This is a genomic window from Streptomyces apocyni (assembly GCF_009739465.1).
In the GTDB taxonomy this organism is placed as follows: Bacteria; Actinomycetota; Actinomycetes; order Streptomycetales; family Streptomycetaceae; genus Streptomyces; species Streptomyces apocyni.
On the sequence record NZ_WHOM01000051.1, the window covers coordinates 1 to 114,453 of the forward strand.

General features: G+C 69.2%; 100 protein-coding genes and 5 pseudogenes (1 of these 105 only partly in view). 53 read left to right on the plus strand and 52 right to left on the minus strand.

Annotation, left to right across the window (positions count from 1 at the left end; genetic code table 11):
• A partial coding sequence (locus GCN81_RS13075) for a tetratricopeptide repeat protein (RefSeq protein WP_156724747.1) occupies positions 1-489 on the plus strand: 489 nt, incomplete at its 5' end.
• Between the two features lie 145 nt (positions 490-634).
• Here the strand turns inward: GCN81_RS13075 and GCN81_RS13080 are convergent.
• From GCN81_RS13080 to GCN81_RS13090, 3 genes are all read right to left on the minus strand, one after another.
• Entirely contained in the window at positions 635-2,134 is a 1,500-nt protein-coding gene (locus GCN81_RS13080) for a UvrD-helicase domain-containing protein (RefSeq protein WP_156724944.1), read from the minus strand.
• Between the two features lie 476 nt (positions 2,135-2,610).
• Positions 2,611-3,471: a DUF6083 domain-containing protein gene (locus GCN81_RS13085; RefSeq protein WP_156724748.1), complete on the minus strand. Its 861-nt coding sequence runs from the start codon at positions 3,469-3,471 to the stop codon at positions 2,611-2,613.
• A 171-nt stretch (positions 3,472-3,642) separates the two neighbouring features.
• A complete protein-coding gene (locus GCN81_RS13090; protein WP_156724749.1) occupies positions 3,643-3,900 on the minus strand; it encodes a helix-turn-helix transcriptional regulator in 258 nt (85 codons plus the stop codon).
• A 166-nt stretch (positions 3,901-4,066) separates the two neighbouring features.
• On the opposite strand from GCN81_RS13090, the gene GCN81_RS13095 reads away from it, so the two are divergent.
• From GCN81_RS13095 to GCN81_RS13105, 3 genes are all read left to right on the plus strand, one after another.
• Positions 4,067-5,176, plus strand: a complete 1,110-nt coding sequence (locus GCN81_RS13095; RefSeq protein ID WP_197287612.1) for a hypothetical protein — start codon at positions 4,067-4,069, stop codon at positions 5,174-5,176.
• A 374-nt stretch (positions 5,177-5,550) separates the two neighbouring features.
• Positions 5,551-5,799 (plus strand): hypothetical protein, encoded by a 249-nt coding sequence (locus GCN81_RS13100; protein ID WP_156724750.1) that lies wholly within the window; start codon positions 5,551-5,553, stop codon positions 5,797-5,799.
• 1 nt (position 5,800) lies between these two features.
• Positions 5,801-6,601, plus strand: a complete 801-nt coding sequence (locus GCN81_RS13105; protein ID WP_156724751.1) for a sigma-70 RNA polymerase sigma factor region 4 domain-containing protein — start codon at positions 5,801-5,803, stop codon at positions 6,599-6,601.
• Positions 6,602-6,616: 15 nt separating this feature from the next.
• On the opposite strand, the gene GCN81_RS13110 is transcribed toward GCN81_RS13105, so the two are convergent.
• The 5 genes from GCN81_RS13110 to tap form a co-directional block, all read right to left on the minus strand.
• Positions 6,617-7,336: a helix-turn-helix domain containing protein gene (locus GCN81_RS13110; RefSeq protein WP_156724752.1), complete on the minus strand. Its 720-nt coding sequence runs from the start codon at positions 7,334-7,336 to the stop codon at positions 6,617-6,619.
• Positions 7,336-9,468, minus strand: a complete 2,133-nt coding sequence (locus GCN81_RS13115) for a hypothetical protein (protein ID WP_156724753.1) — start codon at positions 9,466-9,468, stop codon at positions 7,336-7,338. Before GCN81_RS13115 ends, GCN81_RS13110 begins: the two co-directional genes overlap by 1 nt.
• A 25-nt stretch (positions 9,469-9,493) precedes the next feature.
• A complete protein-coding gene (locus GCN81_RS13120) occupies positions 9,494-10,090 on the minus strand; it encodes a helix-turn-helix domain-containing protein (RefSeq protein WP_156724754.1) in 597 nt (198 codons plus the stop codon).
• Positions 10,091-10,185: 95 nt separating this feature from the next.
• On the minus strand, positions 10,186-11,178 hold the full coding sequence (locus GCN81_RS13125; RefSeq protein WP_156724755.1) for a hypothetical protein: 993 nt from the start codon (positions 11,176-11,178) through the stop codon (positions 10,186-10,188).
• 252 nt (positions 11,179-11,430) lie between these two features.
• Positions 11,431-13,635 (minus strand): telomere-associated protein Tap, encoded by a 2,205-nt coding sequence (gene tap / locus GCN81_RS13130; protein WP_156724756.1) that lies wholly within the window; start codon positions 13,633-13,635, stop codon positions 11,431-11,433.
• A gap of 866 nt (positions 13,636-14,501) precedes the next feature.
• Here tap and GCN81_RS13135 point away from each other — a divergent pair.
• The 5 genes from GCN81_RS13135 to GCN81_RS13155 all read left to right on the plus strand — a co-directional run bounded on the left by GCN81_RS13135 (position 14,502) and on the right by GCN81_RS13155 (position 21,087).
• Positions 14,502-15,311 carry a TnsA-like heteromeric transposase endonuclease subunit gene (locus GCN81_RS13135; protein WP_197287613.1) on the plus strand — a complete coding sequence of 270 codons (810 nt, stop codon included), beginning with the start codon at positions 14,502-14,504 and terminating at the stop codon, positions 15,309-15,311.
• Positions 15,312-15,340: 29 nt separating this feature from the next.
• Positions 15,341-17,449 carry a transposase gene (locus GCN81_RS13140; RefSeq protein WP_197287614.1) on the plus strand — a complete coding sequence of 703 codons (2,109 nt, stop codon included), beginning with the start codon at positions 15,341-15,343 and terminating at the stop codon, positions 17,447-17,449.
• Positions 17,437-18,474: an ATP-binding protein gene (locus tag GCN81_RS13145; protein WP_156724757.1), complete on the plus strand. Its 1,038-nt coding sequence runs from the start codon at positions 17,437-17,439 to the stop codon at positions 18,472-18,474. Before GCN81_RS13140 ends, GCN81_RS13145 begins: the two co-directional genes overlap by 13 nt.
• Before the next feature lie 152 nt (positions 18,475-18,626).
• Positions 18,627-19,757 carry a TniQ family protein gene (locus tag GCN81_RS13150; RefSeq protein WP_231626690.1) on the plus strand — a complete coding sequence of 377 codons (1,131 nt, stop codon included), beginning with the start codon at positions 18,627-18,629 and terminating at the stop codon, positions 19,755-19,757.
• Positions 19,758-19,890: 133 nt separating this feature from the next.
• Entirely contained in the window at positions 19,891-21,087 is a 1,197-nt protein-coding gene (locus tag GCN81_RS13155) for an endonuclease domain-containing protein (protein WP_156724758.1), read from the plus strand.
• A gap of 265 nt (positions 21,088-21,352) precedes the next feature.
• On the opposite strand, the gene GCN81_RS13160 is transcribed toward GCN81_RS13155, so the two are convergent.
• Positions 21,353-22,312, minus strand: a complete 960-nt coding sequence (locus tag GCN81_RS13160) for a 5'-nucleotidase (protein WP_156724759.1) — start codon at positions 22,310-22,312, stop codon at positions 21,353-21,355.
• A gap of 183 nt (positions 22,313-22,495) precedes the next feature.
• Here GCN81_RS13160 and GCN81_RS13165 point away from each other — a divergent pair, with 183 nt between their 5' ends.
• The 3 genes from GCN81_RS13165 (at position 22,496) to GCN81_RS13175 (ending at position 29,177) form a co-directional block, all read left to right on the plus strand.
• The gene (locus GCN81_RS13165) at positions 22,496-22,723 is read left to right on the plus strand and encodes a 3'-5' exonuclease (RefSeq protein WP_267904582.1); all 228 of its coding nucleotides are present in this window, start codon (positions 22,496-22,498) and stop codon (positions 22,721-22,723) included.
• A gap of 314 nt (positions 22,724-23,037) precedes the next feature.
• The gene (locus GCN81_RS13170) at positions 23,038-26,205 is read left to right on the plus strand and encodes a DEAD/DEAH box helicase (protein ID WP_156724760.1); all 3,168 of its coding nucleotides are present in this window, start codon (positions 23,038-23,040) and stop codon (positions 26,203-26,205) included.
• A gap of 140 nt (positions 26,206-26,345) precedes the next feature.
• Entirely contained in the window at positions 26,346-29,177 is a 2,832-nt protein-coding gene (locus GCN81_RS13175) for a dsDNA nuclease domain-containing protein (protein WP_197287615.1), read from the plus strand.
• A gap of 410 nt (positions 29,178-29,587) precedes the next feature.
• Here GCN81_RS13175 and GCN81_RS13180 read toward each other — a convergent pair whose 3' ends face one another.
• Entirely contained in the window at positions 29,588-30,340 is a 753-nt protein-coding gene (locus GCN81_RS13180) for an HD domain-containing protein (protein WP_231626708.1), read from the minus strand.
• Positions 30,341-30,423: 83 nt separating this feature from the next.
• Positions 30,424-30,768 carry a PadR family transcriptional regulator gene (locus GCN81_RS13185; RefSeq protein ID WP_231626691.1) on the minus strand — a complete coding sequence of 115 codons (345 nt, stop codon included), beginning with the start codon at positions 30,766-30,768 and terminating at the stop codon, positions 30,424-30,426.
• A gap of 766 nt (positions 30,769-31,534) precedes the next feature.
• Here GCN81_RS13185 and GCN81_RS13190 point away from each other — a divergent pair.
• Together GCN81_RS13190 and GCN81_RS13195 are read left to right on the plus strand one after the other, a co-directional pair.
• On the plus strand, positions 31,535-31,723 hold the full coding sequence (locus GCN81_RS13190) for a hypothetical protein (protein WP_156724763.1): 189 nt from the start codon (positions 31,535-31,537) through the stop codon (positions 31,721-31,723).
• Positions 31,720-31,902, plus strand: a complete 183-nt coding sequence (locus GCN81_RS13195; protein ID WP_156724764.1) for a hypothetical protein — start codon at positions 31,720-31,722, stop codon at positions 31,900-31,902. The genes GCN81_RS13190 and GCN81_RS13195 overlap by 4 nt, the downstream gene beginning before the upstream one ends.
• Before the next feature lie 83 nt (positions 31,903-31,985).
• Here the strand turns inward: GCN81_RS13195 and GCN81_RS13200 are convergent, their stop codons facing one another.
• Positions 31,986-32,738, minus strand: coding sequence for an AbiTii domain-containing protein (locus tag GCN81_RS13200; RefSeq protein ID WP_156724765.1), 753 nt, complete (start codon positions 32,736-32,738; stop codon positions 31,986-31,988).
• Entirely contained in the window at positions 32,735-33,652 is a 918-nt protein-coding gene (locus tag GCN81_RS13205; protein WP_156724766.1) for a hypothetical protein, read from the minus strand. The genes GCN81_RS13200 and GCN81_RS13205 overlap by 4 nt, the downstream gene beginning before the upstream one ends.
• Positions 33,653-34,227: 575 nt before the next feature.
• Here GCN81_RS13205 and GCN81_RS13210 point away from each other — a divergent pair.
• The 3 genes from GCN81_RS13210 to GCN81_RS32730 all read left to right on the plus strand — a co-directional run bounded on the left by GCN81_RS13210 (position 34,228) and on the right by GCN81_RS32730 (position 35,755).
• Positions 34,228-35,268, plus strand: coding sequence for a coiled-coil domain-containing protein (locus GCN81_RS13210; RefSeq protein ID WP_197287617.1), 1,041 nt, complete (start codon positions 34,228-34,230; stop codon positions 35,266-35,268).
• Between the two features lie 68 nt (positions 35,269-35,336).
• A complete protein-coding gene (locus GCN81_RS32725) occupies positions 35,337-35,555 on the plus strand; it encodes a restriction endonuclease (RefSeq protein WP_231626832.1) in 219 nt (72 codons plus the stop codon).
• A complete protein-coding gene (locus GCN81_RS32730; RefSeq protein ID WP_231626831.1) occupies positions 35,552-35,755 on the plus strand; it encodes a restriction endonuclease in 204 nt (67 codons plus the stop codon). Before GCN81_RS32725 ends, GCN81_RS32730 begins: the two co-directional genes overlap by 4 nt.
• 275 nt (positions 35,756-36,030) lie before the next feature.
• Here the strand turns inward: GCN81_RS32730 and GCN81_RS13215 are convergent, their stop codons facing one another.
• On the minus strand, positions 36,031-36,300 hold the full coding sequence (locus tag GCN81_RS13215; RefSeq protein WP_156724767.1) for an IS3 family transposase: 270 nt from the start codon (positions 36,298-36,300) through the stop codon (positions 36,031-36,033).
• Positions 36,301-36,660: 360 nt separating this feature from the next.
• Between GCN81_RS13215 and GCN81_RS13220 the strand changes: the two genes are divergently transcribed.
• The 3 genes from GCN81_RS13220 (at position 36,661) to GCN81_RS13230 (ending at position 38,966) form a co-directional block, all read left to right on the plus strand.
• Entirely contained in the window at positions 36,661-37,293 is a 633-nt protein-coding gene (locus GCN81_RS13220; protein WP_156724768.1) for a hypothetical protein, read from the plus strand.
• Positions 37,294-37,512: 219 nt separating this feature from the next.
• A complete protein-coding gene (locus GCN81_RS13225) occupies positions 37,513-38,427 on the plus strand; it encodes a hypothetical protein (protein ID WP_156724769.1) in 915 nt (304 codons plus the stop codon).
• Entirely contained in the window at positions 38,424-38,966 is a 543-nt protein-coding gene (locus GCN81_RS13230) for a restriction endonuclease (protein WP_156724770.1), read from the plus strand. The genes GCN81_RS13225 and GCN81_RS13230 overlap by 4 nt, the downstream gene beginning before the upstream one ends.
• Before the next feature lie 611 nt (positions 38,967-39,577).
• Here the strand turns inward: GCN81_RS13230 and GCN81_RS32970 are convergent.
• Positions 39,578-39,811 (minus strand): annotated as a pseudogene (locus GCN81_RS32970) (effector-associated constant component EACC1); the annotation flags it as partial.
• A 480-nt stretch (positions 39,812-40,291) separates the two neighbouring features.
• Between GCN81_RS32970 and GCN81_RS13235 the strand changes: the two are divergent.
• Both GCN81_RS13235 and GCN81_RS13240 read left to right on the plus strand, forming a co-directional pair.
• Positions 40,292-40,945, plus strand: a pseudogene (locus GCN81_RS13235) (amino acid--tRNA ligase-related protein); the annotation flags it as partial.
• Positions 40,946-41,309: 364 nt separating this feature from the next.
• Positions 41,310-41,786 (plus strand): transposase, encoded by a 477-nt coding sequence (locus GCN81_RS13240; RefSeq protein WP_231626693.1) that lies wholly within the window; start codon positions 41,310-41,312, stop codon positions 41,784-41,786.
• Positions 41,787-41,884: 98 nt separating this feature from the next.
• Here the strand turns inward: GCN81_RS13240 and GCN81_RS13245 are convergent, their stop codons facing one another.
• A complete protein-coding gene (locus GCN81_RS13245; RefSeq protein WP_156724772.1) occupies positions 41,885-42,562 on the minus strand; it encodes a Crp/Fnr family transcriptional regulator in 678 nt (225 codons plus the stop codon).
• Positions 42,563-42,673: 111 nt separating this feature from the next.
• Between GCN81_RS13245 and GCN81_RS13250 the strand changes: the two genes are divergently transcribed.
• The 3 genes from GCN81_RS13250 (at position 42,674) to GCN81_RS13260 (ending at position 44,603) form a co-directional block, all read left to right on the plus strand.
• The gene (locus GCN81_RS13250) at positions 42,674-43,345 is read left to right on the plus strand and encodes a hypothetical protein (RefSeq protein WP_156724773.1); all 672 of its coding nucleotides are present in this window, start codon (positions 42,674-42,676) and stop codon (positions 43,343-43,345) included.
• 73 nt (positions 43,346-43,418) lie between these two features.
• On the plus strand, positions 43,419-44,135 hold the full coding sequence (locus tag GCN81_RS13255; RefSeq protein ID WP_156724774.1) for an adenylate/guanylate cyclase: 717 nt from the start codon (positions 43,419-43,421) through the stop codon (positions 44,133-44,135).
• 105 nt (positions 44,136-44,240) lie between these two features.
• The gene (locus GCN81_RS13260; RefSeq protein ID WP_156724775.1) at positions 44,241-44,603 is read left to right on the plus strand and encodes a molybdenum ABC transporter substrate-binding protein; all 363 of its coding nucleotides are present in this window, start codon (positions 44,241-44,243) and stop codon (positions 44,601-44,603) included.
• Positions 44,604-44,714: 111 nt separating this feature from the next.
• Here the strand turns inward: GCN81_RS13260 and GCN81_RS32330 are convergent, their stop codons facing one another.
• Positions 44,715-44,867 carry a hypothetical protein gene (locus GCN81_RS32330; RefSeq protein WP_231626694.1) on the minus strand — a complete coding sequence of 51 codons (153 nt, stop codon included), beginning with the start codon at positions 44,865-44,867 and terminating at the stop codon, positions 44,715-44,717.
• Here GCN81_RS32330 and GCN81_RS32975 point away from each other — a divergent pair, their 5' ends adjacent.
• A complete protein-coding gene (locus GCN81_RS32975; protein ID WP_407697963.1) occupies positions 44,868-45,110 on the plus strand; it encodes a hypothetical protein in 243 nt (80 codons plus the stop codon).
• 56 nt (positions 45,111-45,166) lie between these two features.
• Positions 45,167-45,388: a beta-lactamase family protein gene (locus GCN81_RS31860; protein ID WP_231626709.1), complete on the plus strand. Its 222-nt coding sequence runs from the start codon at positions 45,167-45,169 to the stop codon at positions 45,386-45,388.
• 125 nt (positions 45,389-45,513) lie between these two features.
• On the opposite strand, the gene GCN81_RS13275 is transcribed toward GCN81_RS31860, so the two are convergent.
• Both GCN81_RS13275 and GCN81_RS13280 read right to left on the minus strand, forming a co-directional pair.
• The gene (locus GCN81_RS13275) at positions 45,514-45,969 is read right to left on the minus strand and encodes a transposase (protein WP_156724777.1); all 456 of its coding nucleotides are present in this window, start codon (positions 45,967-45,969) and stop codon (positions 45,514-45,516) included.
• 443 nt (positions 45,970-46,412) lie between these two features.
• Positions 46,413-46,619 carry a hypothetical protein gene (locus GCN81_RS13280; protein ID WP_156724778.1) on the minus strand — a complete coding sequence of 69 codons (207 nt, stop codon included), beginning with the start codon at positions 46,617-46,619 and terminating at the stop codon, positions 46,413-46,415.
• Positions 46,620-46,737: 118 nt separating this feature from the next.
• Between GCN81_RS13280 and GCN81_RS13285 the strand changes: the two genes are divergently transcribed.
• Complete coding sequence (locus GCN81_RS13285) at positions 46,738-49,392, plus strand: tetratricopeptide repeat protein (RefSeq protein ID WP_156724779.1); 2,655 nt, start codon at positions 46,738-46,740, stop codon at positions 49,390-49,392.
• Positions 49,393-49,459: 67 nt separating this feature from the next.
• Here the strand turns inward: GCN81_RS13285 and GCN81_RS13290 are convergent, their stop codons facing one another.
• Positions 49,460-49,861 carry an HD domain-containing protein gene (locus GCN81_RS13290; protein WP_156724780.1) on the minus strand — a complete coding sequence of 134 codons (402 nt, stop codon included), beginning with the start codon at positions 49,859-49,861 and terminating at the stop codon, positions 49,460-49,462.
• A 420-nt stretch (positions 49,862-50,281) separates the two neighbouring features.
• Positions 50,282-51,047: pseudogene (locus GCN81_RS13295) on the minus strand (transposase).
• Positions 51,048-51,147: 100 nt separating this feature from the next.
• Here GCN81_RS13295 and GCN81_RS13300 point away from each other — a divergent pair.
• Complete coding sequence (locus tag GCN81_RS13300) at positions 51,148-51,561, plus strand: hypothetical protein (protein ID WP_156724781.1); 414 nt, start codon at positions 51,148-51,150, stop codon at positions 51,559-51,561.
• 131 nt (positions 51,562-51,692) lie between these two features.
• Here GCN81_RS13300 and GCN81_RS32735 read toward each other — a convergent pair whose 3' ends face one another.
• From GCN81_RS32735 to GCN81_RS32980, 5 genes and pseudogenes are all read right to left on the minus strand, one after another.
• On the minus strand, positions 51,693-52,025 hold the full coding sequence (locus GCN81_RS32735; protein WP_156724782.1) for an SAM-dependent methyltransferase: 333 nt from the start codon (positions 52,023-52,025) through the stop codon (positions 51,693-51,695).
• A 252-nt stretch (positions 52,026-52,277) separates the two neighbouring features.
• Positions 52,278-53,306, minus strand: coding sequence for a helix-turn-helix domain-containing protein (locus GCN81_RS13310; RefSeq protein ID WP_156724783.1), 1,029 nt, complete (start codon positions 53,304-53,306; stop codon positions 52,278-52,280).
• Positions 53,303-53,593, minus strand: coding sequence for a helix-turn-helix domain-containing protein (locus GCN81_RS13315; RefSeq protein WP_156724784.1), 291 nt, complete (start codon positions 53,591-53,593; stop codon positions 53,303-53,305). Before GCN81_RS13315 ends, GCN81_RS13310 begins: the two co-directional genes overlap by 4 nt.
• 1,320 nt (positions 53,594-54,913) lie before the next feature.
• Positions 54,914-55,384: a Mur ligase family protein gene (locus tag GCN81_RS13325; protein ID WP_231626695.1), complete on the minus strand. Its 471-nt coding sequence runs from the start codon at positions 55,382-55,384 to the stop codon at positions 54,914-54,916.
• A 47-nt stretch (positions 55,385-55,431) separates the two neighbouring features.
• Positions 55,432-55,581: pseudogene (locus GCN81_RS32980) on the minus strand (IS110 family transposase); the annotation flags it as partial.
• 737 nt (positions 55,582-56,318) lie between these two features.
• Between GCN81_RS32980 and GCN81_RS13330 the strand changes: the two are divergent.
• Positions 56,319-56,516: pseudogene (locus GCN81_RS13330) on the plus strand (YnfA family protein); the annotation flags it as partial.
• A gap of 165 nt (positions 56,517-56,681) precedes the next feature.
• Here GCN81_RS13330 and GCN81_RS13335 read toward each other — a convergent pair.
• Both GCN81_RS13335 and GCN81_RS13340 read right to left on the minus strand, forming a co-directional pair.
• Positions 56,682-57,524: a class II fructose-bisphosphate aldolase gene (locus GCN81_RS13335; protein ID WP_156724787.1), complete on the minus strand. Its 843-nt coding sequence runs from the start codon at positions 57,522-57,524 to the stop codon at positions 56,682-56,684.
• Positions 57,525-58,000: 476 nt separating this feature from the next.
• Complete coding sequence (locus GCN81_RS13340) at positions 58,001-58,978, minus strand: SIS domain-containing protein (RefSeq protein ID WP_156724788.1); 978 nt, start codon at positions 58,976-58,978, stop codon at positions 58,001-58,003.
• Positions 58,979-59,301: 323 nt separating this feature from the next.
• Between GCN81_RS13340 and GCN81_RS13345 the strand changes: the two genes are divergently transcribed.
• Positions 59,302-60,138, plus strand: a complete 837-nt coding sequence (locus tag GCN81_RS13345; protein ID WP_156724789.1) for a DeoR/GlpR family DNA-binding transcription regulator — start codon at positions 59,302-59,304, stop codon at positions 60,136-60,138.
• Positions 60,139-60,215: 77 nt separating this feature from the next.
• Here the strand turns inward: GCN81_RS13345 and GCN81_RS13350 are convergent, their stop codons facing one another.
• The 4 genes from GCN81_RS13350 to GCN81_RS13365 form a co-directional block, all read right to left on the minus strand.
• Positions 60,216-61,223, minus strand: a complete 1,008-nt coding sequence (locus GCN81_RS13350) for an NEW3 domain-containing protein (protein ID WP_231626696.1) — start codon at positions 61,221-61,223, stop codon at positions 60,216-60,218.
• A gap of 38 nt (positions 61,224-61,261) precedes the next feature.
• Positions 61,262-62,701 carry a Gfo/Idh/MocA family protein gene (locus GCN81_RS13355; RefSeq protein ID WP_156724790.1) on the minus strand — a complete coding sequence of 480 codons (1,440 nt, stop codon included), beginning with the start codon at positions 62,699-62,701 and terminating at the stop codon, positions 61,262-61,264.
• Between the two features lie 173 nt (positions 62,702-62,874).
• Positions 62,875-63,540, minus strand: coding sequence for a YwqG family protein (locus tag GCN81_RS13360; protein ID WP_156724791.1), 666 nt, complete (start codon positions 63,538-63,540; stop codon positions 62,875-62,877).
• A gap of 86 nt (positions 63,541-63,626) precedes the next feature.
• Positions 63,627-64,253 carry a GyrI-like domain-containing protein gene (locus GCN81_RS13365; protein WP_156724792.1) on the minus strand — a complete coding sequence of 209 codons (627 nt, stop codon included), beginning with the start codon at positions 64,251-64,253 and terminating at the stop codon, positions 63,627-63,629.
• 297 nt (positions 64,254-64,550) lie between these two features.
• Here GCN81_RS13365 and GCN81_RS13370 point away from each other — a divergent pair, with 297 nt between their 5' ends.
• The 3 genes from GCN81_RS13370 (at position 64,551) to GCN81_RS13380 (ending at position 68,251) form a co-directional block, all read left to right on the plus strand.
• Positions 64,551-65,456, plus strand: a complete 906-nt coding sequence (locus GCN81_RS13370) for a bestrophin-like domain (protein ID WP_197287619.1) — start codon at positions 64,551-64,553, stop codon at positions 65,454-65,456.
• Between the two features lie 74 nt (positions 65,457-65,530).
• Positions 65,531-66,853, plus strand: coding sequence for an ABC transporter substrate-binding protein (locus GCN81_RS13375; protein WP_197287620.1), 1,323 nt, complete (start codon positions 65,531-65,533; stop codon positions 66,851-66,853).
• Between the two features lie 456 nt (positions 66,854-67,309).
• Positions 67,310-68,251 carry a TauD/TfdA dioxygenase family protein gene (locus GCN81_RS13380; protein ID WP_156724795.1) on the plus strand — a complete coding sequence of 314 codons (942 nt, stop codon included), beginning with the start codon at positions 67,310-67,312 and terminating at the stop codon, positions 68,249-68,251.
• Between the two features lie 38 nt (positions 68,252-68,289).
• Here GCN81_RS13380 and GCN81_RS13385 read toward each other — a convergent pair whose 3' ends face one another.
• From GCN81_RS13385 to GCN81_RS13395, 3 genes are all read right to left on the minus strand, one after another.
• On the minus strand, positions 68,290-69,558 hold the full coding sequence (locus tag GCN81_RS13385) for a cytochrome P450 family protein (RefSeq protein WP_407697964.1): 1,269 nt from the start codon (positions 69,556-69,558) through the stop codon (positions 68,290-68,292).
• Positions 69,559-69,743: 185 nt separating this feature from the next.
• Positions 69,744-71,018, minus strand: coding sequence for an MFS transporter (locus GCN81_RS13390; protein ID WP_156724797.1), 1,275 nt, complete (start codon positions 71,016-71,018; stop codon positions 69,744-69,746).
• Complete coding sequence (locus GCN81_RS13395; protein WP_156724798.1) at positions 71,015-72,373, minus strand: MBL fold metallo-hydrolase; 1,359 nt, start codon at positions 72,371-72,373, stop codon at positions 71,015-71,017. The genes GCN81_RS13390 and GCN81_RS13395 overlap by 4 nt, the downstream gene beginning before the upstream one ends.
• A 99-nt stretch (positions 72,374-72,472) precedes the next feature.
• Between GCN81_RS13395 and GCN81_RS13400 the strand changes: the two genes are divergently transcribed.
• The 4 genes from GCN81_RS13400 (at position 72,473) to GCN81_RS13415 (ending at position 77,783) form a co-directional block, all read left to right on the plus strand.
• Positions 72,473-73,141, plus strand: coding sequence for an ArsR/SmtB family transcription factor (locus GCN81_RS13400; RefSeq protein WP_156724799.1), 669 nt, complete (start codon positions 72,473-72,475; stop codon positions 73,139-73,141).
• The gene (locus GCN81_RS13405) at positions 73,138-74,328 is read left to right on the plus strand and encodes a cysteine desulfurase family protein (RefSeq protein ID WP_197287621.1); all 1,191 of its coding nucleotides are present in this window, start codon (positions 73,138-73,140) and stop codon (positions 74,326-74,328) included. Before GCN81_RS13400 ends, GCN81_RS13405 begins: the two co-directional genes overlap by 4 nt.
• 133 nt (positions 74,329-74,461) lie before the next feature.
• Positions 74,462-74,776, plus strand: coding sequence for a hypothetical protein (locus GCN81_RS13410; RefSeq protein ID WP_156724800.1), 315 nt, complete (start codon positions 74,462-74,464; stop codon positions 74,774-74,776).
• A gap of 223 nt (positions 74,777-74,999) precedes the next feature.
• Positions 75,000-77,783 (plus strand): glycosyl hydrolase, encoded by a 2,784-nt coding sequence (locus tag GCN81_RS13415; RefSeq protein WP_156724801.1) that lies wholly within the window; start codon positions 75,000-75,002, stop codon positions 77,781-77,783.
• Between the two features lie 45 nt (positions 77,784-77,828).
• Here the strand turns inward: GCN81_RS13415 and GCN81_RS13420 are convergent, their stop codons facing one another.
• The 4 genes from GCN81_RS13420 to GCN81_RS13435 form a co-directional block, all read right to left on the minus strand.
• Entirely contained in the window at positions 77,829-78,854 is a 1,026-nt protein-coding gene (locus tag GCN81_RS13420; RefSeq protein WP_156724802.1) for a LacI family DNA-binding transcriptional regulator, read from the minus strand.
• Between the two features lie 130 nt (positions 78,855-78,984).
• Complete coding sequence (locus GCN81_RS13425) at positions 78,985-80,340, minus strand: NAD(P)/FAD-dependent oxidoreductase (RefSeq protein ID WP_156724952.1); 1,356 nt, start codon at positions 80,338-80,340, stop codon at positions 78,985-78,987.
• A 150-nt stretch (positions 80,341-80,490) separates the two neighbouring features.
• Positions 80,491-81,537, minus strand: a complete 1,047-nt coding sequence (locus GCN81_RS13430; protein WP_156724803.1) for a LacI family DNA-binding transcriptional regulator — start codon at positions 81,535-81,537, stop codon at positions 80,491-80,493.
• 96 nt (positions 81,538-81,633) lie between these two features.
• Positions 81,634-81,954, minus strand: coding sequence for an L-rhamnose mutarotase (locus tag GCN81_RS13435; RefSeq protein ID WP_156724804.1), 321 nt, complete (start codon positions 81,952-81,954; stop codon positions 81,634-81,636).
• Between the two features lie 160 nt (positions 81,955-82,114).
• Between GCN81_RS13435 and rhaI the strand changes: the two genes are divergently transcribed.
• The 12 genes from rhaI to GCN81_RS13495 all read left to right on the plus strand — a co-directional run bounded on the left by rhaI (position 82,115) and on the right by GCN81_RS13495 (position 99,266).
• Complete coding sequence (gene rhaI, locus GCN81_RS13440; RefSeq protein ID WP_156724805.1) at positions 82,115-83,275, plus strand: L-rhamnose isomerase; 1,161 nt, start codon at positions 82,115-82,117, stop codon at positions 83,273-83,275.
• Between the two features lie 89 nt (positions 83,276-83,364).
• Positions 83,365-85,404 (plus strand): bifunctional aldolase/short-chain dehydrogenase, encoded by a 2,040-nt coding sequence (locus tag GCN81_RS13445; protein WP_156724806.1) that lies wholly within the window; start codon positions 83,365-83,367, stop codon positions 85,402-85,404.
• A gap of 38 nt (positions 85,405-85,442) precedes the next feature.
• Complete coding sequence (locus GCN81_RS13450) at positions 85,443-86,879, plus strand: rhamnulokinase (RefSeq protein WP_156724953.1); 1,437 nt, start codon at positions 85,443-85,445, stop codon at positions 86,877-86,879.
• Positions 86,880-86,931: 52 nt separating this feature from the next.
• Positions 86,932-87,687, plus strand: coding sequence for a (Fe-S)-binding protein (locus GCN81_RS13455; RefSeq protein ID WP_156724807.1), 756 nt, complete (start codon positions 86,932-86,934; stop codon positions 87,685-87,687).
• The gene (locus GCN81_RS13460; RefSeq protein WP_156724808.1) at positions 87,684-89,180 is read left to right on the plus strand and encodes a LutB/LldF family L-lactate oxidation iron-sulfur protein; all 1,497 of its coding nucleotides are present in this window, start codon (positions 87,684-87,686) and stop codon (positions 89,178-89,180) included. Before GCN81_RS13455 ends, GCN81_RS13460 begins: the two co-directional genes overlap by 4 nt.
• Positions 89,181-89,203: 23 nt before the next feature.
• Entirely contained in the window at positions 89,204-89,872 is a 669-nt protein-coding gene (locus GCN81_RS13465) for a LutC/YkgG family protein (protein WP_156724809.1), read from the plus strand.
• A gap of 54 nt (positions 89,873-89,926) precedes the next feature.
• A complete protein-coding gene (locus GCN81_RS13470) occupies positions 89,927-91,141 on the plus strand; it encodes an ROK family transcriptional regulator (RefSeq protein ID WP_156724810.1) in 1,215 nt (404 codons plus the stop codon).
• Between the two features lie 125 nt (positions 91,142-91,266).
• Positions 91,267-92,520: an ABC transporter substrate-binding protein gene (locus tag GCN81_RS13475; protein ID WP_231626697.1), complete on the plus strand. Its 1,254-nt coding sequence runs from the start codon at positions 91,267-91,269 to the stop codon at positions 92,518-92,520.
• 13 nt (positions 92,521-92,533) lie between these two features.
• Positions 92,534-93,493, plus strand: coding sequence for a carbohydrate ABC transporter permease (locus tag GCN81_RS13480; RefSeq protein ID WP_156724812.1), 960 nt, complete (start codon positions 92,534-92,536; stop codon positions 93,491-93,493).
• The gene (locus tag GCN81_RS13485) at positions 93,490-94,359 is read left to right on the plus strand and encodes a carbohydrate ABC transporter permease (protein WP_156724813.1); all 870 of its coding nucleotides are present in this window, start codon (positions 93,490-93,492) and stop codon (positions 94,357-94,359) included. Before GCN81_RS13480 ends, GCN81_RS13485 begins: the two co-directional genes overlap by 4 nt.
• A 75-nt stretch (positions 94,360-94,434) precedes the next feature.
• Entirely contained in the window at positions 94,435-97,356 is a 2,922-nt protein-coding gene (locus GCN81_RS13490; RefSeq protein ID WP_156724814.1) for a glycoside hydrolase family 2 TIM barrel-domain containing protein, read from the plus strand.
• Positions 97,353-99,266, plus strand: coding sequence for a DUF2264 domain-containing protein (locus GCN81_RS13495; protein ID WP_156724815.1), 1,914 nt, complete (start codon positions 97,353-97,355; stop codon positions 99,264-99,266). The genes GCN81_RS13490 and GCN81_RS13495 overlap by 4 nt, the downstream gene beginning before the upstream one ends.
• 29 nt (positions 99,267-99,295) lie before the next feature.
• Here the strand turns inward: GCN81_RS13495 and GCN81_RS13500 are convergent, their stop codons facing one another.
• From GCN81_RS13500 to GCN81_RS13545, 10 genes are all read right to left on the minus strand, one after another.
• A complete protein-coding gene (locus GCN81_RS13500; protein WP_156724816.1) occupies positions 99,296-100,690 on the minus strand; it encodes a BNR repeat-containing protein in 1,395 nt (464 codons plus the stop codon).
• A gap of 79 nt (positions 100,691-100,769) precedes the next feature.
• On the minus strand, positions 100,770-101,825 hold the full coding sequence (locus GCN81_RS13505) for a rhamnogalacturonan acetylesterase (RefSeq protein WP_156724817.1): 1,056 nt from the start codon (positions 101,823-101,825) through the stop codon (positions 100,770-100,772).
• 27 nt (positions 101,826-101,852) lie between these two features.
• Positions 101,853-104,609, minus strand: a complete 2,757-nt coding sequence (locus GCN81_RS13510) for an exo-rhamnogalacturonan lyase family protein (protein WP_156724818.1) — start codon at positions 104,607-104,609, stop codon at positions 101,853-101,855.
• Positions 104,610-104,735: 126 nt separating this feature from the next.
• Positions 104,736-105,329, minus strand: a complete 594-nt coding sequence (locus GCN81_RS13515; RefSeq protein WP_231626698.1) for a hypothetical protein — start codon at positions 105,327-105,329, stop codon at positions 104,736-104,738.
• Positions 105,330-105,334: 5 nt separating this feature from the next.
• Complete coding sequence (locus tag GCN81_RS13520) at positions 105,335-106,207, minus strand: carbohydrate ABC transporter permease (protein ID WP_156724819.1); 873 nt, start codon at positions 106,205-106,207, stop codon at positions 105,335-105,337.
• Entirely contained in the window at positions 106,204-107,208 is a 1,005-nt protein-coding gene (locus GCN81_RS13525) for a carbohydrate ABC transporter permease (protein WP_197287622.1), read from the minus strand. Before GCN81_RS13525 ends, GCN81_RS13520 begins: the two co-directional genes overlap by 4 nt.
• Complete coding sequence (locus GCN81_RS13530) at positions 107,208-108,497, minus strand: ABC transporter substrate-binding protein (protein ID WP_231626699.1); 1,290 nt, start codon at positions 108,495-108,497, stop codon at positions 107,208-107,210. Before GCN81_RS13530 ends, GCN81_RS13525 begins: the two co-directional genes overlap by 1 nt.
• 185 nt (positions 108,498-108,682) lie before the next feature.
• On the minus strand, positions 108,683-109,177 hold the full coding sequence (locus GCN81_RS13535) for a peptidylprolyl isomerase (RefSeq protein WP_156724822.1): 495 nt from the start codon (positions 109,175-109,177) through the stop codon (positions 108,683-108,685).
• Between the two features lie 66 nt (positions 109,178-109,243).
• The gene (locus GCN81_RS13540; RefSeq protein ID WP_156724823.1) at positions 109,244-110,464 is read right to left on the minus strand and encodes an amino acid aminotransferase; all 1,221 of its coding nucleotides are present in this window, start codon (positions 110,462-110,464) and stop codon (positions 109,244-109,246) included.
• Entirely contained in the window at positions 110,457-111,461 is a 1,005-nt protein-coding gene (locus GCN81_RS13545; protein WP_231626700.1) for a DMT family transporter, read from the minus strand. Before GCN81_RS13545 ends, GCN81_RS13540 begins: the two co-directional genes overlap by 8 nt.
• Positions 111,462-111,651: 190 nt before the next feature.
• On the opposite strand from GCN81_RS13545, the gene GCN81_RS13550 reads away from it, so the two are divergent.
• Positions 111,652-112,128: an Lrp/AsnC family transcriptional regulator gene (locus GCN81_RS13550; protein WP_156724956.1), complete on the plus strand. Its 477-nt coding sequence runs from the start codon at positions 111,652-111,654 to the stop codon at positions 112,126-112,128.
• Between the two features lie 125 nt (positions 112,129-112,253).
• On the plus strand, positions 112,254-112,406 hold the full coding sequence (locus tag GCN81_RS13555) for a hypothetical protein (RefSeq protein ID WP_156724824.1): 153 nt from the start codon (positions 112,254-112,256) through the stop codon (positions 112,404-112,406).
• A gap of 48 nt (positions 112,407-112,454) precedes the next feature.
• On the opposite strand, the gene GCN81_RS13560 is transcribed toward GCN81_RS13555, so the two are convergent.
• Positions 112,455-112,658: an antitoxin gene (locus GCN81_RS13560; protein ID WP_156724825.1), complete on the minus strand. Its 204-nt coding sequence runs from the start codon at positions 112,656-112,658 to the stop codon at positions 112,455-112,457.
• Between the two features lie 212 nt (positions 112,659-112,870).
• Here GCN81_RS13560 and GCN81_RS13565 point away from each other — a divergent pair, with 212 nt between their 5' ends.
• The gene (locus GCN81_RS13565; RefSeq protein ID WP_197287623.1) at positions 112,871-113,365 is read left to right on the plus strand and encodes a potassium channel family protein; all 495 of its coding nucleotides are present in this window, start codon (positions 112,871-112,873) and stop codon (positions 113,363-113,365) included.
• Between the two features lie 17 nt (positions 113,366-113,382).
• Here GCN81_RS13565 and GCN81_RS13570 read toward each other — a convergent pair whose 3' ends face one another.
• Both GCN81_RS13570 and GCN81_RS13575 read right to left on the minus strand, forming a co-directional pair.
• Positions 113,383-113,916, minus strand: a complete 534-nt coding sequence (locus GCN81_RS13570) for a GNAT family N-acetyltransferase (RefSeq protein WP_156724827.1) — start codon at positions 113,914-113,916, stop codon at positions 113,383-113,385.
• Positions 113,917-114,012: 96 nt separating this feature from the next.
• Positions 114,013-114,453, minus strand: the 3' portion of a protein-coding gene (locus GCN81_RS13575) for an NADPH-dependent F420 reductase (RefSeq protein WP_156724828.1). Its footprint extends 219 nt past the window's final position; the window shows 441 of its 660 coding nt (coding positions 220-660); the start codon falls outside the window, past its right edge; it ends in the stop codon at positions 114,013-114,015.

Genomic DNA, 114,453 nt, shown 5'->3' on the forward strand with positions numbered 1-114,453 from the left:
GCGACCGGCGACTATGCGGCAGCCAGGGAGCTTCATGAGCGGGCACTAGCCCTGTTTGAGGAACTCGGAGATCGGCACGGGCGGTCCAACGCCCTCCACGGGCTTGGACGCACACGGTATGCATCGGGTGAGTACGCAAGTGCGGCCGAACTCTTCGAGCAGGCCCTCCACCTCTTTCGAAGGGTCGGAGATCCTCAAGGCGAGGCGGAAGTCTGGAACAGTCTGGGGGCCCTCCGCACCAGAGTCGTCAGCCCCCAGGAGGGGCTGGCCGCACACCGCAAAGCTCTGGAGCTTGCACGCCGAGCGCACAGCCCCCTCGACGAGGCATGCGCCTTGGAGGGCGCCGCGCGCAGCCTGGTCCTCACCGGTGATCTAGAGGCCGCCATGGTCGACTTGAGGCAGGCGGTGCGCATCTACGACTGCATCGGGGCCGCTACAGGCGGATCCGTCGACAGGGCGACCGATGCTTCACGCGCAGCCGGTGGGTGATATCCATCCCGACGCCTGCCAGCATCCCCGCCACTAGCGCAGATCGCCGCGACCTGATCGCTTGGGCGTGCAATGGCGAGGTACCGCTCACCAAAGACACGACCTCTGAGGTGTAGTGCAACCTCGCTGAGCGCGCCATTCACTCTCAGCTGGCCAAGTTACCGCTGTTGTTGTGGGTTACTTCGTAAGCGGTTCCGTCGGGGTGATGGTGAATCCAGGACAGCCCTCCAAGGTCGAGGAGCATCCGGGTGCGGGTGACTGCGACATAGGAGAGCCGGGCTTCGGCGTCCTCGACGGGGCCAGGGAGGGGGTGGCCGGTCTCATCGTGCTGGCCACTGTCTTTGGGCGGGTGAAAGTCGCCGGCGATTTTCACCCGGCCCCACTCTCGCCCCTTGGCCTTGTGTGCGGTGGAGACGGTCACCTCGGCTTGTTGTTCGCTGGTGAGCTGGCCGACGGCGTTGAGGATGGCATCGGCGCCATGGGTGTCGACCAGGTCGACGAGCGGCAGCAGGTCGCATCCTGCCGGGTCGTGCGTAGCGTAGTCCTGGAGGTCGCCCCAGCAGGTAAACAGAACCAGTTCAGGGTGGCCGGTGCGGCGGCCTTCTTTCAGTTCCCGGGCGGCCGAGGCCAGAGCGCGCAGGGTGTCTCCTCCTCCAACGAGGGCGACGCGGCGCCCCGTGCCCAGCAGCTTCATGACTTCGGCCATGGCCCCGACGTTGGTGCGGCACAGCACCGCGTCGGGGTCCTCGACGTCGCCGAGTTCGGTGGGGATGGTCTCGGTGCCCTCGAGGCGGATGGGTGCGTCGGCGATGGCCAGCCACCGGTTGGCCTCGCTGGCCAGGCGAGGGCCGAAGCGGAAGGACTTTGACAAGGTCAGGGGGGTGCCGTTGAAGCTGGTCATGACGTCTTTGGCGCCGCGCCAGTGGTAGATGGCCTGGGCGGAGTCGCCGACCATCACCAGTTGGGCGTGGCCTCGCTGGTTGGTGAAGATCTGTTCGACGACGGGGTTGGTGTCCTGGGCTTCATCGAGGAGGAGGAAGTCGGTGTCGATCTTGGGGTCGGACAGGGCCCAGATTTTGAGGTAGTGGTCGTGGTCGAAGCGGACGGCGCCGTCGTCGGGGTGCTGAAGGTCGGCCCAGGCCCTTCTCGCGAACGGTACGACGCAGGCGGCGAGTTGGGTGTGTAGGTCGGGGTCTTCCAGGCCGCGCAGGTGGGGGATGTGGTGGTGGGTGATGGTGGGGTCGGCGGAGTGGCAGAAGCGGGTCACGGTGCGCAGGGTGGCGTAGGAGAGGGCCTTGGGTGACAGATCGCGTTGGCCGATGCGGATGGGCTTGGTGATGCCCAGTGATTGGCCGGTTCTCCAGGCGGGCTGGCGGGGGCCGTTGAGGCGGCGGGTGTAGCGGTGGCCGATGGCGGCGAAGGCCATGGCATGGGCGGTCTTGCAGGTGACGGTGTTGGGGAAGCGTGTGGCTGCGTCTTGGGCGATGGCTTTGTTGAAGGCGAGGTAGCGGCCGCGGCGTTTGGTGCCGGAGGCGAGCAGGGCGAGGGTGGTGGTCTTGCCGGTGCCGGCGCCCGCTTGGAGGGCGAAGTGGTCGCCGGCGTGGAAGGCGTCGGCTGCGGCGGTCTGTTCGTCGGTGGGGTTCAGCACGGTGCACCTGTCGTGGGGTGGGTGAGGGCGCGGCCGACGGCGGCCAGGAGTTGCGGGGCGGTGGTGCGGGTGAGGAGGCGCTGCAGGGTGTGGTCGAGCTGGTCGGCGTCGCGTCGGGCCTGCTGGGGCCAGGGCGTGGTGGATGGCCTGTGCCACGAAGGTGTGTACAGGTTGGCCTTGTTGGGCGGCTGCGCGGCGCAGGAGGGTATTGGCCTCGATTGGGAGGTCGATGCTGAGTAGGACGTGCCCGTTGGCATCCGGGTAGTGCGCCGTCACGGCGTCCAGGGGCAGGCGGGCATCGAGGCGGTGGCAGAGTCGGCGCAGGGCCTGGTGGGGGGACTTGGCTGAGACGAGGGCCATCAGGCGGGTGGTGTCGTGGTTGGTGGCCAGCGGCAGGATGCGGCGGGCTCGGTCGAGTTCGGTACGGGTGCAGGGTCTGGTCAGGGTGATTTCCAGGGCGTGGTGCGGCACGGTCAGGCCTCCTGTGCCGCGGGGGCGGTGTCGGGTAGGCACGCGTGGATATGGGGGTGGTGGGTGAGCGGGTCGAAGCGTTGCCAGCCGGGCAGGGTGAGATCGGGGGCGCTCGCGGTGGCGGCGTGGGCGGGGCAGCGCTGGGCGCGCCAGCGCAGTTGTTCGGCGTAGGGCAGGTGGCTGAGGTCGTAGAGCGCCATAGGGGTGTCGGGCAGGGCGAGTTGGCCGGGGCGGATGGGGTGGGCGGGGGTCAGGATCCAGGTGCCGGTGGGGGCGGCGGGGTTCAGGATGGGGTGGGGGCAGCGGCGGCGTTGGCGGGTCTGGGCTACGCACTGGATGGAGGTGAGCGGGCGGTCGGCGAGGTAGCGGGTGTAGAGGATCTGTACGACGGGTCGCTCTGGGGTGCGGGTGAGGCGTGCGGGGGTCAGGTTGCAGGTGGGGGTGGTGGGTGGGGTGAAGGTGCCGGTGTCGATGAGGCGGCGTGTGTGGAGGGCCAGGTGGCGGCGGAGGGCTTCGATGTCGGGGCCGAGCGGGCGGTCGCTGGTGTGGCGGGGGCAGAGCACGGTGTGGGGGATTCGGCACCAGGCGGTGGCGTCGGCGTGTCGGTAGGCGATGCCTCCGCTCAGGTGCCAGCGGCAGGAGTCCGCGACGGCGTGGGTGGCGACTTCCTGTGGGTGCAGGGCGATGGGCCGGTGGTTGCTGCGCGGGTACCAGTCGATGCGGTTGCCGCAGTCGCGGCAGTGGCCGTTTTGGCCGGTGCGTAGCAGGCGGCTGGGGCTGGTGGGGGCGACGCGCAGTCGACGGCGGGGCGTGGTGGTGGCGGGGCTGCCGTCCCAGTGGCGGGCTCGGGTGTGGGGGTGCATGGCGGGCAACTTGCCAGGCGGCACTCCGTGGTGGGTGGTTCGCGGCCGCTCAGGTCAGGCGAACGGCCCAACCGTCTACTACAGGCGCGCGAATGATGGCGCGTGTGTGCGACGTCGGGTGACCGTCCGGGTGGTGTGTGCGCGCGGGGTCAGGGGCCTGCTGGCGGCGGGTCAGGCGTCTGGGGTGCCGGAGGGGGTGTGTCCGTCGCAGAGGGTGCCCAGCAGGTGGTCGATGGGGACGGCGAAGGCGTGGGCGTGCCAGGTGGTGATGCTGCCGGTGGTGCGGCCGTGTTCGAGGTCGATGAGGGTGCGGCGGGCGAGTCCGCTGCGGTCGGCGAGTTCGTCGAAGGTCCATCCGCGCTCGCCCCTCAGCCGCGCGAGTGAGACGCGCAGGGCGTTGAGGTTGGGGTCGGGCGGGAAGATCGTCACTCCACCATCCGAAGGTGCAGGACCCTGCCCCGTCAGTGCAGACCTCTGCACTATTTGCTAGGGAAGGGGTGACATCTGCGGCTGCATCACCATGCGGCCGGACACCAGCCCCACCTAGCGCCGGACAGCCCTCGGCGCACGCCCAGACAGGAGGAGATCGGGCCCGATGAGGCTCTCCATGCACGCCGCCCTGCCCCGGGTGTGGTCGGTGGAATTGCACCCGCAGGCGGGCGGGCCGGTGCTGGCCTGCCAACGCTGCGCACCGCGGGCGACCCCGCTTGAGGCGAGCTCGGCGCGCTCCGCCGCCCTGAGGCATCTGGCCCTCCACGCCCGCATGGACACGCTGGCCGGGCACCTGCGGACCTGCCAGTGCCGGCAGCGGGGCTGTCCCTGGCATGCCCGACACCGCGGCTGCGCAGGCCCGGTACGGCTGGCGCTGGCCCGCGAGCACGGCGGGCGCGGCTGGCGGCTGGCCGACGTCTGTGCCGCGTGTGCACACGCCATCCCGCACACCGCCATCGTGCCCGACCCCCTACCCGCGGCTACGCCGCCCGCCGCGTCGGCCCACCAGACGGCGCAGCCTGCCCGACGGCTGCCGGGGCCTACCGCCGTGACTCGCGTGCGGGAGATGCTGAGCTACCTCGCAGCCGCCCTGCCCGCCTGCACTGCGGCCGAGTCACGCCTGCTGGCGCTGCAGTGCGCGCTGCGCGCCGACACCCGCGGCCGGCTCCTGCTGGCGCGCGGGGTGCTGCGCAGCATGCGCATGGCCCACTCCTCCGCCCCTTGGCGGGAGTTGGAACAGGCACAGTGGCTACGGCGACCGGCCAACTCCCCGACGAAGGAGAACACCGGCAGCATGCGGGCCGTACTCCTCGATGCCGCCGTCCTCACCCAGGTACCCGGCCGCCACGGCCGCGCCCAGGCCGCGGACTGGGCACTGCGCACCCTCACCGGCCCCGCGGTGCGCGACCAGACGGCCACCGCCCGGCTGATCACCCTGCAGCTGGCCGTATACACCCTCCCCGACAGCCCGCACGGCCGCGCCGAGGCCGACCAGCTCGCCCGGGCCGCCGGCCTCTCCCACGCCGCGCTCACAACGATCCTGGACCAACTCGCCGCCACGGGGGCACTTCAGGGATGGGGCTTCGATCCCGTCACCGACGAGGTGGCCTGGGAACTGTCGGTACCGATCCCTTCCGTACCGGCCCCGCCCGAACCCGGCAGCCAGCTCGCACGCCGGACAGAGAGTCCGCCTTCTGTCGCGCTGCCGGCCTAGCTCCCAGCCGCGTACACCTTCACGTGTACACCGACGCCTGTGTCCCGTGGCCTTGGTGCGTACGTATCTCGATGGTCGGGGCCCGCCGCGTTGTCTCCTGGCCTGAAGCGCTGCGGCGGGTCCCCTTCACACACCGGCGCCCCCTGCGGGCAGAGGTTCGCCTTCGCCCTGTAGATGCCACCAGAGGGCCGTTTCGCGTCATAGCGCTCAACGTGCAAAAGGCCACACCTCCCGTCCGCCACACGGCAGGGGCAAATAGGCTGTGAGCAGGCAGAATTGAGGAAGCGTCACTGGCGGGTCCGTGTTGCCGTAACCAATGTCTCCTGGCCGATTCATGCGCGCGGCGGCGGTCCCCTTCACACACTTGGAGCGTCATGTCCTTGTTTCCGCATGCCCACACCCCCTTCATGGCACCCGGCTGGCCTACTGCCGTCTGGTCCACCACTCCCGGCCGCGGCCGGCGGCACCCGCTGCACCAAGAACAGGTGCTGCTCGGAGGCCCGGTGACGATCCTGGTGATCGTGCTGGCCGTCCTCGGCTGGCAGGCCCAGGAGATCGCCGTGCTGCTGGCGACCCTCACACCGCTCGCCGTGGGCTACCGCCCCAGCCGGATGGCCTCCTGAGATGGCCATCATGGCGGGGCTGTCCCCCCAGCGCCCGGCCCGGTGGGACGGACACCGGCCGCAGCTCCTTGCCGCACTGCGCGAGCACCTGGCGCTGCGCGGCTTCAGCGACGACATCGCCGAGCCCGCAGCCGACGCCGCCATCGACCGCGTCGAGGCCCGGGCCAAAGACATCGACAGTGTCGTCGCCTACGCCAAGGAGGTGGCATTCAACGAGGCCCGCCGCCGCTCCGCGCGGCGGCGGGAGATGCCGGTGGCCGAGATCGCCAGCATCGCCGCACTGCGCGGCGCGCAGGCGCCGCACAGCGGCTCAGACACCGTCGAACTCCTGGACCTGCTGGCCCGGCTGCCGCACCGCCAGGCCGCGGTCGCCCTCCAGCTGTCCTGGGGGATGAAGGTCTCCGACATCGCCCGAGAACGCGAGGTCAGCCCGTCCACCATCCGCCGGGACATCGCCGACCTGCGCATCGCGCTGCGCCCGCTGTGGGACCGGCGGCCCGAGCCGGCCAGCCCCGTCCCTATCGGACGGGCACAGACAGCTCGCCGCACTCCCGGGGGCCGCGCGGGAGAACTAGCCCACGCCGTACGCAGCCTGGGCACCCGGCAGGGGCAGGTGTTCGACCTGCACCTGCGCGGTCTGTCCCCTGAGGCGTCCGCCCGGGCCCTGGGCATCCCCGCCAGCAGCGTCCGCTCCAGCCTCACCTACGCCCGCAAAAACCTGCGCGAGCGACTCGGCTGGAGCGCCGAAACCCTGCAGGCCGCTGTCCGAGAGTGGGCCCACACCAGGCCCACGGCCGCCTAGCGGGCCTCGCCCTCGTCATCTGCCCGCGTTACGCGGCCGCCAGGTGCGCACCTCAAGGTGGGTGATGTGCGCCTCGGGGTGGATCCGTCCGCTGTCCACCAGCCACTGGTGGACAGCGGCGGTCACGTCGCCGCCTGTGGCGTCCACCCGGCGGGCGAAGTCGGCGGCGTCGAAGCCGCCGGTGGTGGCGGAGCCATAGGAACGTTCCTCGGTGTGGTCGGTGCGCTGGATGACGTCCCGGCGGATGCCGGGTGAGTCGGTGCGGCTGCCGGAGGGGTGTACGTAGCCGCTCTTGCCCAGGCGGACGGTGAAGGCCAGGCGCAGGTGCTGGCGGGCGGCTTCGGCGATCAGGGGGCGCAGGCGGGCGGAGCCGGAGGCGATGGCCTGGGCGCCGACGCGGCCGGTGCCGGTGCCGGTAGGGGTGATGAGGACGGCTTTGGCGCGGACGCGGGCGCGGGCGCCGGAGGCGGTGGTGCGGCGGGTGATGTGGCGGGCGGCGAGGGTGGTGAGGGCGGGCAGGTCGGTGATGCCGCCGGTCTCGACCGCGGTGAGGACTTCGCGCAGGGCGGCCACGAAGGCGGCTCCTTTGTTCTTTGTGTAGAACTGGGAGACCAGGGAGGCGTCGCGGTTGATGATGCGGGCGATGTCGCGTTTGGTGTAGCCGAGCGCTTGGAGTTGGTCGGCGAGCTGGGCGGCTTCGTTGCGTTGCGGCGCCGGGCGGCGGCGGGGCGGCATCAGGCGCCCGCCGGTGTCTGGGCGAGCGCGGCGCGTCCGGCGTCGCGCAGTTGCAGGAGGTCTTCTTCGCTGGTGGGTGCGGCGAGGGGGCCGATGAGGTGGCCCTTGTAGAGGTAGTCGCCAGGCTGGTGGTGGTAGGGCCAGTTGTGGGTGCTGGTGAGGTAGAGGGCGTCGGTGCGGAAAGCGATGACGCTGCCGGGCTCAGTGTGCAGGGCGCCGGCGTAGGTGTCCTGGTCGCGGTGGCGCTGGCTGAGCAGGGCGGCGCGGGCTCCGGACCAGATGGCGGCGGCCCATTCGGGGTGGGCGTTGGGGTCGCGGGCAAAGCCGGTGGGCTTCTGCCAGGTGATCAGGTCGTCGTCGAAGCCGATGATTTCGGCGTCCGGGGGCACGTCGCGTTCCAGGTGGCGGGGGGTGGTGCCGGTGACGGTGCGGGGGCGCTGGGCGAAGGAGCCGATGCCGTACAGCAGGATGGCGCGCACCGCGCGGGAGGCGAGGTGCGCGGCGCGGGCCTGTTGGGCGTCGCCTTGGAAGTGGGCCTGGGTGGTGAGGTTGGTCCAGGCGTCTTTGAGTTTCTTGGCCCAGTCGTCCAGGGGTTTGCCGTCGTCGAAGAGGATGCCGTCGAGGATTTCGATCTTCCACGGCCCGATGGGGTTGGCCAGGGCGGTGTGGATTTCGGGGCCGCCGGCCCAGGTGGTGAAGGTGGTGCCCGGTGCGGCCGGGTAGTGCCAGGCGCGTTCGCCGGGGGTGGCGGCGGGCAGGAGGCCGACGTGGTTCCAGGTGTCGGGGACGGTGACGCGGACGTGCCAGTGGCCGCAGCCGTACAGGGCCCGGGTCTGTTCCTTCTCGGACCAGCTCGCGAAGGTGGCGGCGGTGATGCGGCGGGGGGTGCCGACCGGGGACTTCCAGGTGTGTTTGGCGTAGGCGAAGGTGCGGTCGTACTCGACCAGCGCGGGGAGCTGTTCGGGGACGCGGGGCGGGGTGATGAGTTCGGTGCGGCCCTGCCCGGCGGTGGCGTGCAGCAGGCCGCGCAGTTCCTCGGACAGGACCGGGTAGCCCTCGGCGTGCTGGCCGCGGGCGGGGATGGTGCGGGTCCACAGGTCGCGGCCGGTCTGCGAGGGGGAGCCCATGATGACCGCGTCGGTCCAGTGGCGGCGCAGGGCCTGCCACAGCAGCACGAACGCGTCGCGGGCCACGGCCGGTTCGTCACCGTCGAGGTCGAACCACTCCCCCACCGAGCGGATCTCGACATGCTCCTCGCCGTTCTCGCGCTGGTAGCGGGCGACGGGGTTGCGGGGATGGACGAAGTGTCCGGCCATCCGGTCCCTGCCACGGCCGGTGTCGGTGCGCCAGCCCGGCGTGGGCGCGTTCAGCCAGGCCGCAACCGCGTCCCGCAGGTAGGGATAGCGGCCGGCGTCCCGGTGCCAGGAGTCACCGCCGGTGATGTAAATGCGCTCCACGCCGCCGGGGAGGGTACGGAAGACGGCGGTGAGGATCTCCGCAGCCGAGCCTGATCCCAGCTCAAGCCGGTGAGTCTGGTCGCGATGGACCAAGACGCCGGTGTCGGTGTCGAGGAAGACGGTGGAGCGGGCCTGCTGGGTGAAGTTCGGCCGTGTGGAGGCCAGGTTCGCAGTGTGCGTGAACCACCCGTCGCCCGCGGCACCTTCGGGGATGGAGGGCAGAGTGCGCGGCGTGCCCAGGACGGCGGGCGGCGGACCGGAAGAATCCTGCGGGGGCGCCTCGGCCGCTGACGGGCCAGCGGGCTTGCCTGGCGCGGTGGACATGGCGGGGGCTGGCGTTCCCGCAGCCGGGGCAGCAGACTGCGGCGCCGCGCCCGCGTCATCAGCGGTCTGGGCTGCAGTGGCCGGTGGGGCCGTCGCCGAGTCGGGCGCGTCGTCGCCGGTCGTGGCGAGGCTGTCGGGCGCGAGGGCCGGGGCCAGGGCAACGACCTCGGCCAGACTCAGTCCGGCCGCCGGCGCAATCCGCTCCGCCTTCGCCTTCTCATACCCGGCCAGCACCGCGATCTGCTTGTCCCGCGCAGCCTCAAGTCTGGCCAGTGCGGCCTGCGTCTTCTTGATCTCATCCCGCACGGTGCGCAGTTCGGCGAGAGCGGCGGTGTAGCTGTGTGCGTCCATCGTGTTCCTTGGCTCGGGTGGCGCTTCAGCCGTTGCGGCGGGTGGGAACGTAGGCGATTGCCCCACCGGAATGGGAGGGCAGGCGAGTGCCCAGCAGGTGGCCGGCCAGACGCCGCTCGGCGGTAGTGGTCCCGGTCAGTTCCTTAACCGGAGTGGCGAGATCGGTGACGTAGCCGGCCAGCCGCGCCTGGGGGAAGCAGTGGCGCCCGTGCTCGTTCTTCTCCCACCCTTCCAGGCCGGTGAGCACGGCGACGACGTAGCCCGACACGGTCACCGGCAGCACTCCCCCGGCCGCGATACTCGCCGCGTCACAACGCCACCAGCCCCGCAGCGCCTTCAGGAGATCGTCCGGTGCGAGCGATGTAGAAAAGCCGATCCACTGGCGGTCGCCCTCGGCGACCTGCCGGGCCGCATCGACACGCAGCACCGCGACCTCGGGGGCCTCCAGCCGGTCAAGCGAGGCAAGATGACGTTCGGTGAGGGCTTGGATGGTGGCGAGCGGGACCATGACTCGCACCCCACGCCGCGACAGGCCCGGCAACAACCCGGCACGGATCAGGCGACGAAAAGTGGTGACCGCACAACCCAGCTCCTCCGCAGCCTGCCCCGTCGTCAGCAGCACCTCTACCCTCCCCGTATATCCCAAATCCGATATCTGATTTGGGATATACATTACGTGCACGGCGGATGAGGGGCAAGGAGCACGGTCATGGAGGTTCAGTAGGTGTAGCGGGCGGCCTCGTCTGCTGCGGGCCCGATCGCGCCGATCTTGTTGAGGCGACTGATGACGGCCCCTTCATCGCGTCCGAACTCCTGTGAAAGTTCCGCGATAGCGGCGCCTTCGGCGGCCCGCCGGGCCAGCAGGCGATCGTCCTCGGGTTCCCACTTCTTGTAGGCGTTCGGGTGTGCTTGGCGTTTGTCCGTCACGGTGTAGGCCTTGGGTTGCTCGGGGATGGTATTCGCACGCCGATCGGGGACGAGGTCTTTCGGGAAGGGTTCCAGGCGGAGGTCCCACAGCTTCCACCGGATGGCCGCCTCGCTGCGTCCGAACTCCTCTGCGAGCGTCGCTTCGTCCTTTCCGTCTGCGTGGGCGGCACGCAGAAGGTCGAGCAGGTCCTCGGTCCAGGGTGCGCCACGTTGGGCAGGCTTGGCCGATGGGGCGGGTGCCGACGGGGCTGGGGGTGACGCTGGACAGGCGTCGGCAGCTGCTTTCAGGAGACGGGAGAGATGGGCCAGGTCTGTGGCGTCGGTCTCTCCTGTGAGGGCTCCGTAGATCTCGCCGGCGGTGGAGGTGATCATGATGTTCACCTCGACTCGCCCGCCATCGAGCTGTTCCGCGTCGAAGCTGTAGCGGCGGTTGGCGGCATAGATCTCCAGTTTGGCGACGGGCACCGTGGCAGGCGGTGGAGGGTCGGATGGGGGCGCATGGGCGGCTGTCTGATAGGGGGCTGACAGGAGTTCGTGGACGTGCCAGGACGCCAGAACCCAGTCTCCGTTGTCGAGTTGGTAGGTGGTGGCGCTGGGCTCGAGGTCGGTGGCGGCGTACAGCACGCGCAGCGTCTGGCCGGCGAACAGGCTGGTTGCGGGGCCAGCTTGGGGCGGGGCGGGGAGGGTCAGGTTGCCGTGCCTGGGCTGGGGTTCGTGGATGTCGGCGTCGGGGTCTCCGTGCCACGTGCCGCTGGCGTCCGTGAAGGCATAGAACAGGATCATGTCGGGGGCTTTCCAGTCGGTGGGGTCAGACGGAGCGAACGGCTCCTGGGGCTGGTGTGGGCCCAGATTGTTGTCAGGAGCAGGCGGCCGCCGGTACCGCGCTGAGGCCGCGCGGTTCGCCCTCGGCAGCGTCCTGATAACGGGCGATGAAGAGGTCAGGCCACCGGCGTGCCCGAGCAGGCAGGAGATGTCCTGCCTGCTCGGAGGGCCAGGCGGGTGGCGAGTAGCGACGGCACGGTGAGGTATGCCCGCTTAGAACAGGAGCGCAGGCTCGTCTGGACCCGCGGGGTGGGACGGTTTCTCACGGGGCAGGGGGAGATGCGCGTCGGGGTCTTTGATCCCTGCGGCGGGATTGATGTGCCGTGCTAGCAGGGTGTGGGCCCAGTCCATGGTGTGAGTGCCTTCGAGGGTGACGTGGCCGAAGCGGGGGCTGAGGGTGAAGCTGCCTGGGACGGGGCGCTCGTCGGGCAGGATGTCCAGCGGCGTAGGCCGGGTGGTGGGGTAGACAATGCGGTCGGACAGCACCGCCACCGGGTAACGGCCCGCGTTGGCCATGCTGGTCATCTTGCGGTGCAGCTCGGTGCGGGCGGTGGCGATGATGGCGGCCCGGATGTCGGGGCGCCAGGTGACGCGGTTGAGGGCTGGCCAGCGTTCGTGGGGTTCCCGGTCGCGGTCGATAGGGTCTTCGTGAAGCCTGTCGATGCCGCCGTCTGCGGTGGCCTTGATGGCCGACAGCAGTATCCAGTCCAGCTGGTCGCCCTCGACTTCTGCTTGCTCACAGGCGTGCAGGAAAACGGAGCCGGTGGCGTCGGGGGCGATCCGTAGGCGGCGCAGCACTTGCCAGTAGGCCTCGCGCAGACGCTTGTTCCAGGGTTCGAGATAGGTTCCCGCGTTACCGTGCCGTAGGTAGGCCTTGATCGGCTTGATGGTGAGGCCAGCTTGGGACGCGAGCTGCTGGGCGTAGGCCAGGGTCGGGGTCGTATACCAGGTGGGGCCGGTGGGCGGCTGTCCGCTCGCGGTGAAGGGGGACGGCAGGCGGGAGTCGGTGGGGATGCCGGAGAGGTCGGCGTACCAGGTGCCTGGCACGGATGGGTCGAACGTCGGCTGATGTTCGAGGGGACCGGGGGGCCCGTAGCCGATCTTGAGCTTGCCTGCGGCATTGGTGAAGGCGAAGTTGACGGCGAGAGCGACAACGTGGCGGTAGGTCTCCCGTTCCCATCGGGCGGGCTGCCGGTACCAGTTGTAGGCCTCCTCGCGCAGGACGTCGTCGGGGTTCCGGTCGCGGCCCGCCACTGGGTGGTCCGCGGGCGCTTCGGGCGGGGCGGGGTCGTATGCCGCAGTCAGGGCGCCGCGTGCGGCGGGCTCCAGGACACGGCGGCCGCTGCGGGCTTGTGTGGCCCACTGTTTGGGCGGGCGCAGCTCGGTCATCAGATCCGAGCCGCAGGCCGCGGGGGTGTCATAGGGGGTCAGTACGGTGTCCGCGTAGCGGGTCGTCACCGTGGCGAGGTCCTTCGCCTCCAGGGCGTGAAGCCCCCAGCTGTCCCCCACCGCTCCCCAGGGCTGGACGGCGAGCCGGACCGTGACTTGGTGGCCTTCGCTCACGCGGGTCTGCAGTCGGCTCCAGGGCCCCATGCCCGGCTGAGTGGGGGGCCATCCGGCCCGGCCGAGGTCAGCCAGGACGGGGTGGTCGGCTGGCAGCAGCCGCTCGACGGGATCGTCCAGGGCCAGCGGAAGTCCGAAGAAGCCGGTGGCAGCTGCGGTGAGGATGAGCAGCGGCGGTACGTGATTCCCTTTGGCATGCAGCCGGGGTGCTCCGATGCCGCGCGTGTAGGCCCACGCGAGCAGGTCAGGCAGAGTTCTTGCAGGGCATTCCATGCTGCGGTGCTGTCTGAGGTGGGCCACGAGGCGGTCATTGTCGATGTGGTGGTCGATGACCGCCAATGGTCCGAGAGGGAAGCCTCCGGGCGGTTTCGGCAGGCGCAGCGGCAGTTGGGGAGCCGCGGGCTGTTGGGGGATGCGCGGGCCTTGTGGGGCGCAGTTGGTGTTCTGGTGCAGCCACCGTCCCCCGGGGTTATGGGTGGTGGGCTGGCCGCAGTGTTCGCAGCGGCCCATCGGCTGTCCGCAGCTGTCGCACGGCGGTACCGGTCGGGGCGGATGAGGTGAGGGAGCAGGGCGTCGGCGTAGGGCTGCCCAGTCTGGTTCGTGGCCGGGGGGCAGCTCTTGTCTGATGCGGTTGAGCAGGCGCAGGTAGGCGATCTCGTCGGCCTGGTCGGCGCCCCGGTGGCCGGCCTCCCAAGCCTCCATGTCGTCGGTGTCCTGGTTGAGAGTGCTGGCGAATTCCTCAAGGGAGGCACCCCAGGCTTCCCGCAGGTGGCGGCGTTCTTCGGGAGTGGGCAGCTGGGGCGGGTGAGGACCGCGCCCGATCAGGGCGTCCACTGCTACGAAGTGTTCGTTCATGTGTGAGTCCGAAGAAGTGTTGTTCGGTCAAGCGGTTGGTCGTCACGCTCTCGGTTCATGCCCCCCTCTTCCTCAGACGAAGCGGGGGATCTGTCGCTTCGCCGCGCAGCATGCCCGATCCGAACGGGCTTTAGTTCAGGCAGGTGAACGATTCTTCGCCGGTACGACCATCTGACCTGCACGAATTCCCGGCCCGATCTTCGACGAAACGCCCGTTCGAGTGGCGTGGGGTGGCCCCGCTTTGATTGCGTCGCTCGTTCGAGCTGTTCGAGCCGGAAGTTCTTCCCGTGCCAGGCCGTGTCCACCACAGTGATCGTCCTCAAGTCCGTTCAGGTGGACGGCAGATGGGTCTTTGTGCGAGGTGACAGGTGTGTGAGGTGGCGTGGGCGGAGTTCTGCTCGCCCTCGGGGCGTCGCAGGCGGCAGCCGGTGGGTTTGCTCCGGCACGGGGCACTCGAGGAGCGCGCCCTTGCGTGGGGAGCTGGTGCAGCACTACGGGAAAGGGCGACCGCCGCGTGCGTCTGGAGGACAGCAGAGCGTGGCAGCAGACCGATGCGGCAATGCTGCTGCATTCGCCCCGGACATCCGTACGTTCACGGCGTGACCACTGCTGTCCTCAGCAGGCTGACGGTGCTTTCGTGCCGGGCTTCTTCGCCCGTGAAACCTCCAGTGATGGGGGCCTGGTGGCCTGCCCCGGGCCGGTTCTTCGGGCTTGACGGCAGACGCTGGTACACGCCGCGCCTGCGCGCGACGGCCCAGCTCTTTCACTCGATCTGTGCGCAGCTGTGGGGGCGGCCGCAGAGGTGCAGCGTCCCGCCTGTCGCCGGATCTGCGCAAGCACGTGTTTCGAAGGAAGTGTGGCCTTTCATGTCTGAAGCTTCTGTGTGGGAACAAGGGCAGCCGCCTGGATCGGCGCGCGCCGTTTCGCTTCCGCTCCGTGGCCGGCGCGTCGACCCCGCGCTGGTGGAGGCGAGGTTCGTGGATGAGTCCGGTACGGAGCATGTGATGCCGTGGCTCCAGGCGGGCAGGGAGCAGGCGCTGGAGGAGTGTCTTCCCGTACGGGATTTCCCGGTGCTGCGGGGGCGGCGGATCGCGCCGGGCTGGTGGTGGTCGGCGACGTCCGGGCGGCTGGTGCACTACGGGTTCGGGGCGATGCGCACTCAGGTGATGATGCTGGATCGTGATCCGAAGGTGGTGGCACTGGCTTGCCGGCCGGTGGAGCTGCTGTGGCGGGGCAGGAGCGGGAAGGTCGTATCGCACGCGCCGCACCTGGTGGCTCGCCTCGCGGACGGCAGCGGGCTCTTTGTGGACTGTGCCGGCCGGTGCGGAGCCGGGCGGCGCCTGGTCCAGCGGGCTGGGCATGTCGAGGCCGCGGCCCTCGCGGCCGGCTGGCACTACCGGCTGGTCGGGCCGCCGCGGCCTGCGGTGGAGGCCAATGTGCGCTGGCTCGCCGACTACCGGCATCCGCGGTGTGCTGGAGGCCTGATGCCCCGGATCGTTCAGTGCTTCCGAACACCCACGCCTCTGGTCGAGGGGGTCCGTCTGCTGGGCGATCCGATCGCCGTGTGGCCTGCGGTGTTTCACGCCCTGTGGGCCGGAGTGCTGAGTACGCGGCTGGACAGCCCGCTGCACGAGCGGGCCGTGGCTGTGGCATCTCCGGCGGGAGTCGAACGATGAATGGGCTGGTACCAGGAGTCGGCGCTGCCGTGCGATTCAACGACCGTGACTGGACCGTTGCCGGGATCGAGGGAAACCTGACACCCCAGGCGCGTATCTGGCTAGCCGAGAACCATGAGGCGTGTGGGCTGGCGGTGTTCAGCCTGGCCACGCTGATCGGTGATCCCTCCTTCGAGATGAAGGACGGCCCGCCCCGTCTGCGCGTACCCCAGACGGGCCTGTTGTCGACCGTGTCCGAAGACCAGCAGCGGCGCGCGCTCGCCATCGAGCAGCACGTCCGCGAGGTGGAGACCGGCTACCCCACGCCGAACAGCGAAGGCCCGGTGAAGCCCCCGTACAACCCCGAAACCACCACGCTGGCACAGCGTGAGCAGGCCAAGGCTGACGAGCTCACCGCGCAGGGCTGGACGAGCGTGAGCCGGGCAACGGTCCGTAGGTGGCGTGCGCGCTACGGCACGGGCGGGGTGTGGGCACTGGTGCCCAAGCGTCGTAGTTCGACATTGCCCGGCCGGGCCGACGCCGAGGTAGTCGAAGCGGTTCGCAAACTGCTGCATCAGGAGGCGCCGCGCTCTCGGTCGCGGGGGTGGAAGAAGCGTATGCGCCGGGAAACGCAGTGGTGGCTGGATGCGAAGCACGGTCCCGGCGCAGTGAGGGTCCCGCCGCAGTCCACGTTCAACAAGCTCCTGGACAAGGTGGAAGCGGTGCTGGGCCTGGGGGGCACGGTGGCTCAGCGGCGTGCCCGGGCCGCACGCCCGGAGCCGCCGTTCACCCCGACAGTCGCGCTGCGTCCCGGCGAGCTGGTGATGATGGACAGCACCCCGGTGGATGTGTTGTGCGTCCTGGATGACGGGGTCGTGGCACGGCCGGAGCTGACCACGGCACTGGACGTGGCGACCCGCAGCTTGTGGGGAATTCTGCGGCCGCCGGGTAGCAAGCTGACCGATGTGGCGGTCTTGCTGGCGCAGATGATGACGCCGATGACGATGCGGCCCGACTGGCCCGCGACGCTGTCGATGGCCTCCTCAGTTATCCCCCACGAGCGGCTGGTCAGCCTGGATGAGCGGTTGAACGACGCCGCGGCACGCCCGGTAATCGTGCCCAAGATGATCGTGGTCGACCAGGGCAAGGTGTTCGTCTCTCCCGCCACGCGGGCCGCGTGCGAAAGCCTGGGGATCTCTCTGCAGCCCGTGCCACCGGCCAACGGGCCAGCCAAGGCGCACGAGGAGCGGACCTTCGGCTCGCTCAACTCTCTGTTCTGTCAGTGGCTGCCGGGCCACACCGGGGCGAACGTGTCCGAGCGGGGCTCCAAGGTCGAGCAGGAGCCGTTGCGGACCCTGCAGGAGATGCAGGAGCTGCTGGACGAGTTCCTCGTGCACTGGCACCACCGTCCGCATGAGGGCCTGCGCCATCCGCTGATGCCGAAGAAGGCCCTCACCCCGAACCAGATGTGGGCGGCGCTGCTCCCGGTGGCGGGGTACGTGCCGGTGGTACTGAGCTCGCAGGACTACGTGGAGCTCCTGCCGGTGCGCTGGCAGCCGGTCACCGGCGCCGGTATCCGGTTCGACTACCGCACCTACGACGACAAGTGCCTCCACGAAGACCACGGCCCTGGGACGCGGTCGAAGGGGCGCCTGCGGGAGGTGCACCACAACCCCTACGACCCGACCCGGATCTGGGTACGCCTGCCCGAGGGGTTCCGTGAAGTGCCGTGGATTCACGCCACCGCGGTGAGCCTTCCGTTCACCCACCACATCTGGCAGCACATCTGCAAGGTCGTCAAGCGCACCGGGTCCCGCGAGGAGCACGAGGCAGAACTCGCCCTGGCTCTGGACGACTTCCTCAAGCGGGCCTCAGGGAAGGGGGAGCTGTCTCGCTCGGAGCGACGGGTAGTGGCCAAGTCCCGCGCCTCGGGGGCAGTGCCGGTGCCAGCAGGCGGGCCCGACGTGCTGAGCACTCCGACGCTGTCTTTTGGACTGGCCGGCGTGTACGCCGCGCCGGAACTCGACGACGACACCGTTCCCGACGAGGACGACGACCTGTCTGTTTCCAGCGACGGCGAGCAGGATGCCGACCAGGTCGCCGACGGCTCTTCCATCCTCGACGACACCAGCCGGGAGAACGACCTGTGGCTGCCGTAACCGTGTGCGCGAGCGACGACTTCTTCGACGACGGTCTGCTCACCCCCAGCCCAATCACCAACTGCGTCCTGTGGCAGGCCTATGTGTCTCAACCGCGGGTGCCCGCTCTGCCTGTGAAGGATCCGTCCTGGAGCCGAAAGACGCTCCTGGAGTACCACTCCGAGTTCGTGACGCTGAAGACCCGCTCCATGGAACAGGCTCTTCAGCAGCTGAAGTTGACGCTCCTGGTCAACAACCGGCAGCAGGGTACCGCCCGGCGCGGGCTGATCGTGTCCGGGCCGCCGGGGGCGGGAAAGTCGACCACGCTCATGGAACTCGGCCGGTCCTTCGAACTGAGCGAACGGCGCCGTCGGCCCGGCATGGAGGGCTCCATGCCCGTGCTGTTCGCTTCCGTCCCGCCCACCTACACGCCCAGGAACCTGGCCAAGGTCCTCGCCCGGTTCGCCGGCATTCCGATCCACGACCGGATGACCGAACACACCATCACCAACGCCGTGTGCCACGTCATGTTAAAGCGGGGCACCCGGCTGGTGTTCATCGACGACGTGCACCTGCTCAACACCCGTACCCGGCCCGGCGCCGACACCTCCGACCAGGTCAAGACCCTGATGGAACGAGTACCCGCGACGTTCGTGCTGGCCGGTGTCAACGTGGAGGACTCACCGCTGCTGACCGGGCCCCGCGGTGCCCAGCTCGCCGCCCGCTGCAAACTCCTGCGCACGCCCCCGCTACTCAACGGCACCCAAGAGCAAAAGAAGATGTGGCACTCACTCCTGGGCGACATGGAGGGGGCGCTGCGGCTGGCCCGCCACCGGCCCGGAACGCTGGTACGCCACGCCGCCCACATCCATCTCCGCACCGGCGGTGTGATGGCCAGTCTCTCCCTCCTTGTCAGGGAGGCCGCGATCCGCTCCATCCTGGACGGAAGCCTCGCGATCACGAAGAACCAGCTGTCGCAGGTGCTCCTCGACGTCCAGGCCACGAACGCGGCGCGCGCCACCCTGCGGCAACACCCTGGCAACTGACCGGCGCGGCGGAAAGCCTCACCCCGGACCTCCCGCCGCGCGCCCGCCCTGTAGTCCCCTTTCCCCGTGCCGATGGGGCGCTGATTCATGGCCGCCTCCCCTGCCCCGCCGTGTCCTGCCCTCAACACCCCCACGCGTAAAGGAAGATGTTCGTGCAACCCTCTGCCTCCACGCTTGTTCGTATCCCAGCCGTGGCGGGCGAGCTGACCGGCTCCTGGTTTCGCAGGATGGCCGCCCTTTACGGTCTGCCCGCACAGGACTTGCTGCGGGGGGTCCTGAGCGGCGCGCACCGGGTGCAGGTGACCGGCACTCCGGGCAGCGGTCTGGAACTGTTCCTCAACACATCCGCGCGAACAGCCCTGGCCCGCTCCACCGGTCTTCCCCTGTCCCGGCTCAGCCGCCTGCTGCCCGCTCTCGCCGCCCCGCACGGGCGGCTCGCGGACGACGAGAACCCGCGGGCGGCCTGGTACATGCCGGGCGAGGCATGGGTGGGGACCTGTCCTGCGTGTACTGGGCGGGCCTTACGGCCTGGACAGCCGGTTCTGGTGTACCCAGGAACGGCCGGGCACGTCTGTCGGCGTCACCGGCGCTGGCTCCTCGCGCATCCCGGGAGGCCAGCGAGCATTCCGCTGGAGACCCTGCCCGAGGTCCTCACCGCGCACCGACACCACTGTGCTCTCGCACGGGCCCGTCCGGACGCGGCGGACGTGGTGGCCCTCGCCGCGGCGGTCGTGTGGTCGTGGCAGGTACAGGGGTGGCGATCCGAGACGGTCTGGCAGGACCGTGCACACCGGCTGGCCGCGGTCACGGGATCCATGCCGGCGGCCGTGGTGCCGCATGCGCTGGTGTCCTACCCGGAGACGATCGCCGTGGCCCGGCTGCTCGGCGCTCCGCGCTGGCAGCAGCGGCTGCGCGCGACCGCCGCAGCCCAAGGGGCAGGTGCCGCAACGGAATTGTTGCTTCGGGAAATCAGCCGCCGGGCCGGCAGGCCGTGGCTCGCGGACTGGCTGATCGCCTACACCCGCACCAGGCCCAGGACAGCCGCACAAACCGATCCCCTCGACCGGTGGCTGCGCTGGCTCACCGCTGCGGACGGCACCGAACGCGACGGCTTGTGGACGGTGCACCGGACAGCCGTACGGCCCACCGAGTACAGCGACCGCGTCGGCTTCCTCACCGACCGCCGTCCCCGCAGCATCTGCGAAGAGGCCAAGGCAGCCTTCCTCACTGGTGGCTGGGAACCGGCGCCCTCGCTGCGGCCCGAGCCAGCGCCGTGCCCGTGACATCTCCCGGCCCCGTCCCCGGCTCCCCCGCCAGCCAGCTCCGCCCCCGGCCGTATCGCGGCGGCGTCCGCAGGCCGCCACACACCGCACACCCCGCCCGCTCACCCCTCACACACGAAGGAGAGACACACCCATGGCATCGATCAGTCCGGAGTACGCCAGCCAGTTGCTGGCGGAACTCACCGAGGGCTGCCCCGTTCCCGCAGCGCCGGCCTCGCTGTCCCGCTACACCTTCCAGATCAGCAACCACGTCCTCATCGGAGACACCGCCGTTCGCGGCTACAAGCACAAGGGCCGGTGGCGGCTGGATGACCGGGACATCCGCGCGGCCGGCAACCGGCTCGCCTCGCTCCCCTTCGACCCCGACGACCTGGTCGATGCCCGTCTCGCGCCTGAGCACGACCGGACGTGGCGCTCACAGATCCACCGCTGGTTCGAGCACATCTCCTACCAGGACCAGAGCGCCAACGGCTGCCGCTGCGAAGGACAGCAGCCGTGCAGCGGCACCCGGCCCAACCGCTACGGGCTGGGGTGCGGAGCGACCTTCGAGCAGGTCAAGGAACGCTACGGCCGGTCGCCCATCGCGTGCACCAGCCCCCTGCCGCTGCTGACGTGGTCCGGCACCACCTGGATGGTCCCGCGCGCCTACGCCGCCCTCCTCGACCGGGCGGACCAGATCGCCGCCGAGTGCGTCGAACAGGCCGCCCGATGCAGCCGCTGCAACGCCACCGGAGACGTCTGGAAGTGGCGCACGCCCAGCAACAGCGGCTACACCACCCTGTGCCCCGCGTGCGCCGACGCCGTCGCCCGCCCCTACAAGAACCACCTGCGCGGCAGGCTGTACGCGTCGCTGCCGAAGAACTCGCAGCCGGAGGCGTTCCTGTGCCGGATGTGCCCCAGTCCGCGACAGGCCGTGTACTGGGACCACTGCCACACGCACGGATTCGTGCGCGGGCCGGTGTGCGCCAGCTGCAACACCTACGAAGGCGGCGGCCACCGGTTCATCCACCGGCCGGGCGCAGTCCGCCACCTTCTCTTGTGCGACGGCTGCCGCCGCAACAGGACCGTGCCGCCGCGCCATCAGTCCGACATCGTGCTGCAGACGTTCGTGCCCGACCCTCACGGCCCGTGCGCGAAGCAGCCCCACTCCGCGTGGGGTTCGGTTCAGGAAGACGGATCGATCCGTTTCCGGATGCGCTGCTGGCAATGCGCGTTTGCACCCCAGTGGGAGCAGGTCGTGCCGGCCGCACAGGTCAGGCAGCTGGTACAGGAGTTCGTCGACAAGACTCTGGAGGCCGATGCCGACACCCCCGGCCAGGGCACCGCCTGACGGCCCGTCTCCTCTATCGTTTCTGTTCCTGAACTTCTCTCCCCGAGTTCGCCCGTGGGCCGGGAGCCCGGCAGAAGGCAGCGCAGGCGCCGCCTTCTGCCGTACATCAACGAAACGAGACACGCCACGGCCTCCACACTCCCCCGGCGGTAACCCGTCCGGGGGTGACGGCATGAGCCTTACCAGCTGTCTGCATGACCGCCGCTCACACCTTTGCCGCTTCCCGGACGCGGAACGCCCGATGTTGCGGCGCTGGTGGGCGATGTCAGAACTTCGGCCGGTCCTCGAGAACACTCGGCTCGTTGATCTTCCCGAAGGGGACGTGAACGCTAGGGGTGGTCCGCGACGTGCTGGCCAGATGGCTTTCCTGGTCGTCGAAGAATATGTGCGGCTTGAGGACCTTCATGATCTCGCCCTTGTCGATGCCTCCGAGGAAGAAGGCATCGTTGACTGTCACCCCCCATCGCTTCAGGCTCATCACTGCCCGCTCGTGCGCGGGGGCATTGCGTGCGGTGACGAGTGACACGTGGAGACGGATCCGATATTCGGCGGCCTTCTGCCGTTCCTCCTCCTCCCTTCGCTGGATGCGGTTGATGCTGGCAAGAAAGTCTTTCAGTGGTCCCGCATCGTGCGGAACCGCGGCGTTCAGCACCTCGTGGGCGCGGAACCCGTCGATGCCTCCCGTCTGGTACACCTGCTCCGACGCGTCGGTGGCAAGGACGCCGTCGAAGTCGAAGGAGATACGCAGGTCGTGATCGCTAGTGTCATCCTCGTACGGCTCACCCAGAACGTGTCCTGCTGGCAGTCCCTGTGAGACGGCCTCGCGTACGTCGCTGTCGTTCGCTGACAAGAACAGCGACATGTTGAGGGCTGGCATGAATTTGTAGGGCGAGCGGCCCTGCATGAAGATGGCCCGGCTTATCGGCAGCGCATGGGCCTCTATCGACCGCATGACGCGAAGCCCGGTATCGGGGTCGTTCCGAGACAGAACGATGACCTCGACCAAGGGGTCACTTTCCTCGCTCAGGTCGTTCAGTGACAGCAGTCGGCGGATGAACGGGAAGGCAACGCCGGGGCGGAGCGTGTCGGCGAGATGCTCTTCCTGGTAGGCGCGATAGCTCTCCTCGCCCTGTTCCCGGAAGACGGCGTCCGACTCTGCGAGGTCGAACAGCGCGCTGGAGGCGATACCGACGACAAGCCGGTCCGCCAGTTCGTAGGCGGCCACAGCAACCCCTTTGGTCAGCCCGTTCTTACGCTCTCAATCATCGCACCAGCCTCGTCGCCGGGCCCGTCACGCATGCCCCGAGCAGTCCGGAAGCGCTGTTGGCCGGGATCTACCGAAGACGCAGCCAAGAGCCCGGCCCCCGTCCACCCCAGTAGGTGAGCTCCACAGGAGGAATCTGCAGACGTGAGCCTGATGAGCATGCACCGCTCCGAGGGTAAGGAGTTCGACGGCGGCGTCATCGTCGAGGGCATCTACAGCTCGAAACTCCTCAACGCGCAATGGGACGCGAAACGCACGGATGAGGCACGACGGCTGCTCCGGGTCGCGATCACACGTGCCCGCCACACCGTCGTCTTCGTCCGCCCGTCCGACGCTCTTCCCCTCACCCCGCCGCTCCCGGCCACGGGCTGATCGGTCAAAGGGCCTCGCATCCAATGGTGCCGCTGGTCCGCAGGCCACAGCGGCTCGCATGTCTCAAGGGACGATACGTGCTCGGATACGGCCGCTCTGGTGACTGGTTGTGTGCGGATCGGCGTAATCAGAAACCAATTTTGATCATTTTCTGGGTTTGATCTGCATATCTGCTGTCATATGAGGACCATGAATCAGCTCCTGCGCGTGCGTACGGCATTTCCCTCTCAGCCCCCCGCAGCCCTCAGGGGTACCACCGCCGCGCGGGTCCGCATCCGGCCTCGCAGCGGCACTGGCACGAGGAGCGGCGGGCGATGGAATTGCGGACTGAGCAGGTGTGGGCGGCTCCCCAGCGCTGGGCGGGCAACACAGTCAGCCAGCTTCTCGTGCCGGCCGGGGCCCTGCAGGTCAGCGAGGACACCGACTGCCGGTTCGTGCACAACGTCTACGGGCGGTGGGACATCGTCGGCGATGAAGCGGCGGTACTGAACCCGCAGTTGCCCGACGACCCTGGCGAGACCGTGGAGTGGAAGGGGCCGAGACAGCTTTCTGCCCCGCAGACGGTGCTGGCGTCGTATGCGGACGCGATCGAACTACACGACGTGGTACGTGAGCACGGGTTGAGACCGCCGCAGGCCGGGGCCCTGCACTCGGTGATCGGGTACTGGTACTCGCAGTTGCCCGAACCGGGTCTCGTGGTCATGCCGACCGGCACGGGCAAGACGGAGACCATGCTGGCCCTGCTGGTGGCCTGCCGTCCCGAGCGGCTGCTCGTGCTGGTGCCCAGCATCGCGCTGCGCGAACAGATCGCGGCGAAGTTCGAGTCGCTGGGCATCCTGCAGCGGCAGGAGGTCGTCTCCCGTGATGCGCTGCGGCCGTGCGTGGGCCGGGTGACGCGCCGGTTCACCGACGTCGCCGAAGCGAAGGCGTTTGCCGCGGCCTGCAACGTCGTGGTGACCACGCCGCACGTCCTGCACCACTGTACGCAGGAGGCTCGGGACGCGCTGCTGTCCGAGTTCAGCCATCTGATCGTCGACGAGGCGCACCACGCGCCGGCCTCGACCTGGACGAGCGTGATCCGGCAGTTCGAGGACCGGAAGGTGCTGCTGTTCACCGCGACCCCGTTCAGGGAGGACGGCCAGAAGATTCCCGGACGGACCATTTTCCGCTACCCGCTGCGCCAGGCCCAGGCCCAGGAGTACTTCACCCGCATCGATTACCGGGCGGTGCTGAGCCTGGAGGACAACGACCGCAAGATCGCCGAACTGGCGGTGCAGCGGCTGCGCGACGACCTGGCGGCCGGGCTGGACCACCTGCTGATGGCCCGGGTCAACGCCGTCAGGCGGGCGCGGGAGATCTGCGAGCTGTACCAGGAACTGGCCCCCGACCTGGAGCCGGTGGCGCTGCACGACGGGCTGGCGGCGACCGCCCGCAAGAAGGCCCTGGCAGGTATGGACAGGCGCAGCTGCCGCATCGTGGTGTGCGTGAACATGCTCGGCGAGGGCTTCGACATGCCCCAGCTGAAGGTCGCGGCGGTGCACGACGTGCGCAAGAGCCTCAGCCCGATGATCCAGTTCATCGGCCGGTTCACCCGCAGCGCTTCGACCGCCTCCAGCCCGATCGGCACCGCATCGGTGTTCGTGGCCCGGGACCCCGCCGCCGCCCTGTCGCCCATGCGCGATCTACTGAAGGAGGACGCGGACTGGAACCTGCTCCTGCAGGACATCACCGAGCAGAGCACGGCCCGCGGCGAAGAACTCAGCGAGTTCGGCACCTCCTTCACCAACATCCCCGACGGCATGGCCGTCAGCGTCCTGGAACCGAAGATGAGCGCCGTGCTGCACCGCGCCCCGTCAGGCGAGTGGGACCCGCAGGCGGCCGTCGGCCGCTATGGCGAGGGCCGGGTGCTCGGGCAGGCCGTCGCCACCGGCGGCGACGGCCGCGTCGCCTGGTTCGTCGTGGAGCACCGCACCCTGGTCGACTGGGGTGCCCCGCAGTTTTTGGAGCAGGTGCTCTACGAGCTGGTCGTCATGTACTTCGACGACGAGCGGCGGTTGTTGTATGTCTACGGCTCCCACAAGAGGGGCGACTACGCGGAGTTGGCCAGGGCTGTGCTGGGCGAGGGCAGTCGGCCCGTCAAAGGGCTCGACACATTCCGGGTGTTCGCCGGTCTCGAGCGGGTGGTGGCCACCAACATCGGTCTGCTGGACTCCCGTGACCACTTCAACCGCTTCTCGCTGCTGGTGGGCAGCGACGTCTTCGAGGCGCTGGACGCGGCCGCCCGCAAGAACCGCAGCCAGACCCACATCATCGCCTCGGGCATCGACGACGGCACCAAGGTCAGCGTCTGCGCGGCCCTCTCGGGCCGCTTCTGGTCGCCGCGCACCGCCCCCAGTCTGCTGGCGTGGATGCGGTGGTGCGACGAGCAGGGCACCAAGATCCTCGACTCCCGTGTGGACCTCGAGAACGTGATGGCGGGCTTCATCATCCCCGTCGAGCAGACCACGCGTCCCCCATTCCCCCTGCTCGGCCTGGAATGGCCCTGGCAGTGGCGCGCCGGCCTGGGCGAGGGCCCGCCCTTCGCCTTCAACGGGCGTTCCCACACCGTCACCGACATCGGCTACCGCGTCGACGACTTCGCCCCCGAGGGGCCGGTCCGCTTCTCGTTCGTCTCCCCCTCCTGGGAGCTCCCCTACAGCGCCGAGTTCACCGACCAGGGCCTGGTCTACTCCCCCGTCGGCGACGACGCCCTGGTGACCGTCCAGCGCGCCGCGCTGCCCGCCGCCGACTGGATCAACCAGCACAAGCCGTACCTGTACTTCGCCGGCGACCGCATCCTGACCCCCGACGACCGCCTGCACGCGCCCCGTACCGACCTGCCGCCCTTCGACCTGTCCCTGCTGGCGCCACTGGAGTGGGACGGGGTGAACATCCAGGCCGAGTCCATGGACCCCGAGCGGCTACCGCACACCGTGCAGTACTACATGTACCGCTACCTGAGCGAGCAGCAGCACTTCGACATCCTGATCGACGACGACGGCTCGAACGAAGTGGCCGATCTCGTCGGCATCACCGCCGACGACAAGGACATCACCATCACCCTCGTGCACTGCAAGTACTCCCACGAACCGGCTCCCGGCCACCGCGTCATCGACCTGTACGAGGTGTGCGGCCAGGCCGCCCGCGGCGCCAAGTGGCGCGAGTACGGCATCGAAGCACTGCTGCGCACCCTGTACAATCGCGCCGCCAAATGGGCCGCCCGCCATCCCGGCAAGAGCCCCTACCTGCTCGGCAGCATCGACGAGCTGTACCGCATCCGCGAACGCGCACCCCAACTGCGGCCCCACATCAACACCGTCATCGCCCAGCCCGGGCTCTCGGCAGCCGGGTGCAGCAGCGAGCAGCAGCACCTCCTCGCCGGCGCCCATTCCTACGTCAAGGCGCTCACCAAGGGCACCTTCACCGTGTACTGCAGCCCGTAGCACGGACCCCGCCGGGTGCAGGCATCGGTCCGGTCACCGGTATTTCCTCCAGCCGGTGCCCGGCGCCGGCCAGCAGTCCGCATGACACGTTGTCACTATGCTGCTGTGCCAGGGACCGGCCCACAGGGGGGATGTCGGGGATGCAGGATCCGGGCCGTCTTCCGGCGCCCGACGACACGGGTTCGGCGACCGGGGAGCGCTTCGCCTATCAGGCGCAGGCCGCCCTCCGCGCGGTGGTGGAGATGCTGGCGGGTGGCGGAGTGCTCCATGTGACGTGTGAGCATTTCGAGGATGTCCTGGTCGCCCGGACCGACGGCACGGTGCGGGGCGGAGTGGCGCTGTGGGACTTCCAGCAGATCAAGTCCCGTGAGGGGCAGAAGAATTGGACCTTGTCCGGCGTGCTCAGGAGCAAGGCTCTGGCGAGCCTTCTGCGCACCCATCGGGTCTTGAGAGAGCACCAGGACCTCACGTACATTCTGACGGTCGGCGTGGAGGGTGTGCTGAGCTCCGACGCTGATGTGCGCGCCGTCGCGCAGGGGCGGGGAGGTGACAGCGCGGAGCGGCTGGACAGGATCGCCAGGTACCTCGGTGCGGACGCTGCCGAGACTGCGGGGTTCCTGCGGCTGGTTCGTATCGAGGAGTTGCCGGACCGGTACGAGCTGGAGCGCCGCAATCGCGATGCGCTCTTCGATCTGGCCCCGCATCTTCGGGTCGGGGAAGCCGAGGCTTTACACGCGGATCTCCTCAACCGGGTCAGGCTCGCGATGGACGGGCGCCTGGGGCCGCGTTGGCAGGCGCTGGTGACACGGCTCGATGTCCCGGAGAGGGTTCTGCGCAAGCGCCTGACGCCGCAGAAACTCCGCGACGTCGCGCTGCGTCTGGACCGCCCGGACCTGGCCGACTACGTGCGCGCGAGCCGGCGTGCAGCACAAATGCATCCCTACCCCGGGGCCGAGTCACTGTCCATGCCCTCGCTGAGTTCTGTCTACGTGCCGCAGCGCCTGCACCGGATCACACCTGAGAGCGGGCAGCCGAGCGGCCGTGCGGCGGACCGGTCTCCCGGCGATGTTGCAGACGCCGCAGCGCTCCCGGGTCGCGCACCCGTGTGTCTGGTACTTGCCGGCCCGGGCGGCGGGAAGTCCAGCCTCCTGCGCGCTGTGCAAGCCGGTACGGCCGAGCGCTGGCCGGCCCCCGGGGGCCGAGGGCTGCTGGGGGTGACGGTGCCGGCCACGGCGCTGCTCGGCTCTCCCCTGCCGAGCGCTCTGGCGGCAGCGGCAACCAGCCAGCTGGCCGCTTTCGCACTGCAGCGGACGCTGTCCGACGAGCTCTTTCTCAACAGGCCTGCCCCGGGGGCCTGCTGGATCGTGCTGGTCGACGGACTCGATGAGATCACCGACCGGGACGACAGGCAGAACCTCCTGCGCACCCTGACGAACTTCGCCGCCGAGCCCGACCCCCTGTACCGGTTCGTCGTGGCCAGCCGGCCGCTTCCCGAGAAGGAACTGCGCGTCCTGGGCCCTGGCGTGCCCCGCTACCAGGTGATGCCCTTCTCCCGCAGCGAACTATCCGAGGCGGCCCGGCGCATCCTGGACGGCTTGGGTGTCCCCGACTCCCGGAACGCGGCACGCCGGTTCGTCCGTGTGCTGGACGACGCCTACCTCACCGATTTCGCCCGCACTCCGCTCATGGCGACGATGTTGTGCCAGCTGTATGCCGCAGGTCCCGGGCAGTCGCTGCCGGACACCCGCGGGGCTCTGTACGCGAGGTTCACCGACCTGCTGCACCGCCGTATGAGCGGCAGGAACCAGTCGGGCGTCCGGAGCCAGGCCGAGGCTGCTCTTGCGCGTTTCGGCCCCACGGCCATGTCGCGGGCCCATGACCTGCTCGATCAGCTGCCGGAGACGATCGACAGCCTGGCGTTCGGCCGTCACAGTGACAGCGAAGCGTCCTGGGCCGACGCGCTGGCCGCCCTGGACGGCGCCCGGCGTCCCCGTGCCGTTCCGGAGGACGACTGGAACGGCTTCGTGTCCTCGGTCCTTGGGCGCAGCGGGCTACTCACCCGTACCGGGGACGGTTTCGCCTTCCTCCACCGGACCCTTCAGGAGTACTGCGCTGCACGCCACCTCGCCCGCGCCCCCTCTTCCCATGCCCGTGAGCTCGACCGGCTGCTCGGCCCCTGGAAGGAAGATGGAGGAACAAACCCGTGGGGTGCGCCGCTGGACACCGCCTCCTACATCGGGTTCCTCATCGACCCCGGAACCGCCTCGCCCGCCGATCCCGCCACTGCTCTGAAGGACCTGGCGGTGCCCGGCAATCTCCGCGGGTGCGTGCTGATCGCCACCCTGCTGTCGCTGGGCACCGTGCTCGCCGATCAGTGGAAACCACTGGTCCAGGCGGCCGCGCAGGCGATGGCAACAGCGTGCGCGGATCCCGTTGGCGAGGCCACCCCGCGTGTCTGGGCAGCGGCCGTGCTGGCGGAACTGGACCTGCAGCGGGGCACGACCGCGTTGGAGATGCTGGCGGACGATCAAGGTCTGGACGATGAGTTCAACGAGGACCCTCACAGCCCGGACTTCAGCGACCGTCTCCTCGCTGCCAGGCGGCTGCTGGAGCTGGACCGGCCGCGGGGGGAAGAGGCCTGCTACCGGCTCGTCCACGATCCCGACCTGTACGGCTCCGTCCGGGTACGGGCCGCTGAAGTACTCCTGTCTTCCGGCGACGAGCGCGCCTGCCGCGCCCTGGAGTACCTCGCCGAAGCGGCGGACCTCCATTTCGACGACCGCCTCGACGCGGCGAGGCGGCTCGCAACCCTGGACCCTGAAGCGGCCGTTCACTCGCTGCACACAGTGATCGAGGACTACCGGGGTGATCCGGACTGGCTCGACTGGTGCATTGCCGCCGCCCAGGCGCTGGACGATCTGGGAGACCCGCGCGGTCGGCAGATCACCGACGAGCTCTCAGTCGGCTACTGAGCGCGCAGCAGCTCCGCGGCCTCCGCGTCCTGGTCAAGATCACGATGGCCGATGGGCCAGAGACCAGAGCGTGCCCGGGAGGGGAGACGAGTGTGTTGACCAGCCGCTCGCATCTCGCAGGACTGGGGGCGCTGTCATCTGCCGTCTTGGGCAGGAGGGGACGGAGACGCGGAGGGCTGCACGGGCTCGGGCCGGATGGGAGCTTCGGTGGGAATGAATGCGCCATGCCTGGATGAGCTGACCGAGTCGGCGGGCTGGTGTCTCGCTGGGGGTGAACAGGACGACCGCGACCAGGACAAGAGCGCCTGCCGTGAGCGCTCCAGCCGTCCAGGCGGACAGGCCGCCACGGACCATGGCCATCGCGAAAGCGGCCGCCGCACCCAGCACGCCGCCGATCCGGGCCGCGGTGCTCACCATCGACGTTCCCGGAAGGCCGCGCGGCGCAGTGTCCAGGACAGCCTGGGTGTGCTGAGCAGGACTCGGAGCGTGAAGCGGGTGCGGGTGCGGCGGGTGGGCAGAGCGGCCAGTTCCGCGTGCCATTCCTCGCGCCACCGCGCGCGCTGCCGGGTGGGAAGCAGCAGGGTGAGCATGGCCAGCATGCGCGTGGTGACCGCGGATGGGGTCGATGCGGGCTGGAGGGCGGCCGAGGAGAGGTCGTGCAGTTCACGGCTCACGTCGGCCAGGCCCGCCGCACGCGCCAACGGCGCGATGACGTCGCGGGTTTCACGGGCGACGAGGTACCGCCTGGCCGGGGCGACGAACGCGATGGTGCGCATGTTGTGCAGCCGGTCGGCGAGGCGGATGGCCAGCACGGCCTCCTCACGCGTCGGCTGGAGCGTCGGCGGCCTTGCGGTGTGGAGGTGGAGAGCCGTGAGTGGGATCGCGCCGATCCTGGCGGCGCGGACGGCAGCGATCAGATCGGCGATCTCCTGCCCGAAGTGCTCGGTCACGCGGCCCGCCGGGCAGGGGGTGTCGTCGATGTCGTGCAGCACGGCGGCGCAGATCACAGGTGGCGGCATGCCGAGGTCGGCGACGATAGCGGCGACGGCGAGGCAGTGGGTGAGGAACGGGTCGCCGCTGCGGCGGGTTTGGCCCGCGTGCCAGACGGCGGCCTCATCGTGGGCGTGCTGGATGAGCGAGGTGTCGGCGTGCGGGTGGTGCATACGCACGACGGCCAGGAGGCCCTCCAGGGACGGGAGGGCGCAGCGGCGCTTGTTCGGTCGGGGTGCTAACCGGCGCCGGGCCCTCATGACACTCCCCCGCCGTTGATCGGACGGGCGGCCCACCCCGGTAGGGGCTGTTTGCGGCCGCGGTAGGCACGCGCGAGGGCGTCCCGCGCGTGCTCGGCACCGTCCTCGGCGATCCGGTAGAAGCGACGGCGCGGCCGGCCGGCTCCCTCGTGCAGGGCCGGGTCTTCCCAGGTGCTTTCCACCCATCCGACGTGTTCCAGGCGGGCGAGGATCGGATAGATCGTGCCCGACGGCAGTCCCGCCAGCTCGCACAGCTCCAGGCCGTAGCGCTCTTTGGCGGGGTCCTCCAGCAAAGCCCGCAGCACCAGTTGGGTCTGCAGGGTCATACGCAAACTACCCATACTCGTACTCTACATAGCCCATATATGGCTTGCCTAGAAGTAGTGACACCTGGCGAGCCCCTGTGTGTACGGGCTGTCCACCGGCTGCTGGACGAGGCGGAGCAGAACTGACACAGCACAGGCCGGCCGAGGGCGGCCCCGCCAAGCCGCGCCCACAGCCGTCCCAGGCCACGCACCTGGGACGCCGGAGGGCAGCAGCGCTCAGGGGCCGCCGCCGCGGGGAGCCGAGGCGCGCGTACACCCGCCGCCTCTCAGCGGGTCACCGGCATAATCGACACGGCCGCAGCAGCAGGACAGGAGCCCGGTTTGGTCAGCACGCCCGACGTCCCCGGCCCGTCCATGGATGCCGTCCCGACCCGCTACGGCGACACCACGTTCCGCTCCCGGCTCGAAGCTGACTGGGCCGCCACCCTCGACGGCAACGGCATCCGGTGGGAGTACGAACCCGAGACGCTCACCCTGGACTCTGGCACCCTCTACCTCCCCGACTTCTGGCTGCCCGAACTCGGCACCTGGATCGAGGTCAAAGGCCCCGGCATACCGCGGACCGAGAAGGCCGAAGAACTGGCCCGCACCCGCACCTGCCGGTGCGAAGGCTCCTGCACCTGCCGGTGGCCCGGAGGCGAGTTCGTCCTCCTCGGCAAGCCGTCCCTGGCCTCCGACTGGAACGAACCCGGCCACCGCCCCCGCAGCGGCTACGCGAACTGGGCAACCCCCTTCGGGCCGACCGCATACTTCGTCACCTGCCCGCGTGCACACGGGCGCAGTGGATCACCCTCCGGCGCCCCTGGCGCTGCTGGAGAGAGAACAGGCCCACCGGCCTGTCGACCGGTTCGTCCGCTTCGTCGAGACCGCCACCGGCACGGGCCTCTTCGCGATGCCCGACCTGGGCGAGCCCTTCACCGACGCGGAACTCGGCCTGACCGACGCCCCCTCGGAAGATGACGTGCTGTGATCAGCACTTCCCTTGGGGCTGGCCAGGGCGGCCCGGCCTGGCTGCCGAGCGCCGCAGGACTGCCGTCCGCGGCTGGCTCCGCGTCGAGCCGGCCCTTCTCGGCCCCGAAGCAGCGCACACGGTTCCTGGCCTACCTCTACCTCGGGGGTGAGCAGGTCAAGATGGGCTCGCATCCGTGACGAACACCGGAGCCTCGATGGTGCGGGGCCGGGCGGTGTGGCGCCCGTCATCAAGGTGGCCCCTGCGGCAGGCGGGGAGGCGGTCAGCGTCGTCGCCACTGCCACCAGCGCTGTTGTACACCGGTTGCGGTGCTGGCTGTTGCGCCGTGGTCGGCGTGGGCGAGCGGAGCGGTGAGCGTGACAGGCGAGTTGTCGCCGGTGATGATGCTGATGCTCTGAACGGCCCTGTGGACCTGCTCCGGGGTGGGCGTGCCGGATCCGGCCGGCATCGTGGAACGCAGTTCGGCGACGAACTGCGTGAGGCGGGTACGGACTTGGTCGAGGATGTCGTGCAGAACGGAGGGAGAGACCGCCCAGTACAGGTCGTCGATGACGACGGCTCGGCTGCGGTAGCGGTCCATCACGCTCATCAGCGTGCGCAGTTCGGCCGCGCCAGGAAGGCTGAGGTGGACTGCCTGGCCGGGAGGGGTCCGGTCGATCAGGTTCTGCAGCTGACCGATGCCGAACGTGATGGTCACTTCTTCGTTGATCTTGCCCCGTGTGATCTCGGGGAGGTTCAGGGCGCTGATGGTTTCACCATGGCGTTGCCAGGTCAGCGAGTGCGAGTCGGCCTGGATGGGCGCGCGCGGGCGCCGGTAGTCCGGAACACCGGAGGCGGGTTTGCCTCCGTAGCCCTTGAGTTCGTTGAGAGCCCATTGCTTCAGAGGCTGGGAGGCGGCGTGGCCGCCGATGACGAGCGCGAGGCGCAGCAGTCCGGCAAGCGGGGCGGTGTCGTCGAGGACGCCTTGCTCCAACTGTTCCACGGGCTGCGGCCTCTGGCGGGTGGGTTCGGTCATCTACCCAGCGCAAGATAGGCGACGACGGCACCGGCTACCGTTCCCAGAGCGCTGACGGCACCCCAGAAGATGGCGCTGCGGTACCACGGCGCTTGTGGGGCCGTGGCGGGGTCTGCCGGTGCTGGCTGGCCGGCACTCGCGTGGGCGCCGTGGGAAGCGTGCGCATGAGGGGCGTTCACCGTGACGGGTGAGTTGTCGCCGGCGGTGACCTGGACCGAAGGGCCTGGCTGGGGTTGTTGCGGTGCGGGATGGTGGCCTCTTCGGCTCATGGTGTTCATCAGCTCCTTGTAGCGGTCAAGTACGGTATCGCGGGCCTGGGAGAGATCGCGCAGGGTCTGGGCGTAGCGTTCGGGGGCGGTGCGCCGCCACTCCGGGGGGATTTCGGTGTATGCGGCGTCATGGTCGGGGGTGAACGTCCCGCCAATCTCGTCGAGGAACCGGGCGAGGGCGTCCGTGAAATGCTGGTGCGCCGTTTCGAGTTCCGGGTCGACGAAGTCGATGACGTCGCGCTGCAAGGCCTCCAGGGCCGAGTCGACGCCCTCGGTGACGAAGTCGGGGATGCGCCGCATCGGCATGCGCCGGGAGAGATGGACCAGCCAGGCAGCGTCCGCCGGGGCCGCTTCTGCTACCCGCGCGGACTTGGCCCGGTCGGAAACCGTGGCCGTCACCGATGCTCCCTCCCGGTAGGCCGCCGCGACGAAGCCTTCCAGCGCCTGCCTGACGGCTTCGGTGTGACGGGTGAAGGCTGCATCGTCGAGAGCGCACAGGCGCTGCGCGCTGCCGTAATTGTGTATGTGCAGGTCGAATTGGGTGTCGGCGGCAGCCCGGGCTGCCGTGTAGAGGTCCTCGGCCGCCGCCGTGACATGCGGGGCAGCCGCCAGTTTCACCTCGTGCAGCCTGTTCTCCAGGTTCATGACCGCCACATCCACCTGGGCGACCGGCTCCGGTACGGGCGCGTCTGCCGACGGGGCGGGAGAGGCCAGCCAGCTGCGGATGAGAGCTCCTTGGCCTGCCTGAGCCGCCTGCAGGAATGTCGCGTGGTAGCTCATGGGCGGCCTTCCTCGTCACACTGTGATCGGTTGATTCTGCTGCACAGCACTGCGTTGTCACAGCGGTGATCTGTTCCCTGCCGTGTCCCCGTACGGAGTGCCGGCAAGCCGCTGTTCGCCCGCCGTAGGACAGTTCGCCGATCTGGCGCGGTCGGCTGGAGCAAGGCCCGGCCGGCTGCAGTTCGTGACGTGCCGGGCCGGAGCGTCTGGCACAGGACACCGGGGATACCGTGCACCAGGCCCGGCGGAGTCCCCAGGCATCGGCATCAAGGCGTCGCCGCTGTGTTCCGGGCACTCGCTGGCGGCTTCGGCGGTATCGCCGTCGGGGCGAGGGAAAGCGGTCATGTTCCGAGCGAGTCAGGCCATGGGCCCGCCCGCGGGGATTGCTCTGCCTCTGCCGGGGGCAGCTGTGGTGTTTTGACCTGTGGTGGGGGCGGCGAATGGCGCGTAGGAAGTCCTTGGCGGCGCAGTTGCTGCAGGCGTACCGGGACAGTCAGAAGGCGAAGGCCGCAGCCGCGAGGCGGGCTGAGGCGGAGCTGGCGCGTCAGGCGCGGGCCGCGGAGCGTGAGGCTGCCGAGCGGGCCAAGCAGGAAGCGCGGCGGGAACGCGAGCAGGCGCAGACGTGGATGCGGGCGCGGAAGGAGAAGCAGGCGCAGCACAGTGCCGAGTCGCGCAGGGCCGAGCAGATCGTGCGGGATCTTGAGAAACGTCAGGCGGCGCGGGCGAGGGAGCTCGAGCAGAAACGTCGTGCTGAGGTCCGCGAGAAGGCTGCGGCGGAACGGCGTGCGAAGCAGGAGAGCGCTGAGAGTTTGCGCCGGGAGTCTGCCGGCCGGACGGCCGAGGGCGAAGAGCGGCTTGAGGTGCTGACTGCGGTTCTGCGTGCCCGCCCCGGTGGGCTGCACGGGCTGCGGCTGCAGGTGGAGCAGGCGCTCGGTGAAGGAGATCTGGAAGGGCTCGCGGTCGGCGTGGAGAAGGCGCTGGGCTCCATCGGCTATCCGGAAGGACTCGGCGGTGCCCGGCGGGCGGCGTTCGCTCCGGAGTCCCGCGAGTTGGTTGTGGAGATCGAGTTGCCGGTCCAGGCGGTGGTTCCTCCGGTCACGCAGTACCGGTTCAAGGCCTCCGCTCTCCCGGCCGTGGTCCCGCAGCCGCGGAAGGAGAACGAGTGCAAGGCGTTGTACAGGGATCTGGTGGCCAGACTCGCGCTGCGGGCGATCGACGAGGCCTTCGCCGTGACACCGCCGTCGCTCGTAGACGGAGTTGCCTTTAACGGGAAAGTCCGCGCCAAAGACCGTGCCACCGGCAGGGCGATCGAGCCGTGTCTGATCAGTGTGCGGGTCAGCCGGGAGGCTTTCACTGAACTCGTGCTGGACGAGCCCGAACTCGACCCGGTGGCAAGCCTGCACCATCTGAACGCGATCGTCTCCCAGCACCCCACCCCTATGACCTCGAGCCGGTTCCTCCTGTCGTCACGTTCGACCTGACCCGGTACAAGATCGCCCCGGAGCGGGATGTCATCGCCGGCCTCGACAGCCGGCCCGACCTCGTCGCGATGGACCTGATCGACTTCGAGCACCTCATCCGGCGACTGTTCGAGAAGATCGGGCTCAAGTCGTGGGTCACCCAAGCATCCCGGGATGACGGCATCGACGCTGTCGCGGTCAACGAGGAACCCCTCATCGGCGGACTGTGCATCATCCAGGCCAAGCGCACGAAGAACGTGGTCTCCGCCGAGACGGTGCGGTCGGTCGGTCGGTCGCGGGAATCGTGAACGACAAGAGCGCTTCGAAGGGCATCGTGGTCACCACCGCGTGGTTCGGCAAGGCGAGCTGGGACTTCGCGCCCCGCAACCGTGTCGAGCTCATCGACAGCCGACATCTCAAAGCACTGCTGCTGGAACATCTCGGCATCGACGCTCTGATCGGCCTGCCCAAACCCCCGCCCGGCTGGCAGACACGCGATCTGAGCTAAAGCGCCGTCGTGTCCTTTCGGGCCGGTGTGCTGTTGGAGACAACAATCCGACACGAGAGGAACGAGCATGTCGTACGGGTACGGCGGCGGGCCCGACTGGCCGATGATCCAGGCCCGGCGGCGAGCCGAGGAAACAGCGAGATCGGCCGCTGGCGAGGCCGCGACCCACAGGGCGGCGGCCGACCGGTGGACAGCACGTCGGGTGCGACGGCGATGAAGTTACGGCGGACCAGGTCCCGGGCCGCCGGCCGCTTCCCGGGCCGGGTCAGGCTCCGTCACCGTTTCGGTCGCCGCCCGCACAGCCCCAGCTCGGCCCTCCGCGCCGCCACCGTGTTCTTGGAAACGCTCCAGCCGGCCTCGCACTGGTCGCGGGTGATCCCCGGCGAGCCGTAGGTGCTGCCCGAGGCGGCGAACAGCCGCTTGATCTCCTCATCCAGCCGCTCCTGGCGCTGCTCGCGGGCGGTGGGAGCACGGTTGATCCACTTGTAGAACCAGGACTGCGAGACCTCCAGGGCCCGGCAGGCGAGGCACCGACAGGGCCCCATTCGAAGCACGTCACCATCACAGACTCACCGACAGCCCGCGCCTTGAAGGTGGCGGATGCGTCGTTGCCACCGCTGATGCCGCCTGGGTAGGCTGCCGACAGCCATGCGGATCCCGGGCTGAAGCGCCGGGTCTGACAGCAACTCACCTCCGACCCATGCGGACGAGCCGGTAGCTCGTGCGACACGTCGGTTGGCAGGGTTCCCTCGTTCTTCTGCGGCTCAGGCGCGTGTTCGTGCCGGGGACCGCTCCTGAGATGTGATGTGAGACAGAAAATGATTCATTCGTTCATCGCGCACACGAGCCCTGGACGAAGCAGGGTGTTCGCCCTTGTGAGGAGGCCTGGGGACGAGCTGGAGGCGGTGACCACACTGGGAGCCGGCGATCTCCACCTGACCAAGGAACTGGTCAGTGCACTCAACTCCTTCCTGTACGACCGCGACGACAGCGCCCTTGAAAAGGTGCTGGACCGGGCCCCCAAACCGGTGCGCATGGCCGCGCAGCAGTACCTCAAGGACAAGTGCGAACCGGTGATGGGGGCCTTCACCGAGTGCGGGCCGGTCGAGGTCGTTCGCGAGGCTGTTTTCTTCGGGCGGATCGACGAGGAACTCGAGGAGTACCTCGAGTGTGCCTACACAATCGGGCTCGGCATCCGCATGTCGAACGAGCGTCAGCACGATGGCGGCGTCGGGTGGGTCATCCGGCTGCTCAACGACGAGGTTTCCGTGCCGGCCAGCGCCGAGCCGCGCACCTGGGCTGTCCCCACAGGGGTGAAGCTCGCGCGGACCTGGACGAGTAAGCAGCAGGCCGGCGATGCCGGTCCTGTTCGCGGCGCGCTCCAGGTGGCCGCGGATGCAACGGCCACGGGCCGGTGGGTGAGGATCCACACGCTGCTGCACAGCCGCTACGACATCGACTTCGAGGGCAGCGGAACCTCGGAATTCGCCGTCGACGTCTTCGACGCCCCCATCCCGCTGAACCAGCGGGGCGAGTAGGCCGGGGGCTGTCGCCCGGCCTACTCGCCGGATCACCCAAACCGGCGCCAGAGGGACTGCGTACAGCCGTTGCCGCCACGGACGTGGACGAGGCGGCAACGGCCGGCCGGTACGGCGAACACCAGAAGGCCGGTACGGGAGTCTTCATGATGAAATGACACGTGGTGCGTACAGGAACGTGGCTGTGTCGCGTCACAGAGTAGAGAATGGGGTTCCCGGGTGAATGACGGTGCGACACGTGAGGATTCGTCGGCGCCAACCTCGCGTTGGTTCATCTCCGCGCCGGCTGCCACAGATCTGCGCACGTTGCTGAGGGAGCTCAAGCGACGCGGTGTGGACCCTTATGTTCTTTCCGACGTGGCGCCTCTGGGAGCAAGCATCGCCCAGAGTCTGCGGCAGGCCATCGCGCAGGCGGAGACGGTGCTGGTGGTTCTGGGTAACCCTGATCAGTCTCAGAGCACCTTGTTCGAGGCCGGAGTCGCAGTAGGGATGGGCAAGCGGGTCATCGTCATTGCCGATCCCGATCAGGACACTTCTCCCGACCTCGATGGTTTGCTCACCATTCGTGCTCGACCGGACGACGTCGAGGCAGTCGCCTACGCCCTTGCCCAGGCTGAGGGGCGTCTTGTCAGGGTGACGCCTGCGACGTCCGCAGTAGAGCATGCGCTGGGCAGCACGCAGGTGAATGAGCTTCTGGAGCTGCTGCGTGAGCAGCCCATGCGTCTCGAGCGAACGGCCGTGGATGTTCTGAAGGCCGCTCTGGAGGGCAGTGGAGCGGTGGCGGTGGAAAATCCAGACCCGAAGGTCGGAGATCGTCTCGATCTCGGGGTGTGGTCGGACGACTTGGGTGCCATCGCCCTCAACCCTTTGCTCATCGAGCTGAAGCGCACGCTGTCACGCTCCGCGGTCGAGCAGACTCTCCATCTGCTGCAGCGCAGCCGCATGAACGCAGCCCTGTTGGTCTACCTCGATCCGCCAACGAACGCCGAGTTCCGTGAGGCCCTGAGGGTACCTTCCTTTCCCGTTCTGACGATCTCGCTTGAGACGCTGCTGGAACGCATGCGGGCGTCGAGTTTCGCTGAGGTCGTGCGCGATCTGAGGAACCGTGCTGTCCATGGCAGGGCGTACTCATGACGTCCATTGACCGGGGCCGTGTCGCCGCGTTCCTGACCGCCGGCGACACGGCTGCCAGCAACGCTGCACGGGGCAAGGCCTTTGAGGATCTCCTCACGTATCTCTTCGAGCTCGTCCCCGGAATCAGTGTGACCGTTCGCAACCAGCTGGATTACTTCTCATCTGAGGAGATCGACATCGCCTTCTGGAACGAGGGTGATCCCAAGGGGCTGCGCCAGTTCGACAAGATCATTCTTGTGGAGTGCAAGAACTGGTCGAAGCCTGTGGGGGCGGCGGAGGTGACACTCTTCAGCTCGAAGCTGGAGGGACGGGGCCGGCCCTTGGGAATCCTGGTCGCCGCGGCCGGCATTACTGGGGAGGCGGTTGATCGCAGTGCCGCGCACCAGATCCTCGCTCGCGCCCTGGGGCAGAAGCGGGAGATTCTGGTGGTGACCCGCAGCGAGATCGAACAGCTCTCAGACACCGACGATCTGGTGCGGCTGTTGAAACAGAAGCGGCTGCAACTGGCTGTGTCAGGCACCATCTACGGGGTGTCGTGAAGACCCGGCTGCAACCGCGACGGCGGAAGTATGGCGCGGATGGCTTCAGTGCGGGTTTCTCCACCTGGTACTCGTGAAGCCTCTGGTTTCAGACTGCGCTAAAGGCCCCCGTCGCTCCGGCCAATCAATTGAGGTGGCGGGCTTCTCGTCATTGCCCTCGTCCGAGCAGCCCCCTGGGTGGACGCCGCCGATCCGGCCCGGGACGGGTGTCACGCACTCACAGGTCTGGGGCGCTTCCACAGCGTTCTGCTCGGGGCCAGCCGGGTCAGGGGGTCAGGGCCGCGTCCTTCGGGACTGTTCTGGTCGCCCGGCGAGAGCAAGGTTGTGCACGTGGCGGCGACGGCCCGGACTGCGGGAGGGGGAACCATCGCCGCGCTGCCGAGGTCATGGACTCACCGGCGGCAGCGAAGCGACCTCGATAAGCACGCTGGCCGCCCTGGACAGCGCCCGGCACCCCCGCGCCGTCCCGGAAGACGACTGAAACGGTTTCCTGGCCTCGCCCCTCGGGCGCAGCGGGGACCCGGTCGAGGTCTGCCTGGGCCTGCGCCCGGTGGCCGAGCGCCTCGTTCGCCATTGCCCGTCTGCCGAGCACCCAGGCGTACCCAGCCGGATCAGCGCCTCGGCCTCAGAGGCGTCACCGGTCTCGACTTCCAGGGTGCAGTCGGCCCGGGTAATGGAGATGCGGATCTTGGTCGGGTACGGCTGTTCTGCAACCAAGTGGCGAGGGAACCGGCCAAGACGGTGGCGATACCGTCGGCGAGGGACACCGTGAGCAGTTCGAGACCGGCACCAAGCTCGTTCTCCGCGGGTGTGACGGGCACGACGTGCACGCGCCCCTGGGGGGCGCGTTCACCGCGGACCCCCGATCAGCGCCAGGTGATCGTCGAGTTCAGTAGCCGAGTCGAACCTGATCTGAGCATCCGTCGCCCCGGTGTCCTGGGTGCCGTGCAGCGCGTACTCCCCCTGTTGCGCGCATCTAATGCCCAGGACTACCCCCGGCTGGTACGAGGAGTCACCCTACGGGGCGGGCCCGCCTGGTTCGGCGCAGGCCCGACGAAGAGAAATCACGCCACGGCCCTGGGCCGACTCCGCGCCTTCATACCAGCGCCCCTCGACCGCCACTACCGGCGGCCCGTTACCCCTGAGCAACCAACGCTCCTGCTGAGCAGACCCCCGGAACCATCGTACAAACCGCAGGTCAAACCAACCTACAGAGGCCCACCCTCAACCCTACCTAACGGTAACTTCTACCGAACTCCGCTCTCCAAGACTGAGCAACTCTCTGGTCAGCACGTAAGGACTGCTCACCTCCAAGAGAGCCGCGACACCAGTTCTTCCACAGTGAGGCGGAGATAGCGGGCGGCCTCGACGACATGATGGAGGTGGTCGAGGCCTATCTGCGGCACCTGGCCGGAGCCCTGCTCACCCACGGCCGCGAGGCTGTGACCGGGATGGCCGGGACGGTGCGGCACCTGGAGGGGCTGGCCGGCAGCGGCCCGCTGCCCCGGATCGCCTTCGAGGAGGCCTACGGGATCCTGAAGGACCTGCCCGGAGCCGTCAAGGAGCTGGAGCCCGGCTGCCGGAGCCTCACCCGCGAGGGCGAGCGTGTCCTGATGGACAAGTTCGGCGGGTACGTCTGGCTGACCCACCCCGACCACCTGAGCGTGCCCTTCTACCAGGCCTTCGACCCGCAGGACCCGACCAAGGCGCTGAGCGCCGACCTGCTGTTCGGCGTCGGCGAGACGGTCGGCGCGGGCGAGCGCCACACCGACGTCGCCGACCTGCGCCGCGCCCTCGACCTGCACGAGGTTCCCGAGGACGCCTACGAGTGGTACGTCACCATGAACGAGCGCCACCCGATGCGAACCTCCGGCTTCGGGCTCGGCGTCGAGCGGTTCCTGCTCTGGGCGACCCAGCACGACGACATCCGTGACCTCGCCCTGCTGCTGCGCTTCAACGGCGCAAACATCCTGCCCTGACCGGCCGGAGGCCGTGGCCCCGCGCACACCTGGTGCGCAGGGCCACGGCCCGTGCCGGCGGGCGGGTGCCACCGCTCGGCAATTCTCAGATTGACTGAGTAGCTGTTGTCGTTCCGATCTTGAGGGCTGCATGTCGAACGGGGTGCTCGATCGGGTGGTTGCCGCCGGCTGCGGGCATGAAGGCAGGGCCTCTTGGTAGCTCGGGGTTGCGAAGCCAACCGAGATCCAGGAGACCCTGTTGCCGCAGTTGTACGTGCTCGCGCCGGTGGAGTTCAACTCGGCTGCACCGACGTGTGATTGTGTCGCTCGCCGGTTCGGAAACGCAGCCGATCACCCGGAACGTGTTCGGCGGTATCCCTCGGACATGACGGACGTGGAATGGGCCGTGGTCCGGCCACTGCTGCCTGTGCCGGGCTGGATGCGCGGCCGGGGCGGGCAGCCGGAGGTGTACTGCCACCGGGTGATACTCGATGCGATCCGCTACCTCGTCGACAATGGCATCAAGTGGCGGGCGATGCCGGTGGACTTCCCGCCGTGGGACCGGGTCTACGCGTTTTTCCGCCGCTGGCGCGACCATGCCCTGGTCAGGGAGTTCCACGACCGGCTGCGCGCCAGGGTCCGCGAGAGGCTGGGCCGCGACACGGAGCCGAGTGCGGGTGTGATCGACTCGCAGTCCGTCAAGGCGGACGCCGTCGTCGGCTCCGACAGCCGTGGCTTCGACGGCGGCAAGCTGGTCAACGGCCGGAAGCGGCACGTCGTGGTCGACACCCTCGGCCTGCTGACGCGCCGGCATGTACACGATCGACCAGATCTGCAGCGAGAAGCTCGCGTCGAAGTGTGAGGACGCCGGACTCGTCGAGGGGCGGTTACGGTCGAGAGGATCCGGCGGTCCGCCCGGTGCACCGGGCGGACCGCCCTGCCTGCCGCCCGGCCGGACGGTCACGGCGGAAACGCGTGGTCCCGCAGCGCGGGCATGTCGCATACGACGATGCGCTCCCGCTTCCGGACCTCGTCGAGGATTCTCCGCTCCTGGAGCTTCCGGAGACTGCGCCCGGCGGACGCAAGACTCATTCCGCACCAGTCGGCGAGCTCTCGCTGAGAGACACGCTCCAGCACGATGCCCGCATGGGTCGCTGTGCCCTCTGCTGCCACCACCCGTAGCAGCATCCGGCTGAGGCGGACGTCCGCGGTCGCCGCTCCGGCCAGATCGGCCCGGAAACCGTCGGCTTCCTCCAGCCGGTCGGCAAGTATCCGGAGGAGATTGAGCGCGATTCCGGGGTGCTGGGACAGCGCCGACGCGAATGCGCTTTTGCTGAGCACGCGTACCCGCACCGGAGTCAGGGCGACGACCGTCGCGGTCCTGCTCTCCGACCTGAGCATCGCCATCTCTCCGACGATGTCGCCCTTGGTGCGCGCCCCCAGATAGCTGCCGCTGCCATCCCGGTTGTGGCCGACGACCCGGCAACTGCCGCTGGTGAGCACGATGGCCTCCTCGCCGCGAATCGATTGCGTGAAGAGGTGCTGACCCGGCTGGTACCACCGCTTGGTGCGACCGATCCGGGTCAGTTCTCCTTGCTCGCCCTCGCTGAGACCTTCCCAGAACGTCGTGGTCGTCACGGAGCCAGAGGTTGCCAGGAATACGGCCCCCTATAGAGCAGATGCAATGTTGTGGCGGGGAACTGGCTGATTCCCTATGGGGACTTGCACGAAGGAGCTCAGGAGCAACGCATGTCCGATCACCCGAGACCAGTTCCTCCCGGCACCCGCACGGGGCACTCGCAGCGGGACGGAAGCGGCAACAGGTCCGTCAGCGTAAGCGGAAACACCACCCGGATCAGGGACTCGATCATCGCCGCCGGAAGCGTGTCCGTCACGCATATCCGCCGGAATCCCGTCCGGTCAGCCGTGCTGGCGGCGGCGGTGACCCTGACGTACGGCGGATATCTCCTGCTCGGCTCCGAGACTTCGTCGGCCGACGGGGTCGATACGTCCGTCGTGAACGAGAAGGGACTGACCGGGGCCTCGCACACGGTTGAACAGCTACGGAAGGCCGAGCGCACGGGCGACGCCGAGGCCTGGTGCGAGATAGCTCAACCGAGCGACCGCTCGTGTGCGGGCCTCATGCGGGGAGAGTTCGACCAACGGTCCCCCGAGAACCGGGCCCAGGTCGAGAACGTGACGATCGGTGACGCCCGGGAACGGCAGGGCGGTGCACAGGCGATGCTGGGCTGGAAAGGCGAGCCCCAGTATCCCCTGCACCTGGCGTGGACCAACGGACGCTGGAGAGTGGACAACTCCTCCTACATGCTGATCGGGCTGTCCGGCGGTGCCTTCCTGGTCGTGGTCGACGACCACAACGGTGAACGGAGCTTCGGTGGCTTTCCCGTTCCGTCGAGCTGACGCCGCGACCCCGACCGGCCCTGGCCCGGGCCCCGCAAGGAGCCGTGACCGGACACGCATCCCGGAACACGTCATGCTGCTCTTCGTCGACGTTGAGTCATTCGGGGGCCGCTCGGATCACGAACAACTCCGCACCCGGGAAGACCTGTACCGAGAACTGCGTGCCGCCTTCACAAGGGCGGTGTGGGACGCGTGCCCGCACGAGGACCGGGGAGACGGCGTATTGATCGTCATACCGCCGGAACTCCCCAAGCGGATGGTCCTGGGCGAGATCCTGCTGCGCCTCGACCGCGCACTGGGCGGGCGCCGACGCAGCGATCCGCTGCTGCGGCTCCGTGTCGCCGCCCACATCGGCCAGGTGCACCGCGATGCTCACGGCGTCGCGGGGACCGCCGTGAACCATGTCTTCCGGCTCTGTGACAGCGCCCCGCTGCGCCGGGCTCTCGACAGCGCCAGGAGCGACGTCGCGCTGCTGGTGTCGGACGCGGTCTACGACACCGTGGTACGAGGCGCCCAGCCCGCGATCGACGCCGAGTCGTTCTGCGAGGTCGAGGTGCTGGTCAAGGAGACCGAAGCGCGCGCATGGCTGAACGTACCGGGAGACCCGGCAACTGCTCCCGGCGTGGCACGGGAAGCAGCGGCTCGAAGCGACAGCGAGGGCGAGCGGCGCGCGGCGACGGCAGGGGTATCCGTCCACGCCGACGGCGACTTCTCGATGTCGCGCTCCATGATCGCGGGGCACGGCATCTCCGTGGCGCGCGGCGCTGGGAAATGGTGGCGGCGCCGCTGAGTTCCGCCGCGCGGGCGGAGCACATCCGTTCCGCTCCGGCAGCACGCGCCGCGGTCTGGCAGAGCGGCTGGGGACGGTATCCACTCATGACGAAGGAGTTATGCGATGGCACTATTACGTCGGTTGTCGCTCTGTGCCGGAGCGGGCTTCCTGATCTACTCGTTCGTGGACGGCTGCCTCATCGACAAGGAGCCGGCAACGAGGGCCGACGTCTGCCGGGGCTACGAGGAGCTGGGCAGCGAACTGCGGCAGTTCCGGGTCATCGACAATGCGGTGTTCCGTAAGGCGGGTACGCTCGCCGACCTGGCCGACAGATATGAAGGACCGGAGGATCTCTCCGCGGACGCCGAGAAACTCGACGGGATATCCGACTCGCACACCACGACCAGCCTCGCACTGCGGAAGGCCAGCACGCGCATCGCCGACCTCTGTGGCGCACCTCTGCCCCTGGTCGGGCTTCTGCGCTGACCTCCGACTCCAGGGCTCCCCTGGACGGGGGCGTATCGGAACGTATCTGCGGAGCCGCAGTCGACCGACGGCCTCCCGGGACGGGTACGGCCTGCGTCAGGGGAAGATGCCCTAGCCCGGTACCAGGATGCCATCCGGGTCGTAGCGGCGGCGGGCGGCATCCAGCCGGTCCCAGGCCGGACCGTAGTGGTCGCGCCAGTCGGCGGGCCGGAACGGGACGGCGACTTCTTCGAGCTGGGCGGGGGCTCGGTGCTCTGTGTCCAAGTGGCCTACCGCGCCCGGCGCGCCGGGTGGTCCATCGTGCCGAGGGACCTGTTCTCGCACCCGACCATCGAACGCCTGGCGGCGGTGGCCGTGCGTACCGCGGCCACCGCGGACGCACCCGTGTCCGGGCAGCCACCGGTGGCCGAGCCAGCTGCGCCCCACAGCGTGCGCCCGAAGCGGTCGTCCCCGGGAACACGGCGGCGACCGACACCACGGGCCCGGCCATCAGCGACGAGTTCCTGACCGCCCGTCTCGCCGAGCTGGCGCGCACGCACCGGGTGCCGGGCGCGCAGCTCGCCGTGCGCTACTCGGGGCGGCTGACCGTCGTCGAGGCAGGTGAGCGGGTAGCCGGGAGCGGCCTGCCGATCACTGCGGACACCGCGTTTCCCATCGCCTCCTTGACCAAGCCGGTGACCGCGCTGGCCGTGCAACTGCTGCAGCCGACGGGCGCCTCGACCTCGATGCCCCGATCGGCACGTACCTGCCCGAGCTCTCCGCCGCGAGCCCGGTGGGCCGGCTGACCGCACGGCAGTCCCTCGCCCACACCGGAGGTGGTCGCCGCGATCGACGAGCGGGTGCCGAGCACGGACCGGCGCCAGCGGGTGGAACGGCACGACTCCGTTGCCCAATTCCGAGCGGTCGCCGGTCAGGCTGTGAGTATGTAGGCAAGGTGTTCGAGTCTGCTGGTCCGGGGTCTGCTGAGCGGGGTGGTGCTCCAGTAGTCGTCGTCGAGGCGGATGACGTTCAGGGCGGTGGCGGAGAAGAGGTGCTGGAGGCGGACCTTGGCCAGTCTTCGGTAGCAGGCGCGGCGGATTCCGGTCATGTCCAGGGCCTGGTTGATCGTGCTCTCGACCCCGGCGCGCAGTTCGTACTTGTCCCGCCAGGTCCGGGTCTTCTGCTCGGCGCGGGCGGCAGTCTGGATCTCGTGCAGCTCTTTCGGCCGCAGGGTGAGTATCCGACTGCCCCTCCGGGAGGAGGTGCAGTGCGTCCTTGACGGGCAGGCCCGGCAGTCGGTGGAGGCGAACTGGGCGACGATGGCGGGCCTGCTGTGCTGGGTAACCGGATACGCTGATGGCGCTTTCTGAATCTCAACGAGCGCCATCAGCCCGTCCTGATGGGCCACAACGCCACTCCCCCGGCGGCCAGGGCCAATCCGCTAGCGCACCGATCTCACCCGCCATGACCAAAATCAACCACGCAAACCAGTCTTGCGGACAGGCAAAACTGCGGGGGGCTCTGATAGCGTCCCAGCTCAGCAAGTCTCCGCCCCGCACGCGCAGGGATGACACCCAGGCGGCGGAACCAGGGCCCCTTTTCGCCCTCTCCGCCCCGCACGCGCAGGGATGACACTCAGTTGCTGCCCAGCCACACATGAGCTCGGCGCTCCGCCCCGCACACGCAGGGACGATTGCCAACAATGGGCACGCAGTCCCACGCAAGCTCACCGAGCGTACCGGCGGAGGCGCGCCGACCCTGCAGCACGGTGCCCGACCCCCACACCGGGCTGGAAGGCCCGCGGCCGCTCGTCCCGAGGTGCGGGTCCGTTCAAGCGACCAGGGCGGCGAGGGCCGCGTAGGCGGCGGTCACGGCGGCGGCGAGGGTGAGCACCGCAGTAAAGGCCACGGCGGCCCGGGTGAGGGCGGCAGGGTAGGTGGCGCCGTCCAGGCGGGCGAGCTTGCCTGCACCGGCCCCGGCCAGCAGCGCGACGATCACCACGAGCACGGTGACCAGCAGAACGACAACGAGATCCACGACAATCTCCCTGTGATGGCGGGGTGTTGACGTGATCTAAGCTCCCGGAATCAGTGTTCAGCGGGGTTCACCCGGACGAGAATGGACACGGCCGAACACGTGACAACGCGGGGGAACGATGCCTGAGACGCCAGAAGAGGGAGGTCCAGACGCCGGTGACTACGGGGTGTTCCGCCGGAGGCTGGCCGACCGGCTGGCCAACGCCCAGGCCTCCTCCGCGCTGTCGAGCAAGAAGCAGCTGGCCGATCTGGCCGGCATATCGCGCACGACTCTCCACTCGGCGCTCGACCCCGAGGGTCCGCTGCCCTTGGAGCACACCGTGGCCGCGCTGGCCCGCGAGCTGAGGCTACCCGTCGGCGAGCTCCTCACGCTGCGCCGTACGGCAGCGAAGGCCTTCAGCACCCGGAACGCCTCCCGTGGCCCGACGGCATGCGTCGAGGACCCCGAAGCTGACCCCGAACCAGATGCCTTCGCGTCCCTTCGGGCCCTGGCGGCTCTGCCCCGGACCGCCGAGACGTTCGTCGGCCGCGAGGAGGAGGTGCGTACGCTTCTAGCGCCGCTCACCCCCTCTGCCAAGGACGAACGTCAGGCAGCACGGGTCCAGATGGTCGTCGGCATGGGCGGCGTGGGCAAGACCGAACTGGTCCTCCAGGTCGCAGGCCGGGCGCTGGCCGCACCCGGCTGGTGTCCCGGTGGCGTGCTGTATGCCGACCTGAACGGCTACGACCCGGTGGCTGCGCAGCAGGCCGTCGCCACCGATGTCCTGGACACCTTTCTCAGGGCCTTGGGCGTCGTCGGTGAGGCCGTTCCCCCTGGCGTCGCAGCACGATCCGCCCTTCTGCGTATGCTCCTGGCGCAACGGACCGCGGGCGGGCTGCGGACCCTGCTGGTTCTCGACAACGCCAGCAACGAGTCGCAGGTCCGGCCGCTGCTGCCGGGTGATGGAGCCACCCCCGTCCTGGTGACCTCACGCACCACTTTGGCCATCGGCGCCCGTGTACACGAGCTCGGCTCCCTGACAGCCGCCGCCTCACTCGAGCTGCTCCGGGCAACACTGCGCCAGGCATGTGGGGACGAGGACACCCGGGTCGATGACGAGATCGACGCGGCCCGCGCGATGACCGAGCTGTGCGGTGGGCTGCCGCTGGCGCTTCACATCGTCTCGGGGCTGCTCGTCGACACCGCGCGTCGCCCGCTTTCTGCTCTGGCCGCGGCCCTACAGGACGCACGGACCAGGCTCGAACGGTTGAGCCATGCGGACCAGACCGTCACCGCCGCCTTCGAACTCTCCTACCGCGCGCTCACCGCGGAGCAGGCGAAGCTGTTCCGGTTGCTGTCGCTCAATCCCGGCCCGGAGCTCTCCACCGCAGCGGCCATGAGCCTGTTGGACGCCACCGACGCCCACGATGCGGAGCGCGCCCTGCAGGATCTGGTGCGGGCGCACCTTGCGGAGCCTTCCACGGTGTGGGGCCGCTGGCGCATGCACGATCTGCTGCGACTGCACGCTGAGGAGCACGGGATCGCGTGTGCGGCCGCGGACGGGAGGGATGCCGCCCGCGAGCGCCTGCTAGGCCACTACCTGCGCACGACCCGCGCCGCCGTCGCCCAGTTGCCCCAGCAGCTCGTCCCTCCGACCGCGGGCTTCGCGGACCGACGGCAGGCGATGGCCTGGCTGGAGACGGAAAGGGCGAATCTGGTCGCGGCGTCACTCAGCGCGCCGCAGGACAGTGCGGCGTACGGATACCTGGCCTTGGCTCTGGGCGCTTTCTTCGATCGGGGGCGTCACTACGACGACTGGATCACGACGGGCACGCAGGCAGCGTCAGCGTTCCGCGCCTGCGGCGCGGTACTCCAAGAGGCCCAGGCCCTCAATTTCACCGGCCTCGCCCTACGTCAGGCGGGCGACGTCTCTCAGGCAGTGGCAAACCATGAGCGCGCTCTGGAACTGTTCAGGCAGGCGGACGACCTGCACGGTCAGGCGCAGGCGCTCAACAACCTCGGGCTGTGCCACCAGCAGTCGCACCAGGCCTCCCTGGCGCTACGTGAGCACCGGGAGGCGGCCGGCATGTACAAGGAAACGGGCGACATTCGCGGCCGGGCTCAAGCCCTCAACAACCTGGGGCTCGCCCAATGTCGCATCCGCGAGTTCCACCAGGCGCTCGCGACGTACGAGCGAGCCCGGACACTGTTCGCCGAAGCAGGCGACCGGTACGGCGACGCCCAGGTACTCAACAATGCGGGTTCGTGCCATCGGGAGATGCGGGAGCCGGCGAAGGCGGTCGTCGCGCATCGGGCCGCAGCCGCACTCTACGGCGAGCTCGGAGACGTCCACGCTGAGGCAGGTTCCTGGCTCAACGCAGGGCTCACCCTCAACACCAGCAGGCGGCCGGACGAGGCACGGCCAGCGCTGGAGCGCGCCCGCGACTGCTACAGCGACGTGGGCGACGCACCGGGCACTGCAAACGCGCTGAACGGTCTGGGGGCGGCCCTCTTGGCCCAGGGACAGGCACAGGAGGCACTGCAGGCCCATGCTTCGGCACTGACCGTCTTCATGGACCTGGGGGACCAGGCCGGCCAGGCGACGACACTGAGCCTGCGGGGCCTGGCGCAGAAGAACGGGGAGGATCGGGCAGGGATGCTGGATTCCTTCAGGGCAGCTGCCGACCTTTTCCACCAGCTCGGGGACCAGGCCGGAGAGGCAGCTGCCCGTGCCGAACTGTCCCTGGACCGCATGCGGTGGGCGACGGACTTCGGCGGCTTCGAAGGCGCGTGAACCGTAGCCCCCCACCAAGGCTGTGCCCCTGCCGGACATATCGAGGGGCGGGCGAGGAACTCAAGGACTACGTCACTGCACTGGTCCAGGCGCCTGATCGCCTATCTCGCACACCGAACACCACGTGCATCGAGTACGGGTCTACCTCCACCGGTACCGGCGAGATACGGCCCGCCCCGGCCACGCGATCCTCGCCCAGCCGCTCCCACGCGCCACGCTCACGCTGTTGGAAGCCCGGCACCAGCTTGCCCAGCTCCCGCAAGCCCGCCAGTGACACCGTCAGCGACCGCGACTGCTCCTCGCCCACACCCAGGCCTTCGCCGATCACCGCACGCTGCGACGAGCTCAAGATCCTGTCCCACAGCACCGCTGCATCCGCCGCGTCATCCAGCATCCGGAACAGCAGCGGATACGACGTCCAAGTCGCTGACTCAAACTCCGCCCACGCCCCGAGGTCGATACCGCGCATCCTCAACCACCCCCACCCACAGTCCCCTTCAGCCGCATTCGCGCTTACCTGCACCAATCGATCACGTAACGACCAGTACACTAGACTTACTTCACGTCACCGATGACGCACACGGCCCACCCCGCACACGCTGGGATGATTCGACCGAGCCGCGTCCGCCGGATCAGGAGGCGTACTCCGCCCAGCACAGGCAGGGATGACTCCTGCTCACCCGGGAGCCGCAGGTTCTGCCCGTATACTCCGCCCCGCACGCGCAGGGATGACTCACGGCGGCATCAGGCCTGTGGTCTCAGTGGCATCTCCGCCCCGCACGCGCAGGGTTGACTCAGCGCAGAAGAGGCAGACCGGCATCGAAGTGCTGTCCCGTAAATGATCTTCGGGTTGCCTCGGGCATGGTTGGCCGCTGTGCGGCCCGCTCGCTTATCCGGCGAGGGCGAGGCTGTGCATCCGGGCGAGCCGAGCATGGCGTGATGGACGCCGTCGCCTTTGAGGCGGCAGTCGCGGAGGATCTTCCATGTCTTCATGCGGGCGAAGGCGTGCTCGACGCGGGCTCGGACCTGCTCGTGGGACTTGTTGTGTTCCTCTTTCCAGTCCGGGAGTCCGGCCTGGCCGCGCTCGCGGCGGTGCGGGATGACGAGTCCGGTGCCCGGGTAGCCGCCGTCGGCGATCGTCATAGTCTTGCCGACGACGGCCTTGGCGCCGGACTCCTCCCATGCCTTGCAGTCGTTGCGGTTCCCGGCGAGCGGCCGGCCGACCACGACGACCAGGCGGGTGTCGGCGTCGATGACGACCTGGTGGTTGGTGGAGTACCGGTAGTTCTTCGACCGCTCGGCAATGGTGTGGTCGCGGGTGGGGACCAGGGTGCCGTCCACGATGAGCACGGTGTCCCTGGCGAACCTCTTGCGGGGCTGAAGCGCGAGCATCGGCCCGAGGTGGTCAATGATGCGGTCCGCCGCCGACTTGGACACCCCGAACAGCGGGGCGAGTTGCCGCATGGTCAGGTTCGTGCGCCAGTAGGCCACAGCAGGGCCCGGTCCTCCAGAGAAGGGCGCCACGGCCGGCCCTTGCGGGCGGCGTCCGCACCCTGGCGCCGCAGAACGGTCACCAGCTTCCCGAACTGCCTCGCGCTCAGCCCGCTGAACGGGGCTATCCAGGACGGCTCCGACGCCGTGATCACACCAGCCACGGCGAGATCGTCTCATCTTGATCATGCTGCGGGGCACGCCAGCCTCTGACGGGACACATCTCGGTCGCCCGGACGGATTCGGCATGAGAGCCTCACGCCCGTGGCTACTGAAACCGAGGTGGGAGAGCTGTTGCACCAGCGCGGCTGGCGGACGACATTCACGGTCACCCAAAGGGTGAACGCGTGGGCTGCCCTGGTGAGCGTCATCGAGCGCGGCTACGGCGACGACATCTACGAGTACACCAACGACCTCTACTGCCGAAACTGGCTGCACGAAGCGTGGCTCCTGCTGGACGAACACGTCGTCCAGCTCTGGACCCCGCGGATCAAAGCCCTGGACGCCCAATACAAGGCCGCGACCATCGACGACGACGGCCAAGCACTCGATCAGTTCCACAGGCTGCCCGGCCCCGACCTGTGGTGGTGGCGGCGCCACCCCCGCATCCTCACCGGAGACCTCGGGCGTTCGCTTCGCTCGGCCGGCGCCATCGGCGCCGATCCGGACACGGCATGACCCTCAGCCTCGTGGGATTACGAGACAGCACTTAGCCGAATTCCGCCCAGCTGGAAGAACCTGCAGGTCAAGTAGGGTTAACTATCGGCATTCTCACTTCAATGTCCTGCAGTTTCCCATCTGACGTCACATCAACTTCTCACCGGCTGCCGCCCTTGATTCTGCCGAGGATCAGCAAATGAGCACGTGACAAGGGCTGCAGCAACAGCGGAACATATGACGTCGAGCTGAGAACTTCGCCGGACATCAAAGTGAGACTCAGCAACCGTGTTGGCGATCCGTGAGCGCGCCAGGTCGCGCTGGCGTGGGGAAAGCGTCAACGTGGTCACCTCGGCGCTGCGCAGTCCCGCCCGGACGGCCAGCGCGCCCCAGCGGGTCCCGATCTCCAGCATCCGTGTCCGCGGACCGACCCCGGCCGGGTCGAGGACACGGTCGATGTTCGAGGTCCCGCTGTGCGGCGGCATGCTCGGTGATCACCCTCAAAGGCTGCCCCGCCCTGTCACTGCCTGCGGCGTTGTCGCACGATCGAGGGGCGGTCTCCGTGAGACCGCCCCCACACGACCGAAGCCCGGCTACACTCCCGCCACCCAGCGAAAGACCAGGTCAGACAGCGAAATCCTGCTGGAGTACTAGCAGTCCTCCGGCCCGCCGAGCAGAACTCGGCAGGCCGGATTCACCAACGGTGTCGTCGTGGTGTCGGGGGCCACTTGGGTGGGTCAGCGGGCAACGAGCTGGAACACCAACAGCAACACGGTCACGCAGATTGTGCCGAGTTGCATGCAGAGAAGAAGAAATGTCCGCTCAGCATGGCATTTCGTGAGGAAACCGCGAGTGTCCTCGGGGACGGGTTTGGTGTCGCCGTGTCGGGCGAGGCTCGCGATCTCGATGCGGGCCCGGTGGTACAGCCAGACGTTGATCTCCGCACGGCTCGCGCCGGAGCAGACGAGCATTGCGCTGAGCGAGTCGGCGGAGATTGGCTCGTCGTCGTGGAGCTTGCGCTCCAGCGTTGACTTGGAGGTCTGGATACCGAGTCTGTTCAGCCGCACCTCCAGTTCTCTGAGGGACACTCCCGCACGGTTGAGCCGGTCTTGGAGCAGCATCTTGATGTCCTTGGAGTCGCTGCCGAGTGCGAGAGCTCCGAGGACGGGGTCGACGTGCACCGCGACGTTGTCACGGTTGGCTACCTTCTCGGCCTGAAAGGCCTGAGAGACTAAGGAGGCCAACCGGCGGGGGACCTTCTCCTCCCCGTCCTGATTGCCGTTCTTAGGGGTCGTCTGATTCGGGATGGATGCCTCCCGGCGCTTCGAGCTCCACTTCCGGGTCGTCTCGGTCGGGTGAGGTACCACCGGATTGGAGGCGCCGTCCGCGGTCGTCAAGGCAGGGGGCAGGGCGCTGGTCGCAGTGGCCGTGCCGCCGACGAGGAGCTGCGACCTGCTGCCCTCCCGCTCCTTCAGGGCCGCCTCGCGCAGCGAGGTCCAGCGGTCGAGCAACTCCCGCTGGTTGCCGTCGTTAAGCTCTGCGGCGGCTTTGGCGTAGGCCCGGAGGAACTGCTCCGTCGGGATGCGTTTGCCTGACGTCGCGTCTGACAGGGCAGCGATGGAGTAGTGCGTGACCTCCGCGAAGTCGGCCAGACGGATCGGCCCGCGGGCGTCCATCAGTTCGATGGACAGCTGCTTGAGGCTGGGCCAGGGGGAGAAGACGGTCGAGCGCGGTGGCCGCCCCGGCGGCCGAGTGCCGGGGGTCACCAGGCGGCCCTCCGCGTGAACGCCGCAAAGCCGTCGGCAACGCCGTCGAAGAAGTGGTCGAGCGAGTCGCGGGCGCTGTTGTACGCCGCGCGTGCGCGGCGGTGCAGCTGAACGAAGGCGCGCCGCAGGTCCTCGCTCGTGCGGGAGATGAGGCCCTTGGCCGCGAGGACGCGGACGAAGTCCTCGACGGCGCCCAAGACGTAGAAGGCGATCTCAGTCGCTGTCAGCGCGACGATGATGGCCTCGGCGACCTTGCCGAACACTTTGTGGTACGCGAAGCCCGCCAACCCGCCTACGAAAAGGGCGAGAACGGTCAGGAAGAGTCGCCACCAGTGCGGACTTGTTGGAAGACAGACACTTCGCCACGTGGATCACCGGTCTGCATGTTTCCTACTCTCGTAGTCAATTAGCAGAGCTGCACCCGGACTTCGGTTTCCCCGCACACGCTTGGAGACGAGTGCGGGGACCCCGGCGAGGGACCGGCTGCATCCCTGCTGCGGCTGGGAGAGGTCGAGCGGTGGCGCATCACCAACTGAGTAGCCCTGCACGGCTCGTTCGGCGATACCGCAAGACCTCCTTGCCCTTGAGCACCACCTTGCCATGCCCAATCCACCGGTAACACGCCCTACTGGAACCAGCCACAAGCTCTGGAAAAAGGCGAAGGTTTGTCGATCTTCAAGTGAGTCGCGGGGCGAAACGTTCCATCGCTCAGATGTACGCATGCGACGTGAATGTTTGTATCCATACAGCTTCCTGCAAGTCGATATGGGGAGGCTGACGGCTAATCAGGCTCAGTCAGGACTAGACCTCTTCACTCCATCGGTGCGACACGGGTGAGTGAAAAACTCGGTATCGAGCTGGAGTGGTGAGCATTTGGTTGGAGAGGCGTCCTGGTCAGGCAGGGGGATGGGGTTTTTTACTTTTCTTGGCAGTGTCCCTTGAAACCCTTAGCCTGGACCTTGTGATCCATGGGTCGTTACATGGGCACAGCGCCTGCACGCCAGGTGCACGTCCGAGACGTAGTCAGGCTGGACTTGCCCTCGGATCGAGGTCCCCTCACGCTGCACACGTGTGGGGACCTCACTGTTTTGGATCACGGGTGACTGCGTAGATGAAAAGGGTCCCGTTCCATTGAGGCTCGGGCCGTCGCCTGCGAACCCGTGGGACACGGCAAGGACACTGGAGGTAGGGCGGATGGGGACCACACGCGCACCGGCGCGAAGCCCGTTTCGCTGAGGCGGTTCAGGACGGGTACGCCGCGTCCCGGGCTGGCCGAACTCATCGATCCTGATCTTGCGGCGGTGGTCACGAACGGGCCCGTCACCCTCCAGGTGTGGTGGTCGGGCAGCCAGGGCCGGGCAGCGGGCTCCACCACCCGACTGACACACCCGGGACGGGCCGGGCAGACGGAACCGGGTGTACTGCATCGGGAGGTGAAGGCGGTCATGGGGGGGTGGGCTCCGCGAGAGCGTCGGTGACATCGGCCGCCAGGCCGTAGCCGGGGCTGTCGTCGAGCAGCTCCTTGCGCCGGTTGTAGCGCTGAGTTGTGCGGGAGTCCTTGTAGCCGGCCCAGCGCTGGACCCCGTCTGGGCGGGCGTCCGGCTTGGCTAGCGTGTGGGTGATCGCGTCGCCCTTGGTACCGTGCGGGCCGCGCGGCGGGAGCCCGGCACAGTTGGCCAGGGACCGGAGCAGCCGCCACACCGCCGGTTCGCCGAGCGGACGGCCGCTGGGGACAGATCGACCCGCGCCTGCGCGTCGGCGGCTGCCAGGGTGAACGAGGCCCGGCCCGAGGCGTCGAGGGCGACGTCCACGGCCCTCACGTCGGCGTCGTTGCTGGTACCGAAGGTCAGCACCTTGGCGGGGGTACGCGACGCCATGGCGGCGACCAGCGGGTCGTCGGCGTTGAGGACCGCCAGTCCGTTCTCCAGGAGTGCTTCGACGCGTTCGCCCTTGGCCTTCGCGATCTGCTCACGGGCGACGAACTCGCCGACGTGGGCGGTCCCCACGTCGAGGACCAGGCCGACCGTGGGCGGGGCGATCCGCGTCAGGTGGGTAATGTGGCCGACACCGCACACCACATCGGGCGCCCGGGGACGTTCTTCACATCCCGCGCGTTCACGAGTCAGCAGTCCAGACCGCGGGCTTCCAGCAGATAGAAGAACGGGCGCCAGTACGAGCCCGTGGCTTCCATCACGACCCGCTCGACACCCTGGCAGACCAGCTTGTCGCCGAGTTCCAGGATCGCGTTGGTCGTTGAGGCGGACCGTCCAGACCTGCTGGATCCGCCGGCCCTCGACGGTGTCGTGCGGGACGCGCAGGCAGACCATTCCGGGATACCTTGGCAATGTCGATCGCCGCGACCCTGGCGACCGTTCCGTCGTCGTGGTCTTCTCTCAACTCCTTCATGAGGTTCCCCCGTTGTGCTGGTGTGGGCGGGGCTGTCCGGGGAGCCTGAGGGGAACGGAGAAGCTGATCAGCGTGCTCAAGGCGACAGTGCGCGGCCCCACGGACGGCTCCCTCACCAGACTCCTATGCGGGCTCACAGCCCAAACATCCAGCGGCTTCGGCGGACAGCCCACGTACCGATTTTCACGCCCGCGAGGCGTCATCCGCAGGTGAACGGCTGACTCCTACTCGAACGCCTCGCCATTAAGCCACCGCGCCTCCGCCCCGCATACGCAGGGATGACATGGGGTGGTTCCAGCCGATGAGTAGGGCCTCGATCTCCGCCTTGCACACGCAGGGACGACTGCCAACGATGGGCCCCAGCCCCACGCAAACCTCCCCCCAACCCAGAAGAACCTGCAGGTCAGACGGTGCTCGCTATCGGGATTCTCACTTCAATGTCCTGCACTTTCCTATATGACGTCACATCAGTTTCTCACCGGCTGTCGTCCTTGATTCTGCCGAGACTCCGACAAATGAGCACATGACAAGGGCTACAGCAGCAGAGGGGCACAGGACATCAAGGTGAGAGTTTCACCGGACATCTAAGTGAGACTCAGCAAGTCCGACGACAACTTCGGCCGTATTCTCGCCGCGCACGGCGGGATCTTCGTCGCCGGGTCCATCACCTGGGGCATGCTCGCCGACGGCTAACGTCCCGACCGCTACGACAGCATCGACGCCCTGGTGTGCCTCGTCGGCATGGCCGTGATCATGTACGTCTCTCGGCCAATGACCTGCCTGCGCCGGATTCCGTTCTGGTGATCTTCAAGTCCCGCTTCCAGTTCGGCTGGGCCCCGCACCTTCTCCAGATGCCCAACGATGAAGGGCCTCGGGCCACAGCCACAGCCACAGCCACAGCCATCGAGCGAGGAACTCCCTGGCCAGCAAACCGGAACAACACCGGGAAAACGCACAGGTCAACCGAGTCTAGGCGCATGTGCCGTGCAGCAGCCCGAGCAGCCGTGCCACCTCGGTAGCGACAGCCTCACGGGCCGGGCCGAGGTATCGGCGGGGATCGGCGACGTCCGGGTTGGCTTCTAGGTAGGTGCGGGCGGTCTGGGTGAAGGTCTTGTTCAGGTGGGTGGAGATATTGATCTTCGTCATTCCCGCCTGGATGGCCTGGGCGAGGCCAGCGTCCCCTACTCCGGACGAGCCGTGCAGGACGAGCGGCACGCTTACCGCGTCCCGGAGCCTGGTGATGAGCGGGAAGTCGAGGGCGGCGTCGCGGGTGAGCATGGCGTGCGAGCTGCCTACTGCCACCGCGAGGGCGTCGACGGCGGTGGCGGCGACGAAGTCGCGCGCCTGGTCGGGGTCGGTGCGTACGCCGGGGGCGTGTGCGCCGTCCTTGCCTCCGACCTCGCCGAGTTCCGCCTCGACCCATATGTTTCGGGCGTGGCAGTAGAGAGTTACGTCCTGGGTCGCTGCCACGTTCTTCCCGTACGGGAGCCGGGAAGCGTCGAACATGACGGAGGTGAAGCCGAGTCCGACGGCCTCGTGCACCAGGTCGGCGGACTCGGCGTGGTCGAGGTGAACGGCGACCGGGACGCTTGAGGCGCGGGCGATGGCGAGGGTGGCGAGCCCGATCGGCGCCAGCGCGCCGTGGTAGCGGGCGGTGTTCTCGCTGATCTGCAGAACCGCGGGCCGCCGGGCCGCCTCCGCGCCGCTCACGATGGCTTCGGCGTGTTCGAGCTGCACCACGTTGAACGCCCCGACGCCGACACCGCCCTGGGCCGCGGAACGCAGGATCTCGTCAGTGGGCGTGAGCGGCACGGGCTTCCTCCAGGGACAAGGCGAGACGAAACGGCGGTAGGCGTCGGCGACGGAGCGAGTGACAGCGGCGGCTGACAGGGACCCGGCTTCGCGGTGACAGCGTGGACGCCGCGTTGGGCTCGACCACGTCGGAGCAGGCATCAGGGGCGTCCAGCGGGGCGGGGCGAGGGCAGCCGCGAGCAGGAGATCCCGCGAGGCGAGGTTGGCGGAGTGGACTTCGGTGCGCAGATCCTCGGACACGATCCCGGGGGCCATCACGCCCGCCCGGTGGACTGTCAGGTCGCGGGGAGCGGCGTCTCGAGCGAGCGTGTCCACGGTGGCCGCGATCGCGTCGACGGCCGCGGCGGAACCGGCTGTTCTCGGTGCAGGGCGGCGCAGTTCCGCCAGCGGACCTCGGCCCCTGCCCAGGAGCGCCCCCTACCCCGCCATCGAGAGCGACCACGCAGCCGTGCCCGTCGCGCTCCTCTTTCCCTTCCTCAGACATGGCTGTCCCCAAGAACGACGGACCGGGTGAGGTTGCGGGGCCGGTCAGGGTCATACCCGCGTGCTTCGGCGAGGACGACCGCCAGCCGCTGGGCGCGGATGAGGTCGGCGAGCGGGTCGAGGCCCGTAGCCGCGCCGGTGGAGGTGGCGACCAGGGTGCCGTCGACCCGGGCCACGTCGTCCGCCAGGCCAGCCGGAAGTGGGCCGAACGCCCAGACGACCCGGCCGGGTCCGGTAATGCTGATCGGCCCGTGGCGGTACTCCATCGCCGGGTACGCCTCGGTCCAGGCACCAGCGGCCTCCCGCATCTTCAGCCCGGCCTCCAGGGCCAGGCCGGACGTCCAGCCAACACCGAGGAAAGTGAACTGCTCGGCCCCGCACACGGCAGCGTCCAGCGGCTCCACAACGGCCCGTTCGGCGTCGCGGATCGCGGCATCGAGGGGCCGTACGCCCACGGGTAGGGCGTCCTGTGCCTCCAAGTGGGCGCGCAGCAGCGCGAGGCTGGTCGTAGCGAACCGGGTCTGGACGACGGACTCCTCGTCGGCGAAGTCCAGTACGACGACGGCGTCGGCCGCCCGCATGACGGGCGTCGCGGGGTCGGCGGTGATCGCGCTGGTGGGTGTGGTGCCCTGCACCCGGTGCAGGAGGTCGAGGACTTCGGTGGTGGTGCCGGACCGGGTGATAGCGAGGATGCGGTCGTAGCGGCGGCCGTGCGGGAACTCGGAGGCGGCGAACGCGTCTGTCTCGCCGTGGCCGCCGCCCTCGCGCAAGGCGGCGTAGGACTGGGCCATGAACCACGAGGTTCCGCAGCCGACGGCGGCGACGCGTTCCCCTCGGCGGGGCAGGGCCGCGGTGTGCCGCGGCAGCGACTGGGCGGCCTGCCGCCACAGGGCGGGCTGGGAGACGATCTCGGCCGAGGTACGGGGGGCGGTGGAGGCGGTGTTGGGGGTGGAGGCGGCGTTGGTGGGCAAGGTGGCGTACTCCTTAGGGAAGGGCGGGGTGGAGCGGGTGCGGCGGGGCCTCGCGCCCTAGCTGCATTAAACTGCGTGTTTTGCGGGGCTATCGAGCAGGTACGAGCATGTGTTGTGTCGCGCAGTATTCAGCAAGAGGGGTGGCTGGGTCCAGGGGTGACGTGGCAAGCAAGATGCGGCTCGGCTGGGTACCACTGATGGGACAGCGGGGCTATCGATCAACTTCCTGCAGGTAGCGGGCGAGGCTGGCCTCGTTCACTGCGCGTCCATGCGTCCCTTAACGTGTCAACAGCGCACGATCGATGCCCGAAGGAGCCCGACCCATGTCCAAACATGAGCGGTGGAGCAGACTGCTGGAGTTGCTGGCCGCCGAGGGCAGGCTGGACGTCGAGGACGCGGCGACGGCCCTCGAGGTGTCACCCGCCACCATCCGACGGGATCTCGACGAGCTCGACGAGCAGCAACTGCTGGTGCGCACCCGCGGCGGCGCCATCGCGCACGGCGTCTCCTATGAGCTGCCCCTGCGCTACAAGTCCTCCCGGCACACCGTGGAGAAGCAGCGCATCGCCGCGGCCGTCGCCGAGCTGATCGGCGAGGGCGACGTGGTGGGCCTGAACGGGGGCACCACGACGACCGAGGTGGCGAGGGCGCTGGCGCTGCGGGCGGGGGGCAGCGGCGGTGGGCGCGGTGGCGGTGGGCGCGGTGGCGGTGGGCGACGGGAGTCGTTGGATATGTCCGCTCCCTCGTTCACCGTGGTCACCAACGCGCTCAACATCGCCGGTGAGCTCGCCGTACGCCCCCAGATCAAAATCGTGGTCACCGGCGGAGTCGCACGTCCCCAGACGTACGAACTCGTCGGTCCGCTGACCGTGGGGGTGTTGAACGAGGTCTTCCTCGATGTCGCCGTCCTCGGGGTCGACGGCGTCGACCCGCAGCTGGGTGTGACGACCCACCACGAGGACGAGGCCAGCATCAGCCGGTTGTTCGCCGAGCGGGCGCGCCGCGTCATCGTGGTCACCGACTCGTCGAAGATGGGCCAGCGTGCCTTCGCGAGGATCTGCGGACTGGACCGCATCGACGTCCTGGTGACCGACTCGGCGCTGCCCGCCGACATGGCCGCCCGGCTCACCGAGGCGGGCATCAAGGTCCACGCCGTCTGACGCGAACGCCGACAACCCGCCAACGGCCCGCCGTCGGTGCGCGGCAGGCCGTCGGTGGCTTCAGGTGGGCCTTGGGGTCAGGGGGCGATGGCCATATCGAAGACGTGGATGTTCCCGTTGCTCGGCAGGACCACGAACTCGACCTGCTTCGTCGCGTCCAGGGGAACGGAGTGGGCGAAGATTCGATAGGCGATGCCCGCGTTTCCGTATCCGTCTGGCCGGTTGCGGCCGTCGGACGAGGCGACCAGCGTCGCACCATGAGCGTCCGCCGGGTCGAACGACCAGTTGGGGAAGCCGAACGAACCGGTGCTGCTGGTGCCGTCCGTGTAGTGCACCGTGGCCGTGCCGACCGCTCCGCTCGTCACGCCGGAGCCGAGGAACACCAGCTTGCTGCCGCTGCCGCTCAAGGTGATCGCCTGACCGGTGCTCGAGACGTTGCCCTTGGTGCCCGGTGCCGCGTCCGGCCAGGACAGTTCGGCGCCCAGCGCCTCGACCTTGCCGCCGGGGGTCAGTCCGGCGTCGGCGAGCTTCTGCGCGGAGAAGCTGTTGCCGTCGCCGTCGTAATCGCCGGGCGCGGTGTCGTTCTCGTCGGTGACACCGACGTTGTTGTACGCGGCGGCCAGGTTCGGCAGGGCTGTGCCGCTGGTCTGGGTCCGGGTGGCCGTCGCGGCCTGGGCCCCGTCGCCGCCCTTGTATGTGGCCGTGGCCGTGAAGGTCCGTACGGTGAACCCGGGGCGCTGCTCCGGCACCTGGATCTGGAAGTCCGCGGTGGCGGTGGCGCCCGCGGCGAACGTCCCCTTTACGCTGCGGGCGGTGGGCTGGACGAGCCAGCCGACCGGCCCCGCGAACGACACTTTCAGGGACCGCATCCGGTCGGGTCCGGTGTTCTTGACGGTGACCTTCACCGCCGCGATGGCTGGCCCGTCGAGGTCTACGGGCGAGATCGTCAGCTCGGTCGTCGGCGCGGCCGTCTCGGGCTGCGGCGCGGCGGCGGCCACGGCGGGCACGTCGGCCACGGGGACGAGCAGCACCGCCGCTGCCACCGCCATGGCTCTGAGAGAGGTGATCAGTCCGGCAGGTTTCACTGGCTGTGCTCCTTCGGTCGGGCCCCCGGGCGGGGCACTCAGGCGACGGGGGGCATCTCGGAGGTACGGGAGTCCAGGCCCAGCCGCAGATTCACCCAGGAGCCCCGGGTGAAGTCGGGGACCTCGACCGGACGGCCGCCCGCGGCCAGGGACTTGACGCTCAGCGGTATCGGCGCGCACCAGGCGGCGGAGTCGTAGACATCGATGTCGGGGACGAGCCCGGCCCGCATCAGCTGTACGGTGCGCCACTGCAGGACGTAGTCCATTCCCCCGTGGCCGCCGTTGTCGGCGGCGTCGTCACCGATCTTCTTCCAGAGCCAGTGGTCGAACTCCTTGCGGTATGTGTCGAACGGCTTCCAGGCGTGGCCGCTGTGGTCGGGCTCGACGTAGATGCGCCCCCCGCTGGTCGCCATGACGCCCGCGTAGTCCTCGAAGATGCCGCGGCTGCCAGCCAGGCTGTTGATCCGGCTGTACGGCCGGGGCGAGCTGACGTCGTGCTCGGCCCTGATGACCCGGCCCCTGTCGGTGTCGATCAGGCAGGTGACCAGGTCTCCGTTGACGTAGGTCTCCTTCCACGAGGGGTGGGACTTCGGGATGAACCGCTCCCGGTAGTCGGCGAGGCCCTTGGGTTCGGTGGCGGTGGCCCGCAGGACCGTCATCCGGTCGCCGCGGTTGATGTCCATGGCCGCGGCGATCGGCGCGAGGCCGTGCATCGGGTAGAACGAGGCGGTGCTGCGGGTGTGCCAGAGGCGGCGCCAGGCGTCGGTGTAGTACGTGTCCGAGAAGAGCAGGGCCCGTAGGTCGTGCAGATAGCCGCCGTGCCCGTTGGTGACGTCGCCGAACAACCCCTCGTGCGACATTTTCAGCATCGCCAGTTCGTTGCGGCCGTAGGAGCAGTTCTCCGAGAGGATCAGATGCCGACGGGTGCGCTCGGAGGTGTCGACGAGGTCCCAGAGCTCGTCGAGCTCGGTGGCGATGGGCAGTTCGACGATGACGTGCTTGCCTGCCAGCAGTGCGTCCTTGCCCTGGCGGTAGTGGAACTCCCAGGGGGTGGCGATGTAGACGAGGTCGACGTCGTCGCGCCGCAGCATCTGTGCGTACGACGCGTCTGAGCCGCCGTACTCGGCGGGGCGCGGCTTGCCGTTGGCGGCCAGCCGGTCCGCGGTGCGCCTGGCTCGGTCCTCGCGTATGTCGCAGACGGCGGTCACCGTGCAGCCGGGGACTACGGACCAGCCCTCGCTCATGCCGGAACCCCGCTGGCCGAGCCCGATCACCCCGACGCGGACGGTCTTGTGGACGTCGAAGGGCACGTCGATCATGGACTTCTGGCCCGGCCTGCGCCGACGCGTGGGGGCTGGTGCCGCCCCGGCCTGGGCGAGGGGCGCCGCGTGCGCGGTGCCGACGCCGGCCGCCAGCGCCCCGGTGGCGAGAGCTCCTCCCAGAAGCAGGCGGCGTGAGACTGCGGGAATGTCGGGCATGAGGGAACGCTCCTCGGGTCCGCGATTCGGCATCACTGCGGACAGACTCTGGCGGGGCCGACGCAGACATGTCAATAGATGTTCGCAAGCACCCTGTTACGAACAAGAAAACGCATCGCGTGACCAGCCGCCGCCTACCCGCCGTGCGCCACCGTGGCCGTGGAGCCGCCCCCTCAGCAGCTCTGGAAGAAGAACTCGGCGTTCTTGCCGTCCGGCGAGAGGAACAGGTAACCGACCCCGGTGTCACCGAAGTTGACCGCGAAGGGCAGTTGGCAGGAGTCGAACTGGGCGACCAGCTGCCACCCCTCACCCGGCAGGTCTTCGCCCTGCAACCAGACCGGCACCACACCCGGGCCGCCGAGCTGGTTCATCCGGATGCTGCCTGTGGCGTCCTTCTGGCGCTCGTCGAGCAGCTCCTCCAGCCGCCACGCCCGGTCCTCCTCGTCCTCGCCCTCGACCGGTTCCATTTCCCGCTCGACGCGGGAGAAGTCGACCTCCTCCTCCACCCGGAGCAGATGGATCCGGTCCAGGTCGGTCGGTCCGGTGGCCGCCGCCCGGGTCTCGAAGGACTCGGTGACCCGCCCGCCCGGCTGGACGACGGTGGCGTGTTCACCCGACATCCCGATGGCGAACAGGTACACCATCCGGTCCCCGTTCCCGCCGCAGTCCGCCGCCGGTATCCGGAACTGCCCCATGAACGGGGCGAGTTCGTTCTCGTACGGGTCGACCGGCCATTGCGGCTCCTCCAGCCAGTGCGGCAGGCCGCCCAGCCTGGTGCCGTCCGTGACGGCCGTCTCGGCGTCACTCGCCCGGTGGTAGGACGTGAAGCGGTACCGCATAGGGATCCCCCGTTGTGATCGACCTGCTCTGCTGCCGCACAAACTATCGCCCGCCACTGACAACCGGGGCCAGCTGGCGCCAAGGGTCATCCCGGGGTGGGGCGGACTGGCTGCCTGAGGATGGTGCGCAGCTTCTCGGGGGCGACTTTGCGGGGGTCGCTGAGGTAGACCTCGTGGTGCTTGCCGACCATGTGGAGACCGTTGTCGGGAATGAACTCGTGGTGCAGCCGTGCCAGAACGCCGGCCTCGTCGTCGAAAGAGCCGACGTGCAGCGTCTGTACGCAGACTCCCTCGGACAGCGACTCCAGGCGGATATCGCCCAGGCGCGCCAGGTGATGTTTCGTTCCGGCCTGTTCGACGGCGGCGTCGAACATCTGCTGGTCGATCCAGTCTGGAGTCATGATCATCAACGTCCAGTCCCAGCGGGACTTGTCACGCGACGCCGTGAAGGCGTCCATGTCCTCGGCCCACCACAGGCCTTCCAAGGGCATGACGACGTAGTCGCGTCCGAGGTCTCGCTTGCTGGCGAACTTCAGCGTGTAGGCCACCGGGTAGAGCGCTTTGATGGCTTCGGCGTAGGCGGGTGAGGTGTTGGGGTCACCGTGGCCGTCGATCATGAGGTACTGGAAGTCGGGCACGTCCACGAGGCGGAACTGGTCTCGTTTCGCCTGGTAGGCGTCGAGGGTCTTCTTGAAGTCGATCTTGTCGGCCATTGGGCACCTGGGCTCGCGGGGCGAGCCACGACCTTTCTCTCTCAAGGAGGCTCAGAGAGTAGGGGGCCATGACATTCAACGACACCGCCCTGGCCCCTACTCTTGGGGCGTTCGTCGCACCGGGTTGCGCCGGGTGGCGTACGCGCGGGGTATCCGCGTGTGCCATGTGAGGGTGACTGCTGCTTGTTGGGTTCGCGCGCCCTTGTGATGACGGTGGTTTCGTGAGGATCATCGTGCTGGTGGTGCCTGACCAAGCTGATGAATCTCGTGATGGTACGCAGGGGGCGGGTTCGGCGTATGCCTGATTGGTTCTCGCATTTGACGTTTTGGGCACAGGCTGCGGTCTTGGTCGGGGGATTTCTTGTGTTCGGGCTGAGTGGCTTGCTCGCGCGCTCGAAGGTCCGCGACTGGTTCGGCGAAGATCCCGATCACAACGAACGCGTCAAGTTCCTCGTCGAAGTCGTGGGGGCCTTTTACGCCTTGCTGGTCGGGCTGGTTGCCGTGGGGGCGTATGAGCATTATGTGGAGGTGAAGAAGCTTGTCAACAAGGAGGCCTCACAACTCACCACCGTGTATCGCGCGGGTCAGGCGTTTCCCAACAGCCGTAGATGTCGGATTCAGTCTCAGGTACGGAACTACGCGGAGAATGTGATCAACGAGGTCTGGTCGAAGCAGCAGCGGGGTGAGATCGCCGATGACCGGGGGCGACTGGACGCGGTGTTTGAATCTCTGATGTTCTATGAGCCGCAGAACGAGCAGGAGTCGAACGCCCAGTCCGTCACCCTCGAGGCCTTTAACGAGTACAACAACCTTCGCCGGGAACGGCAGGGGGAGGTGAGCATCGGACTGCTGCCTGTGCTGTATCTCGTACTCTTCGGTGGCGCCTTGGTAACCATTGGCGCGACCTGGGCACTTGTCGGCGTCAGGCTGTTCGACCATGTGGCGCTGACCGGCCTCCTGTCGCTCTTCATCGGACTCTTCATCACGCTGATCATCACGCTGGACTATCCGCTCCAGGGCAACAACGCGATCGGGCTCACGCCCTGGAAGGTCGCGCTGACGCAGGGAATGGGAGTTCCCCGGGTGGGAGAGGAGCAGATCACGACGTATTTCGGAGTATCGAGCGCGGAGCGGGTGCCAGGCTGCCTCCTGAACGTGCCTGATTACGTGTCGTTCGCGAGCTCGGAGCAGCTGCCGCAGTGAGGCGCACGACCGAAGCGATGTCATACCGGCGTCGGGGCGGGCGGCGGGGCGGGAGGCTCTCACGTATCCCTCTGGTGGGGGGCTTACTCGTCTCACTCGCGCTTGGCCCTGCCGCCTGTACCGGGAGCGAGCGGGGTACGACGACGATCACCGTCGCGTCCGTCGACTTCACGCGGGATATGCAGAGGCTGGTCCACGACTTCCAGCGTGCCCAACCGCATGTCCGGGTGAAGTTCGAGTTTCTCCCGGAGAGTGTGCTGCGGAACCGGATTCCCCAGGACATCGCCAACGAAGTCGGCCGCTACGACGTCGTCTCCATCGGCCCGTGGGAGGCGCCGATCTGGGCCTCGCGAGGATGGCTCACTCGGCTCGACGCCTTAGCGAGTCAGGAGGACGACCAGGAGGACGACTACGACGTAAAGGATTTCATTCCTGTGGTGCGTGAGGCACTGTCGTATCGTAACGGGCTGTACGCGGTGCCGTACTACGGGGAGTCGTCTTTCCTGGTGTACCGCAAGGATCTCTTGGCCAAGGCCGGGTTGACCATGCCGGAACGGCCAACTTGGCAGCAGGTTGCGAAACTGGCGGCCAAGCTCCACGATCCCCAGCACGGCACCGCCGGTATCTGCCTGCGCGGAGGTCCCGTCTGGCTGGACCTCTTGCCTCTCAACACGGTGATCCTGACTTTCGGGGGCCGTTGGTTCGACGAGAATTGGAACCCCCAACTCACCTCCCCCGAAACCAAGCGGGCGGTGCGGTTCTACGTGGACCTCGTCCGCAGTTCCGGCGAGTCCCGCGCTTTCGAAGCCGGGCCCGCGCAGTGCCAGGCGACGATGGAGCAGGGCAAGGCGGCCATGTTGTACGACACTACCTCCTTCGCCGGGCGTCTTGAGGACCCCAAGACCAGCACGGTCGCCGGAAAGCTCGGCTACGCTCCGGCGCCGGTGATGCGCACGGATAACTCGGGGTGGCTGTGGACCTGGGCGCTGGCGATCCCTGTCACGTCCAAACACCCGAAAGCGGCGTGGGACTTCGCCTCCTGGGCCACGTCGAAGCGGTACCTGAAGCTGTACGGCGAAAAGCTCGGCTGGGTCGGAGTGCCTCCTGGCAGTCGGCTCTCCACGTACAGGCTTCCTCCGTACAAGAAGGCCGCCAAGGCGTTTCTCCAACCGACACTGAACGCGCTCAACTCCGTGAACCTCACACGGCCCGGTCTGCATAAGCAGCCGTGGACAGGAACGTCATACGTCGGCATCCCGGAGTACGCGGGCCTTGGCGGACGGGTGGCCAAGGAGATCTCCGCGGCGATCGCGGGCGGACAGTCGGTCGACGAAGCGCTGGAAAAGGCCCAACTCTTCGCGAACGATGTGGTCGAGGGCGGTGGCTACAAGGACTGAACAAGTGTCTGACTCATCTTGGGCCGGTCAGGCTCTGGTTCGTTCGTCTCCCCCCCGGCCCTCGGCCCTGTTGCGGAGCCAGGTAGAAGTGCTCCAGCCGCTGCATGCCCAGGGCAGGGGCCCAAGCCGCGAAGCCCACATTGACAGGGCGGACCCGTGGATCACACAATCGTCGGCATGACTAGGCACTGGTTCGATGAGACGGGGCCGCTGCGTGTCCCGGATCGAACCGGGTGCGAGCGTTCCGGTCGCTAGCCGGGCTGCCGCTGCGCTGGGTATTCGCCGCGCGCCGTAGCCCAGGCCGTGCTGGTCGCCTTTCTGGCTGTTTCCAGTAGTCCGGTCTCGGTCCTCACCCCTTCGGTGCGGCACTGGGCTCCTTTCTCTATCTCGGCACCCCAGGGCACACGTCTCAGAGTCGGCCGTCGGCCGTCATCAGCGAGAAGAAGGATTCCCTTTATGACTGTGCAGACTGCTGCCGTTCCGCTGCCCGCCCTGCGTGAGGCCCGGGTGCCCGAGGACGGGATGTACGAGGGTGTGCGTGTCCTGCGTCGTGTGCCCGGGGGCTGGGAGGAGCGTCCCTATGAGCGGATCGAGCTGGTGCCGCAGGGGCGCACTATCGGGGCCGAGGTGCGGGGCGTGGACCTGTCGTGTCCGCTGGAACCCGCGCTGCGCGAGGAGTTGAACCGCGCGCTGCTGGAGTGGAAGGTGCTCTTCTTCCGAGGCCAGCACCTCACCTCCGTGCAACAGCGTGACTTCGCGGGACAGTGGGGGGAGTTGGAGACCAACCCGCTGCTCGCCCGGGGGGCCAGTGACGACGTGGTTCGCTTCGACAAGGGCAGCGGCACCACGCCGACGTTCGAGAACGTGTGGCACGCCGACGTCACCTTCCGGGAGCGGCCTGCGCTCGGTGCCGTGTTGCAGCTGCGTGAGGTCCCGCCAGTTGGCGGGGACACGATGTGGGCGGACATGGCGGCCGCGTACGACAACCTCCCCCGGGAGGTGAAGGAACGGATCGACGGGGCCCGGGCCGTACACGACTTCATCCCCGGGTTCGCCCGCTTCTATCCGCCCGAGCGGCTCGCCCCGCTTCAGTCGGTGTTCCCTCCTGTGGAGCACCCCGTGGTGCGGACCCATCCGGAGACCGGGCGGCGGATGCTTTTCGTCAACACCTCGTTCACCACGCGGATTAGCGGCATGGAGCGCGAGGACAGCGACCGGCTGCTGCGTTACCTGTTCCAGCAGGCGCACGTCCCGGAGTATCAGGTGCGCTTCCGTTGGCAGCCCGGCGACGTCGCGTTCTGGGACAACCGTGCCACCCAGCACTACGCGGTGAACGACTACGCGCCCCATGGCCGGGTGGCCGAGCGGGTCGCCATCGCGGGCGACCGACCGTTCTGATGGCCCGCGGGTGGGTGCGAGGGCGGGGGGCGGAGTGGTCAGTGGGTGGGGTGCTTGTGGCGGAGTCGTACGGGGAGTTCCCGGACGCTGTTGCCTACGAAGGACGCGTGCCTGGGTAGTCGCGGTTCGAGGGTGGTGAGGTGGAGGTCCGGAAAGCGTGCGAAGAGCTGCTCGAGCGCGATGGTGGCCTCCATACGCGCCAGCGGGGCGCCCAGGCAGAAGTGTGCGCCATGACCGAGCGAGAGGTGGCGGGCTGGGTTGTCGCGGGTGATGTCGAAGCGGTCGGCGTCTTGTCCGTGAGCCCGCTTGTCTCGGCCCGCGGCGGAGTAACCGGCCAGCACCGGGGTGCCCTTGGGGATGACGGTGCCGTCGAGGGTCAGGTCGCGGGTGGCGTAGCGGAAGGGGAAGTAGCTGACGGGGCTGTCCCAGCGCAGGGTCTCTTCCACGACGTCTGCCCAGGACGCTTTTCCGGACTGGGCCAGGGCGAGCTGGTCGCGGTGTGCGCAGAGAGCCCGTACCGCGTTGGTGATCAGGTTCAGGGTGGTCTCGTGCCCTGCGATGATCATGAGGAGCAGGGTGCCGAGGAGTTCGTGCGGGCTGAGGCGGTCGCCGTCCTCCTCCCGAGCTGCGATCAGGGCGCTGGTGAGGTCGTCTCCCGGGGCCTTGGTCCGGGCGGCGGCGACAGCGCCGAGTACCTCCAGCATGTCTTGGTTGGCGGCCATCGACCGCTCGGGGCTGATGTCGGTGGCGACGATCTGGTTCGACAGGTGGTGTAGGCGGTCGTGGTGTTCGGGGTCTATGCCGAGGAGTTCGCAGATGACGCCCATCGGCAGCGGTAGCGCGAAGTGCGCGCGTAGATCCGCGATGCCGTCACCGGACTCGGTGGCGGTCTGGTCGAGGCCGTCGAGCAGCGAGGCGGTCAATGCCTCGATACGGGGGCGCAGTTGGGCCACCCGGCGTACCGTGAGCGCCTTGCTTGCCAGTGACCGCAGCCGCCGGTGGTCGGCGCCGTCGGCGGTGGTCATGCCCCGTACGGTGGCGAACGTCTTCAGGGGCCAGCCGTCGGGTATCTGCCCGGCTTGGAGCGCGGCGAAGTGCTGGGCGTTCTTGGCGACATCGGGGTGCGCGAGGAATTCCTTGAGCGCGTCATGACCCAGTACCGCCATGCCCCGCACCTCGCCGGGCAGGACCACAGGGGTGACTGTGCCGCGTGCGAGCAGCCGGGCGTTCTCCGCGTGGGGGCAGCCGCCCGCTGGGTCGAGGTGGTGTGGCTGGTCGGGTGTGTCGTTCACCGATGACGTGTTCAACGGCTCTCCCGGAGTGGGGGACGAGGGAACGGAACGCGGGTTTGCCGCCACCTCGGCTCGATATCGGCGTACGAGAGTACGAGGGTACGAGAGGTGGACGCGGTCGAGTGCCCGGTTCACGGTACTCGACCGCCACGGCGGTGTTCCAGGCCGCGCCACGTTGCGGGTGGCCGACCGGATGCCCCTCAGGCGGGTGAGGTGGTGGGGTGTGGGTGCGTCTCGTACATGCGCACCGCCACGACGAGGCCGGAGGCCGCGGTGAGGGCGGCGACGGTCCAGATGGCGGCGGTGAGGCCGTACGCCCCGGCGATGGCTCCGGCGACGAGGGCGCCGACAGCGAAGCCGCCATCGCGCCACAGCCGGTAGACGCCTACGGCCCGGGCGCGCCAAGCGGGGTGGGCGACGTCGCCGATGACGGCGAGCAGGGTGGGGTAGACCAGGGCGGTGCCTGCTCCGAGCAGGATCTGGGCGGTGGCCCAGACGGGGAAGGTGGTGCCGAGGGCGACCAGGGCGATGGCGGCGGCCTGGACGAGCATGCCCGCCGTGATGAGGTGTTTGCGGCCGATGCGGTCGGACCACCAGCCGGTGAGGAGCTGGCCCGCGCCCCAGATGGCGGGGTAGAGGGCGGCGAGTGCGCCGATCTGGGCGACGGACAGGCCGTGGGCGGCGAAGAGCAGCGGGAAGATGCCCCAGGCCAGGGCGTCGTTGAGGTTGTTGACCAGGCCCGCCTGGCTGGCGGCGGACAGGGATTTGTCGGTGAAGCTGGTGCGCCGGGCGATCTGGGCGGTGGTCAACTCGGTCTCGGCGGTGGCCTGGACGGGGTGGAGGGCCGCTTCCGCGCGCGCGTGGTCGCGGGTCTCGCGGACGGCGAGGAGGGACAGGCCGAGGCCGAGCGCGGCGTAGGCGGCGCCGAGGAGGAAGGGTTCGGGGCGCAGGCCGTAGTGGTGGGCGATGGCGCCGGTGGCCATGGAGGTGACCGCGACGGCGACGTATCCGGCGGCCTCGTTGAACCCCATGGCCAGGCCGCGCCGTTCGGGCCCCGCCAGGTCGATCTTCATGATGACGGTGGTGGACCAGGTCAGGCCCTGGGAGGCGCCGAGCAGGATGTTGGCGGCGACGATCCACCCCCAGGTGGGACCCCAGGCCAGCATGGCGGGTACGGGCAGAGCGAGCAGCCAGCCACCGATGAGGACGGGCTTGCGGCCGTAGCGGTCGGAGAGGGTTCCGGCGGCGAAGTTGGTGGCCGCTTTGGTGGCGCCGAAGGCCAGGATGTACGTCAACGCGCTGACGGAGACGGCCAGGTGGAAGACTTCTTCGGCCAGCAGCGGCAGGACGACGCGTTCCTGGCCGAGCATGCCGCCGACCAGGGCGTTGACGGCGACGAGCAGCGTGAACTGGGCGAGGTTGGCGCGCAGCCCGAGCTGGATGCCGCTGCCGGGGGTGGTGGAGGGAATGGTCATGCGCCTTCCTCGAGGGGGCGCCCGGTGGCCTTCGACCAGTCAGCGGGGCCGCCGTCGAGGACGGCGAGGCCCTGGAGTCCGGCACGTTGGAGGAGGCTGGCGGCGGTCATCGCGCGCTCACCGTGCCCGCAGGCGACCACGGCACCGGCCGGTACATCGCCGGTACGTCCGGTCAGCTCGCCCAGTTCGATGCCGACCGCTTCGGGGATGTGGCCAGCGCGGTGCTCAGAGTGCTGGCGGATGTCGAGGACGGGGCGGTGGGCGACGCGGTCGGCGGTGAGGAGTTCGACGCGCTGCTGCCTGCCCCCGTCCGCGGTCCAGGCCGCCATCTCCAGGTGGCCCGCGAGGCGCTCGTATCCGATCTTCCACGCCTGCCAGGTGAGCTCGGCCAGATCCTGGCCCGGGGCGGTGACGAAGATCAGCGGGGTGTCGTCGGGCAGCAGCCAGCCCAGCCAGGTGGCGAACTGGTCGCGCAGCGCGATCGAGATCGCGCCGGGGATGTGCCCGGCGGCGAAGTCCGCGACAGGGCGTACGTCGACGAGCTGAGCGCCCTGCCCAAGGAGGTGGCGTGCGGTGGGTGGGTCGAGCAGAGGGAGGATCGCCGTCCCCGTGAGGAGCGTGGGTCCGCGCCGGTTGATCTCGCCGAGGCGGTCGAAGTAGTCGGGATAGGAGCCGAGGCTGCCCAGCAACTGGCGTACGAAAGAGCTCTCGTCGGGGGCCGCGAGCAAGGGGTTGGCCTGCTTCTGGGCGCCGATGGTCGTGGTGCGCTCGGCGCCGGGCGGTGCGGAGCAGAAGGAGCCCGCACCGTGGGTGGGCCAGACAGCCACCTGGTCCGGCAGCTCCGCCAGCCGCCGCAGCGAACGGAACTGGGCACGGGCGAGTTCCTCGGCGCGGTCGGCTCCCTGGAGATCGGTGCGGGCGGCCGAGCCGACGATCAGCGAGCCGCCGGTGAACACTCCCAGTTCGCGGGTGCCGTCCAGCAGGAGGAAGGACAGGTGCTCGTCGGTGTGGCCGGGGGTGGACAGCGCCCGCAGGGTCAGGCCGCCCAGGCCGATCTCGTCGCCGTCGCCCAGGCGCTGGTGCGCAAAGGCGCGGTCCCCGGCGGCGGAGGCAAGGACGGCGGCACCGTCGTCGTGCGCGAGCTGCAGGGCGCCGGACAGGAAGTCGGCGTGCAGGTGGGTGTCGGCGGCGTACGCGACGGACAGTCCGCGCCGCTCGGCCGCGGCGCGCAGGGCGCGTAGGTCCCGGCTCGCGTCTACGGCCAGGGCGCGGCCGTCGCCGAGGTCGACGAGATAGGCGCTGTTGCCGAGACCGCTGTCGACCAGCGGTATCAGGTGATCGTCGGGGAAACCCATCGGATCCTCTCCTCCAGTGTCACGGTAGCTGTCGGGTCGCTTCAGCGCCCGCCTCTAGTTACAATATTCCATGGATTTATGGATGATGGGAGTTCGGTCATGGGAGACCCCGCGCGCAAGGCCGCGCTGTATGACGCCTTCGCCCGTACGGGCAAGGCCCTGAGCAGCGGAAAGCGTCTGGAGCTGCTCGATCTGCTGGCCCAGGGCGAGCGCACCGTGGACGCGCTCGCGAAGGCCGCGGGGCTGAACCTGACCACCGCGTCGGCGCATCTGCAGACCCTCAAGCAGGCGGGCCTGGTCGCCACCCGCCGCGAAGGGGTACGCATCCACTACCGGCTGGCCGGGGACGACGTCGCCGCCCTGTACGCCCTGCTGCGCCAGGTCGCCCAGACGCACCAGAGCGATGTCGAGCCCGCGCGCGCCGCCTACCTGGGTACCGATGAAGCCCGGGAGGTCGACCGGGAGGAGCTGCTCGCCCGCGCACGGACAGGCGACCTCGTCGTCCTCGATGTGCGTCCGGCCGAGGAGTACGCGGGCGGACATATCCCCGGCGCCCTCTCGATCCCGGTCGAGGAGCTGGCCGACCGGGTGTCGGAGCTGCCGGACGATGCCGAGGTCGTGGCGTACTGCCGGGGCGCCTACTGCGTCCTCGCCTACGACGCCGTACGGCTGCTGCACGAGCGCGGCCGCAGGGCGGTCCGGCTGACCGACGGGATGCTGGAGTGGCGGCTCGCCGAGCTGCCCGTGGAAACGGGGGTCGCCGCGTGATCGCCACGCACCCGGGACTCCAGGGCGGGCACCGCGGGCGGCCGGTCTATCTGGACTACAACGCCACCACCCCCGTCGATCCGCGGGTGGTCGAGGCGATGCGCCCGTATCTCGCGGACTGGTTCGGCAACCCGTCCAGCGGACACGCCTACGCCACCGAACCGAAGAAGGCCCTGGACCATGCCCGAGCCAAGGTCGCGGCGTTCGTCGGCGCCGAGGCCGACGAGATCGTGTTCACCGGTTCCGGCTCGGAGGCGGACAACCTCGCCCTGCGCGGCGCCGTACTGGCCGCCAGGACCGAGCGTCCCCATGTGATCACCCAGGTCACCGAGCATCCTGCCGTGCTGGAAACGTGCCGGGCCCTGGAGCGACTGCACGGCACCGAGGTGACGTATCTGCCCGTTGACCGCAACGGTGTCACCGGCCCCGGGAAGCTGGCCGCCGCGCTCACCGACCGCACCGTGCTGGTGTCCGTGATGGCCGCCAACAACGAGACGGGCGCCCTCCAGCCGGTCCCCGAACTGGCCCGCGTCACCCGAGCCCACGGCGCGCTCTTCCACTGCGACGCGGCCCAGGCGGCCGGGAAGATCCCCCTGGATGTGGCGGAGTGGGGCGTGGACCTGCTGACGCTCGTCGGCCACAAGATGTACGCGCCCAAGGGCATCGGCGCCCTGTACGTCCGCCGCGGGATCACCCTCGAACCGCTCGTCTACGGCGGCGGCCAGGAGAGCGGCCTGCGCGCCGGAACCGAGAGCGTCGCCCTCGCCGTGGCCCTCGGCACCGCTGCCCAACTCGCCGCCACCGAACTGGCCGACGGCTTCAGCAAGCGCATCTCCACACTGCGCGACCGGCTGTACGCCCGGCTGACCGCAGCCCTGCGGGACCAGGTTCACCTCAACGGCCCGGCCGCCACATCGTGCCTGCCGAACACCCTCAACGTGAGCATCGACGGCACCCGCGGCCATGAACTCCTGGCTGCCACGCCGCAGATCGCAGCCTCCACCGGCTCGGCCTGCCACAGCGGTGAGCACTCCCCTTCGCCCGTACTCCGCGCCATGGGCCTGGACGACACCCGCGGCCTCGCCGCCCTCCGCCTGACACTAGGCCGCTGGACCACCGCCGACGACATCGACCGAGCCGCCGACCTGATCACCACCGCCGCGCGCAGGCTCCTGGGCCTCGCGTAACCCCACCGCTGCTCCGGTGCGCCGGTGCGCGTGCCTCACCCGACCTATGGGCAGGAGACTGTCCTGGCCGACACGAGCGGTGCTCGCCGCGCGGCTTCGCGGCATGAGCGCCGCCAGTTCCTAGGCTCGCCGCATGACCGAGAACGAGATCCAGCTCAAGGCCATCGCGGCGCTGACCGCACTGCGCGGAGACGTCGGCGCGGACTACGTCTCTGATCTGCTCGGCGAGGTCATCCCGACGCAGTTCCTCGTCCCCGCGGTCGCGGACCCGCAAGAGATCGGCGAAGCCGTCCTGGAGCAGCTCTCCGACCCGCTGAGCGCGCTGATCAACGGCTTCGTCCTCGCCTTCCAGACGATCGCCGACGCATACGACCAGCTGGAACCCGGGACGCCGACCGAGGCGATCTTGCAGGCACTCGCGCTCGACATCGCACGCGGCGCCGACTGAAGCGCGGCGTGAGTGCGGGCGAGAGCGCTTTCAGGGTTTGGGTGATTCGAAGGGGGTCGGCTCTCAAGACTCGAAGGCTTGGGGGCGTGAACTGGCCCTCTGAGCGGCAAGTTCGGCTGTTCTCTTGACAGTTGAGTTCAGGAGTCTTACGTTCCGCACCTGAGAGTGCAGAGAGCGCTCTCAACCAAACCCGCGCGGACCACGACGTCTCGAGGTGCCGTTCATGAGAGCCCCCCACACCAGACCAGCCGCCGTGCTGGTCCTGGCCACCGCCGTGGCCGTAGTCGGACTCGGTCCGGCGGCGGGTCCGGCGGTGGCCGCCACCGTCCCCGTAGGCTCGGGCAGTTACTCCGATGCCCGCCCGGCCGGTACGTCAGGACCCCAGACCAACACCGGCGCCCCCGTCACACCCAAGGTCACCGACGCCGCGAAGGACCGCCCCGTACCCACGAATGACTGGTGGTCGTCGCTCGCCTTCCAGCGCTATGGCGACAATCCGTACTCCACCCCGATGTACGGGCACCCACTCACCTACCAGGCCACCTCGGGCGGACTCGACGTCGGCTATCCGACCAGCCCGGCGATCGTCGGCGAGGGGCGCCAGTACGAGTTCGCCCACAAACGCGACCTCACCATCGGGCTCGCCGGGCTCAACTCCCCCGACACCAAGGCCGACGACTGGTCCGACTGGACCGTGACGCCCTACTGGTCCGACGGCGCCCGCACCCTGCGCACCACCATCGGCCACGGCCTGCCCTTCGTGTACGCGAAGGGGTCCGGCGCCGACGCGCAGATCACCACGGCAGGCGCCCCCACCGTCTTCGCCGACCAGGGTCATGTCCTCGGCATCACCGTCGGTGGCCACCACTACGCGTTGTTCGCCCCCACCGGTAGCGACTGGAAGGTCTCCGGCTCCACCATCCGCGCGGGCCTGGGCTCCCAGGATCACTTCTCGCTGGCCGTCCTCCCCGACAAAGGCGCGCTCGCCACCTACCAGAAGTACGCCTACAGCTTTGTCACCGGCTCCAAGGTGGCCTGGAGCTCCAGCGGCGGCACGGTGAAGGCCACGTACACGCTGACGACTCAGGCCGAGGAAGGCAGCGAACGCGGCACGATCCAGGCCCTGTACCGCCATCAGTGGCGGAACACCACGGACCCGCTCACCCCGTACACGTACGTCTCCCCACGCGGGACGATGAAGGTGCGCGAGGCGGCCTCCTTCACGACCCGTCAGAAGTCGTCGGCGGTGCTGCCCGCGCTGCCGAAGTCCGACGGCGTCGACTCGGCCCGCCTGCGCGGCTATCTGAACGAGGTCGTGAACGCCGACGATCCTTTCTCCGGCGCGAGCGATACCTATTGGACGGGTAAGGCGCTCGGGCGCCTCGCCCAACTCGTGCCCCTCGCCGAGCAGATCGGCGAGGAGGCGCTACGCGACAGGCTCCTTGGGCTGATCAAGGGCAGGCTCCAGGAGTGGTTCACCGCGGGCGGCGCCAGCGAGTTCTCGTACGACACGGACTGGCGGACCCTCACCGGCTATCCGGCCTCCTACGGCAGCGACACCGAGCTCAACGACCACCACTTCCACTACGGCTACTACGTGTACGCGGCGGCCATCGTCGCCCAGTACGACCAGGGCTGGGCCGACGACGCGGCGTGGGGCGGCATGGTCCGGATGCTCGTCCGCGATACGGCCAATCCCAGCCGCACCGATGACGCGTTCCCCTTCCTGCGCGGCTTCGACGTCTACGCGGGCCACAGCTGGGCCTCCGGGCACCAGGGCTTCGCCGCGGGCAACAACCAGGAGTCGTCGTCGGAGTCCACCAATCTCAGCGCCGCCCTGGTGTTGTGGGGATCGGCTACCGGGGACACCTCGCTGCGCGACCTCGGCGCCTTTCTGCTGACCACGGAGTCCGAGTCCATCGCCCAGTACTGGTTCGACGCCGACGAGCAGGTCTTCCCGTCCTCCTACGGCCATGACACGGTCGGCATGGTGTGGGGCAGCGGCGGGGCGTACGCCACCTGGTGGACCGCGAACCCCGAGGAGATCCATGGCATCAACGTCCTGCCGGTGACCGGGGGTTCACTGCACCTGGGCGGCCACAAGGCCGCCATCCGGCGCAATATCGCCGAGCTGGAGCGGGAGAACGGCGGGCCCGCCGTCGAATGGCGCGACATTCTCTGGGAGTTCGAGTCGCTCGCCGACCCGGCGACGGCGAAGTCCAAGTGGGACGCGGGCCACGCCGGATACACCCCCGAGCAGGGCGAGTCCAAGGCCCACACCTACCACTGGATCAACACGCTGGACGCGCTCGGGGCTCCTGACGCGACGGTGACGGGGTCCATCCCGACCTCGGCCGTCTTCCGCAAGGGCGACGTGCTCACCTACGCCGCGCACAACCACGGCCCGACCGCCCGCACGGTGACCTTCTCCGACGGCACGTCCCTGTCGGTGCCCGCTCGTTCCACGGCTGTCGGTACGGGCACCGGTGGCCCGGACCCCGACCCCGATCCTGAGCCCGATCCGCCGACGGGCAACACCTTTCAGCTGCGCAGCGGCGGTGTTCTCACCACCGCGACCGACGGCACACCGGGCAGCGACACGATCGCGTCCGCTGACGGCGCCAACCACGACGGCACGCCGCACAAGCCGCTCGTGTACGAGGCCCGGGGCGTCAACGGCACGCTCACCCCCGGCGGCTCGACCGCCTTCCGGCTCCCGGTCGACGCGGGCACCACGGTCGCGCTCGGCCAGCAGGCCCGGGTCAGTTACGACCTCACCGGAGACGGCGACTTCGAACGGACCGAGACCTACACCTACTTCGCGACCGATCCGGTGAACGGATGGGAGGAGTACACCCAGTCGCGCGGACTGAAGGCGGCCAGCGGCGCGCTCGGTGATCTCAAGGGCGGGACCGTGCGCCTGGAGGTCTGGAGCGCCATCGGGAACGGCACGTCCTCGCTGCGGACTGGCACCGCCACGTCGGTCCTGGTCATCCCCTACGACTGACCCAGCCCCACCCCCACCCCCATGAACGGCGGCGGGCGTCGGCTCTCAGGCCGATGCCCGCCGTACCAGCGTGGTGGGGGTGATGACGGAAGCGGGCGCATCGCCCGCCGTGTTGTTCAGCAGCCGCATCAGCAGGCGCACCATCAGCCGCCCCATGCCCTCGATGTCCTGCCGTACCGTGGTCAGCGCCGGTTCCGTCGTCTCCGCCACGGAGCCCACGTCGTCGAAGCCGACGAGCGCGACGTCATCGGGCACCCGCAGGCCGCGCTCGCGCAGGGTGCGCAGGGCGCCGGACGCCATCAGGTCGTTCGAGGCGAAGACGCCGTCGACGTTCGGGCGACGGTCCAGTAGCTCGGCCATCGCCCGTGCGCCGCTCTCCGCGGTGAAGTCGCCCTGGCACAGCAGCGCGGGGTCGGCATCCACCAGCACATCGTGGTACCCGTCAATCCGGTCGAGTGCCGACGTCTGGTCCCGTGGACCCGCGATGAGGGCGATGTTCTTCCGGCCCAGGGCGCACAGGTGGCGCACCGCCTCCCGTGCCCCGCCACGGTTGTCGCAGTCGACGTAGGGGATGTCGAGGTCGTGACCCGCGGGCGGGCGGCCGCCGAACACCGCGGGAATCCTGGCACGGCTGATGAGCGCGGGCAGTTCGTCGTCGTTGTGCAGGGAAAAGGCGAGCGCTCCGTCGACATGACCGCCGCCGAGGTAGCGCGCCACCCGGTCGCGGTCGGCGGAGCCCTCCACCCACAGCAGCACCAACTGACAGTCATGGACGGTGAGTTCACGGCTGATCCCGCGCACCTGCCGCTCGAAGAACGGGTCCGAGAAGATCCGGAACTCGGGCTCGGCGATCAACACCCCGACCGCGCCGTTGCGCCGGGTGACGAGGGTGCGCGCCGCGTGGTTCGGTACGTATCCGAGCTCGTCGACCGCCTGCCGCACCTTGTCGACCAGCGGGGCACGAACGCCGATGCCGCCGTTGACGACGCGGGATGCCGTGGCCCGGGAGACACCGGCGCGGGCGGCGACGGCTTCCAGGGTGGGGCGGGACCCAACGGTCGGCTCGGACAACGCTCGGTCTCCTTGCGTGTGTGCGCGTACGCGTCTGTCGCGGCTGCCGCTGCGTGCGGCTGGGACCGGGACCCTGACAGGGCACAGGGTATATCCGTCACCGGCCGCCCTACGAGAGCGCTCCCAGACCTCAGGCCGCTGGACCCTCCCGGGTCAGTGGGGGCTCCACCGGCGTCTGTCCGGGTGGGCTGAAGAGGACGGTTCGGGCCACCGCCGGAGCGAACAAGGCCGTCAGGGGCTTGGTGAGCGTCAGTACGGAGCGGAAGACGCGGCCCAGTTCGGGGTCACCGGGGTAGCGCTCCTGGACGCGGCGCAGGTACCAGCCCGCGGCCCGGTCGGCGGCTCGGACGGCGGCCGCGTTGCCGCTCGCGCCCGGCATCTTCTTGTCCGCCCCGGCTGAGATGTCCCACGCCTGCCGGGACGCGGCGAGCAGGGCCCGCTGCACCCGGCGCGTGGTGGGCGTACGGCGCTTGTCGTCCAGCACGTCGCGCAGGGCGACCGCGCTCAACGCGGCGACGGCCATCCCCTGACCGTAGATCGGGTTGAACGTGCACACGGCGTCGCCAGTCGCCAGGAATCCGGCAGGGCGCGGGCCATGCAGGTCGTAGCGGCGCCGCACGTTGGCGGTCTGCCGGAAGCCGGATGCCGGGCCAAGCGGTTCGGCCTCGCTGAGCCAACGGTGCACCAGCGGGTGTGGGAGGCGCTTGGCGTAGGCGGCGAACTCCTCGTCGCTGGTGGGTGGTTCGTCTCCGCGTAGCCCCGAGAGCGTGACCATGTACGTGCCGTCCTCCAGGGGCAGCACCCCGCCCCCGTAGACCTGGGAGGGGTTGGGCAGGACGTAGTAGGCGAGCGTTTCGGCACCCAGGGCCTTGTTCCTGTCGCGGTACACGCGCGTGGCGTAGGCGAGGCCGGTGTCGATGGTCTCCTCGTGCGGGGGCCGCGCGCCGATCGCGGTGAGCCACTGCGGCGCCTTCGTGCCCCGGCCGGAGGCGTCGACCACCAAGTCGGCCTCCAAGGGCTGGCGTTGTGCGTGGGCGCCGTCAGCGCGATCGCGCAGCAGTACGCCCCGTACCCGGGAGGCTTCGCCCAGCAGCCCGACGACGTCGGTTCCCTCGGTCACGGTGATCGCGGGGTTGGCGACTACGCGTTGACGCACCAGGTGCTCGATCTGTGCGCGGGAACCGGTGTAGATGTGGGTGGACGCGGGCGTGCGTCGGAACCACCGCCCGCTCTGCCATTGCGCTATGTCCGCTGGCATGCCCACCGGGGGCGAACCCGCCGCCCGCAGCTCGGCGATGAAGCCCGGCAGCAGCGACTCCAGCGCCCGCTGGCCGCCCTCCAGCAGGACATGGGGGTGCCGACTCTGTGGGGTACCCGGGCGCGGCAACGGCCCGTCCGGGTACCGGTCGCGCTCGACGACGGTCACGCGCTCGGCGTGCCCGGCCAGGACGTGTGCCGCGAGGAGGCCCGCCAGGCTGCCCCCGATCACGACCACATGCCGTCCGCCCGGGCCGTGCCCCGAGCGCCGATCGCCGTTTTCCCGTACCGAGTTCACCGAATGCGCCCCTCTTGGTGAGTAGATCCGCCACACACCAGTATCACGGCCCGGCTGGGTAGTTGATCGCGTTTCAGCCCTTTACCGGGGGTGCCGGGGAGACTGAGGAGACCGCAGGCTGGAGCGGCGTACGACGAGTTCCGGTTGCAGCACGACCCGGCGGTGCTCGTGTGGCGTGTCAGCGCCTTCCGTCTCGGTCTCCTCCAGGAGGAGTTCGGCGGCCATGGCGCCCATGGTGACCGCTGGCTGCCGTACGGAGGTGAGGGGGACGGCCGCGGCGGCGGCGAACTCGATGTCGTCGTACCCGACGATCGCGAGGTCATCGGGGACGCTCTTCCCGGCGTCGTATATGGCCTGCAGGACACCGAGGGCGAGCAGGTCGTTGGCGCAGAAGACGGCGGTCGGGCGGTCGGCGAGGCCCAGCAGGCGGGCTCCCGCGTCGCGCCCGGCCGCGACGTCGAGCCGCTCGGTGGGCAGCTCGCGCAGGGCGTCGGTGGCGAGCCCGGCGTCGGCGAGGGCGGTGTGTGCGCCGGTGCGGCGGTCGCGTACCTGGGTGAGGCTGGGCGGGCCGCTGACGTAGGCGATCGAGCGGTGTCCGGATGCGATCAGATGGCCTACGGCGAGGGCGCCACCAGCGACATCGTCGACGGAGACCGAGCACTCGGAGCTGCCGTCGGCCACCCGGTCGACGAGCACGAACGGGATCTGATGACGGCGGAAGTCCTCGACCGTGCGGCCGGTGGCGTCGGCCGGGGTGAGCAGTACGCCGCGTACCCGCTGCTCGGCGAAGAGGGACAGGTACTCGGCCTCCTCGGTTGGGCTCTGGGCGCTGTTACACACCATGACGCCGAGCCCGGCGGCGCGGGCCGCGCGTTCCGCGCCGCGGGCGATGTCCACGAAGAACGGGTTGCCCATGTCGAGGACCAGCAGGCCCATCATGCGACTGCGGCCAGCGCGCAGCTGCCGGGCGGACTCGCTGCGTACGTAGCCGACACGTTCGATCTCGGCCTGGACCCGTGCCAGGGTCTGCGGGGAGACCGATTCCGGACGGTTGATCACGTTCGAAACCGTGCCCACGGACACGCCGGCGGCGCGCGCGATGTCCTTGATCCCCACTGACCGGGCCACGGACTGAGACCTCCTGGTGTGTAGTGCGACGGCGGGTTTCAGACTACCCAGGGTGAGGCGTCCAGCCCGCCCGTCCGGGCGCGGCCCGCGCTGGGGTCAGGCGAGGTGGAAGACCTCGGTGAGGGGTCTCATGGCTGCGTCGGGCCGCTGCCCGTCGAGTGCTTCGAAGAAGTCGGCCATCTCGGCCTGCCAGCGGGCGTTGACCTCGGTGGCCTCCATATCGGCGACGGCTGCCGCGAAATCCTCGGTCTCCAGGTAGCCGACGAGCAGTCCGTCCTTGCGGAGAAAGAGCGAGTAGTTGTGCCAGCCGCAGGCCGAGAGGGCATCGACCATCTCCGGCCAGACGGTGGTGTGTCGCTGACGGTACTCGATGAGCCGGTCCTGGCGGACCTTGAGCAGGAAGCAGACGCGCTGCATGGAGGCCGTCCTGAGGGTTCCGATGCCATGAAAGGTTTCATGCAAGTGCCCGGACATTAAGCAGACCGTCCTCAACACGTCAATACCGCGCCAGGGTTGACACTCCCACGGACGGCCCCCTAGTTTCCTGATGAATCGATTCATTCAGAGGAGCCCTCCAGTGACCGACCTCGCCGCGGTGAAGGCCGCGCTCAAGAGCCAGGCCGTGGAGACACCGTCATGGGCGTACGGGAACTCGGGGACCCGTTTCAAGGTGTTCGCGCGGGATGGTGTGCCCCGCACTCCACGGGAGAAACTGGCCGACGCCGCCCAGGTGCACACGGTCACGGGCGTGGCCCCGACCGTCGCCCTGCACATCCCCTGGGACCAGGTCGACGACTACGCGGCACTCGCGCAGTACGCCGACGAGCGCGGCGTACGGCTGGGAGCGATCAACTCCAACACCTTCCAGGACGACGCCTACCGACTGGGCAGCGTCTGCCACCCGGACGCGGCGGTGCGCCGCAAGGCCGTGGACCACCTGCTGGCGTGCGTCGACATCATGGACGCCACCGGGTCGACGGACTTGAAGCTGTGGTTCGCCGACGGCACCAACTACCCCGGCCAGGACGACATCCGCGCGCGGCAGGACCGGCTGGCCGAGGGGCTCGCCGAGGTGTACGAGCGGCTCGGTGAGGGCCAGCGGATGCTGCTGGAGTACAAGTTCTTCGAGCCCGCGTTCTACACCACCGATGTACCGGACTGGGGCACCGCCTACGCCCACTGCCTCAAGCTGGGTGACCAGGCCCAGGTCGTCGTGGACACCGGCCACCACGCGCCCGGCACCAACATCGAGTTCATCGTGGCGACACTGCTGCGGGAGCGGAAGCTCGGCGGGTTCGACTTCAACTCGCGGTTCTACGCGGACGACGACCTGATGGTGGGAGCCGCCGACCCGTTCCAGCTGTTCCGGATCATGTACGAGGTGGTGCGCGGCGGAGGCTTCACCTCCGACGTGGCGTTCATGCTCGACCAGTGCCACAACATCGAGGCCAAGATCCCGGCGGTCATCCGGTCCGTGATGAACGTCCAGGAGGCTACGGCGAAGGCGCTGCTGGTCGACGGGGAGGCGCTGGCCGTGGCCCAGCGGGCCGGTGACGTACTCGGCGCCAACGCCGTACTCATGGACGCCTACAACACGGACGTGCGGCCCCTGCTCGGCGACGTGCGCGAGGAGATGGGCCTGGACCCCGACCCGATCGCCGCGTACCGCCGCTCCGGCTGGCAGCAGCGCATCGTCGCCGAGCGGGTGGGCGGCGCCCAGGCGGGCTGGGGCGCCTGACGCCCCGGCGCACACCGTAGGCGCACACCCGTAGGCGCACACCCGTAGGCGTACGTACCGTTCCGACGACGCGAGGAAGAAGCCCGACCATGGCACCGCATCCCGAAGCCGCCGCCCTGCTGGCGCGCTCCCATCGACTCGGCTCCGATCCCCGCAACACCAACTACGCCGGTGGCAACACCTCCGCCAAGGGCACCGGCACCGACCCGGTCACCGGAGGTGACGTGGAGCTGATGTGGGTGAAGGGGTCGGGCGGCGATCTGGGCACGCTGACCGAGGCGGGTCTGGCCGCGCTGCGTCTTGACCGGCTGCGGGCGCTCGTCGACGTGTACCCGGGGGTGGAGCGCGAGGACGAGATGGTCGCGGCGTTCGACTACTGCCTGCACGGCAGGGGCGGGGCCGCTCCGTCCATCGACACCGCCCTGCACGGACTGGTCGAGGCAGCGCACGTCGATCATCTGCATCCCGATTCCGGCATCGCGCTCGCCTGTGCCGCGGACGGCGAGAAGCTGACCGCCGCGTGCTTCGGTGACACCGTGGTGTGGGTGCCGTGGCGGCGGCCCGGGTTCCAGCTCGGGCTGGACATCGCGGCCGTACGGAAGGCCAACCCGCGGGCCGTCGGGTGCGTACTCGGCGGGCACGGCATCACGGCGTGGGGCGACACGGCCGAGGAGTGTGAACGCAACTCGCTGTACGTCATCCACACCGCTGAGCGGTTCCTGGCCAAGCAGGGCAGGCCCGACCCCTTCGGTCCGGTGATCGAGGGGTATGAGGCGCTGCCCGAGGCCGAGCGCCATGAGCGGGCCGCCGCCCTCGCGCCGTACGTGCGCGGCATCGCCTCCCAGGACCGGCCGCAGGTCGGGCACTTCACCGACTCCGAGGCCGTACTCGACTTCGTGGCGCGGGCGGAGCACCCGCGGGTCGCCGCGCTGGGGACCTCCTGCCCTGACCACTTTCTGCGGACCAAGGTCCGGCCCCTGGTGCTCGACCTGCCGCCAGCCGCTCCGCTGGAGGAGGCCATCGCGCGGCTGAAGGAGCTGCACACCGCGTACCGCGAGGAGTACGCCGCCTACTACCAGCGGCACGCCGGGCCCGACTCCCCCGCGATGCGCGGCGCCGATCCGGCGGTCGTGCTGATCCCGGGCGTCGGCATGTTCTCCTTCGGCAAGGACAAGCAGACCGCGCGGGTGGCCGGGGAGTTCTACGTCAACGCGATCAACGTGATGCGGGGCGCCGAGGCGGTGTCGACGTACGCGCCGATCGAGGAGTCGGAGAAGTTCCGGATCGAGTACTGGGCGCTGGAGGAGGCCAAGCTGCGGCGGATGCCGAAGCCCCGGCCGCTGGCCACGCGCGTGGCACTGGTGACGGGCGCGGGCAGCGGGATCGGCAAGGCGATCGCACACCGGCTGGTCGCTGAGGGCGCCTGTGTCGTCGTCGCCGATCTCCACGCGGAGAACGCGGCGGCCGTCGCGGCGGAACTCGGCGGGCCCGACCAGGCCGTCGCCGTGACCGTCGACGTGACGTCCGAGGACCAGATCGGCGCGGCCTTCAAGGCGGCCGTGCTCGCCTTCGGCGGGGTCGACCTCGTCGTCAACAACGCGGGTCTCTCCCTCTCCAAGTCGCTGCTTGAGACCTCCGCCAGGGACTGGGATCTGCAACACGCCGTCATGGCCCGCGGTTCGTTCCTGGTCTCGCGTGCGGCGGCGCGGGTGATGACCGCGCAGGGGCTGGGCGGCGACGTCGTCTACATCGCGTCCAAGAACGCTGTCTTCGCCGGGCCGAACAACATCGCCTACTCCGCGACCAAAGCCGACCAGGCCCACCAGGTGCGCTTGCTCGCCGCCGAGCTGGGCGAACACGGCATCCGCGTCAACGGCGTGAACCCGGACGGGGTCGTGCGCGGCTCGGGGATCTTCGCGGGAGGCTGGGGTGCGCGGCGGGCCGAGGTGTACGGGGTGGAGGAGGACGAGCTGGGCGAGTTCTACGCCCAGCGGACCCTCCTCAAGCGGGAGGTCCTGCCCGAACACGTCGCGAACGCCGTGTTCGCCCTCACGGGTGGCGAACTGACCCACACCACGGGGCTGCATATCCCGGTCGACGCCGGTGTCGCGGCCGCCTTCCTTCGGTGAGCGCGCGCGTGAAGCCGAGCGCCCGGGCGCACGCGCGCGTGAAGTCGTACGCCGCCGTCGATCTCGGAGCCTCCAGCGGACGGGTGATGACCGGCCGGGTCGGGCCCGGCACCCTGGAACTGGCCGAGGCCCACCGCTTCCCCAACCGGCCCGTCCGCGTGCCGGAGGGGCTGCGCTGGGACATCCTCGCGCTGTACACCGGGGTACTCGACGGACTGCGGGCGGCGGGCCAGGTCGACTCCGTCGGCGTCGACAGCTGGGCTGTCGACTACGGTCTCCTCGACGCTGACGGGGCGCTGCTCGGCAACCCGGTGCACTACCGCGACCCCCGTACCGAGGGCGTCGCGGAGAAGGTCTGGGCGAACGTACCGGCCGCCGAACTGTACGCGGCGACCGGCCTCCAGTACGCGCCCTTCAACACCCTGTACCAGTTGACAGCGGCACGTTCGTCCCAGCAACTCCACTATGCCAAGCGGCTGTTGCTCATCCCCGACCTGCTGTCGTACTGGCTTACCGGCGAGCAAGGAACCGAGCTCACCAACGCCTCCACCACCCAGCTCATCGACCCGCGCACGCGCGGCTGGTCCCATGACGTCGCCGCGCGCCTCGGTATCGACCTGGAACTGTTCGCTCCGTTGCGGCAGCCCGGTGGTCCGGCGGGGCTGCTGCGGGCGGAGGTGCTGGAGCGGACGGGGCTCACCGGTCCCGTACCGGTGACCGCGGTCGGGTCGCACGACACCGCGTCGGCCGTGGCCGCCGTACCGGCCGTGGGCGAGCGGTTCGCGTACATCTCCACCGGCACCTGGTCCCTGGCGGGCCTGGAGCTGGACGCGCCCCTCCTCACCGAGGAGAGCCGCGCCGCCAACTTCACCAACGAGCTGGGCCTGGACGGCACCGTCCGCTACCTGCGGAACATCATGGGTCTGTGGCTGCTCCAGGAGTGCCTCCGGGCCTGGGAAAACCCCGATCTGAGTGTGCTGCTGCGGGAGGCGAGCGCGGTGGTGGCGCTGCGGTCGGTCGTGGACGCGGGTGACGCGGCGTTCCTCGCGCCCGGCCGGATGCCGGAGCGGATCGCGGAGGCCTGTCGCGCCACCGGCCAGCCGGTGCCGGAGACGCGTGCTGAAGTCACCCGCTGCGTCCTCGACTCACTCGCGCTGGCCCACCGCCGGGCGATCCAGGAGGCGCGGCGGCTCGCCGATCACCCCGTCGACGTGGTGCACCTCGTCGGCGGGGGCACCCGCAATACCCTGCTGTGCCAGCTCACCGCCGACGCCTGCGGGCTCCCGGTGGTGGCGGGTCCTGCCGAGGCCGCCGCGCTCGGCAATATCCTCGTGCAGGCCCGGGCCCACGGCCTGGTCGGCGACCGGGCGTCGATGCGTCAACTGCTCGCTCTTACTCAGCCTTTGGAGCGGTACGTACCGCGCGGCGGCGCCGCGCTGTGGCGCGCGGCCGAGGAGCGGCTCGCCCTCGCGTGACCGGCAGATCGGCCATGCTTGCCTTCCACCTGATCAATCCGAAGGAGCCGCGATGCGTGTCGCCCTGTTCCTGACCTGTGTCAACGACACGCTCTATCCGGACACCGGCCGCGCCGTGGTGAGACTCCTTGCCCGGTTGGGCGTCGAGGTCGACTTTCCGATGGCGCAGACCTGCTGTGGCCAGGCCCACTACAACACCGGCTACCGGCACGAGGCCGAGCCGCTCGCACGCCGCTTCGCGGATGTCTTCCGGGAGTACGAGGCGATCGTGACGCCGTCCGCGTCGTGTGCGGCGATGGTGCGGGAGCTGTATCCGCGGATGGGTGAGCGGGCCCGGGCCGAGGGGCGCGGGGGCGGTCTCTCCGCCGCCCTGGCGCCCGTGATCCCCAAGACGTACGAGCTCACCGAGTTTCTGGTCGATGTGCTGGGGGTGACGGACGTCGGCGCCTCCTACCCGCACACGGTGACGTACCACCCGACCTGTCACGGGCTGCGCGTACTGGGGCTCGGCGACCGGCCGCGGCGGTTGCTCCAGGCCGTGCGCGGGCTTGAGCTGGTGGAGCTGCCGGGTGCGGAGGAGTGCTGTGGTTTCGGCGGCACCTTCGCGCTGAAGAACGCCGATGTCTCAGCGGCGATGGGCGCGGATAAGGTGCACCACGCCGAGTCCACGGGAGCCGAGGTGCTGTGCGCGGCCGACAACTCGTGCCTGATGCACATCGGCGGCACCATGACCCGGCTGGCGACAGCCGTCCGGCCCGTCCATATCGCCGAGATCCTGGCCAGCACAGAAGAGGACCCCACCGTATGAGCGGCAGCCGTACGAGCGGCAGCACCTTCGTCGGGATGCCCGCCTTCCCGGAGGCCGCGCACAACGCCGTCAACAACCCCACCCTGCGCGGCAACCTCCGCCACGCCACCCACACCATCCGCGCCAAGCGAGCCGACGCCGTCGCCGAGCTCTCCGACTGGGCGGAGCTGAGGGAGGCCGGGAAGCAGATCAAGGACCATACGCTCCGCCATCTCGACCGCTACCTCGTGGAATTGGAGGCGTCGGTGACGACGGCGGGCGGCACGGTCCACTGGGCCGCTGACGGCGACGAGGCCAACCGGATCGTGGCCCGGCTCGTCCAGGAAACGGGTGAGTCGGAGGTCGTCAAGGTCAAGTCGATGGCCACCCAGGAGATCGGTCTCAACGAGGCGCTGGAGGCGGTGGGCGTCCGGGCGTACGAGACGGATCTCGCCGAGCTGATCGTGCAGTTGGGCAAGGACCGGCCGTCGCACATCCTCGTTCCTGCCATCCACCGCAATCGCGGCGAGATCCGGGACATCTTCCGCTCGGAGATGGGCGCGTGGGGCCGCCCCGCCCCTGAGGGCCTCACCGATGCGCCGACCGAGCTGGCCGAGGCGGCCAGGCTCCACCTGCGGGAGAAGTTCCTGCGGGCCAAGGTGGGAATCTCCGGCGCCAACTTCATGGTGGCCGAGACCGGGACGCTGGTGGTCGTGGAGTCCGAGGGCAACGGGCGGATGTGCCTGACCCTGCCCGAGACGCTGATCTCGGTCGTCGGCATCGAGAAGATCGTGCCGACCTGGCGGGACCTGGAGGTCTTCCTGCAGACGCTGCCACGCTCGTCGACGGCCGAGCGGATGAACCCGTACACCTCGATGTGGACCGGTACGACGGATGGCGACGGACCCCGCGCGTTCCATCTGGTGCTGCTGGACAATGGGCGCAGCGACACGCTCGCCGACGAGGTGGGCCGCCAGGCGTTGCGCTGCATCCGGTGCTCGGCGTGTCTCAATGTCTGCCCGGTGTACGAGCGTGCTGGCGGCCACGCCTACGGTTCGGTCTACCCGGGCCCGATCGGGGCGATCCTGAGCCCTCAGCTACGGGGCACGGGCAGCGCGGTCGACGCCTCGCTGCCGTACGCCTCCTCGCTGTGCGGGGCCTGCTACGACGTGTGCCCGGTCGCCATCGACATCCCCGAAGTGCTCGTCCATCTGCGTGAACGGGTGGTCCAGGGCGGGCCGGTGACACGCGACGGGAGCAAGGTCGTGCTGAGGCCAGCGAAAGGGCACGGCGCCGAGCGGGTCGCCATGCGGGCGGCACGCTGGGCATTCAGCCGACCGGGGGCCCTGCGCGCCGGTCAACGGGTCGCTTCGCGTACGCGTCGGCTGCATCCGCGGTCGCTGCCCGGCCCCGGCAGGGCGTGGAGCGCGACCCGGGATCTGCCGCCGGTGCCCGCGGAGTCGTTCCGCGACTGGTGGCAGCGTACGAAGGGCGGAGAGGGCGGAGCCCAGTGAACCGAGTGGATCGAGTGGACCGAGTGAGCAGCAGGGAGCGGGTTCTGGGGCGGGTGCGGCGCGCGCTCGCCGACGTACCACGGGACGACGGCACGCCGTATGAGGGGGCGGTCGCGCGCGCCTACGTCGCTGAGCACGGCGACCGGAGCGTCGAGCAGACGGTGGACCTGCTCGCGGTGAACCTGGCGGACTACCGCGCGATCGTGCACCGCTGCGCGGCGGCGGATCTTCCGGCGGTGGTCGCCGGGATGGTGGCCGCGCGGGGCGCGAAGACCCTGCTCGTCCCCTCGGGTCTGGACCCCGACTGGCTCTCGGCGACCAATGCTGAGCGCGTCCCGGACCGAGCGGACAGCAGCCTTACGGAACTTGACCGGGTCGACAGTGTGATCACCGCGTGCGCGGTGGCGATCGCCGAGACAGGCACGATCGTGCTGGACGGAAGCCTGGACCAGGGCCGTCGCCGTATCACCCTGGTCCCCGACCACCACATCTGTGTGGTGCGGGTCCCCGACCAGGTGGTCTCCGCTGTCCCGCAGGCTCTTGAACGCCTGGACCCGACACGCCCGTTGACCTGGATCTCCGGCCCGTCGGCGACCAGCGATATCGAGCTGGACCGGGTGGAGGGGGTGCACGGGCCGCGCTCTCTTGAAGTGGTCCTCACTTTCAACAACCCCTTTCCTAACCCCTTGTAGAAGTGTGTGCGAACTCGTAGCCTGCGCGCATCGCCAAGGTCAGGGGGTCTCCCCGTGAAGCGCACGTCGCGTGACATCCGTACCTCCAACCGCTACCAGGTCCTGCGCCAGTTCATCGCCCACTCCCCCGCGTCCCGGCAGGAGTTGGCGGCGGCGACCGGGCTGAGCTCGGCCACGGTGGCCACCCTCGTCGGGGAGTTGGTCGAGCTGGGTCTGGTTACGGAGGTCGGCTTCGTGGACTCCGGGGGCGGGCGGCCACGGGGCCTGGTCGCCCTCAACACCGAGGGCGGGGCGCTCGTCGGCGTCGACATCGCCGAGACGTACGTCCATGTCGAGCTGTTCGACCTGGGGTTGAACGTCGTCGCTCGCTCCGAGGAGCGGGTGCGGCCCGGGGCGCGCGGTCCCGAGGAGGTCGTCGCCCTGGTCGTGGCGGGCGTCCACGCGGTGACGGCGGAGCTGGCCGACGGCCACCGGGTGCTCGGGGTGGGGGTGAGCGTTCCGGGGCAGGTGGACCGAGAGGGCGGTCTGTCGGTGTACGCGCCGAACTGGGACTGGCATGATGTGCCGCTGCTCGACGCCCTGTCGGGTCAGCTCGCCCATCCGCTGTACCTCGACAATCCGCTGCACGCCTGCACGGCGGCGGAGCTGTGGTTCGGGGCGGCGCGCGGCCGGAGTGACGCGGTGGTCGTCAATCTCGGCACGGGCGTGGGCGCCGGGCTCGCCCTGGGCGGGGCGCTGCATCGCGGGGTCAGTAACAGCGCGGGCGAGTGGGGGCACACCACGCTGGTCCTCGACGGGCGGCGTTGTCACTGTGGCGGCCGCGGCTGTGTGGAGACGTACGTCGGGGCGCCCGGCATCATGCGCAGTCTGCGGGAGCTGCATCCGGACAGCGCGCTGTCGCGGTCTGGGGACGACCAGACGGCGGCCATCGACGCGCTGGCCCGCGCCGTCGCCGACGGCGACCCGGTGGCCGTCGCGACGCTTGGGCACACCGCCCGCTATCTGGGCGCGGCCCTGGCCAATCTGGTGAACCTGCTCAACCCCGAGGTGATCATCCTGAGCAGCTGGGTCGCCGCCCGGCTCGGCGAGCCGCTACTCGACGCGGTACGCGAGGCGGTGGCCCGGCACGCCCTGCGGCGGCCGCTCGCCGCCACGGAGATCGTCCTCTCGCCCATCCCGACTGACCCGGTATGTCTCGGCGCGGCGACGTTCGCGCTCGAAGGCGCCCTGACGCATGTCCGCACCCCCCTGGCCAGGAGCCGCCGGTAGTTCCCGCCGGTCCCTGCCCTTCGGGATACCGAATCCCTCTGCGTATCAGTGCATTCGGCATCCCGAACAGCTTCCGTAATCACGCACAGTCCATGGTTCGCTCGCCTCAAGACAAGGACGTCACGATGCCCCCACGTAGCTCCTTCGACCGCCGCGCCTTCCTCCGGGCCGCTGGCGGGCTCGCCGCCCTCGGCGCGCTCGGCGCCTGCGGGTCCAACACCGGTCGCGGGGGCGGTGGTTCGGGCGACCTCACGCAGTACTTCCACGCCTACGGCGAGGAGGGGACCCAGCAGGCGATCAAGCGGTACGCCAAGGCGTTCGGCAAGGCTGATGTGCGCACCCAGTGGATCACCGGGTCCAACTTCGAGAGCAAGCTCTTCTCGGCGTTGCTGTCCTCGGACGCGCCGGATGTGTTCGAGTTCCACCCGCAGATACAGCTGGTGAAGGCCGAGCAGATCGTGCCGCTCGACGACATCATCGAGCCCGTCAAGGACGACTTCGTCGAGGCCGACCTGACGTCGCACACCATGGACGGGAAGATCTGGGGCGTCCGGATGATCGACGACCCGAAGTTCCTCTACTACCGTAAGTCCCTGCTCGACAAGGCGGGCCTGAAGCCTCCCGGCACGCTGGACGAGCTGGTCGAGGCGTCCAGGAAGCTCACGACCGACAAGGTGAAGGGCCTCTTCCTCGGCAACAACCTGGTCGATGTCGCCCGCCCGCTGATCTGGGGCTCCGGCGCCGACCTGCTCACCGAGAAGAACGAGATCGCCTACCACACCGACGCGTTCGCCGCGACGCTCGGCACCATGCGCACACTCTTCAAGAGCGGCAGTCTCCTCCTGGACGCCCCGGCGGACTACTGGGACCCGTCAGCCTTCAACCAGGGCCTGGCCGCGATGCAGTGGTGCGGCATGTGGGCCATGCCCGCCATGCAGAAGGCGCACGGCGACGACATCGGGATCATCCCCTTCCCCCAGTGCGCCGACGCGGGCGGACCGTCACTGATCAACGGTGGCTGGTCCATGTTCGTCAGCGCCAAGGCCAAGGACGTGGACCTGGCCAAGGAGTACGTGAAGTGGCTGTGGATCGACCAGACCGAGTACCAGGAGGACTGGGCGCTCAACTACGGCTTCCACATCCCGCCGCGCAAGTCGATCGCCGCGAAGGCCGACAAGCTGAAGACGGGACTCGCCGCCGAGGGCGTCGAACTGGCCGGGAAATACGGGCGGTTCGACAACCCGCACTGGACGCAGGCCATGATCACCGCCGTCGAGAAGGTCATCGCCGACGCCGTACGCAGCGGGATGGCGCCCGAAGCCGCGCTCGACAAGTGCGACAAGACGGTGAACCGCGAGCTCACGTCCCTCTTCGGATAGGGCGGGCTCCGCGATGTCCACCCCGACCTCCCCCCGTGGCGCGCCTGGCATACGTCGCGTACGTGGTGTGCGGGGCCCCACGCTCCACTTCTGGCTGTTCACCGGGCCGTTCCTGGTGGGCCTGGTGATCTTCGTGTACGTGCCCATCGTCTGGAGTGCCTGGCTCAGCTTCTTCGAGGCCCGTTCCACGGTCACGCCCAGCGAGTTCGTCGGCTGGGACAACTACGTCCAGATGCTGACCAGCGGTGGCTTCGTCAAGAGCCTGGGCACCTTCACGGTCTTCGCAGCCATCGTCGTCCCGGTGACCTGGGCGTTCTCGCTCGCCCTCGCGCTGATGGTGAACCGGCTGCGGTTCATGCGGGCCTTCTTCCGGTCCGTGTTCTTCCTGCCCACGGCGTGCAGTTTCGTCGCGGCCTCCCTCATCTGGAAGATGTCCATCTTCAGCGGGGTGCGGTTCGGCCTGATGAACACGGTCCTCGGCTGGTTCGGCGTGGACACCATCGCCTGGCTCGCCGACCCCCACCCGCCCTGGTACTGGCTGGTGATCGTGACCGTCCGGCTGTGGCTTCAGTCCGGGTTCTTCATGATCCTCTTCCTGGCGGCACTGCAGAACATCCCGAGGGAGCTGTACGAGGCGGCGGCCATCGACGGGGCCAAGTCCGGCTGGCAGACGTTTCGGTACATCACGCTGCCGCAACTGCGGGCCACGTCCACGGCGGTGGTGCTGCTGTTGCTGATCGCCGCGTACCAGGCCTTCGACGAGTTCTTCAATCTCCTCCCCAAGGCCACCTGGGGACAGCCGCCCCTGGTCGACCTGTACTACACGGCGCTCGGCGAGAACCAGGACTACGGGCGCGGCAGCGCGGGCGCGATGATCCTGACGGCCCTGATCTGTGCGGTGACGCTCCTCCAGGGCAAGATCATGGGGTTCGGGCGCGGCGATGAGGAGTACACGGCCAAGGGGGGCAAGTGAGCCGCGTTCACCTGAGCGACGAGGGTCGTGTCCGCGCGAGGCAACGCGCTTCGGGCAGCGCGGGGCTGTATCTGGCCGTAGGTGTCTGCGCCCTGCTCTTCCTCGTCCCCTTCTATCTGATCGTCCGCAACGCGCTGTCCACGGACGCCGAGATCACCGGCGAGAACTGGCAGTTCTTTCCCACCGATCTCCAGTGGGGCAATGTCACCGAGCTGTTCGGCGACGAGACGGTGCCGTTCGGCCGCGCCCTGTGGAACTCCACTGTCGTGGGCGTCGCGCACACCATCGGCACCCTGTTCGTGTGTTCCCTCGCGGGCTACGGCCTCGCCCGTATCCCGTACCGACACGCCAACAAGGTCTTCTACGTGGTCCTGGTGACGCTGATGGTCCCGACGGCCGTGACCTTCGTGCCCAGCTTTGTGCTCGTCTCGTCGCTCGGCTGGGTGTCCAGCTTCCAGGGGCTGATCGTTCCGGGCCTGTTCAGTGGCTTCACCTGCTTCCTGTTCCGCCAGTACTTCCTGGGCTTCCCCAGGGAACTGGAGGAGGCGGCGCGCGTCGACGGGCTGAGCTATTGGGGCTCGTACTGGCGTGTCGTCGTGCCGAACTCGCTGAACTTCTTCGCCGCCATCGCGACCATCACGTTCATCAGCGGCTGGAACGCCTTCCTGTGGCCGCTGGTCATCGGGCAGGACCAGGAGGCGTGGACCGTACAGGTGGCGCTCTCCGCGTATATGACCAACCAGACCGTCAACTTCCATCTGATCTTCATGGCCACCGCGGTTTCCCTTCTGCCCCTGCTGTTCGTGTTCCTCTTCCTCCAGCGCTGGCTGGTGCAGGGGATCGCGCAGACGGGCATCAAGGGCTGAACTCACTGAACTGGCTGACTTAGCTGACTTAGCTGACTTAGCTGACTTAGCTGACCTAACTGCACTAGGAGCACGATGTCTTTCGCGTACGTCGAGGATCCGGCCCTCTCCCAGGGCGTGTTGCCGCCGTCCGCCCACCGCGAGGCGGCCACCGCTCTGTCGCTGAACGGCCTCTGGCGCCTTCGCCTGTCGGAGGCTGTTGACCAGCACGATGAGGCGTTCGCCGCCGTCGGCTTCGACGCGTCCGCCTGGGCGGAGGTGGCGGTGCCGGGCCACTGGGGGCTCCAGGGACACGGTGCGCCCCTCTACACCAATCACCTCTACCCGTTCCCCGTCGACCCGCCGCGCGTGCCGTCCGAGAACCCCACCGGCGACCATCTGCGGCTCTTCGACCTGCCCGGCGACTGGCCCGCAGGGGGCGGGGCGGTGCTCCGCTTCGAGGGGGTGGAGTCCTGTGCGAAGGTGTGGCTCAACGGGCGGGAGCTTGGCGCCTTCCAGGGCTCCCGGCTGCCCCACGAGTTCGCCGTCGGGTCCCTCCTCAAGCCCACCGGGAACGTCCTGGCCGTACGGGTTCACCAGTGGTCGGCCGGGTCGTATCTGGAGGACCAGGACCAGTGGTGGCTGCCCGGCATCTTCCGCGATGTCACACTCGTCCACCAACCCGAGGGCGCTACCCGGGACTTCTTCGTGCACGCGTCGTACGACCATCGAGACGGCACCGGCACCCTGCGTGTCGACACGGACGCGCCGGGCCGCGTCACGGTGCCCGAGCTCGGACTCGACGTGGCCACGGGCGCGTCGGTGACCGTGCCCGTCGAGCCGTGGTCGGCTGAGCTTCCTCGCCTGTACGACGGTGAGTTGACGACCGGGGCCGATCGGGTGCCGCTGCGGATCGGGTTCCGTACCGTGGCCCTGGAGGACGGCCTGATCAAGGTCAACGGCACCGCGGTGCTGTTCAAGGGCGTCAACCGGCACGAGTTCCACCCCGAGACCGGCAGGACCTTGGACCTGGACACCATGCGCGCCGACGTACTCCTGATGAAGCGGCACAACATCAACGCCGTGCGCACCTCCCACTATCCGCCGCATCCCGCCTTCCTCGACCTCTGCGACCAGTACGGCCTGTGGGTGATCGACGAGTGTGACCTGGAGACGCACGGCTTCATCGAGCAGGGCTGGCGCGACAACCCCGTGGACGACGACCGCTGGACCCCGGCGCTCCTCGACCGCGCGGCCCGTATGGTCGAGCGCGACAAGAACCACCCCAGCGTGATCCTGTGGTCCCTCGGCAACGAGTGCGGCACCGGCCGGGGTCTGATCGCCATGGCCCAGTGGGTCCGCGACCGCGACCCCTCCCGGCTGCTGCACTACGAGGGCGACCGCGACTGCCGCGACACCGACGTGTACTCCCGCATGTACGCACCGCACGCTGAGGTGGAACGGATCGGCCAGGGCCTCGACGGCGGTACCGAACGACGACGTCAACTGCCCTTCCTGCTCTGCGAGTACGCGCACGCCATGGGCAACGGTCCCGGCGGCCTCGCCGACTACCAGCGGCTCTTCGAGACGTACGACCGGCTCCAGGGCGGCTTCGTCTGGGAGTGGATCGACCATGGCATCCGGGACGAGCGCTACGGCTACGCCTACGGCGGCGACTTCGGCGAGGAACTGCACGACGCGAACTTCGTCTGCGACGGCCTGCTCTTCCCTGACCGCACCCCGTCGCCCGGCCTGATCGAGTACAAGAAGGTCGTCGAGCCCGTCCGCATCGAAGGCGACGGCGAAGGCGATGGCGACGGCGACGGCAGCGTGCAGGAGCGGCTGACGGTCACCAACGGGTATGACTTCGCGGACCTGTCCGCTCTGACGTTCACCTGGTCGTACGACGTCGAGGGCGTGAGCGTCGACTCGGGCCCGCTGGCCGTGCCCGCCCTCGGGCCGGGTGAGAGCGCCGAGGTCAAGCTGCCCGTGGTGTCGGTGGCGGCGCGGGGGCAGGGCGGCGAAGCGCACTGGGTGGTGCGCGCGGTGCTCGCCGGGGACACCGCGTGGGCGGCCGCCGGGCATGAGGTGGCCTGGGCACAGTTTCCCGCCGCGCCGCGTGTGCTAGCGCCGGTGCCAGTGGGCGCCCAGCCGGTGCCCGGCGACGGCCGCATCGGCCACGGACGTATCGGCCTCGGACATATCGGCCTCGGTCCGGCCGTCTTCGATGCCCGTACCGGCGCCCTGTGCTCCCTCGGCGCCGTCGAGGTGAGCGACCTGCGGCTGGATGTGTGGCGCGCTCCGACCGACAACGACAACGGAGCCCCCTGGCAGCCCGACCTACGCCACGGCCCGCTCTGGCGTGAACTGGGCCTGCACCGGATGCGGCACCGCCTGGACACCGTCGAGGTCGGTGACGGGCTGACCGTCCGCACCCGGGTGGCACCCGCGGGGCGCGATCTTGGGCTGCGCGCGGTCTACCGCTGGACCTCCGACGGGACGCGGCTGCACCTGGCGGTGTCCGTGACGCCCGAGGGTGACTGGCAGGTTCCGCTGCCCCGGCTCGGTGTCCGGCTCGGGCTGCCCGGCGCGGGCGACGCGGTGCGCTGGTACGGGGGTGGCCCCGGTGAGGCGTACCCGGACACGGTCGCCGCGTCGCGCGTCGGTCAGTGGGAGGCGCGGGTGCCTCAGTTGCAGACGCCGTACGTCCGCCCCCAGGAGAACGGGGCGCGGGCGGACGTGCGGTGGGCCGAGTTGGGTGGTCTGCGAGTGGAGGGGGCACCGGAGTTCTGGCTCACGGCGCGCCGCTGGACCACCGAGCAGCTGGACGCGGCCAGGCATCTGACGGACCTCACGCCCGGCGACACGCTGTGGGTGAACCTGGACCACCGGCAGCATGGCATCGGCTCGCAGTCGTGCGGGCCCGGCGTGCTGCCGTCGTACGAACTGCACGCGAGCCCGGCTGAGTTCGCGTTCACCTTCACGGAGACCGGCCAGGGAGAGGCAGAGCACGCGTGAGCCGCGGCCCCCTGGAACTCCCCGCCGAGGACCGCGCGCTCAGCCCGCACACCGGCTGGGTCCGTGCCCACTGGGAGGCCACGGCCGACCAGCTCGTCGACGCTGCCTGGCGGTGGGCGAGTCCAGGGGGTGCCCTGCTCGACCTGCCGGGGCGGTCCTCGGTTTCCGGGGTCCGCTCGGATGGCCTGGAGGGTTTCGCCCGTACGTTTCTCGCGGCGTCGACACGCGTCGCGGGCGCCGGGGGCGAGGACCCGCACGGTCTGCTCGGACGGTACGCGGAGGGCCTCGCGGCGGGCACCCGTACGCCGGGGCGCCCGGACGCCGAGTCGTGGCCGCTGATCCTCGACCACCATGTGCGGGGCCAGCCGATGGTGGAGTCCGCGTCCGTGGCGCTCGGGCTGCGGCTGAGCAGGCCGTGGCTGTGGGACCGGCTCGACGACGCCGTACGCGAAGGCGCCGAGGCCTGGTTGCGCGGCGCGCTGCGGCATACCCCGGCGCCGAACAACTGGTATCTCTTCCCGCTCACGGTCGCGGGCTTCCTGGAGTCGGTGGGGCGCGGCGACGCCGAGACGGCCCGGGCGATCGAGCGCGGCCTTGGCCTGCTGGAGAGCTGGTATCGCGGGGACGGCTGGTACGCGGACGGGGACGGCCGGGCCTTTGACCACTACAACGGCTGGGCCCTGCACCTCTACCCGGTCCTGCACGCCCACCTCGCCGCCGACCAGCATCTCCTCGATGTGTACGGGCCGCGCCTGGCCGCCCACCTCGACGGTTTCGCGTCGCTGTTCGGCGGCGACGGTGGCCCGGTGCACTTCGGGCGCTCCCTGACGTACCGGTTCGCGGCGGGCGCGGCGGTGGCGGCGGGCGCGCTGACCGGCCATACGCCGCTGTCGCCGGGCGCCTCGCGCCGTATCCTCAGCGGTTGTCTGCGCTACTTCATCGACCGGGGTGCCGTGGACGGCGACGGGCTGCTCACGCTCGGCTGGCACGGTCCGCATGAGGCGAGCCTGCAACCGTATTCGGGTCCAGCGTCGCCGTACTGGGCGTCGAAGGCGTTCGTGGCGCTGCTGGCCCCCGCGGACGACCCGCTGTGGACGGCCACGGAAGAGCCCGCTCCGACGGAGACCGAGGACCGGGTGCTGGCGCTCCCCGCGCCCGGACTCCTCATCCACACCACGGCCGCCGACGGCATCGCCCGCCTGCACAACCACGGCAGCGACGACATCCGCCCGCACGAGGGGAACATCGCGCACCTGCACGATCCGCTGTACGGGCGCTTCGCGTACTCGACCCGCACCGGCCCTTCCGCCCCCACCAACACCCCGGACAATCACGTGGCGTTGGAGGTGGACGGTGTGCAGTCTCTACGCTGCCGGATTCGCCCGCTGGGTGCCGGGCACGGTGACGGCGTGGCGTGGGCGGCCTCCGCGCACCGGCCGGTGTTCCCGTCGGGGCCGCCGATGGTGCCGGGGCTGCGCGTGGACAGCATGACGGTGGTGCGCGGGTGCTGGGAGCTGCGCGTGCACCGCGTGGTGGGGGCCCCGCTCGGTGGGTCGCGGGTGCGGCTCTCGGGCTGGGCGACGGGGCCGGATGAACCGCTGGTGTCGGTGCTGGTGGGGTTGTACGGGTGGGATTCCAGCGGCCCGGAGATCCTGCGGGCGCCGGGGGGAACGGCGTTCACGCGCTGGGCGACGGTGCCGCGTCTGACCGCCAGCCTCACCGGGTCCGACGGCGTGGTGGTGGCGCTGGCGGCCCTCACCGGGGAGGGCGCGCGCCCGCCGTCGGAGGTGACCACCGTGGCGGTCGTGGAGTCGGCGTCCGCCGATGCCGTGGAGGTGCGGTGGTCCGGCGACGGCGCGCGTACCCGCGTCGACTTCACGCCACGGCTGGCGGTCCGGCACGTCGGGTGACGGGCGTCGGGCGTCGGGCCTCGGGCGGGTCAGCCGTCCGGCAGGGCGAAGTCGGCGACCCTGATCGGTGAGGGCGTCGTACCGCTGGACGTCTGCTGGTAGAGCACGGAGAGGACCGTCCCCTCCTTCCCCTCCTTCCCCTCCTTCCCGTCCTCCCCCTCCTTCAGCCGGAGTTCGTCGACGACGACCTCTCCGAACGCGCGCAGGTCCGTCCCGTCGTACACGACCCGCCAGTCGCGCCAGGCGGATGCGGCCGACGCGGCGACGATCGTGCCCTTGGGCAGGACGGCGTACGCGTGGTCGTGGCGGTCGAACACCAGGCGGGTGCGCTGGGTGGAGCGTGGCGGCTCGGGCAGCTCGGTCGTGTGCCACCGCCCGTCCGTCGCACGGTGTGTGTGAAAGACGCGGGCGTGCGCGGCACGGTCGGCGGCGTAGTCGGTGACGTACGGGGCGAGGCGTGGCGGGACGTAGGACCACAGGGCGTGCGGGCGGCCCTGGGAGTCGACGGCCTGGCTCTCCTGGTTCATCAGGGCGTGGTCGGGGGCGAGCGGCACGACGATCGTGCCGGTGTCGGCGACGGATACGAGGTCGCCGGTGCCGGTGGCGGCGACGGTGTGCTCGGTGTCCTTCCAGGTGCGGCCGTGGTCGGGGCTGGTGACGTAGCACAGGTCGTGGTTGGCGATGCCGCCTGGCGCTCGCATCACGGCCGCGTGCTGTTCACGCCAGGTGAAGAAGACATGCAGGGTGCCGTCGGGCCCGTAGTCGCAGCCGTGTACGTACATGCTGCGTGCGGTGGAGGTGCCGTGTGCGGTGGTGTAGGTGCCGGTGGAGGCGGAGATCGCACCGAGGTCGGTCCAGCGTCCGTCGGCGTACTCGGCGAGTGCGGCCTGTCCGTCACCCGACACACCGCTGCGGTAGAGCAGTTGCAGGGCGCAGTCCGGGGCGATGAGGAACTGCGGATAGGTGAACTGGTCGGTCAGGGTGGCACCGCCGAGGGTCCGCTGTACGTCGCCGAAGCGGGCCGCCGTCCAGGCGCGGGTCTGGGGAGCGTCCGTAAGGCCCGGTTCGGACGTGACGGAGAAGAAGGCGTCGCTGTGCGCGTCCATGAGGAGATGGAGGCGGCCGTCGTCCGGGGAGACGCCGAGGCAGATGACGTTGTGGGAGTCGTCGTAGCGCAGCCGGTGCGGCAGGGCGACCCGCTGCCACGGCCCGTCGGGCAGGGCGCGCCGGGCCACGGTGGCGCTGCGGTCGGCGGTGTACCAGGCGGCGTACTGGTGTCCCCGGTGGGTCAGGATGCCGTTCTTCTGGAAGGAGTTGTTGTTGACCAGGCCGTCGTACGACACGAAGTACAGGGCCGTCGCGTCGAGTGGGGTGTCGGAGATCAAGGTGACGGACGGGACCGATGGGGTGGAGTGGTGGGACATGGTTCTCCGTTGGGGGCGGGCCCGGCTGGATGTCCGGGCCCGCCCCTCGGGTCAGCGGCGTCAGGTCAGCGGCGTCGGGTCAGTCCACGAGTCCCTGGGCGCGTAGTTCGCCGATGGCCAGGGCGGCGTACTCCGTCGCGCCCCGGAGCGACGTGTGCGTGTTGTCGCGCTTCTCGTCGGTCAGATACAGCGCCTTGGACGCGTCGGGGCCGAGTTGCTCGACCCGTGCCTTGGTGAGCGCCGTCATGTCGACCAACGGCGTGCCGAGTGACGCCGCCATGGCGCGGGCCTCCGCGGGGAGGTTCACACCGAGACCGTTGACGATCAGGGCGATGTCGTTGTCGAGGGTGCCGTCCGCGGTGAACCAGCGGCGCACGATGGGCGTGGCGATGACAGGGCGGCCGCCCTCCGCGCGTACACCCTCCACCAGTGCCGTGAGGTTCGCGCGGTAGGTCGCCGCGTCGGTCTGCTTGTCGTTGTGGGCGAGTTGGATGAGCACCAGGTCGTCCTCGCGGATTTTGCCGCGTACGGTCGCGAAGAGCGCGGGGTTGGCGAGATAGCTGACCGTGCTCTCCCCGGAGTCGGCCTGGTTGGCCACGGAGAGGCCGCGTTCCAGGTACTGCGGCAGCTGCTGGCCCCAGCCGGAGTACGGGGCCTCGGGCTGATCGCAGGAGGTCGAGTCGCCGATCAGGAGGAGCTGGCGGGCCTGCCGGGCGGGCGCGACCTTGAGGCCGGTGAGGCGGGGTGCGTCGCCGGAGAAGACAAGGTCGAGGCCTGGGGTGCCGTCGGGTCCCGTCGGCTCACCTTCGGGCGTACGGACATCGATGGTGAAGGTGCGTCGCAGCCGCTCACCGGCTCTGGTCGCGGTCTCGGCGAGCAGGGTGCGGTGCGTCTCGGCGGTGATGGCGGTGCTGCCCGCTCTGCGGCCACCGAGTTGGACCGTGACGTCGTAGGTGCCGGGTTCGACGTCGAAGTGGCAGCGGATGGGGGTGGTTCTGGTGCAGTTCTCCAGCGGGCGGCCCTTTCCGTGGCCGGGTGGCTGAGCGAGGGGCGTTGCCTGCGCGGGGACGGTGGCGAGCGTGCCCAGGATGGTCAGGGCCGCGAGCAGTGCGGCCGCGGGGGTGCGTCGTCTCATGCGTCGTCTCATCGGTCGTCTCCCTGGTCAGTTCGGGATCTTGTCGCCCACCAGGGCGAGGTTCTGGATCGCGGCGAGGCCGTACAGGGCCGTGGTGTTGGTGCCGACCCAGGGGGCGTCGCTGCCGGGGACCAGAGCGACGGGACCCTCGATCTTCTCGGTGTCCCACGGGTCGGACTCGCGGTAGTCCCAGGGGTCGCCGTCGTAGAACTTGCTCCAGGCCCGGGCGGCCAGCTTGTCGTCGCCGAGTTGGACGGCCGCGTACGCGTCCTGGCGTGAGTGGCCCTGGAAGAGCAGCAGGGTGCCGAAGTTCTTGCCGTAGCGCTCGGCCTGTTCGGCCTTGGTGGCGCTGTAGTAGCGGCAGTAGTCCAGCCAGGCCTCCTTGAAGCGGGGCACGTCGACCATGGCGATGAGCTCGGCGTTGATCTCGACCAGGCCGAACATCGCCGACAGGTGCGAGACGCCGACCGCCGGTTCGTCGGCGATCGCGAAGCGGCCGGTGTCGAGGTCGTACAGCGCGGTGCCCTGGACGAAGCCGTTGGGCTGGGCCGCGATGGTCTCCATGGTGCCGAGCAGCCGGCCCTTCGCCTTCTTCGCCTTCGGTCCCTTGCGTTCCCACTCGGTCAGCCAGGCCGCCGCGAGACCGCTCCAGTCCGTGCCGAAGCCGATGGACAGGGCGTTTCGGTCGGGCTCGTACGGCTCCTTGCGGATCTTGCGGATGGGGTCGAGGGCGAGGAAGGTCTCGTCGGAGTCGACCAGGGAGTGCATGAGGTCGCCGACCCGCTCGTCGGCCGTGAGGAAGTAGTACGGGCGTCGGTAGACGGCGGTGGAGATGCGCTGTTGCTTGGCGCTGTCCGCGAAGTGCTGCACGCCGTGCCGGGTGCCGAGGCCCGCCCACTTGCCGAGGTGGTAGACGTCGACTTCGCCGGTGTGGCGGGTCATGGCCTCGGCGAAACGGAAGATGTCGGCGCGGCCGGAGCGCAGATAGGCGTACCAGAGCCACAGGTCAGGCGAGAGTTCGGAGTTGTCCCAGGCGTAGCCGCCGACGTCGTAGCGCCACTGGCGGCGGTCGGTGTCGTAGGTGTGCATGATGTCGCCGTAGTCCCAGAAGCCGTACCAACGGCGCTGCTCCACCTGGTCCTTGTAGTAGGTGAAGAGGAAGTCGAGGTGGTCCTCGATCTTCTTCTTGGGTGCGGTGGAGCGGTCGACGGGGGCGAAGAGCCCTCCGAACACCTTGGCTGCCGCGAGGTGTTCAGGTGGGGCGGCGAGCTGGGGCGGGGTTTCGGCGGCCTGGGCCTGGCGGGCGAGTTCGGCAGCCTGGGGAGTGGTGTCGTTGGCCCAGAACATCAGCTCGCTGGTGCGGGCGATGCCGTAGGGGGTGCCGAACTCGGGCTCGTAGTCCTCGTAGGTGATATTGAGGCCTTCGAGTTGCTCGGGGTGGGTGTCCTGGTCCATGCCGTCGTGGTAGAAGCGCAGGTCCATCGGCTGGGCTTCGGGCGACCACAGCCACAGGGTGACCTCGGCCTCGCGGGTCTGTGCGCCCCGAATGTCGAGCTGGGCGGGGAACTTGCGCCAGAAGTCGCGCAGCCCGAAGGAGAGGCCGCCGGAAACTCCGCCCACATAGCCGAAGCCGGAGGCTCGGCGTCCGCCTCCGGCGGGTATCCAGCCGTGGCCCTCCTTGGTGCGCTTGCGCACGCCGAAGCCGTCGGCGGACAGCTGGGTCAGGGTGTAGTCGCCCCACTCGGGGATGTAGTGCAGGCGCGAGGTGACGCGCTGGTCCCAGGTGCTGGGGTCGGGCAGTTTGGTGCCCTTGACCTGCGCGGTACGGACGGTTTCGCCCGGGTCGCGGCGCAGTCCGGTGATGCCCTTGACGGCCTCGACGAGCATGCCGGTGCCTTCACCGCCGACGCGGATGTGCCGGTCGTAGGTCTCGTCGCGCATCGGGACGGTGAAGCGGACGCCGAGGCCACGGATGAAGTCGCCTCTGGTGCGGCCCGCGGTCTGTTCGCCGTCGTACGTGAGCGTGTGCACCATACGGAAGGACTCGGAGCCCGCGTAGAAGTAGAGCCGGACGCTGAAGGGCAGCCAACGGCGCCTGCCCCTGCGGTGTTTGCCGTCGATGCGGATGACCGCGCGTACCGGTCCCGCCTGCTCGACCTTCGCCTCGCCGATCTCGCCGTCGAACCGCTCCCACTTGGCGCTGCCCTGGTCGCTGTCGTCGAGGTCTCCCTGGCGCAGGAGGACGAGGCGGCCGTCGGTGGCGATCTTCCGGCCGTCGCGGGTCACGGACTGGACCAGCTTGCCGCCGCGGGTGCCGATGGCCGCGGTGATGGTCCCGGTGTCGACGGTGATGCGCCCGCCGCCGGAACGACGGACGGTGACCTTCTTCTTGCCCCCGGCCGGGGTGCTGCCGGGGGTGAGGGTGAAGGTGTCGGCCGCGGCACCTTCGGGGGCGACCGCGTGGGCGGTCCACTTGAGGGTGCCGTCCGGCCAGTAGGCGGTGGGCCAGGTCTGTACGGGGACGTCATCGCCGTCGGCGGTGGCCAGGGCGAACGCGGTGCCGGCGGCGTGGGTGCCCTGCGGCCAGGGCACGCCGAAGGTGGAGCCGAGGGCGGCGCCGAGGCCGCCGTCTTCCAGCCAGCCGATGGTCACGGGGCCGTCGGCGCGGGGAGCGGCGGCGGGGGCGGCCTGGGCGCTGGCCTGGCCAAGTGCCCAGCTGGACGAGGCGGCGGCACCGGTCACGGCGGCGGCTTTGAGCAGGGTTCTGCGGGGGATCGGGGACATCGTCGTTCGTTCCTTCCCTTGGGCTTGCTTGGGGTTCCTTCGGGTTGCTCGGGCAGGGCGGAGGAAGGCTCGGCGGCGAGCGCCGCGAGCCAGTGGAATAGGTGGAACAGGTGGGAACAGGTCAGCTCAGTGCGGGGCGTGGCGCCACTCGACGGCGAGCGCCGCCGCGACGACGATGCCGAGCGCGGGACCGGCCAGCGGCAGCGCGAGCCACGCCGACGCCGCCACGACGCCGAGCCCGCAGACGAGCAGCAGCGACCCGGCGGGGTCGAGCAGGGTGCGCTGCCCCGCGTCGGCGAGCAGCGGCCGCCACGCCGAGCCGGGCCGCCACCGTACGGCCGCCCGCAGCGTCGCGACGGCCGCGCCGAGTACGGCGAGCACGCCCACCGCCGCGACGACCGGGCCGCCCGGCAGCCCGGCCCGTACGACGGTGAGATCCACCCACAGCAGCCCGAGCGCCGCCAGCGCGGCCAGCCCCACCAGCCAGCCACAGCGGGCCGCGTCGCGCAGATCGGCGGTGAACTCCCGCCAGGTGGCGGGCTCGTCGGCGAGGTGGCGCCGCAGGTGGGCGGCTCCGGCGGCGAGTGCGGCGGGCAGGGTGAGCAGGGGCAGCGCGGCCAGCGCCACCCACACCCCGGTGAGCAGGCACTCGGCGAAGACGCCGAATCCGGCCCGGAACGCGGACTGCTGGTCCGCGGACTGCACTGTGCGGCGGCCCACGGCGGTCAGCCCTTCAGTCCGGAGGTGGCCATACCGTCGATCAGGTACCGCTGGAAGGCGAGGAAGAACAGCAGCACGGGCAGCAGGGCGACGAGGGACATGGCGATCATGCCGCCGTAGTCGGCCAGGCCGTCCTGGTCGACAAACATCTTGAGGCCGAGCGCGACGGTGTACTTCTCCGGGTCGTTGAGATAGATCAGTGGGCCGAGGAAGTCGTTCCAGGAGTTGATGAAGGTGAAGATCGCGCTGGTGATCAGTGCGGGCCGGCACAGCGGCAGGGTGATCGACCAGTAGATCCGGGCGTGTCCGCAACCGTCCAGCCGGGCCGCCTCGTCCAGCTCCTTGGGGAGGTTCCGCATGAACTGCATCATCAGGAAGACGAAGAAGGCCTCGATGGCGAGGTATTTGCCCAGCAGCAAGGGGGTGTTGGTGTTGATCACTCCCATCTTCTGGAACAGCACGTACTGCGGGATGAGCAGGACGTGGTAGGGCAGCAGCAGGGTGCCGATCATCAGCGCGAAGAGCAGGTTGCGGCCCGCGAACCTGATGCGCGCGAACGCGTACGCGGCGAGGGAGCAGGACAGCAGGATGCCGATCACCGAACCGACCGCCAGGACGGTCGAGTTGACGAAGAAGGTGGAGATCGGGATGTCCGCGATGCCGTCGGCGAGGCGGCGGTAGTTGTCGGTGACCGGTTTGCTCGGCAGGAGCTCCAGGCTGCCGACGATCTCGTTGCCCGGCTTGAACGAGCCTCCGAGCACCCACAGTACGGGGTAGAGGACGACCGCGAGGACGGCGAGCGAACCGATGTGCCAGGCGAGCGAACCGGCCCCGCGCCGGCGGGCGCCTGCCGCCGCGGCCTTGGTCGACGCACTCATCGGGCGGCCTCCTCGTAGTGCACCCAGCGCCGCTGGGACCAGAACAGCACCGCCGTCACCAGGCCGATCGCGAGCAGCAGCATCCAGGCCATCGCTGAGGCGAGGCCCATCCGGCTGTTCTCGAAGCCCTGGATGTAGAGGTAGCAGGTGTAGACGAGCGAACCGTCCGCGGGACCGCAGGCGTTGCCGCCCGCTCCCCCGCCGACGATGTACGCCGAGGCGAAGATCTGGAAGGAATGAATGGTTTCAAGGAGTACGTTGAAGAACAGCACGGGGGAAATCATCGGCAAGGTGATGTTCCAGAACCGCCGCCAGGGCCCGGCGCCGTCCACCTCGGCGGCCTCGTACAGTTCGCGTGGAACCTGCTTGAGACCGGCGAGGAAGATCACCATGGGTGCGCCGAACTGCCAGACGGTGAGCGCCACCAGGGCGTACAGAATCCAGTGCGGGTCTCCGATCCAGCCGCCCACGTCCATGCCGAGCGCGCTCTGCGCCCGGTCCACCACCGCGTCGTCCGAGAAGATCGCCTTCCATACGATGGCCACGGACACGCTCGCGCCGATCAGCGAGGGCGCGTAGAACGCGGCCCGGTAGAAGGCCTGGCCGCGGCGCTGCTGGGCGAGCAGCAGGGCCACGCCGAGTGCGAGGGCCAGCTTGAGGGGCGTGCCGATGACGACGTACCACAGGGTCACCGACACCGACTTTCGCCAGCGTGGGTCGGCGAACATCTCCTGGAAGTTGGCGAGTCCGACCCACCGTGGGGCGTCGAAGAGGTTGTAGTCGGTGAAGGCGAAGTAGAGCGAGGCAATCATCGGGCCCGCGGTGAGCAGCAGGAAACCGGCGATCCAGGGGGACAGGAAGAGATATCCAGCGAGGTTCTCGCGGCGGGCCCGCCGCTTCACGGCGGCATGGCCCGGGGCTACCGGTGGGCCGTGCCGCGGCGAAGCGGCCGCCGCGTGCGCGCCGTCCTGCGCGGGGGCGTGGGTCACGGTCGTTCCCATCAGTGGCGGAACGCCGTCTTCGCCTCGGTGAAGAACTGTTTCACCGCTTCGTCCACCGACCGGGTGCCCAGGCCCAGTTCCTCGGCGATCCGCAGGAAGGCGGACTCGCAGATGTCCGCGCCCTCCGGGTGCGGGGTGATGGGTTCGAGGACGCCCGCGTCGACGAGTGACTGCTCGTAGGCTGCTATCTCCTGGTTGACCGGGTCGCTGGGCTGGTACGCCTCGTACTGCTCGGTCGTGGCGTGCACCCCGCGGTCGTACTCCATGATCTTGCCGACCTCGGGGTCGTGCACCATGAAGTCGATGAACTGGGCGACTTCCTTGGGGTGCTTGGTCTTGCGGGAGGCGCTGAGCATCAGCGAGCCGAGGTACTGGCCGGTCTTCTTGCCGTCGGTGGTCGGGATCGGCGCGAGGCCGTACTCGCTCTTGCCCTCGTCGGTGTAGCGGTTGGTGAAGTTGTCCCAGGTGAACTCCCCGGCGGCGAGTTCGGCCGTGACCGCGGACTTGGGCTTGGCCTGGACGACCTTCTTCGTGTCCGCGACCAGACCGGACTTGATGCTCTTGTCGGCCTTGGTCCACCACTGGGTCAGATCGGCCTCGGTGAAGCCGAGTCCCTCCTCGGTGAAGAAGGCCTTTCCCTGCTGGCGCAGGTAGATGTCGTACAGGTACATGATCCCGTACATGCCGCTGTCCCCGGCCCGGTCCGTCTTGTCGCGGATCTTCCCCAGCGCCTCGTCGAGGTCGTCCCAGGTCCAGCCCTGCTCGGGCTTGACGCCCGCCTTGGTGTAGACGGGCTTGTCGATGACCAGGGCCATCGAGTTGCTGCCGACGGGCACGCCGAGGAGCTTTCCGTCGACCTCGCCGAACGTAGCCAGGCCCGCGCGGAAGTTGTCCATGCTCAGGTTTCCGGCCGTGACCTGGTCCTTCAGGTCGAGCAGCACGTTCTTTGCGTCGTACTTGCGCAGGAACCCGATGGCGTTCTGGAAGACATCCGGCGGATTGCCTCCGGAGGCCTGGGTGTTGAACTTCTTCCAGAAGTCGGGGTAGGGCTGGAAGTCCTTCTTGACCTTGATCTTGGGGTACTTCTTCTCGAAGAGCTTGATGCTCTCACTGATCCTCTTGGCACGATCGTCGGAGCCCCACCAGGCGTACCTGATGGTGACTTTCCCGTCCCCCGATCCGCTGCCGCCTCCACACGCGGTGGCCGTCGCCGTGAGACCGAGGGCGGCCACTGAGCCACCCGCGATCCTGAGCAGGCCGCGCCGGTCAACACCGTCAGTCGTTCGCACCGTTCGCCTCTCAACCGCTGATTGAATCGTTTTTAGAAAGCGCTTGCGGGCAAACGTAAGGACCGTGGGTTCGTACGTCAACGGTTCGGGTGGCATCAATCGAGCGCACCACAACGCACAACGGGGACGCCCGCGGGTTGCGGGCGTCCCCGTTGTGGGACGGATGTGGTGCTTGGCTACTGCTACTAGGCGACGACGCCGGACTTCGCGATCTTGATGGCCGCCTTGGTCGCGCCACTGCCGGAGCCCAGGCTCTCGATCTTCTTGACGAGGTCCATGCCCTCGACGACCTCGCCGAAGACGACGTGCTTGCCGTCCAGCCAGTCGGTGACGACGGTGGTGATGAAGAACTGCGAGCCGTTGGTGTTGGGGCCAGCGTTGGCCATCGACAGCAGGCCCGGCTTGGTGTGCTTCAGCTGGAAGTTCTCGTCGGCGAACTTCTCGCCGTAGATGCTCTTGCCGCCGGTGCCGTCACCCCGGGTGAAGTCACCACCCTGGAGCATGAAGTTGGGGATGACCCGGTGGAAACCGGAACCCTCGTAGCCGAAGCCGTGCTCGCCGGTGGCCAGCTCGCGGAAGTTCTGGGCGGTCTTGGGGACCACGTCGTCGTACAGCTTGAAGACGATCCGCCCGGCGGGCTCGTCGTTGATGGTGATGTCGAAAAACACGTCATTGGTCATGGATCTATCCTCACATCTCTTCGCACCAGGAGCACACGCGGCTCCCCCCGGCTCGCCGTGGTGCGTTCACGAGACCGCTGACGGGGCAGGACGGGCCGCGCCCGACCGGGCCAGGACCGCCGCGATGCCCTGGGCGAGATAGGGGATGCGGGGGGCCGCGATTCCGGCGATGTTGACGCGGCCGGACGCGGTGCCGTAGATGGCGAACTGCTCGCGTAGCTCCCGCATCTGCCCGGGAGACAGGGGCAGGGTCGAGAACATGCCCTTCTGCCGGGAGATGGTCTCCGCGTGGACCGTGTGGCCCAGGCCGCTGAGGTGGGCGACCAGGTCGGCGCGGTTGGCGGAGATGCGGCCGCGCATGGCGTCGAGTTCGGCGCGCCAGGTGGCCCGTAGCTCCGCGTCCTCAAGGATGGTGGTCACCACCGCGGCGCCGTGCTCCGGCGGCATGGAGTACAGCGTGCGGGCGATGTTCTGGAGCGCGGTCTCCACATGGGTCAGCGTCCGGTGGGACGGGCTGAGGACGATGGCGCAGCCGGTGCGGTCGCTGTAGAGGCCGAAGTTCTTCGAGCAGCTGACGGAGATCAGCATCTCGGGGACGCGGGTCGCCAGCATGCGCGTGGCCCGCAGGTCAGCTTCCAGGCCATCGCCGAGGCCGTGGTACGCGAGATCGATGAAGGGGACCCAGCCGTCGCGTTCGGCGAGGCCGGCCAGTGCCTGCCAGGCGTCGAAGGAGAGGTCGACACCGGAGGGGTTGTGGCAGCAGCCCTGGAGGAGGACCACGTCGTCGCGTTCCGCGCGCTGAAGGTCCTGGAGCATGCCTGCCGGGTCCGAGCGGCCCTCGGCGTCGAGCCAGGTGTATGTCCGTACGGTCAGGCCCGCGGCCTCCAGGATGGGCCGGTGGTTGACGTACGCGGGGTCGCTGATCCAGACCGTCGCGCCGGGCCGGGTCTGGCGTACCAGGTCGGCGAGCAGGCGCAGCGCGCCGGTGCCCGCGACGGTCTGGACCGCGGCGGCCCGGTCGGTGAGTCCCGTGACCCCCAGGACCGACGAGACCATCGCCTGGTTGAAGGCGAGGTTGCCGGACAGTCCCCGGTACTCCTTGGACACGGATCGCTCCGCGAGGCGTATCTCGGCTTCCCGGACGGCCGCCATGACGGGGGTGGCGCCGGTGTGGTCGCGGTAGACGCCGACGACGAGGTTCAGGCGGTCGGGGCGGGTGTCGGTGGCGTACGCGGCTGCCAGGTCCCACAGGGGATCGGCGGGCGGAACGGGCAGGAGCTCAAGCATCGGCGGGAACCTTGGGTCGGGGGCGTCGGTTGGAGAGCACGACGCCGGTGGTGATCAGGGGGACGCCCACCAGGACGGCGAGCGTGGGTGACTCACCCAGCAGCGGGATGGCGAGGAGGACGACGGCGACCGGGCTGAGACTGCCCACGACGGAACTGCGCTCCGCGCCCAGCCTGCGGATCGCGAACGCGTAGAGCAGTCCGGCGCACAGGCCGACACCCAGTCCCTGCACGACGAGGAACAGGGCGATGTCACTGGCCGCCGCGTGCGCGATGCCGGTGGGCAGTACGCCGGTCAGGACCAGCAGCGTGATCACGGCGAACGAGGGCAGGCAGAGGAGACCGATCGACCCGACGGGGTCGAGGTCCACCTCCTTGAGTCCGACCGTGTACAGGGCCCACAGGCCGCTGGCGAGCAGGAGTACGGCGCAGCCGAGCAGGACGTCGCTGTCCAGTGCGACGGTGTAGCGCCAGACCAGGGCGAGCACGCCGACGGCGATCAGGACGAGCCCGGCCGCCTGTGTGCCGCGCGGGGCTCCGCGTCCGCTCGCGACCATCAGCGCGGACACGAAGAGCGGGACCATGCCCGGTATGAGCGAGCCCACGAACGCGGCGGAGGTGAGCGAGCCGCCGTACATGGCGGCCAGGAAGAACGGCACCCCGGCACCGCAAATGATCTTTGCCGCGGGGCCGGGCCGTACGGCGGCGAGCCGCCCGCGTCGTCGCCACAGTGCGGGCGCCAGGATGACCAGAGGGGTGCCGAACCGCAGGAGCGCGGCGTCGGCGGGCAGCAGGGTGGAGGCGCTGAGCGCGCGGGCGCTCAGCGCGAATCCGGCCCAGATCGCCACGGTGAGGCCCAGCGCCGCCAAGGCCACCGTGTTCGGGGCGATCGGGGTGCGGGTCGCCCCGGAGGGCCCTGCGGCCTGGGGCCCGGAGGGGTCCGGAGTCTCGTGGACCGTTGAGGGCGGCGGTGCCCCCATGGTGTTCGTCGCGACCAACGCGCTCTTCCTCCAGCCTCTGGCCCTCTGGCCTGTCCCCGGGTGCGGGAAGCGGCCGCGCCGCGTCCCGGCTGGTTAGCCGGTCCCGCCCGTGCGCAACGCTAGGCCAATGGCTGAGGCAGATGATTGCTAGTTCTGCCCCGCACGACTACGTTCGGGGCAGAATCTGCCAAGGAAGCGAGAAGTGACGATGGACTCTGTCGATCTGGGGATCATCCGTGAGTTGCAGGGGGACGGACGGCTGTCCAACCAGGACCTCGCCGACCGGGTACGCCTGTCTCCCTCGCCCTGCCTGCGGCGGGTACGCCGCCTGGAGCAGGCGGGGCTCATCCGCGGCTATACGGCCATGGTCGACCAGGTGGCGTTCGGGCTCCCCATCACCGTTTTCGTACGCATCCGCCTGGACCGCCACACCGCGGAGGCGGTCAATGTCTTCGAGGAGCATGTCGGCCTCATCGAACACATTCAGGACTGCTATCTGATGGCCGGGAGCAGCGACTATCTGCTCCGGGTCGTGATCGAGAGCCTTGAGGCGTACGAGGTCCTGGTGCGGACCCGGATTCACGCGATTCCGGGCATCTCCTCGATCGAGTCCAGTTTCGCGTTCGGCAGCGTCAAGCAGTCCAGGACCTACCCTCGGCCCACGCCGCCGCGTGACCGGCGGTAACCAGCTACCCAAGATCCCAACGGCTGGACCCCTGGTGTTCGTCCGGCGCGCTCCCCCGTACACTCGCCCAGGCTCTGCCCAGAAGCTGATCACTGACTGTCACGATTGGAAACAGGAAACCCACCGTGAGTATGACCCACGCCGAAGCCCCGATCTACGACGGCCTCATCGAGGAACGTGGCGACGTTCCCGCCTCGGTCCGCGAGACAGCCGAGGAGACGCTGCGCAGCCTGGAGGCGGACTTCGACTTCAGCGGACTGCGCGCTTCCGCCTCGTAGGCCGCTGCCCCTCCCCCGCCTTCCCCGCCTAGCCGAAGAGCTGGGGGACTACTTCTTGTCGCCCAGGCCGTCGATGAGGCCCTTCGCCTTCTCGACGCCGGTGTCGATCTTGTCGCTGTGCTTGCCACCGGTCTTGCTGTCGACGATGTCGGCGGCCTTGTCCAGGCCCTTGCCGACCGTCTCACCGTGCTCGGCGGCCAGTTCGCTCGCCTTGTCCTTGAGCCCCTTCAGGTTCTTCAAGTTGTCGAACATGCCCACGCGGTACTCCTTCGTTTTCCTCGGCCACGTACCGCGTCATTATCGTCTACGGCCTGTGTGGGCGCCGTAATCGCCGGAGTGTCAGCCGGGGAGCCCCCGTGCACCCCGTCTACGGTGCGGACATGGGGCGCAGTGACGGAGCAGCGGGCTCGCGGCCGGGTCAGCGGGTGGGATGGCGGCATCCGTGGACGTACGGGGGCTGTCTCATGGCCGCTATGGCGGCGGGGTACTTCCTACTGCCCCTGCACTTCCTCGGCCCGTCTCGGCCCGTCCTCAGCTGGACGGTGTTCGGCTGTGCCCTCGCGCTGATCGCCATCCTTCTGGTGCGGCAGATCCGCGACGTCCTGGTGGACCTGCCTGGCACCCGTCCGGGCCTGGTGATCCCCGTGTTGATGTGCCTGGCCGTCCTGGTCTTCGCGGCGGGTTACGTCAGCCTCGCCCGGCACCCAGGCGAGTTCACGGGCCTGGAGACCCGAGTCGACGCGCTGTACTTCACCGTGGTCACGCTGGCCACGATCGGCTTCGGGGACATCACCCCCCAGGGACAGACCGCGCGTCTGGTCACCCTGCTACAGGTCCTGTACAGCTTCGTCTTCCTGACCGCTGCTGCGACGGCGCTGAGTCGCCGGGTGCACCGGCAGCTCGGGCAACACCTGGGGCGTGACGTACGTAACGGACCTGCCGGACGTGACAAGTCCTAGGTCCTGTCTCGCGGGTGCTATTCCTGGTACTGCGTCAGGTCGATGCCGTATAGCGCGAGGTCGTGGCCGAGGACCGGGTGCTGTGCGGTGCCTTCCGGCCGCATGCCGAGTTTGTCGAGTACGTTCACGGAGGCGCTGTCGCCCGTCCGGCATACGGCGACGACGCGGTCCAGGCCCCGGTCCTGCAAGGCGAACTCCAGGGTGGCGTGTGCCGCTTCGGAGGCGTACCCCTGCCCCCAGAACACCCGCCCGAGCCGCCAGCTGATCGCCACCTGACCGGCGACCTCGGCCGGAGCGTCGGCAAGGGACAGGCCGACGGCGCCCGCCAGCTCACCGGAGCCCAGGAGCTCGACCGCGAACATCCCGTACCCTTCCTCGTCCCACTCCTCCTCCCACGCCTCGATGTCCTCGGCGGTCTGGTCAAGGGAGCGCGGCCTGCCGTCGCCGATGCCCCGCATCACCACCGGATCGGCGTGGATCTCGGACAGGGGGACAAGGTCGTCGTCCAGCCATCGGCGCAGGACAAGACGGGGGGTGCGGATCTCGGTCATGGGCCCATCCTGCCGATGCGACGGCGTGAACGCGAACCGCGGTGCCACGTCCCGCCGACGCCCTGCGCCCTGAGCGCTGTGTGCTGTGTCCTGTGCCTAGGCCCGGAAGTTCTGGGGGCGTTCGGGGGATGCCGCGGCCAGGGCCTTGGCTACCTCTTCGGTGCCTGCCCGCAGGCCGTAGACCGGGGTGTCGGGCTGCTGGCGCCAGGAGTCGTCGATGCCGCCCGCGTCGACCGTGTCGAAGCCCATCGCGTCGATGAGGTCGCGGACGGTCTTCTTGGCCGCGGCGTCATCTCCGGCCACGGGCAGGGCGATGCGCTCGGGGTCGCCGTGGGGGCGGGGCTTGTCGACGATGTCGTCGGCGTAGGTGCCGTTGAACGCCTTGATGACCGGGTGGCCGAGGTGCTGCTCGGTCCAGCGGCTTTCGGGCATCCCGTCCTCGATGGCGTCGATCCGGCCGTCGCGCTCCTTCGGGTAGTAGTTGTTGGTGTCGATCACGACGACGTCGTCGGCGGCCGCGTCCAGGAGTCCGGAAGG

Excerpts from the sequence above, each read along its gene's own strand:
- GCN81_RS13085 (WP_156724748.1), bottom strand. The coding sequence starts at position 3,471 with ATGCACCCCCACACCCGAGCCCGCCACTGGGACGGCAGCCCCGCCACC.
- GCN81_RS13095 (WP_197287612.1), top strand. The coding sequence starts at position 4,067 with ATGAGGCTCTCCATGCACGCCGCCCTGCCCCGGGTGTGGTCGGTGGAA.
- GCN81_RS13100 (WP_156724750.1), top strand. The coding sequence starts at position 5,551 with ATGTCCTTGTTTCCGCATGCCCACACCCCCTTCATGGCACCCGGCTGG.
- GCN81_RS13105 (WP_156724751.1), top strand. The coding sequence starts at position 5,801 with ATGGCCATCATGGCGGGGCTGTCCCCCCAGCGCCCGGCCCGGTGGGAC.
- GCN81_RS13110 (WP_156724752.1), bottom strand. The coding sequence starts at position 7,336 with ATGCCGCCCCGCCGCCGCCCGGCGCCGCAACGCAACGAAGCCGCCCAG.
- GCN81_RS13115 (WP_156724753.1), bottom strand. The coding sequence starts at position 9,468 with ATGGACGCACACAGCTACACCGCCGCTCTCGCCGAACTGCGCACCGTG.
- GCN81_RS13125 (WP_156724755.1), bottom strand. The coding sequence starts at position 11,178 with ATGATCCTGTTCTATGCCTTCACGGACGCCAGCGGCACGTGGCACGGA.
- tap (WP_156724756.1), bottom strand. The coding sequence starts at position 13,635 with ATGAACGAACACTTCGTAGCAGTGGACGCCCTGATCGGGCGCGGTCCT.
- GCN81_RS13135 (WP_197287613.1), top strand. The coding sequence starts at position 14,502 with ATGTCTGAAGCTTCTGTGTGGGAACAAGGGCAGCCGCCTGGATCGGCG.
- GCN81_RS13155 (WP_156724758.1), top strand. The coding sequence starts at position 19,891 with ATGGCATCGATCAGTCCGGAGTACGCCAGCCAGTTGCTGGCGGAACTC.
- GCN81_RS13170 (WP_156724760.1), top strand. The coding sequence starts at position 23,038 with ATGGAATTGCGGACTGAGCAGGTGTGGGCGGCTCCCCAGCGCTGGGCG.
- GCN81_RS13175 (WP_197287615.1), top strand. The coding sequence starts at position 26,346 with ATGCAGGATCCGGGCCGTCTTCCGGCGCCCGACGACACGGGTTCGGCG.
- GCN81_RS13180 (WP_231626708.1), bottom strand. The coding sequence starts at position 30,340 with ATGCACCACCCGCACGCCGACACCTCGCTCATCCAGCACGCCCACGAT.
- GCN81_RS13185 (WP_231626691.1), bottom strand. The coding sequence starts at position 30,768 with ATGGGTAGTTTGCGTATGACCCTGCAGACCCAACTGGTGCTGCGGGCT.
- GCN81_RS13200 (WP_156724765.1), bottom strand. The coding sequence starts at position 32,738 with ATGACCGAACCCACCCGCCAGAGGCCGCAGCCCGTGGAACAGTTGGAG.
- GCN81_RS13205 (WP_156724766.1), bottom strand. The coding sequence starts at position 33,652 with ATGAACCTGGAGAACAGGCTGCACGAGGTGAAACTGGCGGCTGCCCCG.
- GCN81_RS13210 (WP_197287617.1), top strand. The coding sequence starts at position 34,228 with ATGGCGCGTAGGAAGTCCTTGGCGGCGCAGTTGCTGCAGGCGTACCGG.
- GCN81_RS32725 (WP_231626832.1), top strand. The coding sequence starts at position 35,337 with ATGGACCTGATCGACTTCGAGCACCTCATCCGGCGACTGTTCGAGAAG.
- GCN81_RS13215 (WP_156724767.1), bottom strand. The coding sequence starts at position 36,300 with ATGGGGCCCTGTCGGTGCCTCGCCTGCCGGGCCCTGGAGGTCTCGCAG.
- GCN81_RS13230 (WP_156724770.1), top strand. The coding sequence starts at position 38,424 with ATGACGTCCATTGACCGGGGCCGTGTCGCCGCGTTCCTGACCGCCGGC.
- GCN81_RS13240 (WP_231626693.1), top strand. The coding sequence starts at position 41,310 with ATGACGGACGTGGAATGGGCCGTGGTCCGGCCACTGCTGCCTGTGCCG.
- GCN81_RS13250 (WP_156724773.1), top strand. The coding sequence starts at position 42,674 with ATGTCCGATCACCCGAGACCAGTTCCTCCCGGCACCCGCACGGGGCAC.
- GCN81_RS13255 (WP_156724774.1), top strand. The coding sequence starts at position 43,419 with ATGCTGCTCTTCGTCGACGTTGAGTCATTCGGGGGCCGCTCGGATCAC.
- GCN81_RS13260 (WP_156724775.1), top strand. The coding sequence starts at position 44,241 with ATGGCACTATTACGTCGGTTGTCGCTCTGTGCCGGAGCGGGCTTCCTG.
- GCN81_RS13275 (WP_156724777.1), bottom strand. The coding sequence starts at position 45,969 with ATGGCGCTCGTTGAGATTCAGAAAGCGCCATCAGCGTATCCGGTTACC.
- GCN81_RS13285 (WP_156724779.1), top strand. The coding sequence starts at position 46,738 with ATGCCTGAGACGCCAGAAGAGGGAGGTCCAGACGCCGGTGACTACGGG.
- GCN81_RS13290 (WP_156724780.1), bottom strand. The coding sequence starts at position 49,861 with ATGCGCGGTATCGACCTCGGGGCGTGGGCGGAGTTTGAGTCAGCGACT.
- GCN81_RS32735 (WP_156724782.1), bottom strand. The coding sequence starts at position 52,025 with ATGCCGCCGCACAGCGGGACCTCGAACATCGACCGTGTCCTCGACCCG.
- GCN81_RS13345 (WP_156724789.1), top strand. The coding sequence starts at position 59,302 with ATGTCCAAACATGAGCGGTGGAGCAGACTGCTGGAGTTGCTGGCCGCC.
- GCN81_RS13355 (WP_156724790.1), bottom strand. The coding sequence starts at position 62,701 with ATGCCCGACATTCCCGCAGTCTCACGCCGCCTGCTTCTGGGAGGAGCT.
- GCN81_RS13360 (WP_156724791.1), bottom strand. The coding sequence starts at position 63,540 with ATGCGGTACCGCTTCACGTCCTACCACCGGGCGAGTGACGCCGAGACG.
- GCN81_RS13365 (WP_156724792.1), bottom strand. The coding sequence starts at position 64,253 with ATGGCCGACAAGATCGACTTCAAGAAGACCCTCGACGCCTACCAGGCG.
- GCN81_RS13370 (WP_197287619.1), top strand. The coding sequence starts at position 64,551 with ATGCCTGATTGGTTCTCGCATTTGACGTTTTGGGCACAGGCTGCGGTC.
- GCN81_RS13380 (WP_156724795.1), top strand. The coding sequence starts at position 67,310 with ATGACTGTGCAGACTGCTGCCGTTCCGCTGCCCGCCCTGCGTGAGGCC.
- GCN81_RS13390 (WP_156724797.1), bottom strand. The coding sequence starts at position 71,018 with ATGACCATTCCCTCCACCACCCCCGGCAGCGGCATCCAGCTCGGGCTG.
- GCN81_RS13395 (WP_156724798.1), bottom strand. The coding sequence starts at position 72,373 with ATGGGTTTCCCCGACGATCACCTGATACCGCTGGTCGACAGCGGTCTC.
- GCN81_RS13400 (WP_156724799.1), top strand. The coding sequence starts at position 72,473 with ATGGGAGACCCCGCGCGCAAGGCCGCGCTGTATGACGCCTTCGCCCGT.
- GCN81_RS13410 (WP_156724800.1), top strand. The coding sequence starts at position 74,462 with ATGACCGAGAACGAGATCCAGCTCAAGGCCATCGCGGCGCTGACCGCA.
- GCN81_RS13415 (WP_156724801.1), top strand. The coding sequence starts at position 75,000 with ATGAGAGCCCCCCACACCAGACCAGCCGCCGTGCTGGTCCTGGCCACC.
- GCN81_RS13435 (WP_156724804.1), bottom strand. The coding sequence starts at position 81,954 with ATGCAGCGCGTCTGCTTCCTGCTCAAGGTCCGCCAGGACCGGCTCATC.
- GCN81_RS13445 (WP_156724806.1), top strand. The coding sequence starts at position 83,365 with ATGGCACCGCATCCCGAAGCCGCCGCCCTGCTGGCGCGCTCCCATCGA.
- GCN81_RS13455 (WP_156724807.1), top strand. The coding sequence starts at position 86,932 with ATGCGTGTCGCCCTGTTCCTGACCTGTGTCAACGACACGCTCTATCCG.
- GCN81_RS13460 (WP_156724808.1), top strand. The coding sequence starts at position 87,684 with ATGAGCGGCAGCCGTACGAGCGGCAGCACCTTCGTCGGGATGCCCGCC.
- GCN81_RS13475 (WP_231626697.1), top strand. The coding sequence starts at position 91,267 with ATGCCCCCACGTAGCTCCTTCGACCGCCGCGCCTTCCTCCGGGCCGCT.
- GCN81_RS13480 (WP_156724812.1), top strand. The coding sequence starts at position 92,534 with ATGTCCACCCCGACCTCCCCCCGTGGCGCGCCTGGCATACGTCGCGTA.
- GCN81_RS13490 (WP_156724814.1), top strand. The coding sequence starts at position 94,435 with ATGTCTTTCGCGTACGTCGAGGATCCGGCCCTCTCCCAGGGCGTGTTG.
- GCN81_RS13500 (WP_156724816.1), bottom strand. The coding sequence starts at position 100,690 with ATGTCCCACCACTCCACCCCATCGGTCCCGTCCGTCACCTTGATCTCC.
- GCN81_RS13505 (WP_156724817.1), bottom strand. The coding sequence starts at position 101,825 with ATGAGACGACGCACCCCCGCGGCCGCACTGCTCGCGGCCCTGACCATC.
- GCN81_RS13510 (WP_156724818.1), bottom strand. The coding sequence starts at position 104,609 with ATGTCCCCGATCCCCCGCAGAACCCTGCTCAAAGCCGCCGCCGTGACC.
- GCN81_RS13520 (WP_156724819.1), bottom strand. The coding sequence starts at position 106,207 with ATGAGTGCGTCGACCAAGGCCGCGGCGGCAGGCGCCCGCCGGCGCGGG.
- GCN81_RS13525 (WP_197287622.1), bottom strand. The coding sequence starts at position 107,208 with ATGGGAACGACCGTGACCCACGCCCCCGCGCAGGACGGCGCGCACGCG.
- GCN81_RS13535 (WP_156724822.1), bottom strand. The coding sequence starts at position 109,177 with ATGACCAATGACGTGTTTTTCGACATCACCATCAACGACGAGCCCGCC.
- GCN81_RS13540 (WP_156724823.1), bottom strand. The coding sequence starts at position 110,464 with ATGCTTGAGCTCCTGCCCGTTCCGCCCGCCGATCCCCTGTGGGACCTG.
- GCN81_RS13550 (WP_156724956.1), top strand. The coding sequence starts at position 111,652 with ATGGACTCTGTCGATCTGGGGATCATCCGTGAGTTGCAGGGGGACGGA.
- GCN81_RS13560 (WP_156724825.1), bottom strand. The coding sequence starts at position 112,658 with ATGTTCGACAACTTGAAGAACCTGAAGGGGCTCAAGGACAAGGCGAGC.
- GCN81_RS13565 (WP_197287623.1), top strand. The coding sequence starts at position 112,871 with ATGGCCGCTATGGCGGCGGGGTACTTCCTACTGCCCCTGCACTTCCTC.
- GCN81_RS13570 (WP_156724827.1), bottom strand. The coding sequence starts at position 113,916 with ATGACCGAGATCCGCACCCCCCGTCTTGTCCTGCGCCGATGGCTGGAC.